Raw genomic sequence first — 111510 nt, 5'->3', positions numbered from 1 at the left:
GATTCGCGCGACCCTGCTGATCCGTTGGGGCGATGCGCTGACGGGGCACACCAATTCAACGAGTAAAACGGAAGAGACTGCCAGTCATGGGTTGCGCGTTGCCGCACGTCACGCCGTCGGCGGCGCGCGTGAAGAGGGTGCGCTCGGTTTTCCTTCCGTATTCGAGATCGCCTTGCCGCAATTGCAGGCCACGCTTGCGGCCGGACGCGACGGGCATTGCGCCAAGACCGACGCTTTGTTTGCGCTGATGGCGCATGTCAGCGACACCAACGTCTATCACCGCGGCGGCGCGGCGGGCGCGGCGCTGGTGCAGCAACGCAGCCGGGAATTTCTGACCTGCGGCGGCACCGCCGATGCCGCATGGCTGGAGCGTGCCGAAGCCGTCCATCATGAATTTGTGGAGCGGCGCCTGTCCCCCGGCGGCGCGGCCGACCTGCTGGCGGCGGCCTGCCTGATCCACACGATGTGTGGTGGCGAGCTGCCGGCATGAGCGAACGTTTCGCGGTTCTTTGTCCGGGACAGGGAGGCCAGCATCCTGCCATGTTCGACCTGCTGCGCGCGGATGCGCGCGGTGAACATCTCCTGCGCGAGCAGGGGCTCGATGTCCGGCTCGGCCGTCCTCCCGACCAGATTCTGCATGATCCGCAATTGCTGTTCGCCAACCGCCATGCGCAACCGCTGATCGTCGCCGCGGGACTCGCGGCCTGGCGTATCTTGCGCGACGAGCTGCCGGCGCCGGCACTGGTTGCCGGCTACAGCATCGGAGAACTGACCGCCTACGGCGTCGCCGGCGCGCTCGCGGACAACGACGCAGTTGATCTCGCCGTCGTGCGCGCCGCGTATATGGATGCCTGCCTGGCACAAGCGCCGCATCAGGGGCTGATGTCGGTCGGCGGCATCGAGTCCGGTGAAGTCGCGGAGCTGCTGCGGCGTCACGGCGCATTCGTGGCGATCGCCACCGGTTTCGATACGCTCATCGCTGGAGGGCGCAGCGATGACTTGCTGGCGGCGCAAAGAGAACTGGAAGGTCTGGGCGCCAGAACCGGTATCTTGCCGGTCGGCATCGCCTCGCATACGCCGCTGATGGAGCCGGCGCTGGCGCCGTTCACGACGGCGCTCAATGCGGTGGATTTTCGCGCGCCTGCCTGCGCGGTCCTGGCGGGAATTTCGGGACTGGAAATCCATGACGTTCCATCGGCACGCAGCACGCTCGCGCAACAACTGACGCAGACGATACGCTGGTCGTCCTGCATGGATGCCTGCGCCGAACGCGGCGTCGGCGTTGCTCTCGAACTGGGGCCCGGCTCGGCCCTGTCGCGCATGCTGCGTGAACGCCATCCTCACATCGAGTGCCGCTCGATTCCCGACTTTCGCAGTCTTGCCGGTGTAGTGCACTGGTTACGCAGCCGACTCGACTGAACCGTGTCGCTGCGCACAAGAGCCGTGCCTGCAAGCCCCCGCCCGCATCGCTTTCCAACCTACCATGCAGACCTTAGTTGACTTAAAAACAAGGTTTGCACAATGATCATTAAAACGCGAACGTACGCTTGAAATGTAACTATCAATTAGGTACATTGGACGCGTCGTTGCAGCTTAATAACAATCATAAAAATAATTGCCATATTGATAATGGCGTCTGCGTCGTTACCCATTTTTCCGCCAGAGAACGCAAGTCCGGGCAAGACCGTTGTCACAAGTGAAAAGTACGTAATCCGAACCCGTACTCCGAACCCCGAACCCATTAAGTACATCACCCATTGATGCATCTTTCGTACGGATATAAACGATGACTTCAGAAATCTCCGACAAGGAGATTACAGATTTTCAATTGTTGTTTGAATCGGTCCCGGGGCTGTTCCTGGTCTTGTTGCCCGACTTCACCATCATCGCGGTGAGCGATGCGTACTTGCAGGCGACGCTGACCAAGCGTGAGCACATTATCGGCCGCCCTCTGTTCCAGGTTTTCCCCGATAACCCCGATGATCCGGCCGCCGACGGCGTGGCCAATTTGCGTAGTTCGCTCAAGCGCGTGCTGGCAACCCAGGCGCCGCACGCCATGGCGATGCAGAAATACGATGTGCGCTGTCCCGGCGGCGACGGATTTGAAACCCGCTACTGGAGTCCGTCCAATTTCCCAGTGTTCGGCAAGGACGGGGCCATCCGCTACATCATGCACCGCGCGGAAGACATCACCTCCTATGTGCAGCTCAAGAAAGAGCGGCAGGAACTGGGCAGGCGAAGCGACCGGCCGCAGGAGTCATGCAACGCGCAGGAATTCGAAGTGCCGGCGCTGAACGGGGACATGGTCGCCGGCTTCCGGCACCTGCATGCGCTGAACCGGGCACTCAAACTGGAGATCCTCGCGCGCAACCAGCTCGAGGACGCGAACCAGGAACTGACGCGCCAATTGCAGCTCAACATCGAAAAGCTCGAGGCCAGCAACAAGGAACTGGAAAGCTTCAGCTATTCGGTCTCGCATGACCTGCGCGCACCGTTGCGCGCCGTCGACGGCTTTGCGCGCATGCTGGAGGAAGACGCCGCCGATCAGCTTGATGAAGAAGGCTTGCGCAAGCTGCAAGTGATTCGCAACAATATCCGCAACATGGGACGGCTGATCGATGAATTGCTTGAGTTTTCGCGCCTCAGCCGCAAGGAACTCAACTACGGCCATCTGAACATGAGCGCAATGGCCAAGGCCTGTTTCGACGACGCCGCGAGCACGGTGACGTCGCCGGCGACCTTGCGGCTGGGCGACTTGCCGGCGGCCGAAGGCGACATCACGCTGATCAAGCAGGTGTGGTTCAACCTGCTGGCGAACGCGCTCAAATTCAGCGCCAGACGCGAGCAGATATTGATCGACGTCAGTGCGGAATCGGTCGACGGCATCCTGACCTATACCGTGCGCGATAACGGCGCCGGCTTCGACATGCGCTATTACAACAAGCTGTTCGGCGTGTTCCAGCGCCTGCATCGCGCGAGCGAATTCGAAGGCACCGGCGTTGGCCTGGCGATCGTGCACCGCATCGTCACGCGCCACGGCGGCCGGGTCTGGGCCGAGGGGGCAGTCGGCGAAGGCGCGGCATTCCACTTCACCTTGCCGGCGGCGACGGGAGAGCAGTCGCATGAACAACTTTGAAAAAATCGACATCCTGCCGACGCAAGACAACCTTGCGATGCCGAGCTGCCGCTGTGCGCGCGGTAAAAGAAAAAGCTCGTCAACAACGTCGAATGGGTGCAGGACTTGAGCGAGTGCTGCCAACTCGGCGTGAACAGTTTGACAGTTTGCAGGAGGAGGCCGAAAAGGCAGGGTTCTACCGGATGCTCGTCAACAAAATGCCGGCATCTTGAAAATATCGGGGACGGGGATGAGAAGACGTACGTTAAAAATACTGATGGTGGAAGACGATCCGGGCGATGTTGAATTGTCGCGCTATGAACTGACGCGCGCCGGCATCGCGTGCGATGTCCAGCAAGTGGACACGGAAGACGCCTTCGTTGATGCCTTGAGCCGCTATCGGCCCGACATCGTGCTCGGCGATTTTTCTCTGCCCAATTTCGACGGCATGTCGGCGCTGCAAATCGTGCAGCAAATTACGCCTGACACGCCGTTCCTGTTCGTCTCCGGCACCATGGGCGAAGAGCGTGCGATCAAGGCGCTCAAGCAGGGTGCTTACGACTACGTGCTCAAGTCCAATCTGGCGCGCCTGCCGTCAGCGGTCGAACGTGCGCTGCAGGAGGCGCACCAGAATCAGATCCGCAACAAGATGGAGCAGGCGTTGCAGGCCGAACGCAATTTGTTGTCCGCGATTTTCGACACGACAGGCGCGCTGGGGCTGATGCTGGACAAGGAAGGCCGCATCGTGCGTTTCAACCAGGCGGCCGAGCGCACCACCGGCTATACGCTGTCGCAGGTGCAGGGCAAACATTTCTGGGACGTTTTCTTTCCCGCCGAGGAACTCGAACCGGTGCGCAATCATTTCCTCAATTGGCACGCGCAGACGCAACCGCTGCAATATCAAAGCCGCTGGCTTACCGCGGGCGGTGAGCGGCGCGAGATATTGTGGCTGACCACTTTTCTGCAGGAAGACCACGGCTCGGCACTCAACTATATCTGCAGCGGTATCGACATCACACAGTGGCGCCAGGCCGAAGACCGCGTCCATCGGCTCAGCAACTATGACGTCCTGACCGGCTTGCCCAATCGCAACCTGCTGCGCGATCGGCTTGAGCAGGGCATCACACGCGTCGAGCGCGAGCGTCGGCCGGGACTGCTGGCGGTGATCCTGATCGGCGTGCGCGGCGCTATCGCCGTGCGCGAGGGGCTGGGCCTGCAATTGAGCGAAGACGCGCTGGTCGAAGCCAGCCGCAGGCTGGCCGGCCTGATGCAGCACGACGCCACGCTGGCGCGTTTCGGCGACACCAGTTTCGCCATGGTGTTGCATGTGCCGGAGCAGGATCAGATCGCCATGGTCGTGCAGGAAATCATCGACATACTCGACTTGCCATATCACGTCGACGGACACGAAGGCGTTTATCTCGAATCGAACATCGGCGTGACCATTTATCCGAATGACGGCGACAACGGCGACGCCTTGCTGCAAGCCGCTGAAGTAGCCATGCACCGCGCCATGGAAAACGTCCTGGAGCGCTTCCAGTTCTACACGCCGGCGCTCAACAGCCAGGTCAGCCATCGCCTGCAGATGGCGTCGCAGCTGCGTCAGGCGGTGCAGAAGAAGGAAATGCTGCTGCATTACCAGCCGCAGGTATCGCTGAAGAGCGGCGAGATCGTCGGCGTCGAAGCGCTGCTGCGCTGGCAGCATCCGGATAAAGGCATGATCTCGCCGATAGAGTTCATCCCCATGGCGGAAGAAACAGGCCTGATCGTGCCGATCGGCGAATGGGTGCTGCGCACCGCTTGCGAACAGGCCCAGCGCTGGCATGACATGGGTGTACACGGGCTGACGATGGCGGTCAACCTGTCGGCCAAGCAGTTCGCACAAAAGAACCTGGCGGCGATGGTGCGCCGGGCGCTGGACGACAGCGGTTTCAGTTCGCATTGCCTGGAGTTGGAGCTGACCGAAAGCGCCTCGATGGAATCGCCCGAAAAGAGCATCGAAGTCATGAAGCTGCTCAAGGCGATGGGCGTGCGGCTGTCGATCGACGATTTCGGCACCGGCTATTCCAACCTCAACTATCTCAAGCGTTTTCCAGTCGATCAGCTCAAGATCGATCGCTCCTTTGTGCGCGACGTCGGCACCGACGCCGACGATCTCGCCATCGCGCGCGCCGTGATCGCGCTGGCGCGCAGCCTGCATCTGGAAGTGCTGGCAGAGGGCGTGGAAGACCTGACGCAATACGACATCATGAAGGAAAACGGCTGTGACAAGGTGCAGGGCTATTACTTCAGCAAGCCGCTGGCGGTGGATGAATGCACGCGGTTATTGCAGGCGCGTTCGCCATTTTCCTGAGGGCCTCGTCGACTGCTGTTTTGATGGATAATCGGACCCCATGAATTCCGTCATGCACTCCACTCCGACGTCTTTCCGCGGCCTGTTGCTGGCAGCCGGAAAAGGCACGCGCTTTAATCCCGCCGGCATCGGCAACAAGTTGCTGACACCGCTGCCCGGAAGCGATCAGGTGATTGCGGTCGTCGCGGCGCGCGCCATGTTGCAGGTGTTGCCGGTGCTGGCGGTGGTTGGTGCAGCCGACAGCGAACTGGGGCGGCGGCTGGCTGAGGCGGGTTGCGAAGTGATCGGCTGCGACGACGCGGATGCCGGCATGAGCGCTTCGCTGATGTGCGGGATACGGCAGGCGCGGGATGCCGAGGGCTGGATCATTGCGCTGGCCGACATGCCGTATGTGCAGGCGGCGACGCATCGCGGTTTGCTGGCGGCGCTGAAGGATGGCGTGCAGATCGCCGTGCCGACCTATCAAGGCAAGCGCGGCAATCCGGTCGCTTTCGGCCGCAGCCATCTGGACGGCTTGCTGGCATTGAGCGGCGACCGTGGCGCACGGACCTTGCTGCAAGAGTTTCCCGTCAACGAAATCCCCTGCAACGATCCCGGCATCCACCGCGATATCGATACGCGCGCCGACCTCGACGCGGGCTGAACTTCCTGAAAACTATTTGCTGAATTCGCCGACGGAGCAACTGCCGCCGGAGTTTTCGTTGCCGCCGCTGTTTGCGTTTGCGTCAGGCAAGGGATCGGTACGCGCCGCATGCGTTTGCGAGATGCTCACGCCATTGCGGATGGCAGTCATTTCGGCGAGGACAGCGATGGCGATTTCGGGCGGCGTGCGCGCCCCCAGGAACAAGCCGACCGGACCGTGCAGCTTGTCGATCTCGGCCGAACTGATGTCGAACAGCGCCAGCCGCTCGCGCCGCTTGATGTTGTTGGTGCGAGAACCGATGGCGCCGATATAGAAGGCCGGCGACTTGAGCGCTTCGATCAGCGCCATGTCGTCCAGCTTGGGATCGTGGGTCAGCGTCACTACGGCACTGTTGGCGTCGAGCTGCAGGCGCAACAGCAAGTCGTCGGGCATCTCGCCGGACAATTCCACGCCCGGGATGTCCCATTCATGCAGGTATTCTTCGCGCGGATCGCAGACGATGACCTGGTAGTCGAGCGCCAGCGCGAACTGCGCAACGTAGCGCGACATCTGTGCGGCGCCGATGATGACCAGGCGATAACGCGGACCGTAGGGTGCGATCAGCTTGCGATCCTGCACCACGGTCTGGCGCGCCTCGCTGTCGGTGGCGAGCGTGGCGGCGCCGGTGTCGAGGTCGAGCGTGCGCGTAACGCGCAAGCCCTGGCGAACGGCCGCCAGCAACTCGGCAATGCGCGACTGCGCGGATACCGGCTCCATCATGATTTCCAATGTGCCGCCGCAGGGCAGGCCGAAGCGGTGGGCTTCGTCGGCGGTGAGGCCGTAGGTCAGTGCGAACGGCAGCGTCCGTTCCAGCTCGCCGCCCTGGATGCGGCGGATCAGGTCGTCCTCGACGCAGCCGCCCGAGACCGAACCACGCACATGGCCGTCGCCGCGAATCGCCATCATCGAGCCCACCGGACGCGGCGCCGATCCCCAGGTATGGGTGACGGTGCCGAGCAGGACGCGATGGCCTTGCTCGTGCCAGGCGAGGGCGGTGTTGAGGACGTCGAAGTCGATGGATTCCATGTGCAGGTTTTCCTTCCTTCTTGCGTTAAGCCTTCCTGAGCTGCTCGCGGATCGGCAACTGGCGGATGCGCTTGCCGGTGGCGGCGAAGATCGCATTGCACAGCGCCGGCGCAATCGTCGGCGTGGCCGGTTCGCCGACGCCGCCCAGCGGCACGTCGAGCGTATGCGGCACGATGTGCACGTCGATCTTGGCGGGAGCGGCAAACGCGCGCAGCACTTCATAGTCGTGGAAATTGCTCTGCTCCACGGCGCCGTTCTTGAACGAAATCTCCCCGGTCATCGCCAGGCTGATACCCATGATGCAGGCGCCTTCGACTTGCGAACGGATGCGGTCCGGATTGATCGAGGGACCGCAGTCGACCGCGATGTCGACGCGCGGGATGCTCACTTCGCCTTCATCGTTGACTTCCACCTCGACCACGGCGGCGATGTAGGTCACGAAGCTGTAGCATACCGCCAGCCCGAGGCCGCGGCCCTTGGGCAATTTGCGGCCCCAGCCGGCTTTGGATGTTGCCAGTTCGATCACGCCGCGCATGCGGCCGGTGTCGAGCGGATAACGCTCCGGCGATTCGCCGTAGTTCCAGCCGTCGGCCATCTCGGACGGATTGATCTTGCGCGCCGGGCCGATCAGTTCGAGCAGGTAGTCGCGGTGATCGCGCTTTGCCGCCGCCGCCAGTTCAGCGCTGAACGATTGGACCGCGAAAGCATGCGGAATGTTCGATACCGAGCGGAACCAGCCGATGCGGGTGTGTGCCTCGACTTCCGGCGCTTCCACGCGGATGTTGGGAATCGCATAGGGAATATTCACCGCCGACATCGCCAGTTCGAACGGCGCTTCGCCCTTGGCGCCGGCGGCGAAGATCGAGGCGATGGTCGGCGCGGCGGTGCGGTGCAGCCAGGCGCTGACCTTGCCGTTGGCGTCGAGGCCGGCTTCCAGGCGTTCCACCGAAACGGTGTGGAGGTAGTCGTGATGGATGTCGTCTTCGCGCGTCCAGGTGACCTTGACCGGCGCGCCGTTCATGGCCTTGGACAGCAGCGCGGCTTCGGCGGCGAAGTCGGGCTTGGACTTGCGGCCGAAACCGCCGCCCAGCAGGGTGACATTGACGGTGACGTCTTCCTGCTTCAGGCCGAGATGGCCGGCCACGGTTTCACGCGTGGCTTGCGGCGCCTGGACGCAGGCCCAGACTTCGCATTTGCCGCCGGTGATGCGCGCCACGGCGGCAGGCGGCTCCATGGTGGCGTGGGCCAGATGCGGCAGGTAATACTCGGCTTCGATGCGGCGCGGCGCTTTGGCCAGCGCGGCCATGGCGTCGCCGGCGTTACGCACGGCCTTGGCCGGTTGGCGTGCGGCGGCTTCCATGGTCTTGCGGAATTCGGCCGAATCGTAGGAGGCGTTGGGACCGTTGTCCCAGGTCAGCTTGAGCGCTTCGCGGCCCTTGATTGCGGCCCAGGTATTGCGCGCGATCACGGCCACGCCGCCCAGCGGATTGAACAGCGCCGGCGGCGGGCTGCCCTTGAGTTCGACCACGCGGATCACGCCCGGCACCTTGAGCGCCTCGCTGCTGTCGACCTTGGCCAGCTTGCCGCCGTAGACCGGCGGACGCGCGATGACGGCGTAGACCATGCCCTCGAGGCGGGTGTCGATGCCGTATTGGGTGTTGCCGGTGACGATGTCGTGCAGGTCGATGCCGCGCGTGCTGTCCTTGCCGATGTAACGGAACTGCTGCGGCGTCTTGAGCCTGACGCTTTCACGCGCCGGCAGCGGCAGCCTGGCGGCATCGGCGGCGACGTCGCCGTAGCCGAGCTTGCGGCCGCTGGGCTTGTGGATCAGTTCATGGTTCTTCGCTTCGACTTCGCCGACCGGCACTTTCCAGCGCGCGGCGGCAGCGGTCTCCAGCATCAGGCGCGCGGTGGCGCCGACCTGGCGCATCGGGCCGAAGGAGTGGCGCATGCTGCGCGAGCCGTCGGTGTTCTGGTTGCCGTATTTTTCCTGGTCGCCTTGCGCCTGCACTACGCGCACGCGGCTCCAGTCGGCGTCGAGTTCGTCCGCCACCACCATGGGCAGGCTGGTGCGCACGCCCTGGCCCATTTCAGAGCGGTGGGCAACGATGGTGACGACGCCGTCGGCGCCGATGGCGACGAACAGCAGCGCGTTGTCCTTGAGACCGCCCGGCATGCCGTCGCCGCCGAATTTAGGTGCGTCGGCAGCCATCACGATGCCGTCTACACCGACCGTCAGCGCCAGGCCGGCGAGGGCGCCGATGCCTTTGAGCAGGCTGCGGCGGCTCAGTTGGATATTCTCGGCGATGGTATTCAGATCGGCGCTCATTTTGCGCCTCCGTTCTGTGCCGCGGCCTGCTTGATCGCCGCCTTGATGCGCGTGTAAGTGCCGCAGCGGCAGATGTTGCCGCTCATGGCGTCGTCGATGTCCTTGTCGCTTGGGTTGGGTGTGGCACGCAGCAGCGCGGTGGCCGACATGATCTGGCCGGCCTGGCAGTAACCGCATTGCGGTACGCCGAGGGCCATCCAGGCTTCCTGTACCGACTTGCCGATCTTGTCTTCGGCGATGGCTTCGATGGTGGTGATCTTCTTGCCGACGGCAGCCGAGATCGGCGTGATGCAGGAGCGGATCGGTTCGCCGTCGAGGTGCACCGTGCAGGCGCCGCACAGGGCCATGCCGCAACCGAATTTGGTGCCGGTCATGCCGAGCTGGTCGCGCAGGGTCCAGAGGATGGGGGTGTCTTCCGGCAAATCGACGTTGTGCTGTTTGCCGTTGATTGTAAGTACGGTGAGTGCGGGCATTATTGTTCTACCTTTCCGACTTGGGTGGAGACCTAGTGAAGGAATGTTTCGCTGCCACGGGCAAATGTAGCAGCAAATTCCGAGAGATGTCGGAGTATCGCAACGATTGGGCTACAGTGAAATGGACTGTTTCGGAATTCTCGATTCCGTTTTGAGGAATTATCCCGGGACGATTGCAGGTGGTTCCAGCGGGAAGTCTTCCGAGGCCGACAACGTCTCCACCAGCGCGTCGAACACCAGCCGCACGCGTGCCGGCACGGGGCCGCGCTGCGGACGGTAAACGTACAGATCCCAAGGCGCCGGCGCCAGGTCCTGCAGCACCGTCACCAGCGAGCCGTCGCGCAGGTGCGGCATCGCCATGAATGCCGCCAGCTGGCCGAAGGCGATGCCGTCGAGCAGGGCGCGGCGTTCCGTTTGCGGATCGTCGGTGACGAAGGCGGGCAGGCGTGCGCCCAGTTGCTGGCCGTCGGCAAAATACCAGGGCCACAGGCGGCCGGTGTTGCGATCGACCATGGCGCTCATGGGCCGTTGCACAAGTTCGTCCAGCGTGGTCGGGGCGCCGTGGCGGGCGATCAGGTCGGGACTGGCGCAGACGAAGAAGGCCACCTTGGCCACTGCGCGCGCAACGTAGCGGCTATCGCGCAGGAAGCCGATGCGAATGCCGATGTCGATCTTGTCGTCGACGGCGTCGGTGATGATTTCGGACAGGCGCAGGTCGAGGGTGATGTCCGGATGCTGGCGCGCGATGCGGTTGATGACCGGCAGCAGGTAGGTGTGCGCCAGCGTGCTTGGCGCAGTGATGCGAACCACGCCGCTCAGGATTTCGTCGTTGCGATGATTGTTGTCAAGAAACAAATCGTCGAGTGCGTTGATCGACAAGCGTGCGCGATGCATGAGCCGTTCGCCGAAGGCGGTGATGCGCACCTGGCGCGTGTTGCGGTGGAACAGCACTTCGCCGAAGGCAGCTTCCAGTTCCTTGACGGCGCGCGTCACGACCTGCGGCGAGATGCCCAGGCGCACCGCTGCTTCGCGGAAATTGGCGCTTTCCGCAGCCATGCAGAAAATCCTCAGTTGCTCGATGCGGTTCAGCTTGCTCTCCCATGTTCCCGGCTGGTCCGGCAGTGACGGCATTATTCCATAATCAGGAATCTGCGGCATTTGCAGATAAATCGATGCAAATGTTCTATGGTGAAGAAGGCGGCTGCCAATGTGCGTGGCCCGCGTGGAAATCCCGGAAAAGAGGGGGCGGATATAGAAGAAAAATGGGGTTGAACTAAAGATTTTTACCCTAGTCCCACAAAAAGATGCGGGCAAAAAAGCTAGTGCTCCATTCGAGATTTATCCGATAGTGCTTGGCAAACCGGCAAGGGAGAAACAATGAAAGTGGATGTCTACAAAAGAACCGAAGAAAACGATCTCTGTTCGTATCTGGTGGTGCCGCATGAAAGACCTTTGCCTCAGGAAGTGGCCAGCACCGAATGGCTGGTGCATGAGCTGGACGTCGATTTCGAGCGTACCGGCAAGGCCCATTTCACGCTCGACCCTGACGACGCCTTCCAGCAGATCGGTGAAAAGGGCTACGCCATCAGCCATCTGAACGATCGCACCAAGGATGGCAACGTCCACTAGTCATCCAAAGGAGACCATCATGCCGATCGAACAGCTGGGCGACTATGAAGTCGAGTATTCGGGCGTCAAACTGCCGACCGACCACGGCGACTGGGCCGCCAACGTGGCGATCTTCGGCCCGTCGACCAATCCCATGCATCGCAATCCCGTGTTTCCCTCGCAGCGCGTGCTGATTGATACCGTATTCCCCGATGAAAAATCGGCGGAACAGGAGGCGCGCAAAGCGGCGGTGGCGATGCTGGAACATCGCTGATCGACTTCAGTCAGGGAATTGATTCAATAATTCGATGATGCAGTGGCGGCGACCTCATCCCGGTTCAAAAGCAGCCGGGATGTCGTCGTCTGCGCTGCAAACCTGGTTACGACCGCGCGCCTTGGCGGTATAGAGCGCCTTGTCTGCGGCGCTGACCAGGTCCAGCAGATTGCAGGTCTTGGTCGGCACGCTGGCCTGTACGCCGACGCTGACCGTCACGATGCCGGTCGGATTCTTGCCGTGCGGGATATTGAGTGCGCGCACGTCGGCGCAGATTTTTTCGGCCACGCTGATGGCGCCCTTGAGATCGGTGTTGGGCAGCAGGATGGCGAATTCCTCGCCGCCATAGCGCGCCGACAGGTCGCCCGGACGATTCATCTTGATCAGCTTGCCGATCTTTTGCAGGCAGACGTCGCCGGCCGGATGGCCGTAGGTGTCGTTGTATTTCTTGAAATGATCGACGTCGATCATCAATAGCCCCAGCGACTTGCCTTCGCGCTTGGCGCGGTTGAATTCATTGGCCAGCGTCACGTCGAACTGGCGCCGGTTGGCGACGCCGGTGAGGCCGTCTTCCAAGGCCATCTTTTGCAGCGTCTTGTTCATCTCCACCAGTTTTTCACGCGCCGACAATAGTTTTTGCTGTGCCTGCGCACGCAGCTTGATCTGGTTGATGAGGCGCTTGCCCATCCACGCCAGCATGGCGACCAGGATCAGCACGCCGACCGATTGCATCAGCGTCTCGGTGCGCCAGCTTGCCAGCACTTCGTCGTAGGACAAGGCGGCGGTGACGAACAGCGGGTACTTCTCCAGGCGCTTGTAGCTGTGCAGGCGCTTGACGCCGTCGGCCCCGGTGATGATGGCGATGCCGTTCCTGTTGCGCGAGGCGTGATCGCTGACGATGTTGCTGTTGCTGATGTTCTTGCCGATGATTTCACCGGAGGCCGGCCATTTCGCCAGCAGGATGCCGGGTTGCGTCGCCAGCAGGATCTCGCCGTGCTTGCCGATATCGAAACTGCGATAGAACTTGAGGAAATACTCGACCTCCACCGAAGCCAGCACCACGCCGGCGAAGCTGCCGTCCGGGTGATTGATGCGGCGCGACAGCGGGATGATCCAGTCGCCGCTGGAACGGCTCTTCACCGGTTCGCCGACATGCGGGTTCCGGTCTTCATGGGTCATGTGATAGATGAAGTATTCGCGGTCGGCATTATTGAGCATCCACGGTGAATCATCCATGGAATTGACCATCCACTTGCCGGACTGGTCGTAGACAAAAAGGCCCTGAATCTGCGGCAGCTCCTTGACGTAGGACGCCAGCAGCGGGTACAGGCGCGCCAGCGAATCGCGGTCCATGCCTTCGACTTCCAGACGCTGCACCATGCCGAACAATACCGAATCGGCCGAGATCAGCGTCGCCTGGGCATGTTCGGCCAGCGCCCGCGACAGGTTGGCGGTTGAGATCTGGGCATCGTCGAGGTCCTTGACACGGACGTTCCAGGCAAAGGAGATATGCAGGATCAGAATGGAAAGACAGACCAGGCCGACGAACACCGACGCGAAAATGCGCACGTTGACGCGCCGCGAGCGCGCCACGGCAGGCGTTTCGCCGAGCTCCGGCGCGGCCGGTGGGATGTCGGGCACTTCTTCGATAGTCATTTGTTTCGATTCCGTTGTCGTTCCGGGAACGGCTATCGCTGAAATATAATTACGAGGGCTGTGGCGTCTCGAATGTAATTGTTATTCTCATCGCGTATTTTTTTATACGATAGCAGTAATGTCAAACCATGTGCGCGCGGAGCAGATGAATTTCTTCCGCGCATTTGTCCGTTTCACCCATGGTGCAGAGGGACCGGCGGCAGGCTTTGCCAGCGCAAACCGTGCACGTTCTTTTCCTGTCCGAGACAGCTCACCAGCCGCACTACTGAGGCGCGTTCCGGCGTCGAGCAGGCCAGCGATACGGTGAAATCGATCAGGGCCTGATGCGGGCGCGGCTTGATTTCCAGTTCGTACCCCTGGTCGAAGCCGTTCTGCAATTGCATCAGGATCAGTTCTTCGATGACCGGCGCCTGCTCGCGGCGGCATGAGGCGAACACTTGATACGGCAAACGGTCGGCGGCGGTTTCATGGGCCGGGAAATAGTTGCCGGCAAAGAAGCCGTCCGGCCTGGTTTCCAGTTTGGTGATGCGCATGGCGGTTTCCTTTCCCCCGGGCGTGCCGCATCTGCGGCGGCGCTACCCTTGATTCTCTCGTCGTTGCCGTGGCCAGGTCATTGCGAGGACGCCGGCGCGCCTCTGCAAATCCCACTAGAATTGCACCACTGCAGCTTATCTCTTTCCCCCTCATTTCAATCTGACAATGAAACCTCAACTACTGGCTCTTATTCATCTTTCCGAAGAAAGCAAGGCCGCCATCGGCAGCGCCTTCGACATCATCTACGCGCCCACCGCGGAGACGCGCGCGACGGCCATCGCGGGCGCTGCGAAAGAGGTACGGGTCGTGCTGACCAACGGTTCCACCGGTCTGACGGCAACCGAGATGGATACGCTGGGCAAGCTGGAACTGGCCTGCGCGTTGGGCGCCGGCTATGAAAACATCGACAGCGCACATGCCGCCGCGCGCGGCATCAAGATCGCCACTGGGGCGGGGACCAACGACGATTGCGTTGCGGACCACGCCATGGGCCTGGTGCTGGCGATCATGCGCAACATCCGCCAGCTTGACCTCGCTTGCCGCGAAGGCATCTGGCGCGAGGCGTTGGCGCTGCCGCCGCAACTGGCCGGCAAGCGCCTCGGCGTGGCCGGACTCGGCACCATCGGCAAGAAGATCGCGCGCCGTGCAGCCGCGTTCGATATGGAAATCGGCTATTTCAATCGCTCGCGCCGCGACGATGTCGACTATGCATACTTCGCCAATACCGAGCAACTGGCGGCATGGTGCGACGTCTTGGTGATCGCCACGCCGGGCGGCGCCGCCACGCGCCATCTGGTCGGCGCACGCGAGTTGCAGGCGCTGGGGCCGAAAGGCTTCCTGGTCAATATCTCGCGCGGCAGCGTGGTCGACACTGCGGCGCTGGCTGCGGCGCTGGGCAAGGGGGAACTGGGCGGCGCCGGACTGGACGTCTACGAAAGCGAGCCGCAACCGCCGCGTGAATTGCTGGAATTCAAGAACGTGGTGCTGACGCCGCACATGGCGGGCTGGTCGCCGGAAGCCATCACGGCGTCGATTACCAAATTCCTGCGCAACGCCGAGGCGCATTTCGCTGCCGTCGGCTAAAAACACACCGAGCAAAGCACAGTCCCACGAGACGGGAAACTTGCCTGGCAAGACTATTCGCGATAGTCTTGCCGGCTTGTCGCGCCCGTACGCCGTTTTGTTCAAGTAAGTCGCGCCGGTGACGTTAAACCCAGCATAGAATCCGACCAAGTCAAACAAGAGAAAGCCGCTCACCATGGACATGCCATCTCACCAACTCACCATGACCGTCCTGATGACGCCCGACATGGCCAATTTCTCCGGCAATGTGCACGGCGGCACCATTCTCAAGTTCCTCGATCAGGTCGCCTATGCCTGCGCCAGCCGCTACGCCGGTCAGTACGTGGTGACGCTGAGCGTGGACCAGGTGATGTTCCGCCAGCCTATCCATGTCGGTGAACTGGTGAGCTTCCTGGCCAGTGTGAACCACACCGGCACCTCGTCGATGGAAGTCGGCATCAAGGTGGTCGCTGAAAACATCCGCACCCAGGAAGTGCGTCACGTCAACAGCTGCTTCTTCACCATGGTGGCGGTCGACGGCGAGCGCAAGCCGGTCGCGGTGCCGTCGCTGCGTCCGTTCACGGGCGAAGAAAAGCGCCGCTTCGAAGCCGCCAAGCTGCGCAAGAAACTGCGCGCCGAGTTGTCCCACCGTTTCGACGAAGCCAAGCTGTCCTGATCGGTCTCATCCGACATCCAACCACCACGGAGGAAGTGAAATGCTTGCCAGTTTCGCGACCCTGCTGGTGTTCCAGTGCCTGGGCGAGGGCATCACCTTCGCCCTGAAACTCCCCATTCCCGGTCCCGTCGTGGGCATGTTGCTGCTGTTCTTCACGCTGGTCGCTTATCCGCCCTTGCTGGACCGGATCGAAGCCACCGGCAGCGAATTGCTGCGCCATCTGTCGTTGCTGTTCGTGCCGGCCGGCGTCGGCATCGTTGCTACCGCAGGACAAGTGCGCGGCCATTGGCTGACGGTAATCCTGGCGGTGGTGGTGAGCACCTTGCTGACGCTGGCTGTGACTGCCGCGGTCACGCGGGCGGTGATGAACTGGCAGAACCGGCAAGATCAGCAGAATCGCCATACTGACGGCGACAAGAAAGACGGCGAGGGCGATCATGCGTGATCTGCCGCAATTCGGCCTGATCTGGGTCTATCTGGCGGCGTCGCCGTTGCTGGGGCTGACGCTGACCTTGTGCGCCTACGTCGTGGCTTACTGGATCTACAGCCGTTGCAAATTTTCGCCGCTGGCCAATCCGGTGGCGATCGCGATTGCGCTGGTCAGCACCGTGCTGCTGCTGAGCGGCATGCCGTACAGCGAATACTTCGCCGGCGCGCAATTCGTCCACTTCCTGCTGGGCCCGGCCACGGTGGCGTTGGCGATTCCGTTGGCGCGCCAGTTGCCGCGGCTGCGCAAATCCTTCCTGCCGCTGGCTTGCGGCCTGCTGGCAGGTTCGGCCACGGCGATCGTGTCGGCGGTGGTGCTGACGATCTTGCTGGGCGGCTCGCCGCAACTGGCGTTTTCGATCGGACCCAAGTCGGCCACCACGCCGATCGCCATGGGCGTGGCCGAAAAACTCGGCGGCTTGCCGGCGTTGACGGCGGTGCTGGTGATCGGTACGGGGATTTTCGGCGCGGTGGCGGCGCGCTTCCTGTTCAACCGCATGCGCATCGATTCGCCCGAGGTGCGCGGTTTTGCGCTCGGCGTGACCTCGCATGGCATCGGCACCGCGCGGGCATTTCAGGTGAATCAGGAAATGGGCGCCTTTGCCGGTCTCGGCATGGGCCTCAATGGCGTGCTGACGGCGTTTCTGGCGCCGTGGCTGATCCCGGTGTTCGTCGGCTTGCTGGCGCGTTAGCGTTATCCGATCAATTTCGGTAGCGCTGACGCCAGCAAGGCAACGCCCGACAGCGTCAGCAGGCTCAATACGATCTTGCGGAAAGTCGCCTCACTGATGCCGAGGTAGAGCCGTGTCCCCAGGATGGCTACATCCATGCGTTATTCCATTCCCGTGTTGTTCTTGTCTGCGGTGTTGGGCGATGCCTGGCTTCAGCGCCAGATCTTCGCCAGCGTCTTGATCGCGGCGGTGATGGCGGCCTCATCGGCGCCGCCGAAACCCATCACCAGTCCGGCTTCGTGGCGACGCGCGGAGCCGGGCAGCCAGAAGCGCGTCAGGCCGTCGATCTCTATGCCTGCTTCGGCGGCGCGATTGATCATGTCGTCCTGCTGCCTGATGGTCGGCACCCGCACCGAGCAATGCAGGCCGGCATTGATTTGCGGCAGGCTGATGCCGCCCGGCTGATGGCGTTGCCAGCCGTCGACCATGGCGTCGCGGCGCGCGCGGCTGGCGCGGCGCATGCGGCGCACGTGGCGCTGGAAATGGCCTTGCGCCATGAACTCCGCCATCACCGCTTGCTCCGGCACCGAAGAGTGGCGATCATACTGCATGCGCAGGTTGATCAGCGGCGTCGCCAGCGCCGGCGGCGCGACGATGTAGCCGAGTCGCAGACCGGGGAAGGCGATCTTCGAAAATGTGCCCATATGCAGCACGCGGCCGCTGCGGTCGAGCGAGGCCAGCAAGGCCAGCGGCGTGCCGCTGTAGCGGTATTCGCCGTCGTAGTCGTCTTCCAGGATATAGCTCTGGTTGGCTTCGGCCCAGGCCAGCAGATCAAGCCGGCGCGCCAGCGACAGCGTGACGCCGCTGGGATATTGGTGCGACGGCGTGACATAGGCCAGGCGCACGTCGGGATGGGCATGCAACTCTTGCGTGATGATGCCCTCGGCGTCGACGCCGATGCCGACCAGCTTGCCGCCGTTGAGCGTCAGTGCCGATGCGGCGCGCGGATAGCCGGGATTTTCCATCGCGGCGGTGTCGCCCGGATTGAGCAGCAATTGCGCGCACATGAACAGCGCCTGCTGGGTGCCGGCGGTGATGATGATCTGGTCCGGATCGCACACCAGTCCGCGCGAATTGCGCAGGTAGCCGGCCAGCATTTCGCGTAACTGCGGATCGCCGGCAGGATCGCTGTAGCCGATGCGGTTCTCGGTGCCGCGCCGCCAGAAATCAGCCTGCAGGCGCGCCCAGACGTCGCCCGGGAACAGGTCCAGCGCCGGCACGCCGATGCGGAAGGTGCGCGGTTTGCCGGGCGGTGGCAGCACCTTGGCGGGCAGCGCCATGCGCTGTCCGAGTTCGGACAGGCGCGGTGCGATGTCGATCCCGCCGGCCGCCGGCGTGCGCGCGATGTCGCTGGCCGGCGCCGAGACGTAGGTGCCGTCGCCGACGCGCGCGCTGATGTAGCCCTCGGCGTACAGCTGGTCGTAGGCGCGGACTACCGTGGTGCGCGAGATGCTGAGCGCCAGCGCCAGTTCACGCGTGGTCGGCAGCTTTACCTGGCGATCGATCTGACCCTTGAGGATGCGGTCGCGCAAGCTTTGATACAGCTGCACGGCGAGACCTTTGCCGGGCGCGAGGTGCAGCCCGGTCAGGTCGAACGGAAATGGCGAGGCGTGGATGCTGTTTTGCATTGGTCTGATGAAAATAGAGGATATTGGCTCTTTTAGAAGACCAAATTTATCATTAATCTGTGCAACATGCTCAACAATTCTTCAAGAAAACCACGAACATATCTGCCATGACGACCTCTGCAAACTCAGCAACACAGAACCGGTTCGGCCAACCGGTCGGCGCCCCTTTGCCGGACTGGACGCCATGCCAGCTACCGCCGACAACCGCCATGTACGGGCGTTACTGCCGCGTCGAGCCGATCCGTCCGGCGCATGCGGACCAATTGTTCGACGCCAACGGCGATGATGCCGAGGGCCGTAATTTCACCTATCTGTTCGTTGAGCCGCCGAACGGCATTGATGAATATCGCGCATGGGTCGACAAGATGAGCGTCAGCAAGGATCCGATGATGCACGCCATCATCAATCTGGACAGCGATGAAGCGGTGGGCGTCGCTTCCTTCATGCGCATCGATCCCAATTTCGGTGTGATCGAGGTTGGCAACATCAATTTTTCGCTGCGTCTGCAGCGCACCCGCGCCGCCACCGAAGCAATGTTCCTGATGATGCGGCGCGCCTTCGATGAACTCGGCTATCGCCGCTACGAATGGAAGTGCGACAGCCTCAATGCACCGTCGCGCGCTGCGGCTGCACGCTACGGATTCACCTTCGAAGGCGTGTTCCGTCAGGCCGTGGTGTACAAGAACCGCAGCCGCGACACAGCGTGGTTCTCGATCATCGACAGCGAATGGCCGCAGGTCAAGAGTGCCTTCGAGCACTGGCTCGATCCGGAGAATTTTGATGCGCAAGGACGGCAGCGCGAGAGTCTCGGGGCATTGATGGCGCGTTGATGTTGCGTTGGTGCGCGAAAAAATAAACCACCCGGCAATAAAATGGCGTCTTCGATTTATCCATAACAAGTAAAACTCATTTCACAAATCATGCGCGAATCCAGTTTGTCGTCCCGTCAGGCCGTCGTCCTCCTTGGCGTCGTTGTATTGATATGGGGTACCACCTGGCCGGTCAATAAAGCCATCCTGCACTACATGTCGCCGATCTGGTCGACGGCGATACGTTCGTGCATCGGTACGGTGGTGCTGCTGATCCTGTGCCTGGCGCGCGGCCGTTTGGTCCTGCCGCAGCGCGGCGACCTGCCGGTGGTGTTCAGCGTCGGCCTGCTGCACATGACCGCCTATTCGATACTCGGCAACGTCGGCATGCAGCACGTTGCCGCCGGCCGTTCGGTGGTGCTGGCCTACACCACGCCGATGTGGGTCGCGCCTTGTGCGCGCCTGTTTCTGGGCGAAGCATTCACGTTACGGCGCGCGATCGGCACCGTATTCGGTTTGTTCGGACTGGTGCTGATCTTCAATCCGCTGGCCTTCGATTGGAGCAATCACGATTCGGTGCTCGGCAACGGCCTTATCTTGCTGGGAGCGATGTTCTGGGCCGCAAGCATCCTGTACGTACGCGGCCACCGCTGGATCGGAGAACCGTTCGACCTGCTGGTGTGGCAGGCGCTGACCGCCAGCTGCGTGCTGGTGCCTTGCGCGTGGTTGTTTGAAGGTCCGCCGCAGCTCGATCTGAGCGCGCAGGTGATCGGGCTGCAACTGTATAGCGCGACGTTCGGCATTGCCATCGCTTACTGGGCAATCAACAAAGTCAATCATTCGCTGCCGGCGATGACCACTTCGCTGGGCCTGCTCGGCGTACCGGTGTTCGGTATCGTCTGCTCGTCGCTGGCCCTGGGCGAAACGCTGGAGTTCAGCCTGGTGGCGTCGATGGCGTTGATCATCATGGGCATCGCCATCGGTGCATTGCCGGAGAAGCGGGCAGTGCGCACCTAGGTCGCCGTCGCCGCCGGCCATTCTTCCAGGATGCGTCGGCGCGTCGCGCCCGAGTTCAGCCATTGCAGCGTTTCGTTCCACAGGCTCTGGCGGAAGCGTTCGTGGAAGAAGGCGAAGTGGCCGATCTCGCTGATGTGCAGATCGGTCGGCGTCAGGCTCACCAGCGTGCGGGTGCTGCCGGTGTAGTAATGCAGCAGGCGCGTCACCGCAGCGGGCGTGCCGAACGGATCGTCGCTGATCGTATAGGCCAGGATCGGGCCGCCCAGATTGCCGAAATATTGCACGCGCGCGGCGTCGGGATGTTCCAGCGCGGCGCGGCGGAATGCCCACTCAAGCGCGACGCCGGCCGGCAAGTCTTCCAGCCAGCCCAGCAGGCGCCCGGGGAAATAGCCCGTCACCGCAGTCAGCAGCGGCATCAATACATGCCATTTCAGGAACATCCGCCTGCGGACGGCGGGCGCATAGTCGCGCCAATAGGCGTATTGCGCGCCCACGACCAGCAAGCGGTCGATGCGCCAGTTCGACGCCGCGTAACCGGGCATGACGCCGCCGATGCTATGTCCGACGACGTGGATTTCGCTGTCGGGGAAATTGTTCGCAACCCATTGCAAGACGCCTTCGAAGTCCTTGCTGCCCCAGTCGAACTTGCCGGCGCGCAGCCGCCGCAGCGAATCTGCGCGCGAGGCGCCGATGCCGCGGTAGTCCCAGGTAATCGCGAGATAGCCGTGGTCGGCCAGGAAGCGCGCATAGCGTGCGTAATAAGCAGCCTTGACGCCGGTGGCGCAATTGACGATGGCGACACGCCCGGGCAACGGCGCCTCGCCGGTATAGAACAGCGTCGCGCCGAGCAGGTAGCCGTCGGTCGCTTCGATCTGGATGGGCGATTCAATGCGCATGGAGGTAATGGATGACGGAATCGGGTCGTAAATCACGAAATTGTTGTGGCGTCCTTATTGTAGGAAGCGTTTCGTGTTCGCATAAGCTATGCTGTCTTCATCAATTTGTTGAACTTAACTCACCAATATGAGCCTCGACGCCAATTCCCTCATCATCTTTTGCCACGTCGCCAAGGCCGGCAGCCTGAGCAAGGCCGCCAAGGCGCTGAGTCTGTCCCGTTCCGCGCTGAGCCATCGCATCAAGGCGATCGAAGGGCGACTGGGTTGCCAGTTGCTGATGCGCACCACGCGCCGGGTCGGCTTGACCGAAGCCGGCTACCGGTTGGCCGAACACGCAGACCGCATGGCCGACATCCTCAAGGACGCCAACATGCTGGCGCACGGCCTTAACGAAGACACTGCCGGACTGGTAAGGATTTCGGCGCCGCTGACCTTGGGTTCGGTGTGGCTCAAGCCGCTGCTGATGTCCTACATGCAGGCCAATCCGCGCGTGCAGGTGGACTTGCGTTTCAGCGAGCAGGCGGTTGATATCACCAGCGATCCGGTGGACCTGGCGATTCGCGTGGCGTCGACGTTGCCTGACGACGTGGTGGCGAAGAAATTGTTCGGCATTTCGTGGCGGCTGTGCGCCAGTCCCGACCTTGCCGGTCGTTACGCCGCCGAGCTCGCGGCCGGCAACCTGGCGGCACTGCCGCTGGCGGGCTTCTCGCGCAGCCGGCAGTTCACGCAGCCGCTGATCGCGCGCGGCGGCGTCGCCATGCCGCTGGCGAAAGAGACGGTGCTGCTGTCGAACGATCTCGACGTGGTGCGCGAAGCGGCGCGCCGCTCGCTGTGCGTGGCGGTGATGCCCGATTACTTCGTCACCGAAGACCTGGCGTCGGGACGGTTGGTGAATCTGCTGCCGGAGGCGCAGGTGGAAGTCGGCATCGGAGACCACGTGTATGCCTTGCATTTGCCGGGACGCCTGTTGCCGGCGCGCGTGCGCAGCCTGATCACGTTCCTGGCGCAGGAAGGCGTGAAGCCATAGTTCGTCCTGGATTGTTGAGATTTTCTGGACGTGGGATGAAGGAAATATTTTTGCACACGACCTCTTCCCAAGCGCGAAACAGTTGACGTAGAATCGTCAACGGACCTCCTGGGTCCAACGTCGCTCGGACGGTTCCGGGCGCTCACGTGAAAGTACAACATGACTCAATCCCGCAGTCCGCGCAGCTTTGCGCGCATCGATCGTCTTCCCCCCTACGTTTTCAATATCACCGCCGAGCTCAAGATGGCTGCGCGCCGCCGTGGCGAGGACATCATCGACATGTCGATGGGAAACCCCGACGGCGCCACGCCGCCGCACATCGTCGAGAAGCTGGTCGAGGTGGCGCAGCGCCCCGACACGCACGGCTATTCCGCCTCGAAAGGCATTCCGCGTCTGCGCCGCGCCATCGCGCACTGGTACAAGAGCCGCTATGACGTCGAGTTCAACCCGGACAGTGAAGCGATCGTCACGATCGGCTCCAAGGAAGGCCTGGCGCATCTGATGCTGGCGACGCTGGACAAGGGCGATACCGTGCTGGTGCCGAACCCGAGTTACCCGATTCATATCTACGGCGCGGTGATTGCCGGCGCCGACATCCGCTCGGTGCGCATGAGCCCGGACGTGGACTTCTTCTCCGAACTGGAGCGCGCGATCCGCGAGAGCTATCCCAAGCCGAAGATGATGGTGCTGGGCTTCCCGTCGAATCCGACCGCGCAATGCGTGGAGTTGGAATTCTTCGAGCGCGTGATCAAGCTGGCGCGCGAGCACAACATCCTGGTGGTGCATGACCTGGCTTACGCCGACATTACCTTCGACGGCTGGAAGGCGCCCTCCATCATGCAGGTCGAAGGCGCACGCGAAGTCGCGGTGGAATTTTTCACGCTGTCCAAGAGCTACAACATGGCCGGCTGGCGCATCGGTTTCATGGTCGGCAACAAGGAACTGGTGGCGGCGTTGGCGCGCATCAAGAGTTACCATGACTACGGCAGTTTCACGCCGGTGCAGGTGGCGGCGATTGCTGCGCTGGAAGGCGACCAATCCTGCGTGGAAGAAATCCGCGCCAATTACGAAAGCCGTCGCAACGTGCTGGTCAAAGGCTTGCATGAAGCCGGTTGGATGGTTGATGTGCCGAAGGCGTCCATGTACATCTGGGCGCGCATTCCCGAGGCCTACCGCCATCTCGGCTCGCTGGAATTTGCGCGTCAGTTGCTGGAAAAGGCCAAGGTCTGCGTCTCGCCCGGCATCGGCTTCGGCGAATACGGCGATGAATACGTGCGCTTCGCGCTGATCGAAAATGAAGCGCGCATCCGCCAGGCGATCCGCGGCATCAAGGCCATGCTGCGCGGTGAAAAGGAAGTCCCGTCGAAAGACAAGGCCGTCCGCAAAGCTTAAACCTGTGTGAGCAGCGGTCCGAGCGCGCCGAGGGTGACGACGATCAGTCCGAGGATCAGGTTGATGCCGACGATGCGCCGGATCTGTCCCAGCGCTGCGCCGCCGGCGGTCCAGTCTTCCGCGGCGACGGCGCGCCTGAGGCGCTTGTAGGGTGCGAAGAAGAGATGCGCAAAGATCAGCATCATCAGGATCCCGAGCCCGGCCATGCCGGAGATGTATACCGGCGGCTTGCCCATCTGCGCCATCATGGGCAGGCCGCTGGCGAGGATCAGCGCGATCGCCAGCCACACCCACGTGAAGAACTTGCCGAACACGCCGTTCCACAACGCAAGTCGCGCGGGCGGTTGCAACACGGCGGCCGCAACCGGACGCAGACACAGGTAGGCGAAGAACATGCCGCCGACCCAGACGGTGAAACCGAGAATATGCAAATATTTGGCGAAGAGCATCATGGCAAAAGTGATCCATATGTGGTGAACCCGGCAATGGACTGCAGGCAGTCCGGCGAAAGCGGATTGTCGCATGCCCGGCGCAAGTACAGGTCGACGCCATTCGCATTGTCCCAGATCAGAAAAATATCCCAGTGAAGACCGACCCATGATTACCTTGAGCGCCTTGCACATCTATCCCATCAAATCCTGCGGCGGCATCAGCTTGCCGCAAGCCGCCGTCGGCGAGTTTGGCCTGAATCTGGATCGCAGCTGGATGTTGGTCGACAGTGACGGGCATTTCCTGTCGCAACGCGAACATGGACGCCTGGCGACCATCTCGACAGCGTTGGAACACGATACGCCTGCGTTGCTGACCGTGCGTGCGCCGGGTATGGCCGACCTTCATTTGCCGTCGCGCATCGAGGACGGCGCCGGCAGATTGGCGGTGACGATCTGGGATGACGGCGTCGAAGCGCTTGACTGCGGCGCCGCTGCCCATCGCTGGTTTTCGGATTACCTGCAGGCCGACGTGCGGCTGGTGCGTTTCGATCCGCAGGCCCGGCGCATCTGCAGTCCGCGCTGGACCGGCGACCTCATGGCGACGACGCAATTTTCCGACGGTTTTCCCATCCTGGTGGTGGGCGAAGCATCGCTGCAAGACCTGAACCGGCGCCTGCAAAAGAAGGGCGCGCCGGCGTTGCCGATGGATCGCTTCCGGCCCAACCTGGTGTTGTCCGGGCTGGAAGCCTACGAAGAGGATTATCTCGATACGCTGAGCTTCGGTCCGGCCGGCAGGGAAGTCGTGCTCAGGCTGGTCAAGCCGTGTGCGCGCTGCCCGGTGCCCGGCATCGATCAGCAGACCGGCCTGCGCGACGCCGACTGGCCTGATGAGCCGCTCGACACGATGGCCGTTTACCGCGCCAACGAGCGCGTCGGCGGCGGCCTGACGTTCGGTCAGAACGCGATCGTGATGCAGGGCTGGGGCAATCTGCTCGCGGTCGGACAGGACGTCGCGGGAGAATTGGCTTTTTGAACCCGGCCTTCTGATCCTTGGATATTCCGCTGCAGCATTGGCAGCAATTTCCTCACGACCGCGTTCTTTTATTTGTCATACTCGGCAGCCGTTGTTTGAGGTACATTCCCTCGGGGAGGCATAAAACTTGCGATATCCGTTCAGGTTATCGATGTCTTTCATGCAAGCGACTTGTTGAGAATCTGGGGAAACGAACGAATGAAGCTGCTGGGTTTTTTGAAACTGCTGTGCTTCGGCGCGGCAGCGTTGTTGTCCGTGGCTGCAACGGCCGAAGACCGGACGGTATTGATAGGTTACGCGGCGCCGTTGACCGGCGCATCCGGCTCCATCGGCGCCAGTCTGGTGCAGGCGGCGGAAATCGCAGTGGAGGATGCCAACCGGCAAGGCCTCCACATCAACGGCCACAAGCTGGTGTTCAAGCTGCTGGTGCAGGACGACCGCTCCGATATGCGCACCGGTTTGCTGGTGGCGGACTACCTGGTCAAGAGCGGTGTCGTCGGCGTGATCGGTCACTGGAACTCGGGCGTCGGCATCCCGGCTTCGCACATCTACAACAAGGCCGATGTGGTGCAGATCGCGCAGGCGACCACCTCGCATGCCTACACCCAGCAATCCTTCCCGACCGCTTTCCGTATTGTGCCGCATGACGACGAGAACGCGTATTACACCGCCGAATACGTGGTGCGCCAACTGAAGGCGCAGCGCATCGCCGTCATCGACGACCAGACCCCGTTCGGCAACGGCTACGCCAGGCAGTTCGCGCAGTCGGTCGAATCATTCAGGGGCAATATCGTCAGTCAATACGGCATCAGCAGTCGCACCTCGGATTTCAACGCGGTGCTCAAGAACATTCGGCAACAGAATCCCGATGCCGTCTTTTTCGGTGGTCTCGATGCACAGGCCGGGCAACTGGCGCGCGAGTTGCGCCGCTTCGGCATCGAGGCGCCGCTGATCGGCGTCGGCGGCACGGTGGGGCCGCAGTTCCTGAAGGCCGCAGGTGAGGCCGGCAACGGCACCATCGCGCTGGAGCCGGGTCCCGCGTCCTACAAGGGCGCGCAATGGCAACAGTTCGACAAGGCCTACAAGAGCCGTCACGGCGACGACATGGGCTTGTATGCGCCGTTTTCCTATGATGCAGTGCAGGTGTTGGTGGCGGCAATACGGCAAGCCAACTCGCTCGAGCGGCACCGGATAGTGGCAGCGATGCATCAGGTCAGGCACAATGGCCTGACCGGGCCGGTGGCGTTCGACGAGGAGGGCAATCTTGCCAATCCTGTGTTCACCATTTACCAGGTCCGCAACCAGAAATGGACACCGCTGAAAACCATCGGCGGCAAGAAGTAAACTACCCGCGGAACAATCAACGCACTCAAACCAATCAACTGCCCAGGACTACATGCCCGTCATTCGCATCATTACCGCCGTCAGCTTCAACAAGCAAGGCCACGTGCAATACGTGCGCTGGGGGCTGGCGGACACCGACACCAATCGCTGGACCAGCACACCGAGCGAAAGCCATATCATCCACGTCCTGGAAGCGCTCAAATACGGCGAAGAAGTGTGGACGATTTTCCCCGAAGGCGAACAGGTCGTGGCGGGGCCGCGCGTTCATGCAGTGAAACTCAAGCCGGGATTAAAGACGATTGCCATCCTGCCTGCGGAAGGCGAGGAGACGGGATCGCGGCATACGCTGGAGCGCTTGCCGGTGTTCTGATGTGATGCAGTAGGGATTGGTGCGGAAGGGGAGCGGTGAAACCTGGCGGTGAATAATCAATGAAGACTTCATCCCCGGCAAGTCCGTGTCCTGCGTCCGGGGATGATGTACAGATGACGGCGCTTGCTTATTTCTTCGGACGGCCGACCTTCAATGGCGTCAAGCCTGCCAGCAGCGTCTTCAGCTTGCCGGTTTCCAGGTTCTTGATCAGCGACACGCCGATGCGCAGGAGATCGCTTTTCTTGATTTCAAATCCAGCCTTGAGGCAGGCTTTCTTGACCTGGCCCAGGACTTCGTATTCGGTTTCCGGCATGGTGAAGCTGTCACGCACTTGCTTGACTTTCTTGAGCTTCAGTTCGGCCTTCTTTTCGATCTTGGCGACGGCTTTGGCAATCGGCTTTGTGACCGGTTTCACGGTGGTCTTGGCGATCGGCGCCAGCGGCTTCTTCAGTGCCGGTACAACGGCCTTGACGACCGGCTTCTTGGCGGGTACGGTCTTGGCGGCGACTGCCGGCTTGGCTGCGATCTTCTTTACTGCCGGCTTCTTTGCAGCAGGAGTCTTCACTGCTGCTTTGACTGCCGGCTTGATTGCTGACTTTGCTGCAGGCTTTGTTGCTGTTGCACGAACAGCTGTTTTTGCCTGAGGTTTTTGTATTGCCATGGTCGCTCCCTTGAAAAATAATATAAACAATATATATTTTTTTGCCGCATTCGGCAATCGCAAACGCAATACCTGCCTGTTTTCAGTATCTTTTACCGATTTTTCTTTCAAATGAAAGCAATGTAATCGTTGCCATCGTCATTTGAATGTGGGTTGCATCACGATGCCCCTGCCGCCGATATCCAGTCGTGTACCTGCCGTGCTACCCATTCCGGCTCATCCAGTGTCAGGTCATGTCCCGCGTTCTCATGCGCGCGCAGCGGCGCCTGCCATTGCTGTGCAAGCGTTATGGAACAATGCGGATTGACCAGCCGGTCGCCCATCCCGCACAACACCAGCAAGTCTGCACCCGGTGGTTGCCGCGGCGCTTCATAACGCATCGCCGCCGACAATTGACGCAAGGCGTTGGCGCGCGTCACCGGCCGTTCACGCAGATAGCGCATCCATTCGCTAAGCAGTCGCGCCGGCGGATGGCGATTGCTGGTCAGCCGCAGGATGGTGCGTTCGCGCCAGGCGTCGTCGTCCTTGCCGATGGCCAGTCGCAGCAAGGTCGCATAATTGCGCGGCCGCAGGCGTTGATGGAACGGACTGAAAGGGCGAAGGCTGGTGTTGATCAGCACCGCCTTGTCGACCTCGCTGGGATGCCGCGTCGCCCAGTCGCAGGCGACCATGGCGCCGAGCGACAGCGCCAGCAGGTTATAGGGCGGCGCGATGCCGCGCTCCTGTAACTGGCGGCGGCAGGCTTCGCTCATGTCGTGCACATAGTCCGGACTGCGCTGACGGTGCAGGCTGCCGTTGCCGGGCAGATCGAGCATGACAATCCCGGCGGCCGGAAAATGCGCCGCCAACACCTGCGGAAATTCGCCCCAATGCCGGGTCTCGCGCATGAGGCCGCGCAACAGGATCCACGGCCTCATGCCGGCGTCACCATGACCGGGGTGCTGCCGTCTTCGCTGGGCAGCCAATGCTGATGCGCGCAAGCGGCGCGCGTGAGGAAATCGAACCACACCAGATGACTGCGCAGTACGCGTTGCAGGCGGTGTGGTTTGTTGGGATTGAACATGCCGGCGCGCGAGAACAACTGGCGCGGGTTCTTCTTCACCCAGCGCCACGAACCCATCTCCAGCGTCAGCGGCAGAAACACGTGATCGGTCTCCGCCGCAGTCTGCAGATACAGGTAATCCCACAAATCGCCATGCGTCAGGTATTGCATGCTCTGCGGTTCGAACAGGTAATTGTGGTCGGCGTAGGTCTGGCTGAACAAGTCCTGAAGCGCCTGGATTTGCGGCATGTGGCGTATCGGTTGCGAACTGTGCGCGAACGGAAACCAGATGCGGTCCTGCAGGCCGAAACCCGAATGGCAATCGAGCGCGACACTGAATTTGCGGCTGCTCAGTTCGTGCCGCACGACATCGCACAGTGCCTGCGCTTCGGCCTGCATCGGTGCGTCGGCCGGGCCGCGATACCAGGGCAGGCGGGCGCTGAAGCGCTGGCCGCCGAGCATGAAGGGGACTTTTTCCAGCGAATCGACCGGCGCGTTGCGCATCAGGTCGATACCGTTGGCGTTGCAACGGGTGTTGTTCCACATGCCGGCCGGATTGACCAGCGGCATGAAGATCAACCGTACCGATTCGAGTTGATGATGCAGCACCTTGTCCCACTTGAGGCGGCCCAGCAGGCTGCGCAGGAAGGCTAGCAAAATGCGCGTGCCGATGCGTTCCAGCCCATGTACGCCGCCGAAAAATCCGACCGCCGGCGCTTGCGGATCGGTGCTGCCGATGCTGAGCACGTACACCGGAAAGTGACACCCACGGAATTCGACGTTGCAGGCGGAGCGCGCTTCCAGCAGCGGCGCGCCAGCCTGGATGATGCGTTCCAGTTCGATCAGTTCAGGTAGCTTCGAATCCATGCGGCTGCCGGCTCCTTGGGCGCAACGTCATTGTGGGGCTGTAGGGACTGCTGTCCTCCCTCATTCTTGCACACAATTGCGGCAGCAAAATGACAAGCGTGTTTCAAGCGTGTGAACTGCGGGCGTCGCCGCAAAAAAGGAGCCTGTCGTCGCCATCGTTGAGATGACGAGGACAGGCCAAGAGGGGAAGGTGAATGAAAAAACGACTGCGAACTACAGGAGACTACGGCGCTACGGGAAATCCCTGCCTGGACCTGCGGGCGCCGGCTCAGGCAATCTTGGCCAGCTGGACCGGCGGCTGCGCGATATTCTTTTCTTCTTCGGCGGCGTGGACCTCATGCAGGTATTCGCTGAATTCCTTGCCGACTTCGGCGTGCTTGGCGCCCATCGCCACCGTGGCCTTGAGGTAGCCCAGCTTGGAGCCGCAGTCGTAGCGCTGGCCTTCGTAACGATAGGCGAGGATGGTTTCGTCGCGCATCAGGTCGGCGATGCCGTCGGTCAGCTGGATCTCGCCGCCGGCGCCTTTGCCGATGTTTTCCAGGCGTTCGAAGATACCCGGGGTCAGCACATAGCGGCCGACCACGGCGAGCGTGGAGGGCGCGACGTCCGGCGCAGGCTTCTCAACGATGCCGCTGATGACGTCGAGGCGATCGCTGTGCGCGCTGCCGGGACCGGTGCTGACGATGCCGTATTGTCTGGTGTCGCTGCGCGGTACGTCCTGCACGGCGAGCAGGCTTTTTTGCTCGGTCTCGAACACGTCCAGCATCTGCGCCAGCACATTCTTGCCGCCTTCCGGCGCGTCCATGAAATCGTCCGCCAGCACGACGGCGAACGGTTCATCGCCGACCAGCGGTTTGGCGCACAGCACGGCATGGCCCAGACCCAGCGGCGCCGACTGGCGGATGTAGACGCAATTGACATGCTTGGGAATGACGTTGCGCGCAAATTCCAGCAGCTTGGTTTTGCCGGCGGCTTCGAGTTCGGTTTCCAACTCATATGCCGTATCGAAATGGTCTTCGATTGCACGCTTGTTGCGGCCGGTGATGAAGATCATTTCGGTAATGCCAGCTGCAACGGCTTCTTCAACCGCGTACTGGATCAGCGGCTTGTCGACGATCGGCAGCATTTCTTTTGGCTGCGCTTTGGTGGCAGGCAAAAAGCGGCTGCCGAGGCCCGCAACGGGGAAGACGGCTTTAGTGATTTTTTTCATGATGTTCCTTGATGATTGAACGAAGGAGGAATATGGACAGGCCCAGGTGAGAAAAACCGGCGGCCAAGGCGGTTGTTGATGTACGTTTGGACCCTGCGAAGCTGATGCACGGTGTTCCCCCGTTAATTAGTTGACGCCAGCATAAAAAATTCGACCGGTGTTTGGCTATAGGAAACATTCCTTTTGATTTGTAGGAATTCGAGAATGCAGGACAAGCCGAGCGACCCCTGAACGTGTGTGCTTGCCGCTTGTCCTACAAGGGAATTGGCCGCTGTCCGATATTGCAGTTTCAGTTCGGCAAATAAGATTCTGTCAACCGCTTGCGCCTCCACGGTGACTTCATATGACTTCATGTGTTGCGTTGGGGTTGCAGTGGGGGTTTCAAGAAAAATAACTTTGAAAGGGAACATCATGTCTCATGGAATTATTGTCTGGCTGATCATCGGCGCAGTCGCAGGCTGGCTCGCCGGCGTACTCGTCAAGGGCGGCGGCTTCGGCTTGCTGGTGGATATTCTGGTAGGTATTGTCGGCGCCTTCATCGGCGGCTGGCTGGCCGGTTTGCTGGGCATCGGCGTGGGCGGCGGCATCGCTGCGTCCATCGTTACCGCTACTATCGGCGCGGTCGTCCTTCTGCTGATCCTCAGGCTCATCCGACGCGCTTAGCCGGGCTTGGCGCCGCCGTCGGCGCGGCCTGTTGGCGTACGGAAAAAAAGAGTACAAAGAAAGAGTACAAAGAAGACTGCGGACGTTGTCACTCATGTATCGTTCGCAGTCGATATCTCGTGTACAGTCAAAACGTGCAGAAGATTCCTTCATTGCGGGAGTGAAGATCATGCAGACTACAGAAACCAACGACAGAATCATTTCCATCCATTCATCAGGCGTCGCGTCAGGCAGCCCGGTGAAGCCCACGCGTACGTTTTCCAGTGTGTCGCAGCCTTACCAGCCCAGCCAGCCGCATGTACTGACTGAGGATGTCAAAGCGCAACTTGCCCAAGCCAATCAGCGCCGCCGCGAAAATCTTTATCCGCGGCTGGCGCAGGCCTTGGCGACCGTGGAGCAGAGCAGCATCACGCGCAGTTATTCGGAAGAACGCGCGATGTCCCTGCAAGAACTTGCAGCGGCCAACAAGGCGCGCCGCAGCAAGCTGCGCGAAGCGGGTTATTCCCTGCCCATGATCAGCATGGCGTAACGCCTCTGACGGCCGGGACGATCCGGCTGTTTATCCGGATCGTCTCGTCCCAACATTTTTCGTCGCAACATTTTTCTTCGCCACTTCAGCGAGTGTGCAAGTGCGCACGCGTCAGCTGCTGTCGGCGCTACAATGGCGGGTCAGAGGAATTCACGCCGCATGGCGGTTCGGTCGCAGCAGTGCCTGCGGTTTTAACGCCGCGTGGTACGGCAATTCCTCCCTTGAGATTCATTCCCTATTCCGAGAAACGATACGACATGAGCAGCATCAGTCCTCTGGCCGGTCAACGCGCCGCTACTTCTTCCCTGGTCGACGTGCCGGGGCTGGTGACCAGCTATTACAGTCTGCGTCCCGACGCGGGCATCGCGTCGCATCAGGTTGCGTTCGGCACCTCGGGACATCGCGGCAGTTCGCTCAATTACAGTTTCAACGAATGGCATGTCCTGGCGATCACGCAAGCGATCTGTGACTATCGTGCCGAGAGCAACATCAGCGCTCCGCTCTTCATCGGCATCGATACGCATGCGTTATCGGCGCCGGCCTTCGCCAGCGCGCTCGAAGTGCTTGCCGCCAACGGCGTGCAGACCATGGTGTCGCGCGGAACGCCATACACGCCCACACCGGCGATATCGCACGCCATCCTCATGCATAACCGCATGCATCCCCTGGCGCAGGCCGACGGCATCGTCATAACCCCTTCGCACAATCCTCCCGATAACGGCGGCTTCAAGTACAACACGCCCAACGGCGGTCCGGCCGACACCAATGTCACCAACTGGATCGAGAAGCGCGCCAACGTCTATCTTCAGAACGCAGTGCGCGACGTCAAGCGCATTCCTTACGATCGCGCCCTGCGCGCCGCGAGCACGCATCAGTACGATTACCTGGAAACGTACATCAACGATTTGCCCGGCATCATCGACCTCAGCGCGATCCGCGACGCCGGCATCAGTATCGGCGTTGATCCGTTGGGCGGCGCCGGCGTGCATTACTGGGGCGCCATCGCTGATCGCTACGACCTCAAACTGACCGTCGTGAACAAGGAAGTGGATCCGACTTTCCGCTTCGTGCCGATGGACTGGGACGCGCAGATCCGCATGGATCCATCGTCGCAATACGCAATGCGCGAACTGATTTCGCTGAAGGACAAATTCGATATCGCCTTCGCCTGCGACACCGATCATGATCGCCACGGGATCGTCACCAAGAGCGTCGGCCTGATGCCGTCCAATCATTACCTGTCGGCCGCGGTGTCTTATCTGTTCCAGCATCGCCCGGAATGGCGCGCCGACACCGGCGTCGGCAAGACGCTGGTCAGCAGCCAGATGATTGATCGGGTCGCCGCGCAGTTGCATCGGCCATTGCAGGAAATGCCGATCGGCTTCAAATGGTTTGTCGACGGGCTGCAAGATGGCAGTCTCGGCTTCGGTTGCGAAGAGAGTGCAGGCGCCTCATTCCTGCGTTTCGACGGCACGCCGTGGAGCACCGACAAGGACGGCATCACCGCCGCTTTGCTGGCTGCCGAAATGACCGCGCGTACCGGCCGCGACCCGGGCGAAATCTATCAGGATCTGACCGAACAGCTGGGCTTGCCTTGCAACGGCCGCATCGAGGCGGCCGCCACGCCGGAGCAGAAAAAACTGTTATCGAAACTGTCGGCAGAAAATGTACGTTCCACCCAACTGGCCGGCGAAGAAATCCGCCAGATCCTGACCACCGCGCCGGCCAACGACAAGGCCTTCGGCGGCGTCAAGATCGTCAGCGACAACGGCTGGTTCGCGGCACGTCCTTCCGGCACGGAGAGCATCTACAAGATCTACGCCGAAAGCTTCCGCGACGAGACGCATCTCGAGAGCATCTTTGCCGAAGCCCAGGAAATCGTCAGCGCCGCGCTCGCGGCCGGTTAACTCCTTTTTTTTGCGGCCTGTGGCGTTTGCGCTGCATGCCGCTTTTTATTTCCGCGTTTTATTTCCGCGTTTTATTTTCACTTTGCATTTCTGCTGATCCTCCTACAGGGGAATAAGTGACTGTCCTGCTGGCGAGCGGCGCAGTGCTGCTTAAAATGAACTGTCCGACATCTCATGTTCAAGGAGTTCATCATGCCCAGAGGCGATAAATCTTCCTATACCGACAAGCAGAAACGTCAGGCAGCGCATATCGAAGCCGGCTATGAAAAGCGCGGCGTAGGCCATAAAGAGGCCGAACGTCGTGCATGGGCGACCGAAAACAAAGTCTCCGGCGGCGGCCGCAAGTCCGGCTCTGCGCGCAAGCATTAGGCACGGTGACATGTTTGCCGAAAGCATGATCCTGCATGCCCTCATTGAAAGCCAGGCACATAGCACGCCTGGAACACCGGCAAATCAATCAGGCAAGGAGAGCAGTATGACCGCCACGACCGATGACAAGACGTCAATGCAGCAAAGCCAGCGGCAGGGGCAAAGCCAAAGTCAAAATCCGGAACAAGCTCAACCGCCGGCACGCTCCAATTTTGTAGACCCGCTCGGTCGTCCGATGTATCAAGGTACCCCGCGCTTCACCGATCAACAGGCTGGCGGCGACCTGACCGGCGATGAATCGGATGCGCGCGATGACAACTATGTCGAAACCGGTACCGGGCAAAATGCCCGAGACGTTTCAGCGCATGCCAGCGAGCTGCCTGCGGCGTCGGCGGAACTGCTGCGTTTTGTCGCAGTTGCGCCCGTGGTTGCCGACGCGGTTTCTGATTCCGAGACGCCGCCCCAAGCCGTTGCCCAAGTCGAACCCGACGGCACCGAGGACCCGGGCTCCAATGCCGACGATGGACTGCTGCCGCGCAAGCAGGACGGCACCGCTTCGGAGCAGCACTGAGGCGTCAAATTTCCATGGTTCATGCACCTTCGCCGTAGCTGATTTTTTCTGCGACTGATCCTGCGTCATGTATCGGCGCGCTTGCGGCAGCTGACCTTCCCGGAAGTCAGCTGCCGCTGTCACATGCTCATTCACATGCCACGACCGGAGAGCGCACATCGACATCCCTACCGTCTACTTCCTGATCGCCGGCATCCTGCTGATGTTCATGGTGTTTCTCGAGCCGGTGCTCGAGCGCCTGCCGTTCAACGCCGCCATGCTGTACCTGCCGATCGGCTGGCTGCTCGGCCCCTCCGGCGTCGGGCTGATCCGTATCGATCTTGAGTCGCGCGCCGATGCGCTGACCGTGATCACGCGCGTGGCCTTGTTGCTGTCGCTATTCACCGTCGGCCTCAAACTGCGCGTGGCCTTCCGTGGCGAGGGCAGCCGCTTGTGGTGGCTGCCGTTGCGCCTGGGCGTGGTGTCGATGCTGATCACGGTGCCATTGCTGGCGATCTGCCTCGCGTTCCTGTTCGGGTTGCAGTTTGCGGTTGCCATGTTGCTGGCCGCGATTTTGGCGCCGACCGATCCGGTGCTGGCTTCCGATGTGCAGATCCAGAACGTCGATGACCCGGACCAACTCAGATTCGGTCTGAGCGGCGAGGGCGGTCTCAATGACGGCAGCGCTTATCCGTTCGTGCTGCTGGCATTGATGCTGCTGGGCGTTACCGATGACATCGCTCAGGTGGATCACTTCGGCTGGTTCGTCGCCTGGGGCGTGATTGCCGGCATCGGCTGCGGTGCGTTGGCAGGCTGGGCCTTGTCGCGCACGGTGCTGTTTGCTCGCCAGCGTTTCGGCCTTGCGCTCGGCATGGAAGAATTCATGGCGATCGGCGTCATCATGCTGTCCTATGGCGTGGCCGAGCTGATCCATGGCATCGGCTTCCTGGCGGTGTTCGCCGCCGGTCTTGCGATGCGCCAGGTGGAGTCCGCCCGCAGCGGCGACAAGCCGGCCGGCGAATTGATCGCTGCCGCGCAGGACAGCGGCAAGAACGCCGCCGTACATCCGGAACAGGCGCCGGTTTACCTGACCGAAACCGTGCTCGGCTTTAATCAGCAGCTGGAGCATTTCGCCGAGTTTTTCATGGTGCTGCTGATCGGCATTCTTTTGTCCGAATATGGATTATCACGCGAGGGCGTCTTGATTGCAGGGCTGCTATTTTTTATCGTGCGGCCGATTGCGGTGGCGCTTGGGCTGCTCGGCTCCGGCACCGAGATCTCGCATCGCTGGCTGATCGCCTGGTTCGGCATTCGCGGCGTCGGCTCGCTCTACTACCTGTGCTTCGTGCTGCAATTTTGGCATGACAAGCTCGCGGCACGCATCGCACAGGATGTGCTGACGGTGCTGGCCCTGTCCATCCTGTTGCACGGCATTTCATCGACGCCATTGATGCATCTGTACTGGCGCAAGCGCGTGGCGGCGAAAGGATGACGCATCGCCGACCTTCGCCGCTTGCGGCTGCGCCGGCGTAAGAGTTGCGGAAGCCCGAAAAAGTGTTTGTCCTATACGCAGCGCCCGCGCCAGCGGGTAGCCTGTTGCTGTGACGTTGGTGGCCGGTGGCGCCACCGGCCGGCGTCGCTCTGAGTTCGTTTCCGGGCTTCAATTGCAGCAGAAAGGACATCCCATGCACAAGCCACAAGACATCCCGCCGGTAGAAGTGCCGCCGCTGGATCCAAATCCGCCGCAGGATCCGATTCCTCACCAGAACCCGCAATGAGGAGGAGCGCGCATGCATACACCGCAAGAGACGCCGCCGACCGCACCGCCGTCTAAAGACATCCCGCCGGACGAATACAACCCGGTGGAAGATCCGCCTCTTAATCCGCCCGAGCCCGGCATGCCCGAGCCGCCGGAAACGCCGGTCAGAATGGCATGGCACTGATAGCGGAGAGGAGAGCGCAGGCCACAAATTGCGCGCGCCGCAACGCAATTCAAAAACGATTTAGCAAAGGAGTACAGCATCATGGCAACCAGCACTCTGGATCCGGACGTCCTGCCGACTTCCGATCGACAATTGAGCAAGGGCCACGACAACCATGCCCTTGGCCCGGGCGACAGCTCGGATAGCGGTAGCGACATGACGAACGTCGCCACTGAAGCCGACAGCGATTCGCACGGCACCGGCGAACGCGTCTCGGTCGAACGCGGCGAACGTGATCGCGCTCCGGAAGTGCCGGAATCGGTCGAGCAGGTCGCCAGCGATGAGGAAAGCGGCGAAGACATCGTTGCCGCCGACGAACGTGAACTTGAAAAACAGACGGATAGCGTCAAGGAATCCCAGAAGATCAAGCGCGACCAGGATCTCGACGACGCCCTGGAGGACACCTTTCCCGCCAGCGACCCGATCAATCTGACGCCCGAACCGCCCAAAAAGGTGGCGAAGGCTCCCGATCAATAACGGAACATGCAGTAATCCAAGCTGCTCCTGAAGTTCCGGCGGGCCGGTTTTCCATTTGGAGAACCCGCCCGCAAGCGTTTCTGCAAGCCGTTTCCGGGTTGCCAGAATCGCCTGCGACACCTATACTGCCGGGGTAGCATTGCCTTGGGTATCCGGTGGATGGTCATTCACTGGATTTAATCGGGAAGTCGGTGCGTTTGTCGGTCAATTTCAGTGAATTTCGGTGATCTTTTGATATCCATCGTCATTTTCATGTCATTGTGATCCGTCAGGCAAAACCCACGCTGCCCCCGCAACGGTAAGCGAATCAGCGAATCTGCATCCAGCCACTGTGCACCGGTGTTATCAACACGGCATGGGAAGGCGCAGGTTCCGATTCCGGCGAGATCATGCTCGCCGTGGATCATTCGCAAGCCCGGAGACCGGCCCTCGGTATACGATTTGTTTTGTATCGCGGAGGGCGATCAACGGACTGCTTCCCGGAATGCTGTTTTCTTTGCACCCCGCGTTGTTTCCTGATTTTCCTTCGTGACGGTTCCGCTGTGCTGCTCTGCTACTGGTGCCGCAAGCGGTTGGTTTCAATCCGGCTCAGGCCCACCCGAAGGAAAACACATGGCAATCATCACCGGCGCATCCGCCCCCGATACCGACGCACTCGACTCCGGCTCCTCTTCTCCTTCTTCCACCGGCTCGCGGCTCTGGCGCGACCGCATCTTGCCGGGCCTGACCGCATTCGTGTTCGGCGCCGCGTTGATCTACGCCGCCGGTTTCGCCTCCGCCGTCGAGCTGCACAATGCGGCGCATGACGGCCGCCATTCGGCCGGTTTTCCTTGCCATTAAGAAGCCGCGCGGAACATCCCGATGATCAATTTCGCAGTATTGCGACGGATTGCCTCCGTCGTCCTGTTGGCCGGCGCGCTGGCCGGCCTGTTGCTCACAGCCGTGCAGCAGTTGCAAGTTTCCCGGATCATTTTGCAGGCGGAAGTCTACGAAGAAGCCGCGGCCGCGAAGGCGCATGAGCTGGCGCATGCCGCCGCTTCTGCACCAGCCTCGGCCGGCGCGCCTGTTGCCGCGGAAGCCCACGAACATGAGCACGAACATGAGCACGAACATGAGCACGAACACGGCGATGAATGGGAGCCCGCCAACGGCTTCGAGCGCACCGCCTACACCGTGCTGGCCAACGTCAGCATGGCGATCGGCTTTGGTTTGTTCCTCGCTGCCGCCATCGTCGTCAGCGGCAGGAAAGTGACCTGGCGTTCCGGATTGCTGTGGGGCGTGGCCGGTTACCTGGTGTTCTTCGTCGCGCCGTCGCTGGGCTTGCCGCCGGAAGTGCCGGGCACCGTGGCCGCTCCGCTGCATGCGCGCCAGCTGTGGTGGATCATGACGGCCGGATTGACCGCCGCAGGTCTTGGCCTGGGCGTGTACGCACGCCATTGGACGCTGAAGTTGCTGGGGCTGGTTTTGCTGGTCGTGCCGCATCTGGTCGGCGCACCGCATCCGGCGGCGCCGGGCGGAGCGGCGCCGGAAGAGCTGGCGCAGGCCTTCATCCACGCCACCGCATTGGCCAATGGCGTTTTCTGGCTGGCGCTGGGCGGGCTGACCGGTTACTTCTATAAAAAATTCGCCTGAAGATTCGGTTGAAACTCAGGTTGTCATTTCGGATGCCGATCCGGCCAGCGATGGCCGGATCGGCATTTTAGCCAGTAAAGAAAGTCCATGAGAACCCACCACCGCCACGTCCTGATGTGCACGGGTCCGCGCTGCACCGAAGACGGCGTGCTGGCCGAAGCCATGTTTGCCGTGCTGGGCGAACAGATCGACGCGCGCCCCGAGCTGCGCGTCAAGCGTACGCGCACCCACTGCATGGTGGCCTGCAAGGTGCAGGCGCCGGTGGTGGTGGTGTATCCCGAAGGCGTCTGGTATCGCTGCGAGGATGCCGCCGCCATCGAACGCGTGGTGGTTGAGCATCTCGAAGGCGGACGGGAAGTCACCGACCTGATCTTCCATCGCCTGGGCAGCGGCGACGTCAATCCCGAGGAGCCGGAAAATGTCTGACCAGGCAACACAATTCGTCGCCGCGTCTGCACCGCCTGCACGCATTGCCGTGCTGACCCACGCGTCCACCGACCTGGCCATCCTGCATCACGCGTTGACGCAATTGCCGGGCGATTTTCCTGCGACCATCGGCATCAACCTGCAGGGCGTCGAAAACGACGCACGCATGAGCGAGCTGTTGCAGAGCGAACTGGCCGATGCCGACATCATTGTGCTGCGCATACTCGGCCGTCTCGGCAGTGTCGCCGGTTTCGCCGAATTGCTGCGCCACGCGCAACGCCAGGGACGCCATGTGATCGCGCTCAGCGGCGCCGGTGAACCCGACGCCGAACTGGCGGCGGTGTCGACCGTGCCGGGCGACGTGCTGCGCGAAGCGCTGGCGTATTTCCACGGCGGCGGCAGCATCAACCTGGCGCAGTTCTTACGCTTCGTATCGGATCGCCTCCTGCTGACCGGCTTCGCTTACGAGCCGGCAGTGGCCTTGCCCGATCACGGCATCTATCATCCGGATCTGGAACAGGATGCCGGTATCGCCGATTGGCTGCGCTTGCGCATCGACGTCGCAGGCCGCCGCAAACCGGCCGTCGGCGTCATCTTCTATCGCGCGCACTGGATGAGCGGCAATACGCGTTTCATCGATGCGCTGGTGACGTCGCTGGAGCAGCGCGGCATGGATGTATTGCCGATTTTCACCGCTTCGCTGCGCACGTCGGCGGCGGACTCCGACCTGCCTGCTGCGCTCAGTTATTTCTCGGGAGAGAAGGGGGCGCATGTTGATGTCCTGATCAACACCACCTCCTTCGCCATGGGTGAAATCACGCCGGGCGGCCCGACGCCTGCCGGCTGGTCGGTATCGGTACTGGAAAAACTCAACGTGCCCGTGCTGCAAGCCATGACCAGCGGCATGACGCAGGACCAGTGGGAAATCTCCACGCGCGGCATGAACCCGCTCGACGCCGCCATGAACGTGGTGCTGCCAGAGTTCGACGGCCGCATCATCAGCGTGCCGCTGTCGTTCAAGGCGCAGGCGGCAGGCTTGTCCGGCGACGTGGTGGAATTCCATCCGGTGGCCGATCGCGTCGAACGCATCGCCGGCCTGGCGGCGCGTTTTGCCCGTTTGCGCGCACTTGACAATGCCGACAAGCGCATCGCCTTCATCTTCACCAACTCCAACAGCAAGGCCTCGCAGATCGGCAACGCCGTCGGCCTCGACGCGCCGGCGTCGCTGATGCGTATCCTCGAAGCCATGCGCGACGCCGGCTACGCCATCGGCGACTTGCCCGAAAGCGGCAGCGCGCTGATCCATACACTGGTCGATCGCTGTTCCTACGACAATACCTATCTCACCAGCGAACAGTTGCAGCATGCGGTCGGTCGCGTGTCGGCAGCGCGCTATGCCGAATGGTTCGCGGAGTTGCCGCAAGTCCTGCAGCACAAGATCGAAGCGCAATGGGGCGCCGCGCCCGGCGTCGCCTATGTACACGACAATCACCTGGCATTCGCCGGTGTCGAACTGGGCAATGCCTTCGTCGCGTTGCAGCCGCCGCGCGGCTACGGCATGGATCCGGATGCGATCTATCACCAGCCCGACTTGCCGCCGACGCATCATTACTACGGCCTGTATCGCTGGCTCGGCGATGAATGGGGCGCGGACGCCATCGTCCACGTGGGCAAGCACGGCACGCTGGAATGGCTGCCGGGCAAGGGCGTCGGCCTGTCGGAGAACTGCTTCCCCGATGCGCTGCTGGGCGACATGCCGTTGTTCTATCCGTTCATCATCAACGATCCGGGCGAAGGTTCCCAGGCCAAGCGGCGCGGCCACGCGGTCGTGGTCGATCACCTGACGCCGCCGATGACCACCGCCGACAGCTACGGTGCGCTGGCGCAGCTGACGCAACTGGTGGATGAGTACTACCAGGTCGAAGTGCTGGACCCGTCCAAGCTGCCGTTGCTGCAGCAACAGATCTGGGAGCTGGTCAAACAGACCAATCTCGACAGCGACCTGCAGATGAAGCTGCTCCATCACGATCATGACCATGATGACGGACACGGCCATCATCACGGCCATGCGCATGATCACAGTCACCACGATCACGATCATCATGACCATGATCATCCGCACGACCACAGTCACGAAGGGGAATTGCCCGAAGCGTTCAGCGGCATGGGCGGCTCCGACGTCGCCCATCTGATCGAAGACCTCGACGGCTATCTGTGCGAACTCGGCGCGGCGCAGATCCGCGACGGCCTGCACATCCTCGGCCGCGCACCGGATGCGGCGCAGATGCCCGACATGCTGGTGTCGCTGACGCGCCTGCCGAACCAGGACATCCCCGGCCTGCAGGAAGAAATGGCGCGCCTGTTCGGCCTCAAGCTCGACATACTGCTGGAGAACAAGGGCCAGCGCCTCAACGCCGACAGCGCACTGGCGCGCATCGCCGGTCGCGCCGTGGTCACGCGTGCCGATGCGATCGAAGCCATTGATGACTTATGCGTGCGGCTGATGCAGACGCTGCAAGATAGTGGCTACAAAGCCGATGCCATCGGCGGCATTCTGCAATCCATGTTCGGTGACCTCAGCATCGACAAACCGCGTCTGCAAACGGCCTCCCTGCGTCATTCAGGCAGTGTGATCGGCCAGATGAAAATGCAGGCGCGCGCCAGGCCTCCGGCGGCAGCGCCAACGATCGCAAAAGCAGCGGAACCGACGGCGGACAAATTCGCCGCCTTGCGCCGCGTCCTCGATTTCACCTGCCGCCAGTTGCTGCCCAACCTGCACCGCGCCGGCGATGAGATCGGCAATCTGCTGCTCGGTTTGGAAGGCGGCTACGTGCCCGCCGGGCCGAGCGGTTCGCCGACGCGCGGCATGGCGCACATCCTGCCGACCGGGCGTAATTTCTATTCGGTCGATCCGCGCAGCGTGCCGTCGCAATCGGCCTGGCGCGTCGGTCAGCAACTGGCGCGCGAGGTATTGGAAAGGCATTGGCGCGAAACCGGCGGTTATCCCGAGAGCGTCGCCATCAGCATCTGGGGCACCAGCGCCATGCGCACCCACGGCGACGACGTGGCGCAGATCCTGTGCCTGCTCGGCGTGCGTCCGGTGTGGCGTCCCGGCAATCGCCAGGTGTCCGGCATCGAGGTGGTGCCGCTGCAAGAACTGCAACGTCCGCGCATCGACGTCACGACGCGCATCAGCGGATTCTTCCGCGACGCCTTCCCGCAACTGATCGACCTGATCGACGACGCCGTCAACGCCGTCATCGCCTTGGATGAGCCGCTCGACCGGAACTTCGTGCGCAAGCATTACCTGCAGGAGCTGGGCGAGTGGACAGGCAAGGGGCTCGACAAGGATGAGGCGCAAGAGCGCGCCGCCTATCGCATCTTCGGCGCCAAGCCCGGCAGCTACGGCGCCGGTATCCTGCCGCTGATCCAGGAAAAAAACTGGCAGACCGACGCCGATTTCGCCGAGGCCTACATCAACTGGGGCGGCTACGCCTATGCGCGCAAGTTGGGCGACAAGCAGGGCAGCGATCAGCGCGATGCTTTCCGCACGCGCCTGTCGGGTGTGCAAGTGGCCCTGCACAATCAGGACAACCGCGAGCATGATATCTTCGACAGCGACGACTACCTGCAATATCACGGCGGCATGATCGCGACCATTCGCGCCCTGACCGGCCAGCAGCCGCGCCATTATTTCGGCGACAGCCACGATCCGGCGCGTGCGCAGGTGCGCGACCTGAAGCAGGAAACCTTGCGCGTGTTCCGCTCGCGCGTAGTCAATCCCAAATGGCTCGACAGCATCCAGCGTCACGGCTACAAGGGCGGGCTGGAGCTGACGGCGACGGTCGACTATCTGTTCGGCTACGACGCCACCGCTCAAGTCATGGATGACTGGATGTACGAGCAACTGGCGCAGACTTACGCCTTCGATCCCGGCATGCAGCGCTTCCTCGAAGAAGCCAATCCGTGGGCTCAGAACGCCATTGCCGAACGCTTGCTGGAAGCGGCAAGCCGCGGCATGTGGGCCGAGCCGCAGGCGCAGACGCTGGAAGACTTGCGCCAGCTTTATCTCAAGAGCGAAACCTTGCTGGAGGCGCGCGGCGAAACCCCGCGCGGAGTCTGATATGAGCGTCCCCCTGTTTCCATTTTCAGCCATCGTCGGCCAGCCGCAACTGAAGAATGCCTTGCTGCTGTGCGCAGTCGATACGACACTGGGCGGCGTCCTGATCCGCGGCGACAAAGGCACCGCCAAGAGCACCGCGGCGCGCGCGCTGACGGCGGTGTTGCCACCGGTCGAACGTGTCGCCGGCTGCGCCTTCAATTGTCTGCCGGGCCAGCCTGCGGAGCAGTGTGCGGTTTGCCGGGGCGGTGCCAAAACAATCTCGGCGAACGTGCCTTTCGTCACCTTGCCGCTGGGCGCGACGGAAGACCGCGTTCTCGGCACGCTTGATCTGCAACGCGCATTGAAGGGCGAGAAGAATGCCTTGCAAGCGGGCCTGCTGGCTGCCGCGCATCGCGGCATCCTCTACATCGACGAAGTCAATCTTCTACCGGATCACCTGGTCGACGTGCTGCTCGACGTTGCCGCCATGGGCGTCAATTCGGTGCAACGCGAAGGCCTGTCGGTGTCGCATCCGGCGCGCTTCACGCTGATCGGCACGATGAACCTGGAAGAGGGCGACCTGCGTCCGCAACTGCTGGATCGCTTCGGCCTGATGGTGGAAGTCGTCGCGCCGCGCGACAAGACCTTGCGCGCCGACGTCGTGCGCCGCCGCCTGGCGTATGAGGCGGACCCGGCGGCCTATGCCGCGCAATGGCGCGACGAACAGGAGGCCTTGTGCGCCCGCATCGCCGCCGCGCAAGTCTTGCTGTCGCAAGTCGTGCTGAGCGATGCCCTGCTCGATCTGATCAGTCATTTGTGTTGCGAGTTCGAAGTCGCCAGCCTGCGTGCCGACATCGTCATGCACAAGACCGCGCGCGCGTTTGCCGCACTGGACGGCCGCACGCAGGTCACGCCGGACGACGTGCGCGCCGCCGCCGAACTGGTGTTGCCGCATCGCCGCCGCCGCAAGCCGTTCGAGCAACCCGGTCTGGATCAGGACAAGCTGGACGATCTGATGCAGCAAGCCATGCCGCCTGAACGGCAAGACGGCAATGATCAGGGTCAATCGGATTCTTCTTCCGATGGCAACGATCAATCGGAAGGCGGCGACAGCCAGCAGATGTTCGCTGCTGCAAGCGTCGGCAATGCGCGCCAGCTGAAAGTCGACGCGCCCGTGAACAATGTCTCCACGCTGGCCGGTCGCCGCAGCGATGCCGCCGACGCCACGCGCGGCCGCATGATCCGCGCCGTGCCGGACAGCAATCCGGCTAGTCTGGCCGTCGGCGCCACCCTGCGCAGCGCGGTATTGCGCAGCGCAGCGGAAGGCGTGGAAGAGGGCGCGGTGCTGCAATTGCAAGCAGGCGACCTGCACGGCAAGGTCAAGGCGGGCAAGACCGCCAACCTGATCCTGTTCGTGGTCGACGCTTCCGGTTCCATGGCTGCGCAGCGCCGCATGGAAGCAGTCAAGGGCGCGGTGCTGGCCCTGCTGACGGATGTCTACCAGCGTCGCGACCAGGTGGCGGTGATCGGCTTTCGTGGCGACAAGGCATCCGTGTTGCTGGCGCCGACGCGCAGCGTCGACCTCGCCGAGCAGGGCTTGCGCGAACTGCCTACCGGCGGCCGCACGCCATTGCCGCATGCGCTGCAACTGGCCTTGCAGACGCTGGAACAGTCCGCCGGCGTTGCCCCGCCGCTATTGGTTTTACTCAGCGACGGCAAGGGCAACGTAGCGCTTGAAAACGGCGGCGACCCGTGGCGCGAGACGCTGGCGCTGGCCGAGCAACTGGCTGCGCGCGGCACGCCTGCGCTGGTGCTCGACACCGAGACCGGCTACGTCCGCCTGGGCCGTGCCGCGCAACTGGCGCAGGCGCTCGGCGCCGAATGCATGACGCTGGAAGAACTGACGGCCGACAATCTGGCGCTGACGATTCGCGCCCGCATGACTCAATAGAGAATTAATCAAGGAACAACATATGATCATCTGCATCGGAGCAGGTCCCGGCGATATAGGCTACCTCACCCAACGCGGCGCCGAGCTGATTCGCGATGCCGACGTGGTGGCGGGTTTCGACGCCGTCGTCAACGTCGTGCAAAGCATCATCCCGCCGACGGCGGAGGTCATCCTGATGAACTATCGCGACCAGGTGGCGCAGCTTGACCTGGTTGCCGCCGCGCATCATGCCGGCAAGCGCTGCGTGGTGGTGTTCATGGGCGACATCCATTTCAGCGGTTTCCAGTATCTGGAACGCGTCGAGCGCGCATGCGGCCATCCGGTCGAGACCTTGCCCGGTATTTCCTCGGCGCAAATCCTGGCCTCGCGCGCCAAGGTCTGCTTCGACGAAACCACCTTCATCACCTTCCACCGGCGCGGCGACCTGACGCCGTTCAAGCGTCACCTGGTGCATGTGCTCAATGACGGCCGCAATGCGATTGTGATACCGTGTCCATGGGATGCAGCGCGCTCCTTCATGCCGCGCCATATCGCGGCTTATCTGCTGGAAAACGGCGTGCAGCCCGATCATCCGACCGAAGTCTGGGAAAACCTCACGCGCGGCGACGCCGAGTGGCATGGCTCGCTGGCTGAATGCGTGGACAAGGAGTTCACCGACATGAGCATCATGCTGATTCGCACCCCTACACCGATGGACAGCCAGATCGAGCCTCCTCCGGGCGTATCAACTGCGTCTGCGGAGGCGGCGTGAACGCGGCTGCCGACATTGCCGACAGCGCCAAGTTAGTTGACGGCAAGGCAAGCTACGGCATCGTGATCGCCGGTCACGGCAGCCGCGACGCCGACGCCGTGCGCGAGTTCGAGGCGCTGGTCGAGATCGTGCGCGCCCGCGCACCCGGCCGGATAGTGACGCACGGCTATCTCGAATTCTCCAGCCCGACCATCAGCGAAGCGGTCGACGCCAATCTCGCCGCCGGCAGCAAGCAGGTCGCGGTGGTGCCGGGCGTGCTGCTGGCCGCGCGCCATGCCAAGAACGACATGCCGGCCGAAGTGCTGGAGCTGGCGCGCAGGCATCCCGAAGTCGACTTCCATTTCGGCGCGGCGCTGAACCTGCATCCGCAACTGCTGCAACTGGCGCAGGAACGCATCCTCGCCGCCGAAGCGCAATCATCGCAAACCATCCGCCGCGACGATACTTGCCTGGTGCTGGTCGGGCGCGGCACCACCGATCCCGACGCCAACGGCGAAGTGTCGAAACTGGCGCGCATGCTGGAAGAGGGCATGGGCTTCGGCGGCGTCTATGTCTGCTATTCCGGCACCGCCAAGCCGCTGGTCGCGGACGGTTTGCGCGCAGCCGCCCTGCTTGGTTTCGCACGCATCATTGTGTTGCCGTTCTTCCTGTTCGACGGCGTACTGGTCAAGCGCATCTACGCCGCCGCCGATGACTTGCAGCAGCGCGAGCCGGGTCTGGAAGTATTGAAGGCCGGTTATCTGGGCGTGCATCAACACGTCGCCGACGTCCTGCTCGAGCGCGCACGCGAAGCGGTGGAAGGCCGTGCGGCGATGAATTGCAGCCTGTGCAAATACCGGGTCCAGATCGTCGGCTTCGAAGAGCAGATCGGCGAGCCGCAGCGTGCGCATCATTTGCAGGTGCGTGGTTTGTTGAGTCGCGAAACCCTTGTCGCCGAACCGCAAGCAGAATTCCCACCGTACGTGCCGCATCCGATCGAGAAGGAAAGCTTCGAGATCATCGCCGCCGGCCGCGACTGGTCGATGTTCCCGCCGGCGCACCTGACGGCGTTGCAACGCCTGGTGCATACCAGCGGCGACTTCGACGCGGTCGACGACATCTATTTTTCAGCCGGTGCGATTGATGCCGGCATCCGCGCCATTCTGCGCTGCAAGCGCGTGGTGACCGACGTGACCATGGTGCAGACCGGCCTCAAGCGTGCGCTGGTCGAACAGCTCGGCGTCGAAACCTGGTGCGGCGTGCACGACCGCGAGACGCATCTGCTGGCGCAGGCGCAGGGCATCACGCGCTCGGCTGCCGGCGTGCGCCGCGCATGGGAAAAGTTCGGCAACGACATCATCCTCGCCATCGGCGATGCGCCGACCGCGATCGTCGAGACCACGCGCCTGATCCGCGAGCACGGCTGGCGGCCGCAACTGGTGATCGGCTTGCCGGTCGGCTTCGTCGGCACGCGTGAAAGCAAGGACGAGTTGCGCCGCTGCCTGCAGGTACCGCGCATCACCAACAGCGGCACGCGCGGCGGATCGCCGTGGGCGGCGACGGTGGTCAACGCCTTGATGATCGACGCCATCGGACAAGTCATCGCCGCGCAGGAAGCGGAGTTGCAGATCAATGCAGGAGCTTGAACGCGCCGAATTCGACCTCGCCGTGCCGGCCCCCAACGGCTTGCGGCGCGGCAGGACGACCGGCAGCTGCGCCACCGCGGCGGTGAAGGCGGCGCTGACGATGCTGTTGCGAGGAGAAAAAATCGACAAGGCGGAAGTCAGCCTGCCGGACGGCAAACACTATCTGCTGGTGCCGATACAGGACGTGCAGCAGCTCGATGGACACGACGGCAAGCGCGTGCGCGCAGAAGTCCTGAAAGACGGCGGCGACGATCCCGACAACACGCACGGAGCGACGATTTTTGCGGAAGTGGCGCGTAATGATGCGGGGGAGATTCGCTTCAAGGCGGCGTCCGGCGTCGGCACCGCAACCCAGCCCGGCTTGCGCGTGGCGGTAGGCGAACCGGCCATCAATCCGGTGCCGCGCCAGATGATGCGGCTGGCGGTGGCGGAAGTGCTGGAAGAGTTGAACATACAGGGCGAGACCGGCTTCGATCTCGCCATCGGTTGCGAAGATGGCCAGAAGATCGCGCAGAAGACCTTCAATCCGCGTCTCGGGATCGTCGGCGGGATTTCCATCCTCGGCACTTCGGGCATCGTCGAACCGATGTCGCAGGCCTCGTGGATCGCATCGATAGAAGTGTATATCCGCGTGGCGCTGGCGGACGACAGCAAGCCGGACGGCGTGGCGTCCTGCGTGGCGTACCTGCCCGGCAAGATCGGCCGCACCTTTGCGCGCGACGAACTGGGCTTGCCGGAAGCGCGCTCGGTGCAGATCGCCAACTTCCTCGGCGACGCGCTCGACTTCACGCAGTCGGCCCTGGCCGAGCAGGACGCAGCGTTGGACGTATTGTGGCTGGCGGGGCATCCCGGCAAGCTGGCCAAGGTGCTCGACGGCGTCTGGGATACGCATTCGAGCAAGAGCAACATGGCGATGGGCGGCGTGGCCCGGGTGGCGTCGGAACTGGCGGCAGAGCTCGGGTTTTCCGCAGCGCTGATCGCCGACATAGAAAGTGCAAACACAGTGGAAGCAGCAATCGAACGACTGAAGAATGAGCCCGGCGCCGTCGCCTTGTGGCGCGCCATCGAAGCCCGCATCGCGGCGCTGGCGCAAGCGCGCCTGCCGTCGGTGAAGCGCGTCGAGGTGCGGCTGTTCGATCTCGACGGCAATTTGCTGGGAGGCGCAGCATGAAGGCACAACCCGGAATGTTCTGGGGCATCGGCGTCGGCCCCGGACCGGCGGGCTATCTGCCGCTGGCCGCCATGCAGGCCCTGCAGCAGGCCGACCTGATCTACGTGCCGCGCGCCAAGAGTGCCGACACCTCGGTTGCGCTGCAATGCCTGGAAGGCGTCGCCGTCGCGCCGGAACGCCTGCGCGAAGTCGAGTTCAACATGGACCCCGACCGCAACGTGCTGCGCGAACACTATGCACAACTGGCGCAGGATATCGCCGCCGAATTGCAGGCCGGCCGCAGCGTCGCCTATCTGACCATCGGCGACACGCTGACGTATTCGACCTACGGTTACATCCTGGCGGCGCTGAAGGATTTGCTGCCGGCGTTTCCGCACCGGACGTTTCCGGGCATCACCAGCTATGCCTCGGCGGCTGCCGCGCTCGACTGGCCGCTGGGCGTGGGCAAGGAGCGCACCCTGATCCTGCCGTGCCCGGACGACCCGGCAACATTGCAGCATGAGATCGAGACGCACGACATCGTGGTGCTGATGAAAGTCGGCGCGCGCCTGCCGTGGGTGCTGGCGCTGTTGAAAGAAATGGGCATCGCCGGACACTGCGCCTTCGCCCGGCGCATCGGACTGGACGGCGAAGTATTGGCGAACGACTTGCGCGAACTGGAAGCAGGCGACCGGGACCATGCCGTGAGCGGCTACCTGGCCACCATGCTGATTCGCAAGACCGCATTGGAAAAGAGGCATCAGCAATGAAAGCGTATTCATGAAAGTTTACTTTGTAGGCGCCGGTCCCGGCGCTCCCGACCTGATCACGCTGCGCGGCGCCAAGCTGCTCGGCAGCGTGCAGATGGTGTTGTATGCAGGCTCGCTGGTGCCGACCGAGATGCTCCAACATTGCCGGCCCGATGCGGAACTGATCGACACTGCCCAGCTCGACCTCGAGCAGCAACAGGCATGCTACGAGCGCGCAAAAGCGCAGGACCTTGACGTGGTGCGTCTGCACTCCGGCGATCCGGCGATTTACGGCGCGACCGCCGAGCAGATGCGCCGCCTGGAAGCGCTGGACATTGCCTATGAAGTCGTGCCCGGCGTGTCCTCGTTCACTGCCGCTGCATCCGCGGTGACGGCGGAACTGACCAAGCCGGAAGTGTCGCAGACCGTGATCCTGACGCGCGTCTCCGGCCGCGCCTCGGCGGTGCCGGAGTTGGAATCGATTGCGCGCCTGGCCGAACATCGGGCCACCATGTGCATTTTCCTGTCCGGTCCGCACCTGAAAAAGATCGTCACCGACCTGCGCCTGCACTATCCCGACACCACGCCGGTGACGCTGGTCTATCGCGCCACCTGGCCCGACCAGCGGGTCTATCAGGGCACGCTGGCGACCGTGCTGGAAGAAACCAAGCGCGGCGCCTGGAACCTGACCACGATGATGCTGGTCGGTGCGGCGCTGGACAAGGGCCGGCAAGTCGAATCGAGTTTGTATTCCAAGGATTTCACGCATCTGTTCCGCGTGGTGAAAAAGAATAAAGATGCCGCAGAACCCGTGGAAATTTCCATCACCGGAGACGAGGTCTGATCATGAGCAATTCCCTGAAAAACGCACCATCGACTTCTCTCGGCATCTGGCTGGTGCGCGCGGAGAGCGAAGCATTGGCGGCGCGTCTGCAGGGACAGTTGGGCGGCACCCTGTACCGGCCGTGGCTGAACGCGGGCATTCCGCAGAAACAGCAGTTCCGTGCGTCCTACCGCCATCAGGGGCAGTGGATCATGCTGGCGGCCAGCGGCGTGGCGGTGCGTTTCCTGGAAGGCTTGCCGCAGGACAAGCTGACCGATCCGGCCGTGGTGCTGCTCGATGAAGCGGGACGCTTTGCGGTGTCACTGCTCGGCGGTCATGAAGGCGGCGGCAACCGGCTTGCCTATCGCGTCGCCAATGTGGTCGGCGCGGTGCCGGTGGTGACGACTGCAACCGAAGCCTTGAAGCCGCTGGTGCTCGGTATCGGTTGCCGCAAGAACGTGCCGGTGGAAAAAATCGCCGCCGCCGTGACGCACGCATTGGCCCTGGTCGGCCGTCCGCTGGGCGACGTGCGCGAAGTGGCGACCATCGACCTGAAGGCGGAAGAGCCCGGCCTGCTGAGTTTTTGCGCGGCCAATGAATTGCCGCTGCGCGTCATCGCGGCCTCGGACGTCGCTGCGCGCGGCTGGGTCACGGCGCCGTCGGAATGGGTGCAGAAGAACGTCGGCGTCGACGGCGTGTGCGAACCGTGCGCACTGATTGCCAGCCCGCGCGGCGTACTGGCGCTGCCGAAGACCGCGCTGGAAGGCGTGACCGTAGCGATTGTGGAAGACATCGGTTTGCCCGACATGGAAGCAAGCCCGGAATGAAGCCGAGTCACATGAAATTCACCTGAAATTGAAAAAGAAAGCAGTGTTATGAGTGGAGTATTGAATCTGGTCTCGGTCGGTCCCGGTTTCGGCGACCTGATCGTGCCGCGCGCCATCGCCGCCTTGCGCGACAGCAATGTCATCGTGGCCTACGAGTTGTATCTGCGCTGGATCAGTTCGCATATCGAGGGCAAGGAGATCCACACCCCGCCGCTGACGCAGGAGCGCGAACGCGCCTTGCTGGCGATCGACAAGGCGCGCAGCGGTGAAAAGGTGGCGCTGATCTCGAGCGGCGACATCGGCATCTACGCCATGGCGGCACTGGCCTTCGACGAAATGAAGGAAGACGACGACTACCAGGTCAACGTCATCCCCGGCGTGACGTCGGCCAACGCCTGCGCGTCCTTGCTGGGCTCGCCGCTGTCGCACGATTTCGCCACGCTGAGTCTGTCGAACCTGTTGTGCCCGTGGGAGTGGATCGAGAACCGTGCACGTCACATCGCCCAGGCCGATCTGGCCTGCGTGCTGTACAACGTGCAAAGCGCCGGCCGCCAGGAAGGCGTGTACCGCATCCTCAAGCTGATGCTGGAATCGAAGGCGCCGCATACCTTGTGCGGGGTGGTGAAGAACGCCTATCGCCCCGGCCAGGAAGTCAGCATCCACCGCCTCGACGAATTGCCATCGCTGCAATTCGACATGCTCACCAGCATCGTGATCGGCAACCGCTTCACGCAGCGCAAGCGCGGCTACATCTTCACGCCGCGCGGCTACAACGACTGGCACGACGAATCGGTAGTAGCGGCAGAAGAACCGGCATTGCCGTCGCAGGCGGTGTGGGTCTTCGCCGGCACGAGCGACGGCAATGCGCTGGCGAAGCAACTGGCCGCGCAAGGTCATCAGGTGGTGGTCTCGACGGCAACCGAATATGGCGGTGAGCTGGCCTTGCAGGATTGCCCGGGCGTGACGGTCTGGGCCGGCCGTCAGGGCGTGGAAGCGCGCAAGCAGGCCTTGCTGCGTCACGAAGCGCGCGTGCTGGTCGACGCCACGCATCCTTATGCCACGCTGATGTCGCAGCAATTGATGGGCTTGTCGCAGAGCCTGGGTGTTCCTTATCTGCGTTACGAGCGCCCAAGCGCAATTGCCGATATCGCGAACCATGCGCTCGTCTGCGATTCGATGGAACAAGCGGCCGAACAGGCGATTGCCAGGGGCGAGCGCATCTTCCTCGCCACCGGCTCCAAGGATCTGGCGACCTTCCTGCAAGCCCCCGGCGCCGATCGCAAGCAATGGTTCGTGCGCGTCACCGCCGAGCCGGAATTCATCCAGCGCGCCATTGACATTGGCATTCCGCGCAGCCGCATCTGTGCGATGCAGGGACCGTTTTCTCAAGGCTTCAACGAAGCCTTGTGGCGCGACTGGAACATCGATTGCGTGGTGACCAAGGATTCCGGCGATGCCGGCGGTTATCGCGCCAAGGCCGATGCGGCGAAGGCACTGAGTATTCCCTTGCTGACGGTGCGCCGTCCGGCACTGGATTATCCGGTGCAGGCCGGCAATCTGGACGAAGCGTTGGCGCAGGTGGAACGCTGGCGGAAAGAAAGCCAACGCGCATGACGCCAGCGCAGCCTATCCCTGTCACCATCGTCACCGGTTTCCTCGGCGCCGGCAAGACGACCTTGCTGCGCAGTCTGGTGCAACACCGCCAGACGCGCCGGCTGGCCTTGCTGATCAACGAGTTCGGTGAAGTGACGATCGACGGCGACCTGATTCGCGCCAGCAGCAGCGACGCGTGCGGGCAGGTGCGCATCCAGGATTTTCCTTACGGACTGATCGCCTACGGCGACGACGAACGTTTCATCCCCACCATGCTGGCGCTGGCGGCGCGGCGCGCGCAGGTCGATCACGTGCTGATCGAAACCTCCGGACTGGCCTTGCCGACGGCCGTCATGGAAAGCCTGCAGACACCGGAGCTGGCCGCGCATTTCATCCTCGACGCGACGCTGGCGGTGGTCGATACGCCCTTGCTGCTGGATGACCGCTTCGAGCAGCAGGGCAGTGGCGCCGATGATGCGGTCGTCGCCATGTTCGAACGCCAGCTGGAATACGCCGATGTCGTCGTGCTCAACAAGATCGACGACCTGAACGAAGATCAATTGCTGGATGCGGAACAGCGCGTGCGCTCGCGCGCGCCGAACGTGCGCTTCCTCGAACTGGCGTACAAGGCGCAGCTCGACATCCGCCTGGCGCTCGGCCTGCGGCTGCATCAGCCGACCTTGCAGGCGCATCAGCACACTTATACGCACGTGCGTATGCCCGGCGCCGATGCAAGCGTGCTGAACGACCAGGGGCGTCTGAACGGCCATGCGCATTCCGGCCTCGGCGCGCATAGCCATGGACTGGCCACGCACAAGCATTTCCACGAACAGGATCCGGGCTGGCTGTCGTTCACCCTGCGCAGCCAGTCGCCGCAACCGGCCGACAAGCTCAAGCAGGCGATTGCCGAAGCCGCAAAGTCGGAGCCCATCCTGCGCACCAAGGGTTTCGTGCGTACGCTGGACGGCAAACGGCCGCAGCTGGTGCAGGGCGTGCGCACGCGCGTGACGATCAATGCGGATGCGGCCAACGAAAACGTCGAAACCGACAAGTCCGAACTGGTCTTCATCGGTTATCACCCGAGCCGCAGCAAGGTTGCCGCCTTGCTGTCCGAACTCACCGGAACACACTGGAAATAAAGAGAACACATCATGAAAACCGATCCGGAATCGCACAAGCGCATGACCCAGCGGCACAAGGAAGGCTTCGAGAAAAAGAAGGCCGCCGCACAAAAGGAAAAAGGCCTGCTGATCGTCAACACCGGCACCGGCAAGGGCAAGTCCAGCGCCGCCTTCGGCATGGGCATGCGCATCCTCGGCCACGGCATGAAGCTGGGCGTGGTGCAGTTCATCAAGGGCGCCTTGTACAGCGCCGAGCGCGACTTCCTCGGCGGCCATGCGAATTGCGATTTCCACGTGGTCGGTTCCGGCTACACCTGGGATACGCAGGACCGCGACGCCGACATGAAAACCGCCGCCCACGGATGGGCCGAAGCGGTGCGCATGATCAAGGATCCGTCCTATGACATGGTGATCCTGGACGAGATGAACATCGTGCTCAAGTATCAATACCTCGATCTGCAGGAAGTGCTCGACGTCTTCGCCGCACGGCGCGAGATGCTGCACATCGTGGTCACCGGCCGCCACGCGCCGGATGCGCTGATCGAGCTGGCCGACCTGGTCAGCGAGATGCGCCCGCTCAAGCATCCGTACAAGGAACAAGGCATCAAGGCGCAAAAGGGCGTGGAGTTCTGATCATGGCAACTCCGTCGTCCGCGGTTGCATCGTCTTCGGCTTCCGCTTCCGCTTTGTCTTCTGTTTTGTGCCCGGCGCTGTTCATCACCGCGCCCGGCTCGAACCACGGCAAGACCACCGTGACGGCGGCGCTGGCGCGCTGGCATCGATCGCAGGGTCGCAGGGTGCGCGTGTTCAAGACCGGGCCGGACTTCCTCGATCCGACCATCCTTGAACGGGCCAGCGGCAACCCGGTATATCAGCTCGACCTGTGGATGATGGGCGTGGCGGAATGCCGCCGGCTGCTGCATGAAGCCGCGCAACAGGCCGACCTGATCCTGGTTGAAGGCGTGATGGGCCTGTTCGACGGCGAACCGTGCAGCGCCGACCTGGCCGAACTGATGAAGATTCCCGCCGTGGCGGTGGTCGACGTCGCCGGCGTGGCGCAGACGCTGGGAGCGATCGGCTACGGCCTGGCGCATTACCGGCCCGGCTTTCCACTGCTGGGGCTGCTCGGCAACGGCGTCGCCAGCCCGCGTCATGAAGAAATGCTGCGCCAGGGCATGCCGCATGGCGTCGGTTATCTGGGCAGCCTGCCGCGCAACCTGCAGTTCAAATTGCCGGAGCGTCATCTGGGCCTGGTGCCGGCGGCCGAAGTCGCCGATCTCGACCAGCGCATCGATGCCGCCGCCGCGCTGATCGGCGAAACCGAACTGGCGCGCATGCCGGCGCCGGTCGGGTTCATTGCACCGGAAGCGGACGCGTCGGCGCTGCCGCAGCTGCTGGCGGGACAGCGCATCGCCGTGGCGCGCGACAAGGCGTTTTCCTTCATCTATCCGGGCAACCTGGATTTGCTGCGCCAGCTCGGCGCCGAACTGGTGTTCTTTTCACCGTTGCGCGACGCCGTGTTGCCGCAGGCGGACAGCATATACCTGCCCGGCGGCTATCCCGAATTGCACCTGCAGGAATTGCAGGGAAACCTTGCCATGAAGCAGGCGCTGCTCGGGCATTGCGCCGCCGGCAGACCGCTGTATGCGGAATGCGGCGGTCTGCTCTATCTGCTGGAAAGCCTGAGCGACAAGGATGGCGCGCGGGCGCGCATGCTTGGCGTGCTGAGCGGCCGTGCGGTGATGCAGCGGCGTTTGCAGGGACTGGGTTACCAGAGCATCGCGCTGCCGCAGGGCACGCTGCGTTGCCATACCTTCCACTATTCGACCACGGTGACGGCGTTGACTGCCGCTTACACCGGCGAACGCCTGTACGACACCTCGGCGGGCGAACGCGTCTATCGCGTGCGCGGTGTGACGGCGACGTATCTGCATGCCTACTTTGCCTCGTCGCCGGAAGCGGCGGCGGCCTTGTTCCTGCCGTCACCAGAGATTGAGGCGCCGGCATGAGCCATCGTTACAGCCAGGCCGATATCGATACCGTTTACCGCGTGATCGCGGAGCGGCGCGACATCCGCCATTTCTTGCCCGAGCCGTTGGATCCTGCGTTGCTGCAGCGGCTGCTCGAAGCGGCGCATCTCGGACCGAGCGTGGGCTTCATGCAGCCATGGCGATTCATCCGCATCACTGAACGCAGCCGTCGCGACGCCATCCATGCGCTGGTCGAGCAGGAACGCGTGCTCACCGCGCAAGCGTTGCATGAACGTGAAGACGAATTCATGCGGCTCAAGGTGGAAGGCATCCGCGAGTGCGGCGAGTTGCTGGTGGCGGCCTTGATGGACGATCGCGAGCGTCACGTATTCGGCCGTCGCACCTTGCCCGAGATGGACCTGGCCTCGGTCGCCTGCGCCATCCAGAACATGTGGCTGGCCGCCCGCGCAGAAGGCATCGGCATGGGCTGGGTGTCGCTGTTCGATGCCGGCAAGCTGGCGACGCTGCTGGCGATGCCGGCGGGCGCCAAGCCGGTGGCGGTGATCTGCCTGGGACACGTCAGGGAATTCTATGCGCGCCCGATGCTGGAGCAAGAGGGCTGGGCGGCGCGGCAATCGCTGGACGACCTGGTGTTCAGCGATGCGTGGGGAAACAAGGAAAAACAACAATGAGTCGGGAAATGAATCGGGAAATAAGTCAGGAAATGAATCAGGAAACAACCCGCACCCTGGTATTCGGCGGCGCGCGCTCGGGCAAGAGCGCGCAGGCGGAGAGGCTGGCGGCAGCCGCCGGCAAGCCGGTGATCTACATCGCCACGGCCGCCGTCGGCGACGATGAAATGGCGGCGCGCATCGCCTTGCACCGGCAACAGCGCAGCGCCCAATACGCCCATTGGGAAACCGTGGAAGAACAACTCGCGCTGGGCGGCGCCATCGCACGAGCCAGCCGTCCCGGCAACGTCGTGCTGGTGGATTGCCTGACCGTCTGGCTGTCGAACCTGCTGTTCAGCGAACCAAAAGAATATCCGGAAATCGGCCGCATCGAAGCGCCGGCAAGCTTTGCGGCGGAACGCGAGCGCTTCCTGCAAGCGTTGTCGCAGGCGCCGGGCGACGTGGTGCTGGTGTCCAACGAAGTCGGCATGGGCATCGTGCCGCAGGGCGCGATTTCACGCTGGTTCGTCGACGAAGCGGGGCGCCTGAACCAGGCCGTCGCGGCGATCTGCGAGCGCGTGCAATTCGTTGCCGCCGGCTTGCCGCTGGAGCTGAAAGGACGCGCATGCTGAGCGCTTTCAACGCCTTCGACATGACCTTGCTGGCGCTGCTGATGGCGGCCGGCGTGGCGCTCGACTGGCTGCTGGGCGAGACGCGGCGCTGGCATCCGCTGGTCGGCTTCGGTCGCTATGTGCAGTGCATCGAGCGCCGCCTGAACCGGCAGCCGGGCAGTTATGCGCGTGGCGTGTTCGCTTGGCTGCTGGCGGTGTTGCCGCCGGTGGCGCTGGCTTGCGCGGCGACCATCCTGCTGGCGCGTCAATCGCTGTGGCTGGCGGCTGCCTGGCACGTGCTGCTGCTGTATTTCTGCATCGGCCTGCGCAGCCTGCGCGACCACGTCATGCCGATTGCGGCGGCGCTGAAAGACGGCGACCTGGCGGCGGCGCGCGCTCTGACCGGCCGCATCGTGAGCCGCGACACCACGCAATCACAGGAAACCGACCTGGCCAAGGCCGCCGTCGAATCGTTGCTGGAAAACGGCAACGACGCGGTCTTCGGCACCTTGTTCTGGTTTGCCGTCGCCGGCGGTCCCGGCGCCTTGCTGTTCCGCCTGGCCAATACGCTCGACGCCATGTGGGGCTACCGCACGCCGCGTTTCCTGGCGTTCGGCTGCGCGGCGGCGCGCCTCGACGATGCGTTCAACTGGATTCCTGCGCGGCTGACCGCGCTGTCGTATGCGGCGCTGGGCAACTGGCGCCAGGCGCGGACCTGCTGGCACGAACAGGCGCCGGCCTGGAGCAGTCCGAACGCCGGGCCGGTGATGTCGTCCGGCGCGGGTGCGCTGGGACTGGCGCTGGGCGGCGCGGCGATCTATGACGGCGAAGTCGAACAACGGCCGCCGCTCGGCATCGGCCGCGACGCGGTCGCCGGCGACATTGCACGCGCCTGGACGCTGGTGTCGCGCACGGCGATGCTGTGGCTGACGGTGATGCTGGCGACCGCCATGCTGCTGTCCACGCTGTTGTCGTTCGGAGCCGCCCATGCTTGAACACGGCGGCAACCTCAACGACGCGGTGATCCGCTACGGCATCGCGCGCGCCGACTGGCTCGATCTGTCGACCGGCATCAATCCCGATTTCTATCCGGCGCCTGTCTTGCGCGCCGACGCCTGGCATCGCTTGCCGGAATCCAGCAACGAACTGGTTGCGGCCGCCTGCGCCTGCTACGGCGCGCCGCAGATGCTGCCGGTGGCCGGCACCCAGGCGGCGATCCAGGCATTGCCGCAGTTGCGCATGCGCGAGCACGGCGTAGCACGCGTGGTCGTCGCGGCCCCGGCTTATGCCGAGCATGCGCATCGCTGGCAGCAGGCCGGGCATGCGATGCGCGAAGTCGGCTATGCCGGTTTGTCCGACGTCATCGATGCAGTCGATGCAGTCGATGCTTGCGACGTGATGGTGGTGTGCAATCCGAACAACCCGACCGGCGCGCGCGTCGCGCCCGACGTCCTGCTCGGCTGGGCGCAGCGACTGGCGGCGCGGGGCGGCTGGCTGGTGGTCGATGAAGCGTTCGGCGACACTACGCCGCACATGAGCGTGGCGGCGTACACCGGCGCACAGGCGGGACTGATCGTATTGCGTTCGGTCGGAAAATTCTTTGGACTGGCCGGCGTGCGACTCGGATTTGTCGCTGCGCAGGAGCACATCCTGAACGGCTTGCGCGAGTTGCTGGGCCCCTGGTCGGTGAGCGGACCGGCGCAGCAGATTGGCATCGCCGCCTTGCGCGACGTCGACTGGCAGCAAAGCACGCGAGCGCGTTTGCTGGCTGCCGGTCAGCGTTTGCAGCGCTTGCTGGCCAAATATGGAATCGACTCCGGCGGCAGCGCCATGTATCAGTGGTGGCCGGAGCCGCACGCCGTCGCCTTCCATGATCGCATGGCGCGCGAGGGCATCTGGGTGCGGCTCTTCATGCACGGCGCAGGCGGTATTCGCCTCGGGCTGCCGCCTGACGAAGCAGGCTGGCAGCGCCTGCAACAGGCGCTGCAGGCGTGGCGTGAATTCACCGAGCAGACGGAGCACCCTGCATGACATTTCCTTTCCACACGTTGATGGTGCAGGGCACGACCTCGGACGCCGGCAAGAGCACGGTAGTGGCGGCATTGTGCCGTTTGCTGCATCGGCAAGGCGTCAAGGTGGCGCCGTTCAAGCCGCAGAACATGGCGCTCAACAGTGCGGTGACCAGCGACGGCGGCGAGATCGGCCGCGCCCAGGCCTTGCAGGCGCAGGCCGCCGGCATCGCCCCGCACACCGACATGAATCCGGTGCTGCTGAAGCCGTCCAGCGACACCGGCGCGCAAGTGATCGTGCACGGCAAGGTGCGCGCCGACATGAACGCGCGCGACTATCACCGCTACAAGACCAGCGCCATGGCAGCGGTGCTGGAGTCCTATGAGCGCCTGCGTGCGCAATACGAGGTGGTGCTGGTGGAAGGCGCCGGCAGTCCCGCTGAAATCAATCTGCGCGCGCGCGACATCGCCAACATGGGTTTCGCCGAAGCGGTCGATTGCCCGGTCGTGCTGGTGGCCGACATCGACCGCGGCGGCGTGTTCGCCCACCTCACAGGCACGCTGGCCTGCCTGTCCGAGAGCGAGCAGGCGCGCGTGGTCGGCTTCGTGATCAACCGTTTTCGCGGCGACATCAGCCTGTTGCAGCCGGGCCTGGACTGGCTTGAACAACGCACCGGCAAACCGGTGCTGGCGGTGTTGCCGTATCTGCACGGCCTGCATCTCGACGCCGAGGATGCGGTGGCGTCCAGTCAAAGCGCCAAAGGAACGTTCCGCGTGGTCGTGCCGGTGCTGCCGCGCATCAGCAACCATACCGATTTCGACGCCTTGCGCGCGCATCCGGAGGTTGATTTGCAGTTCATCGGACCGGGCCGGCCGATTCCGCCCGCGGACCTGATCATCCTGCCGGGCAGCAAGAACACGCGCAATGATCTGGCGTGGCTCCGGCAGCAGGGCTGGCCGGATGCGATCCGCAAGCACCTGCGCTACGGCGGCAAGGTGATCGGCATCTGCGGCGGCTTTCAGATGCTCGGCGCCAGCGTCGACGATCCGCACGGCGTGGAGGGTGCGCCCGGCAGCATGGAAGGATTGGGGCTGCTCGACATGGCAACCGAACTGACGCAGAAAAAACAATTGCTGCAGGTGTCGGGGCATTGTGAATTCGGCGCTGGCCATGTCCCTGTCAGCGGCTATGAAATCCACATGGGCGTGTCCGCGGGCACAGCGCTGCAGCGCCCGGCATTTCATGTCGAAGGCCGTCCGGAAGGTGCGCGTTCAGCGGACGACCAGATTCTCGGCAGCTATCTGCACGGCATGTTCGATACGCCGCAGGCGTTTGCCGCGCTGCTGGAATGGGCCGGTCTGAACGGCGCTGCGGCGGTCGACCTGAATCAGTTGCGCGAAGAGAGTCTGGAGCGGGTCGCCGACGCGACGCAGCCTTTGCTGGATGCCTTGGTGAAAACCTTGCAGACAAGTTAAGCCGAACTAAGCCGAACTAAGCCGAACAATGCCGAACAATGCCGAACAATGCCGAACAATGCCGAGTTCGTCGCTGATTCGGCAATGCCTGACAGCACTGAAATGGTTTCTCTGACGTGCGCTCGCGGCGCGCGCCGACTTCCTTTCAACTCATGGGCTCCTACCATGGATGTACGCCGGTTGCATTGCAACGGCGACTACTTACCATCTCAAGGAGATCACTATGAAGAAGCAACTTGCCCTGTTGTTCATGGTCGGCGCAATGACTGCCGGCATTCAGGCACATGCGGTCAATGCAGGTGGCGGCGACGGCGACGACAAGACGGGTCCGGCCAATAATGCGACCAATCAGGTGACTGACAACGCCAAGGGAAAATCGCGCGCTGCCAGGTCGGCAGAGCGCAAGGAGAAACGCGCTTCAGAGGCCGGTGCGATGGGCAAGGCGTCCGGCGGCGACGGCGACGACAAGAGCATTCCCGCGAACAACCCGGACATGAAGGGCAACCCGGGCGCGAAGAGGTAATGAAGAAGTAAATCAGACAAGCGCAAGCCCATACGGACTTCACTGCTGCAGGCTCCGTCTCTCACGAGACGGAGCCTTTTGTCTTCATGGCGCGGCAAACCATTCATTGCCGCGTTGCTCGAAGGCGTCGGTTGCGCCGAGCGTGAACTTTCCCTGCTCAACTTGCCAATGCATCCGTTCCACGAGGATGTGATGCGCCTCCACGCGCAACACATTGAAGGAATTGGTCTCGCCGCGGCTGCGCGTGGACGTCGCTGTACCGGCCTGCACCACCAGCGCCGAATATCCCTGGATGTCGTAACGGGCGGCGCTGCTGGCCGCCGAACTGGTGTGCACGTGGCCGGCCAGCAGCACGTCGGCGCCGCAGATGGCGAAGGCGCGCATGGCGGGCAGCGCCTTGCCGACCAGGTCGTGATGTTGCGGTCCCGACGGCAGGTCGAAGGGGTGATGGGTGACGATGATCTTGACGACGTGATCGTCGACGGCCGCCAGTTCGCGCCGCGCAACCTCGATCTGGCGATCGTTGACGCGGCCATCCTTGATGGTCAGCGAGCGCGCCGTGTTGATGCCGATGACGGCGATTTCCTCGTCGATGAAAATCGGCTGCAGTTGTTCGGTGATGTGGCGGCGATACTTGGTCAGCGGACTGAAGAAGCGTGCCGCGACGTTGAACAGCGGAATATCGTGGTTGCCGGGCACCACGATCTGCGGCTGCGGCAGGGCATCGAGGAACTGGCGCGCTTCGCGGAACTGCTCGGAGCGCGCGCGTTGGGTCAGGTCGCCGGAGACGACGATGAGGTCCGGCGCAAGTTCGTGTATCTGCGCAATGATCGGGGCGATCAGCGCTTCGTCAATGCGGCCGAAGTGCAGGTCGGAGAGATGGACGATGGTGCGCATGTCATGCCTTCTGTTCTGTGAATGTACGGGTTTCTTCAGGATCCGGGTCTGCATCCGGGACGGTGGGCACGATCACCGTCAGCGACGCCGGCCGTATGCGATAGACCAGCGGCGTCTGCATGATGGTGACTTCGCCGTCGGTGGCGACGCGCAGGCGCTTGATGCGATGTTGGCCGTGGCGGTGGCGGGTGTCGATTTCGATCTCGGCCGCGCTCAGCATGTCGAAGTCGCGCGCTTGCCGGAGGCGCCCGAACAGCGCGTGCAGCGCCAGCCGGACCAGGCCGAGGCGGCCGGTGCGGTGACAGACGTAGAGGCTCAGCTTGCCTTCGGACAAGCTGTTGCGCTTGCCGATGTTGAGGCCGTCCATCAGGTATTCGTTGTTGCCGATGAAGACGAAGGGCGTGCGGCGATGGTGGCTTTCTGCATTGTCTTCACCGTCCTTGGTGCCCATGAGAACATCGAGGCGCACATCAAGGAAGGGATAGCGTCGCAACGCGCCCATCGCGGCCCAGCAGAACGCCAGCCATTTGCCGCGGCCGAGGCGGTTCTGCTGCTTTTCGCGATCACGCACGATGTCGGGATACAAACCCAGGCTGGAATTGTTGATGAACAGCACGCCGTTGACTTCGCCGGTGTCGATGGCGAGACGACGTCCTTCGACGACATTGCGGATGGCGTCGTCGAGCGCGAGCGGGATATTGAGGTCCTTGGCAAAATGGTTGAGCGTGCCCAGCGGCAGTACGCCGAACGCGGCCTTGCTGCCGCTGACCACCGATGCCACCGCATTGACGCTGCCGTCGCCGCCGCCGGCCACGATGATGTCGGCGCCGTCTTCAAGCGCCACGCGTGCGGCGTCGATGAGGGCCGCGCCGTCTGCTGCCAGCGTGACGTGCGCTTCGACCTGATGTTGCCGAAAGCCGTCGGCGACGCGTTGCGCCAGTTCATCAGCATGGCCGCCGCCGGCGTGGGCGTTGATGATGACGGCGACCTGAAGGGCGGGGGAGTAAGGACTGCGAGGCGACTCGACTGTTGATGCGGATTCTGTTGCTGGTCTTATTGTCATCGGCAGAAAGTGGTCGTCAAAATCAGTTTGAAGACTTTCTCGCCAATTGGTGCCGCTGCACGGTAAAAATAATCGTCGCCCACAAGGCGAACCAGGCCAGGCCTTCCAGCATCGCCGCCAGCACGTCGCTGAAGAAATGCGCCCCGAGGTAGAGCCGGCTCAGTGCGGTCATCATCGTCAGTATTGTCGCGATGATAATGATTGCCGGCCGACGCGCATGGTTGCCCGGCAAGCTCGCCAGCCATGCCGCCAGCACGCTGTAGAACAAGGTTGCGCCGATGGTGTGCCCGCTGGGAAAGCTGTAGCTATGCAGTACCAGGATGGGTTGTTCGAAATGCGGGCGGACGCGCTGGAACTGGAATTTCAGCCAATAGTTGAACAGCATCCCGCCCGGCACCGTGACTGCCAGCGTCAGCAGCCAGGCGCTTGCTCGCGGCCGTTGCCGGAACAGGAAAAACGCCAGCACCGCGCTCATCGCCAGCACGCCGATGGTGCCGTGCAGATGGGTGTACGCCAGTATCGCTTGCGTAAGTCCGGCAGTGGCGCGCGCATGCAGCCAGTCGGCGATGTGCTGATCGAGATCCACCAGCGCGCCCGGCGACAGCGCATGCGCGGCGACCAGGGCGAACAGCGCGCAGGCGCTCAGTACGGCAAGGATGCCGGTGGTCAGCGGCAGGCCGAGATGATGGTCGCGCGCCAGTCGCGCGCGCAGGAAGGATGAAGGTGGAGTTTGTTGCGTCATGCGGATTACAGTGTGATTGATTCGCCTGGTGCATCAGGCGCAGGGATCCGTGCCCAGGGCGATCGAACGCAGCGCCGGCAGATTGAGCAGTTCGAGGTCGCGATGGTTGACGTCGACCACGCCGTTCTTCTTCAGATTGGAGAGCAGGCGGCTGACGCTCTCGACCGCCAGGCCGAGGTAGTTGCCGATTTCTTCGCGCGTCATGCGCAACTGGAAGCGGCTCGCCGAGTAGCCGCGCGTGGCGTAACGCGTGGACAGGTTGACCAGGAAAGCGGCCAGTTTCTGTTGTGCGCTCATGCTGTTGAGCGTGAGCATGACGCCTTGCTCGCGCGAGATTTCCTTGCTCATGATGCGGTGGAACTGGCGTAGCAGCACCGGCATGTCCTGGAACAATTCTTCCAGCCGGCTGAACGGGATTTCGCAGACCTCGCTGTCTTCCAGCGCAACCGCTTCGCACTGATGGCGACCGGTGCCGATGGCGTCCATGCCGAGCAGTTCGCCTGCCATCTGGAAACCGGTGATCTGCTGGGAACCGTTGCTGTTGACCTGGTAAGTCTTGAAATGGCCGAGCCGGATTGCGTACAGCATGTCGAACGCATCGCCCATGCGATACAGGCTCTGGTCGCGCTTGATGCGGCGGCGGCGGCCGATGATCTGGTCCAGGCGCTGCATGTCGGTTTCGTCCAGTCCCATGGGAAGGCATAGCTGGTGCAGGCTGCACGAGGCGCAACCGGCTTTCAGCGCCTGCAGGACAGGGACGGGAGAGGAGGGCGAATCGGCAGCGTTGATGGGCAAAGACATAGTCGAAACGGCTTCCTTTTTCGGTGCTGCGATGGTGGCGTGCGTCGTGGTTTGCGTAAGCAGAATGTTCGAACTCATTTCCTCATTTCATCAACAGGCGTGAGTGCGAGCTTGTCCTGTTTGGGATGAGATGCAAGGCGCGCCTGTTGATGAAATGAGTTCCAGTTTACTTGATTAGCTTCAGTACTTCCCGAAATAGCGGATGACGGCTGTCGCGCATCCATTCGAAGGCCACCATTTCCAGCGTCACCAGATGAGCGCCGGCCTGCGCCAGCCGTGTGAAGGCGGCGTCGCGGTCGGCGGTCTTGCGCGAGCCGGTGGCGTCGGTCACGACCCACACGCGATAGCCGTTCTGCAATAGCGTCATGGCGGTTTGCAGCATGCAGACGTGGGCTTCGCAGCCGCTGACGACGACTTCCTTGCAGGCCGGCAGGAAGGTCGCGGGCAAGCCGTCGACGCAGGCGTCGAAATGCGTCTTGGCAAGCGTGCGGTCGCACAGGCGTTTGATGTCGGGATGATTGGGACCAAGCTTTTCGGGCGTCTGCTCGGTGGCGATGACGGGCAGTCCAAGCAGGCTGGCGATGGTCGCCAGGCGGATGTTCTGTGTCAGCACGTTGGCGCCGTCGTGGATCGCGGGCATCAGTTTTTCCTGCACATCGATGATCAGCAGGGCGGATTCATTGGCGTTCATCAGCATGGTGTTCTCCCTGGACGAGGTAAGGCGATGATGGCAGGAATTGAATGTTTTGTGTCATTGACCCCATTGCATACGAATTCGACAATTCCACCATCGCCATTGTTCTGAAGGAAGTTCGTGAGCTTGCCAAAATTGCATCAACACAAGGATCTTAGCCGGGCTTCCTTACCCGATTCTTATGGGGCAGGGTATCGCAACGCCCGCATCCTGGCTATATGCCAGGGCCTGTTCACCTGCGCCATTTCGATCGACCTGACGCTGACGGCGCTGACCGGCTACCAGCTGGCGCCGGACAAGTCGCTGGCGACGCTGCCGTTTGCATTGATCACGGTGGCCGGAGCGGTGGTGACCTGGTTTGCAGCGTTCCTGATCCAGCGGCTGGGACGGCGGCTGAGCTTTGCGCTGGGTGCGCTGGCCGGTGCGATTGGCGGGGCGATTTCTGTGTGGTCGGTGTTCCACGGACATTTCTGGAGCTTCTGTATCGGCACCGCCGGGGTCGGCGTGTTCCAGGCTTTCGCCCAGTATTACCGGCTGGCGGCGGCCGACGCGGTGAGCGCCGAATTCAAGAGCCGCGCCATTTCTACCGTACTGACCGGCGGCGTGATTGCCGCCGTGCTGGGGCCGGCGCTGGCGTCGTGGAGCAAGGATCTGTTCCCGACCGCCTTGTTTTCCGGCGCCTACCTGATGGTGGCGTTGCTGAGCCTGTTGTCGATGATCGTCCTGCTGGTCTTCTACCGTGATACCGAAGCCGTCGGCGGCGCCGCCCAAGCCACGGCCGCAGCTGAAACCGATGCGCCGCCACGCTCCACCGCCGAGATCGCGCGCCAGCCGGTGTTCGTCGCTGCGCTGGCCAACAACGTGGTCGGCTCGATGGTGATGATGTTCATCATGACCGCCGCGCCGCTGGCGGCGGTAGCCTGCCATCACGGCATCGACGACGGCGCCAACATCATCCAGTGGCATCTGGTCGGCATGTACGCGCCGTCCTTCTTCGCCGGCGCGCTGATCAAGCGCTGCGGACTTGGTCCGGCGGTGCTGGCGGGCGTCGCGCTCAACCTGGCGTGCGCGCTGATCGCGATGGCGTCGACCGGCCTGCCGGCGTTCTACGTGGCCTTGCTGTGCCTGGGCGTGGGCTGGAATTTCATGTTCGTCGGCGGCACCACCTTGCTGGCGCAATCGTACCGGCCCAGCGAACGCGCCCGCGCGCAGGGATTGTCGGAATTTTTGCGCTATGCTGCTACCGCATTGGCGACGCTGGCCGCCGGCCCCTTGCTGGAACACTACGGCTGGTCGGCGCTCAACCTGGCGATCCTGCCCTTGCTGCTGATCTGCGCGCTCGTCAGCGTGTGGTGGATGCTGGCGAATGCCGCCGCAGCCAGGAATGCCGCCGCAAATACGGCAACGGCAAACTGACCCGACAAGAAAACAAGGACGAGGACAAGACCATTCATGAAGCCCCGCAGCCCATTGCGCATCGCCCTGCTGGCCTATCCGGGCATGAACCTGATCGACCTCAGCGGCCCCTTGCAAACCTTCGTGAGCGCGGGCCGGGTGGCGGCGTCGGCAGGCGTCAGCGATCCGCGTCCCCTGTATGAAGTGCGCGTGCTGTCGTCGCATGGCGGCGCCTTGATGACCGGCGCCGGACTGAGCGTCGAGACCGAAGCGCTGGATGCGCTCGACCAATTGGACATCGACACCATCATCGCGCCGGGCGGCAGCGTCGGTGATCGCTTCGAGGCCGATCCGGCGTTGGTGGCATGGATCAGGCAGCATGCGGGGCGGGCACGGCGGGTGTGTTCGGTCTGCACCGGCGCCTTCCTGCTGGCGGCGACCGGGCTGCTGGATGGCAAGCGCGTGACCACGCACTGGGATTGGGCGCTGCGGTTGCAACAGCAATTCCCGGCGATTGAAGTCGATCCCGAACCGATCTTCATTCGCCAGGGCGACATCTGGACCTCGGCCGGCGTGACGGCCGGGATTGACCTGGCCCTGGCGCTGGTGGAACAGGACTACGGCCACAAAGTGGCGATCGCGACCGCGCGGCAACTGGTGATGTTCATCAAGCGGCCGGGCGGGCAATCGCAGTTCAGCGTGCCGCTGGTGTCGCAGTCTTCGGAAAACGCCCGTTTCGCCGAACTGCATGCCTGGATCGCTTCCAATCTCAAGCACGATCTGCGTGTGGAAAATCTGGCCAGTCGCGTCAACATGAGCCCGCGCACCTTCGCCCGCACCTATGTCGCCGAGCAGGGGCGCACGCCGGCCAAGACGGTCGAAGCCATGCGCCTGGAGGCCGCTTGTCGCGCGCTCGAAGAAACCGATCTGCCGCTCAAGAGCATCGCCACCGAAACCGGCCACGGCGAAGAACAGAACCTGCGGCGCGTGTTCCAGCGCCAGCTTGGCGTGAGTCCGGCGCAGTATCGCAGCCGGTTTTCGGCACATTGAGCAGCGCATTGAGCAGCACACTGAGCAATCTCAGATGATGCTGATCCCGTCCAGCGTCTTCAACCCCGCCAGCGAATCCAGCCACCACGACAAGGCTGGCCCCGCACGATAGTCGGGCCGGTACACGCACTGGATCGGCAAGGCCATGCCTTCCGGCGAGTGTTGCGATGTCTGGATGCGCACCAGCTTGCCCGATTTCAGATCGTCCTTGACCACATGCTCCGGCATATAACCCCAGCCCATGGCCGCGCGCAGCAGCGCGTGCTTGGTGCCGAGGTCGCTCATGCGCCACGACAGCCGGGAGTGCACCGAGAAGTCCTGGCGTGCAGTCAGTTCGCTGCGGTCGCTCAGCACCAGTTGCGTCTGCTGCGCCAGCAGCTTGTCCGGAATCCTGCCCTTGACCGCCGCCAGCGGATGCTGCGGCGACACCACGCCCACCACCATCACGCTGGGCAAGGTCACGCGCAGCAGATTGGGCGGCGTGGTCGGCAGCGTGCCGAGGATGCCAAGCATGGCGCGGCCGTCAATCACGCGCTCGGCCACCGCGCCCAGCGCTTCCACTTCCAGCCGCACCGTCACCGCCGGAAAGACGTCGCGAAAGCGGCGCAGCAGGTCGACCAGGCAATCGGTGGGGAAGAACACGTCCACCGCCAGCGCCACTTCCAGTTCCTGCCCCTGCGAAAACGCGCTGGCGCGTACTTGCAGCGAATCGACCTGATCCAATACCTGGCGCGCATCGCGCAGCAGCGCCTCGCCGGCGTCGGTCAGTTGCGGGCGATAGCCGCTGCGGTCGAACAAGGCGACGTTGAGCTGGCTTTCCAGCGTGCCGATGGCGTAGCTGACTGCCGACTGGGCCCGGGCGAGGACGCGTGCGGCCGCCAGGAAACTGCCGCTGTCGGCCACCTGGACGAATACGCGCAGCTGGTCGAGGGAAAAACGTTCTATGTTCATATCGATAACATTATCTAATTATTAGATAGTGATTATAGAAAAATAATCAATTTCTTGTGGCGATCATTCGCATTATTCTGACTCTGCTTTCTGAAACATCGTTGCTCAGATTTATAAAGATCCACAGATCAGATTCACAAATCCAACATCCACATCATCCATTATTCATTCGAGGGAGTTTCATCATGATCATTTCCAAATCCGCTTTCACCGTCGGCCGCGTCCTGCTGGCATCGCTGTTCGTCATTTCCGGCATCTTCAAGATCATCGGCTTTTCCGGCACGGTCGGTTACATGGGCAGCCTCGGCATTCCCGTTCCGACAGTGGCCGTGATCGTCACGATCCTGGTGGAAGTCGGCGCCGGCCTGCTGTTGCTGACAGGCAGCCGCTTTGCCCGTCCTGCCGCATTGCTGATCGCCATCTTCACCGTCGGCGCGACGCTGGCGGCACATCGCTTCTGGGCTGTCGACGCTGCCGCCATGCAAGGCCAGCTGACACAATTCCTGAAGAACGTGTCTCTCATCGGCGGTCTGCTGATCGTCTGGTCGGTGAAGCCTGCCGACGAATGAGCTGCCTGCCGCATCGTTGATAAAACTGCAACCGCAACAATCTGGTAACAAGGTGACGGCAGCGCATCCACTGCCGCACTTCCGTACCTCAGAGGAGAAACACCATGAGCACCACTTTTACCCGCCAGCTGGAACGGCTGGTCAACGGCATCCCGACCCAGGATGGCGCCGGTGTCAGCCTTACCCGTGTGCTGACCCATGATCTGCAACGCCGCCTGGATCCTTTCCTGATGCTGGACGCATTCCATTCGGACAAACCCGATGATTACCTGGCCGGTTTCCCCGACCATCCGCATCGCGGCTTTGAAACCGTCACCTACATGCTGCAAGGACGCATGCGCCACCGCGACAACGCCGGCAACGAAGGCCTGCTGGAACCGGGCGGCATGCAATGGATGACCGCCGGCCGCGGTCTCGTTCACTCGGAATTGCCGGAGCAGGAAGACGGCCTCATGAGCGGTTTCCAGCTGTGGGTCAACCTGGCCGGACGCGACAAGATGACCACGCCGGGCTACAGCGACATTCCGTCGGCGCAGATTCCCGAAGTGACGCCCCAGGATGGCGTGCAGGTGCGCGTGCTGGCCGGCCAGGCATTCGGCGTCAAGGGCGCGGTTGAACGTCCGACCACGGCGCCTCTGTATCTGGACCTGCACGTGCAAGCCGACAAACGGCTCGCCTTGCCGATTCCGGCGACGCATAATGCCTTCCTGTATGTGTACGAAGGCGAATTGCTGGTCGGACAAGACCAGCGCGTGGCCGCAGCGGGGCGCATGGCGATCCTGAGCAATACCGCCGGTGCTGAAGGAGTAGAAATCCAGGCAAGCAAGGAGAGCCGCTTCCTGTTGATCGCCGGCCAGCCGCTCAATGAGCCGATCGCGCAATGGGGACCGTTCGTCATGAACACCCGTGAAGAAGTCGAGCAGGCCATCGACGACTTCCGCGCAGGCAAGTTTTGAACCATAACTCTTTGATAAGGAACGCCCCATGAGCAGCATTCGTCATCTGATCCACGGCCTGGTGCGCGACATCGGTTTCCCGGTGCGGCGCCTGTTGCCGGCGGCGGCGGCCCGCACGGTCGGTCCGTTCGTGTTCTTCGATCACATGGGGCCGGTCGAATTCGACAGCGGCACCACCGAAGGCGACGTGCGTCCGCATCCGCATATCGGCCTGGCGACGGTGACGTATCTGTTTTCCGGCGCCATGATGCATCGCGACAGCCTCGGCGTGGTGCAGCGGATCACGCCGGGCGCGGTCAACTGGATGGCGGCGGGGCGCGGCATCGTGCATTCCGAACGCGTCCCGGACGACATCCGCAACGACAAGGTGCCGGTGCACGGCCTGCAAATGTGGGTGGCCTTGCCGAAGGACCAGGAGCAGGGCGACGCCAGCTTCCATCATTATGCGAAAGACGACATGCCGCGCATCGAGGTGGGCGCCGCCAGTCTGCATCTGCTGGCCGGCAAGGCTTACGGCCATGAGTCGCCGGTGAAGACCTCCAGCCCCACGCTGTATGTGTGCGGTCGCATCAAGGCCGGCGGCACGCTGAGTCTGCCGGCCGATTACAGCGAACGCGCGGTGTATGTCGTCACGGGTGCAGCGACGCTTGACGGCGAAACGCTGGAAGCCGGCGTGCTGGCGATCCTGGAGCCGGGCATCGACGTGCTGCTGACGGCGCAGGACGATACCTTGTTCATGGTGCTGGGCGGCGAGCCGATCGACGGTCCGCGCTTCGTCTGGTGGAATTTCGTGGCCAGCAGCAAGGAATTGATCGATAGCGCCAAGCTGGCATGGCGGGCGCAGGACCGTGACGTGTTCGGCGCGATCCCGGGCGAGGTGGAATGGATTCCATTGCCGGAGAAGTAAGCATTTTTGCTGGCAACGAACCGGATGCCGGAAACAAAGAACGCCCTGATTGCCAGGGCGTTTTTCATTGTGCGGAAGCGTTCAGGTTTCCTTGCCGCGGATGATCCACACCGGCAACGGACATTGATGCATGACCTTCTCGGCCACGCTGCCCAGCACCAGTTTGCGGAAACCGGTGCGGCCGTGCGAACCGATCACGACCAATTCCGCCTTGCTGTCCTTGGCCGCCTTGAGGATGGCGCCGGGAATGTCGCCCAGCGCAACCGGTTCTTCGACCAGGCGGATTTCGCTGCGCAGGCCGGCCGAGGCGATACGCGACCTGGCTTGTTCGAGGATGGTCTGGCCGGCGTCGACCACACTATCGTGCACACCGGCCGCAGCGCTGAGGCCGGCGTCGTAGAGCAGATGGCTATTGTCGACCACGTGCAGGACTTCGATGGTGCTGCCGAGCGCTTTAGCCAGTTTGATGGCTTCGTCCAGGGCCTGATTGGCAGTATGGCTGCCGTCGACAGGAACGAGGATCTTTGCGTACATGCGTGTGTCCTCAGGTTCAGATCATGCCGAGAATGCGGCCGAGTTCGGCGACGTAGGGGCTGTCCTTGAGGATCGCGCCTTCCACGGAATCCATCAGGTCCTGCGCCGAATTGCGGGTCTTGCCGATGTGTTCGCGCAGGACCGCGGCTTCGATCCCGGGGCTGTCGAGATGGCTCTTGAGCAAGGCGAAATCCTTGCGCAGCAATGCGGCTTGCGGCGAGTCGGCAGGAATGTCCTGCAGCGCCTGTTCCAGTTCGGCCAGGATATGCTTGAGTCGCACGTGATTGGCATCGTCTTGACGCAGAATGGGATCTGACATGTCGGCTCCGGGCTGTGGTTGAGGGAGATCAATCGGGATTAATCGGGATTAATCGAAACTTCACGTAAAACTTGCAATGTCGGCAAGTCGCGCGTTGTTGAATATTCAACGGCCCATGATAAGAGATGTGGAGAGTTTGTGCTGGCGAGAGTTCCGGTCTCCACATTTGTTACACTGCGGCAGGCCATTACCTCATCAACTCCAGCATCGGTTGCAGTCCCATCTCCAGCTCTGGTATCAACTCAAGAAAGCATCACCATGAACGATTCCCCTGATTTCCCTCTTATAAGCTGGACCGAAGCAGAGGAAAATCGTTCCGCCCGCTGGCGCTCCGAAGCCGGCAATCCGCCGCCCAAGCGCGTCATCGTCGCCGACGATCGCATCCCTGCCGATGTTGCCTACAAACTGGTCTGCGAAGGCACCGGCCTGCTCTGGCGCGGCGACTTCCAGAACGCACGGCAATTGCTGCAGGCGCTGGCTCGTCGTATCGACAAGCAGTCCGAGCGCAAGTCGATCAAGACCGCCGACAAGAAAGACAAGGCGGACAAGAAAGAAGCAGGAAAAAAAGCTACGCCCGCGCCCACCATCACCCAGACATTCCACCAGCATCGCCAGGCGCAGGCGCAACGCGCGCGCATCCTCGGCATGCTGCTGGTGCCGCTGGAAGCCGACTACGCCATCCCGCTGCGCCGCGCGCCCGACGTCAGCCAGGCTTGTGAAGAAGTATATGGCGCAGGCAAGGAAGCCAGCGTGGCGACCCTGCGCGAAGTGCTCGGCCTGATCGGCGCACACGAGTGGCGCAAGAAGGGCGTGCCGATCCCGGCGCTGGACGGCAGTATCCATCCGTATTACGGCGTGTTCTCCCCGGTGCGCGGCGAATACATCGACCTGATCGGACGCGCCAACTTGCCGTCCGTGCAACTGGCGTTCGACATCGGCACCGGCACCGGCGTGCTGGCGGCGCTGCTGGCAAAGCGCGGCGTCAAGCACGTCGTCGCCACCGACCAGAGCGCGCGCGCGCTGGAATGTGCGGCGGAGAACCTGAAACGCCTCGGCGTCGACAAGCAGGTCGAACTGGTCGCCGCCGATCTGTTCCCGCCCGGCCAGGCGCCGTTGATTGTCTGCAATCCGCCGTGGGTCCCGGCCAAGCCGAGCTCGCCGATCGAGCACGCGATCTACGATCCGGACAGCCGCATGCTGCGCGGCTTCCTCGACGGACTGGCGGCGCATCTGACGCCGAACGGCGAGGGCTGGCTGATCCTGTCCGATTTCGCCGAACATCTCGGCTTGCGTTCGCGCGCTGAATTGCAGGCGATGTTCGACAAGGCGGGACTGCGCGTGGCATTGAAGCAAGACATCAAGCCGCGCCATCCGCGTTCCAGCGATGCCGAAGATCCACTGCATGCCGCGCGCGTGAAGGAAGTGACATCGTTGTGGGTGTTGAAGGCTAAATAGTTAAAATAATCAATATAAACAATTGATTGTCATCGATAACTAATGTGTTTTCTGAGGTTGTCGATGGCTGATTTTATTGTCCGAAAGGCATGTCAATGAAAGCAATTTCACTCATCATCGCTTTGACCTTGGGGACAGCGAGCCTGGCGTCGGCACAGCCGCAACCGCGCCTGCCGTATCCGCTCGGCTACGAACGCGCGGAGCCGGACAAGCCGGTCGTCACCACCAGCGCCAACACCTGCAAGTGCGAAGTGGCCGACACCAGCGGCAGCGCCTGCATGATTTACATGCGCACCAACGCCGGTGAATGGCTGGCGCAGAATGCGCCGCAGACGCGCATGCGTTCATCCAACGACGGTCGTTACTACGACACGCCGTTCGCGCTTGCGGCCAGCGCCTGCGCCGGCCGCAAGGTCAATGCGGCGACCGTGAAGGTGCATTGGCTGGACCGGAAGAACGCCATCCTGGAGTGGAAGTGATTTGTGAAGAATCAGGCGCAGGTCATTGTTTACGCTTGATTTAGTTCTGCATTTAATCCTGCCTGCAAGAACAGCCAGTCGCGAAAGCGCATGATCTTCTTGCTGTTCTTTTCGCCCTCGCGATAACTCAGGAAATGGGTTTCGCGCAGGACCGATTTCAGTTCTCCCCCATCGAGTCGCACCAGTTCGCCGTTGGCGATTTCCTGTTCCGCCAGGCGGGTGCTCTCCAATGCAATCCCGACACTGTTGACGGCGGCTGCCAGCGCCAGCGAGGCACGGTCGAATGACGGCATCGGCCGTCCGGGCGGCAGTTTCATGCCGTTCAGCGCAAACCAGTCGCTCCAGCGCACCGGATTGAGCGTGGACTGGATCAATGTCATGTCGGCAATATCGGCCAGCGTCAAGGCGTCGGGTTTGTCCCTGAGCAGCGCGGGCGAACACAGCGGCACGATGGTTTCCGAGCCGATCGCTTCGCTGACGATGCCGGCCCGCTGCGGCGCGCCGCCGTAGGCGATGGCCAGGTCGAGTTCTTCGTGGCGCAGCAGGTCGACCGGCTCGGCGCCGGAGGACATGCTGATGTTGATGTCGGGATATTGCTGCATGAAGCGCGGCAGCCGCGGGCCCAGCCATTTGGTTGCAAAGCTGGGCGAGCAATGCACCGCCAGCGCATCGCTGCGGCGCGCCGGGCCGAGTTCCTCGCAGGCCGCTTCCATGAGGTCGAAAGCCACCGACAACTGGTCGAGCAGGCGCCGTCCTTCCATCGTCAATTCGACGCGACGGAACGAGCGGGTGAACATGGGTTTGCCGAAATAGTTTTCCAGCCCGCGCACCTGATGACTGATGGCCGACGGCGACAGGTGCAGCTCTTCGCTGGCCAACGCAAAACTCTGCAGGCGGGCGGCGGCTTCAAAGGCGCGCAGGGAAAAGAAACTCGGCAGTTTTCGCATTGCGGCCCTGGTGACGGTTCATTAGGTGAATCAGATTCATCATATTGTGAATACTCGTCATTTGTCAAAACGCCGGGCTTCTTGGGATGATCAGCGCATCGAAAAGATATTAAAACGGAGACCAGCCATGATCGAAGTCGCAGACCGTGCCACATCCCCTACGCCAACCACATCCAATTTCAGCGCCCTCGACGCCGACGACAAGCGCGTGTCGGTGTACCAGCCCCAGCAGCAGGGGCTGAAATTTCCCGCCGTGCCGGTATTCGCCACTCACGCTGAAGAGCGCCAGCATCGCAAGGAACGCCTGGTCGCCGCCTGCCGCGCCTTCGCCCTGCATGGCCTCGACTATGGCTTCGCCGGCCACCTGACGGTGCGCGATCCGGAGTTCCCGGACCTGTACTGGACCAATCCGATGGCGGTGCATTTCTCCCAGGTCAAGCTGTCCAACCTGATCCTCGCCAATCACAAGGGGGAGGTGGTGCAGGGCATGTATGCGCTCAACCGCGCCGGCTTCGTGCTGCACGCCGCAGTCCACGAGATGCACCAGGACATCGTCGCCATGTGCCACGCCCATACCGTCTACGGCACCGCCTGGGCGGCGCTGGGACGGCCGCTCGACCCGATCACGCAGGATGCCGCGGTGTTCTTTGAAGACCACGTCGTCATCACCGCCGAAGCCGGCGCAGTCGCGGTCAAGGCCGAGGCCGGCAAGTCGGTCGCGGCCGCCTTCGGCAAGAACAAGGCGGCGATCCATCAGAACCACGGCCTGTTCACCGCCAGCCGCCACAGCATCGAAGACGCGGCATTCTGGTTCATCGCGCTGGAACGCTGCTGCCAGGTCCAGCTCATGGTCGAAGCCACCGGCATCAAGCCGACCATGGTGTCGCCGGAGCGCGCCCGCTACAGCCGCGAAAACGTCGGCAACTCCTTCATCGGCTGGCTGCACTTCCAGCCGATTTATGACCAGCTGGTGCAGACCAGCCCGGACATGTTTGACTGATTTGTCCTCCTTCGCACTGAGGGAGATTTGCAAGCCGGCCATTTTCATGGCCGGCGTTTGCCGTTGTTGTCGTTGCTATCGTTGCTGTCGTTGCTGCAGCCCCTTTCATTGAAGGAGACCGCCACTCACCACACCCTCACTGCCGTGCATTGACGTCAATACATATAACCGCGCACACGCGGATCCATCCGTTCTAACAAGGAGCAGGAGACATGATGAAGTTAAGCAGACGCGAATTTCTGATCGCAGGCGCCGCATCGGCTGCCGCCGCCTCGACCGTGGGAGGTTCGGCGTTCGCCGCGCCCACGGCACCCGGCGGCATCGATTACCCGATAGAAAAAGGCGCGACCCTGCGCGTCTTGCGCTGGAAGCGCTTCGTCCAGGGCGACGAGGATTTGTGGAACGAGAACGTCAAGAAATTCACCGAGCTGACCGGCGTCCCGGTGCGCACCGACAGCGAAGGGTTTGAGGATGTACGCCCCAAGGCGGCGGTGGCGGCCAATGTCGGCAGCGGTCCCGACATCGTGCTGGGCTGGTTCGACGACCCGCATCAGTATCCGACCAAGCTGCTCGACGTCACCGACCTGGCCAACTCGCTCGGCAGCCGTTACGGCGGCTGGTACGACGTGTTCCAGAAATACGGCAAGAGCAACGGCAAGTGGATCGCGATCCCGCTGGGCGTGATCGGCATCTGCCTGGCGTACCGCGACAGCCAGCTCAAGGCCGCCGGTTTTGAAGCGGTGCCGAAGGACTTGCCCGGCTTCCTCAAGATGGCGCAGGCGCTCAAGGCCAAAAACACGCCGATCGGCTTCGCCCACGGCAAGGCGGTCGGCGACGCCAACAACTATGCGCACTGGCTGTTGTGGGCGCACGGCGGCAAGCTGGTCGACGAACGCGGCAACGTCGTCATCAACTCGCCCGAGACCCGCGCCGCGCTCGAATACGGCAAGCAACTGTACGCAACCATGGTGCAGGGCACGCTGTCCTGGCAGGACCCGTCCAACAACAAGGCCTATCTCGACGGCCAAGTCAGCCTGACCAACAACGGCATCTCGATCTATTACGCGGCCAAGAATTCGACCGATCCGAAGCTGCTTGAACTGGCGAAAGACACCCAGCACGCGCACTATCCGATCGGCGTCTCGGGCAAACCGACCGAGCTGATGCAGTTGACCCAGATGATGGCGTTCAAGCACACCAAGTATCCCAATGCGGCCAAGGCGTTCCTGCAATTCATGATGGAGCCGGACCAGTTCAATCCGTGGATGAAGGCGGCCATCGGCTACGTCAGCCAGCCGCTCAAGGCCTATGAAAAGAATCCGGTCTGGACGGCGGATCCCAAGGCCACGCCTTACCGCGACGCCGCCTCGCTGATGCTGGACCATGGTCACGCCGGTCCGCTCGGGCAGGCATCGGCGGCCTGTCTGGCCGATTACGTGCTGGTCGACATGGTGGCGGAAGCCGCGAGCGGATCGAAGACCGTGCAGCAAGCCATCGACCGGGCGGCCGAGCGCGCCAAGCGCTTCTACAAGACCTGATCCGGTAGCAGGCAGGCGTGACCGTTCCGGCAAGCGCAGGAACGGTCACGCTGGTCAAGCCGGCTTGTCCATCTCATTCTCGATCCACGCGGTCGCCGAAGCATGCCGTGGCCGCCAGCCCAGCTCCTTGCGCGCGCGCACGGCATGCACCCGGCTGTTGGAGCCGAGCGAATAGCGGGCGCGGGCGAGGCCCCAGATGGCGATGGCCTGTTCTTCGTCGAGGTTTTCGATGGCGGCGATGCCGAGGCGTTTGCCGAGCGCGGCGCCGATGTCGGCGAACGACGACTCGCCGTTTTCCGCGAAATAGAAGGCGCCGGCGGGCGCCTGTTCCAATGCCAGCAGATACAGCGCGCAAGCATCTTCGATGTGGACGGTCGACCAGCGATTGAGGCCGCGTCCGACGATGCGCACCACGCCGCTGGCCAGCGCCTTGTCCGCCAATGCCGGAATCTGCACGCTGTGCGGCTGCAGGCCGAGACCCTTGCCGTAGATCAGCGTATTGCAGATCACCACGCCACGGATGCCTTCGGCCGACAGGATGCGCCGGTCGAGTTCATGGCGGGCGCGCTTGCCTTCATCGACCACCAGCGGTGTTTCTTCGTCGAAGATGGTCGGGTTCAGCGCGTTGCCGGCGACGGCGTCGCCGATCACGCTGGAGCCGCTGGTATGCAGCAAGGGTTTGCCGCTGCCGGCGAGGCCTTCAAGCAAGGCCTCGATGGCGTCGCGATGATCGCTGCTGGCGCAATTGATGACGGCGTCGGCGGCGCGCGCCTCGCGAATCAGTACGTCGCGATCGTCGAGATCGCCCTGAACCGCTTCGACGCCCAGTTGAGCCAGCGCGTCGGCCTTGCGCATGTCGCGCACCAGCCCGCGCACGCTGTGCCCGGCCTTGATCAGGTGGACTGCAATGGAGCCGCCGACGTAGCCGGTCGCGCCGGTGATAAAGACTTTCATGTGGTTTCCCCGGTATCCGATGCGGAACTGTAACGTGTTTTGCAGGCGGATGCCGGGGCGGGTGGGGCGATGTCAGTCGTCGTCGTTGTCGTCGTTGTCGTCGTCCGAACCGAATTGGCGGCGCAACACCAGTTGCTGGCGTTCACGGGTTTGCTTGTTGCGTTCGAAATTGGCGGCGTTCACGAGGGCTTGCTCGCGGGCGTGCTCGTAGACCAGTCGCTCCAACGGAGTTCGTTCGCATCCGCTCAATCCGCATAAGCAGAGCAGCACCAGCAGCAGGCCAAATAGTGATCGCATTTTCCATCCGTCGGCATGAATATCGGTCAGGTATGCCGGCGTTGTCATGCATGCGGATCGATCGCCCGGGTAGGACGAAGACGCGCAGCGGATCGGGTGGATCGCCTGGGCCGGCGTCGCGCGCGGCGATGAGGCGGGACGGCGCGGACTGCGATGATGGTAGTACCGGCGCGCCGGAAAATATGTCGGGAGACTCGTACAAATGCGATGCATTTTCCTGATGCCTGGCGGCAATTCAGACGGGCAGTTATTCGAGCGAAATCAGGCCGTGATGGATGGAGAATTTGACCAGGCTGGGGAGGTCGCTGACGCCGATTTTTTGCATCAGCCGGCTGCGGTAGGTTTCGATCGATTTGGGCGAGAGCGACAGCATGGCCGCCACCTGCGCGCTGGAATGACCTTCCGCCACCAGTTGCAGCACTTCGCGTTCGCGTGTGCTCAGGGCGTCCAGCGGTCCGGCTGCGCGGCTTTCGAGCAGGTAGTCGTCGACCACGGCATCGGAGATCTTCTGGCTCAGGTAGCGTTGCCCGCTCTGCACGATGCGGATGGCATTGACCAGTTCCGAGCCGGCCGAATTTTTCAGCAGGTAACCCCGCGCGCCGGCCTGCAGCGCGCGGAAAATGTGTTCCTTGGTGGCGTACATGGACAGCATGATGGTTTTGACGGCAGGCGCCACGTCGCGCAGCAGCAGCGCCGCCTCGATGCCGTTCAGGTTCGGCATGGCGATATCCATGATGACGACGTCGGGCTGCAACTGCTCGATTTCCTTGACGGCCTGGCGGCCGTCGCTGCCGGAACCGACCACGGTGATGTCGCTGTGCACTTGCAGCATCACGGCCAGCCCGTCGCGCACGATGGTGTGGTCGTCGGCAATGTAGATGCGGATAGGCGCCGTCACAGTTCCACCGCCACTTCGATGCAGGTGCCCTTGCCGGGCTCGGAGATGATCTTCAGGTGGCCGCCCAGGGCCTGCGCGCGTTCGCGCATGGAGACCAGGCCCCAGGTCGGTTTCAGCTTGTGGTCGCGTTGCTTGTTGAGGACGAAGCCGACGCCGTCGTCCATGATCGTCAGCGTGACCGAGGTCGGCAGGATGTTGAGCATCACCTCGACGTTGGTGGCGCGCGCGTGTTTGGCGATATTGGTGATGGCGCCCTGTGCGATGCGGAACAGCGAAATCTCCAGCTCCGGCTCCAGCCGGTCGTCGATGCCGTAGACATCCACCGTGAAGCGGAAGCCGGAACGTTCCGCAAACAGTTCGCACTGCCAGCGCAGCGCAGCTTCCAGGCCGTAGTCGTCCAGCACCGGCGGCCGCAGCTCGGCCATCAGCCGGCGCACGGCGTCGGTGGTGTCGTCCAGCAGCACGATGGAATCCTTCAGGCGCGCCGCCATGCCGGCAGAAGGGTGGTCATTCGTACCGGAGATTTCCCCGCTCATGATGGTCATGTTGATGCTCAATGCCGCCAGGGCCGAGCCGATGGTGTCGTGCAGCTCCTGCGCAAAGCGCCGCCGCTCGGCTTCTTCCACCCGCGCCAGCTCGCGCGAGACGTCGCGCAGTTCGCGCGTCAGCGCCAGCAGGTTTTCTTCCGACTGCTTGCGTTCGGTAATGTCGACGTGCGACCCCTGCAGCAGGATCGCTTTGTCGTTTTCGTCGAGCATGGCCATGGAGCGCGACAGCATCCAGCGGAAGGTGCCGTCGCGATGGCGCATGCGGTATTCGATTTGCAGCGACTCCTGCGGCGAGGCCAGATAAGCGCGCGTCAGCGTGACGGCGCGCTCGACATCGTCGGGGTGCAGCCGCGCGGTCCATTCTTCCATGCCGTCGTCGATTTCGTGATCGGCGTAACCGATCTGTCTCTTCCATTCGGGAGAGAAATAGAACTGGTCGGTGCGCAGATTCCAGTTCCATAGCCCGGTGTTGGACGCGCTGACGGCGAGCTTGAGTTGGCCCAGTGTGAACTCCAGTTGGGCGGTACGCTTGAAAATGCCTTTTTCGAGTTCATGGTGGCGCTTTTCCAGCGCTTCTTCCGCTTCCTTGCGTTCGGTGATTTCACGCAGGAAGGTGACTACGCCGATACAGTCGGCGCCGCGATTGACCACGATGGGACTGGCGCTGACTTCCAGCCAGCAGAATCGTCCGTCCAGTCTGGTCATGCCCATCATGATGTTGCTGGCGGCCTGGCGCGTTGTCTGCGCGACAACCATCGGGTAATCCTGATGCGCGAACGAGGTGCCGTCGCTGCGCATGGCCTTGCGGCTGTGGAGCACTGCGGTAACGTCATGCATTTCTTCTTTGCTGCACTCAAGGATGCTTTCAGCAACGCCGTTGCAATCGAACACCGAGCCGTCCGCGTGCTGCATGACGATGCCGTCCGTAAACGCATCCACCAGCGCCCGGTAAAGGTCGTTCTTTTTAAGGCAATCGTCATCTGCCGGTGTGCAACTCAGACTGTTCATGTCGCGTGTCAGGATCGTTTTTGTTTTTGTGGTGCGGTAGTTTCAAGGCAGGATCTGCGGTCTCGGCGCGACCCCCGTTTTGCTTTTATTTTTCTTGTGCGTCAGCATACCGCAGAGCCGGGCGCTTTCGTACTGTTTGAGAAAATAGCCTCATGTCATTCCGATAACGAACGCAGATCGTCGACCGGCTGCGTGGTGCGCGCACCGATGCCCATGTTTTCGGAAATGCTGTCGCCCCATTCGAACGCCTCTTTCTGCACGCTGTAAAACTCGTCGGCGGAAAGCTGGAACTCGGTTAACAGCACGTTGCGCCGCGCGGCGCTCAGCGACTCCGGTTTTTCGCTGGCCTCCGCCAGTTGCAGCAGGCCGCCATAGAATCCCGAACGCGACAACAGCGCCTCGCGCACTTCGATCGACACGCCGATCTGGGCCAGGATGTCGGCGATGTCCTGGTTCAGCAAGGCATCTGTCAGCGACAGCACGCCGACCATGAACGCCGTATCCGAGCGGCTGGAGCGGCGCGGCTGGGCTTTTTGCGCCAGCAGTTCGCACAGCTTGCCGCGCGTGGCCGCCAGGATCATCAGCGGCGAGGACGCATTGCGGCCGTTGTCCGGATTGGCGTACAGCAGGATCTGCAACCAGCGCTTCAGCTGGCGATCGCCCAGCACCAGCAAGGCCTGGCCGAGCGAGGCGATGTGCCGGCGGAAACCGTACATCGGCGTGTTCACCAGGCGCAGCAGCATCAGGCTCAGTGCAATGTCCTTCTTGATGAAGCGCACGATCTCGTAGTTGTTGGCGCCCTTGATGACCAACGCCAGTATCTGCATGATCAGGATGCTGGAGGCGTTCAGTTTTTTACCGCGCAACACGTCGGGTCGGGCGAAATAATACCCCTGGTAGTAATCGAATCCGCACTCGCTGCAGAGCCTGAATTTCTCGACGGTTTCCACTTTCTCGGCGAGCAGCTTCTTGCCTTTTTGCCGCAGGCTGCGACTGAGTGCGGCGAGTTCATCGTCCGGAATGTTCAATACATCCACCTTGACGATGCCGGCCACGCGCATGAGCAGATCGGTGCGGTCCGATTCCTGCACCAGGTCGTCGATGGCAAACATGTACCCGGCCTCGGACAGCGCCTCGATGCGCTGCATCAGCGGCAGCGTCAGTTCGACGGTTTCGAGTATCTCCAGGATCACGTGCTCCTTGGGCAGCACGAAGATGGCGTCGCTCAGCAGGATGGCGGCATCCACGTTGATGAAGGCGACCAGCGAGCCGATCACGTTGTGCAGGCCGAGCTCGGCGGCGTGCTCGATGACGGCGGCGGTAGCGGCAGCGTCATCGGTGACGGTCGCGTAGTTGGCCGCGCTGTTGCGAAACAGCAGTTCGTAGCCGATCAACTCTTGCCGGATGTTCAACACCGGTTGGCGCGCCAGGAAAAAATCCTTCGCGCCCAGATATTGAACTTCCCTGGTCAATGCTGTTGCAGCCATATGCCCCGTCCTTCCTCATTCGCTTGTAGGTGTTGTTGGAGTGCGATATCAATGCATATTTGCATCTTCGGCAGTCGTGTCGTCCTGCAACGCGCTTCGGCAGACGGAATAGGTCGGCAAAGCAACCATCTTCCCCAGGCGATGGTGTCGCGGGGAACGGACTTGTGATCGGGCAACTATAGCAACGCTATTTTGCTTTGTATGTCGGGAAACCTTGATTGCATGCGTGCAATCGGGAGATGGCGGTTGTATCGGGAAGCGGGGAAGCAAGGCGCCATCTGAGCCGTGGGACTGGCGAAACCGGAAAGGGCGAGGTTTCTTGCCGGCAGCCGGATCAGGCAGGCTGCGCCGCCGATTTGCACGGCGCTATGGGGCAGCGTTCACGGCGCACTGCCGTCAAAGGTTCTCGTCACCGCAAGCTGCAGGCATTCCCTCGCTTCTCCAACGCAGCATGCCGCCCGCAAGATTTGCTACCTGATCGAATCCGGCTTTGTTCAGCAAAGCGCAGGCTTGGGCCGATCGTACCCCGGACCGGCAGACAGTGACCAGGGGCCGTTGCCGGTCAAGTTCCGTCAAGCTGTCGGTAAGCCGGGACAAAGGCAGCAGTTTGGCGCCGTGTATATGTCCCAAACTGTCGTTGAATTCCGACGCTTCGCGCACGTCGACAATTTGTACGGTACCGGCGTATTCCTGGAGCGTGATCGGCTCGATTTCCCAGATTCCGCTGAATCGCTGCGTCAGCGGCGCCCATGCGGGGATGCCGGCCGGCAGCCGGGCATCCTCCGGTTTTCCGCTGCGAAGATTGGCGGGAACGGCCTGCGCCATCAGTTTGGGATGAGGCAGGTTCAGGTTGTCCATGTAACCGACGAAGTCGTGCGCATCCGCTTCGCCGCCAAGGCGAGGATTGAAGCGACGTTCTTCGCCCACGCTGGTGACGGTGATGCCGCGGTAGTCATGCGCAGGGTAGAGCAGGCATTCATCCGGCAATGTCAGGATCTGTTCATGTACCGATCGAAACAATTGCCGGGGACTGCCTTGCTGGAAATCGGTACGGCCGCAACCGCGAATCAGCAAGCTGTCGCCGGTGAACGCCATGTGTTGACCGTCCAACACATAAGTCAGGCAACCGTTGGTATGGCCGGGTGTGGCGCGCACCTCCAGATAACGGTGTCCGAACCGGATACGATCGCCATGACTGAGCGGCAGATCACTGAACATCGCGCCGGCAACGGATGCCAATGCAATCCGGCTGTCGCAGCGCTCATGCAACCACCATGCGCCGGTCACGTGGTCGGCATGGACGTGCGTATCGAGCGTTGCGAGCAGCTTGAGGCCCAGTTCATCGAGCAAAGCCAGGTCACGCGGCGCCTGTTCGAATACCGGGTCAATCAGCAAGGCCTCATCCCGATCGCCCAGCAGGTAAGTGTAGGTACACGACGCAGGATCGAAGAGTTGTCGAAAAATCATTTGTCATCCATGGTCGGGAAATCAATCGCCGCGCTTGGCCACCAGCGCACCTTCGATCTGGTGCTTCGCCAGCGAGGCGGCGACAAAGCCTGATGCTTTCATGTCTTCCACGAAATCGGCAAGATAGCGCGCGGCGGCTTCACCGCGCGCTTTCGGCACGCCCATGGCCTGGCGGATCACCATGAAGCGCTGGTCGAGGATGCGCAATCCGCCGGCCTTGGCCGCATCGTGTTCAAGCTGCTGTTTGACGCCTGCAGCGACGCTCAGGTTCTGGTCGAGGAAGCCCTGCACGACAGCCGGCGAAGTCGGTATCCGCACGATCGTCGCGCTTTTCAGCTCGCGCGTGAGGAACAGGTCGTAGGCGCTGCCGTTGCCGACGGCGACAGTGATGCCGGGCTGATCAACCTGAGTGTTGGTTGTGATCGGCGAATCCGCGCGCACGGCGTAATAGCCTTCGATCAGCACGTAAGGACCGGTGAAACTGATCTCCTGCGCACGCTTGGGATCGACGGCGAAAAAACCGATGTCGGCCTTGTCCTGTTCGATGTTTTCCACCGAAGCGCCGGCCGACTTGACCGCCACCAGTTGCAGAGGCACGCCGAGACGCCGCGCCAGTTCAGCGGCCAGGTCCACCGAGACGCCGACCGGTTTGCCGGTGTTCGGGTCCACGCTGGCCAGCACCGGATTGCCGAGATTGATCGAGGCGCGCAGAGTGCCGCCGGGGGCAAAGAGGGCGGCGTTTTCTTGCTGGCTTTTTTGTTGCATGGCGGTGGCTCCTGATGTTTGCGCTCGTGCGCCTGGATTGAGAGCGAAGCTCAAGGGAATGAGCGCGGACAGCAGCAGATATTTCAGCCAAGCTGCCTGCGTCCGGGTGGTGATCGATGATGATATTTTCATATTGTTTTTCTTGCAGCCTGAGTTGCTTTGTATTCTATGTCGCGCCGTCCGACTGCACCGGAAAGCTCAGCACCACCATGAAACTGCCCGCGCCGCTGTAACCGAAACGCAATTGGCCGCCATGCGCGCGCATGACTTCTTCGACGATGGACAGTCCCAGGCTCGCACCCATGCGTTCGCCGCTGCGCGGAGAGAAGGGCTTGCGGATGCGTTCCCAGTCGGCTTCCGGAATGCCGGGGCCGTCGTCGATGACGCGTAGTTCGATTTGCGTCTCCTTGCGTTCCAGCTGCACGTGCAGGAAGCTGGCGGCGCCGTACTGGAGGGCATTGCCGAGCACGTTCTTGACCGCTTCGCGCAGGCTGATGGCGTCGCCCATGATCAGGCAGGGCTGCTCCGGCGCTTCCATGGCGAGGTCGAGCAGACGCTCCTGATGCGACAGCATGTCGGCCATTTCCTGGCGCACCAGCTGGGCCAGGTCGACGCTTTCCGGTGCGGCGGTATCGCTGCGGTGCTGCACCATGGCATGGTTGATCAATTGATTGACCAGCGCGCCGAGTTGGCGGGTGCGGGTGCGCAGGCGGTCCAGATGATGGCGCCTGCCTTCGTCGTCATGTTGCGCCGACAGCAATTCCATCTGCGAAATCAACGCCGTCACCGGGGTGCGCAACTGATGCGCGGCGTCGCCGATCACGCGGCGCATGGTGGCGCGATGGATGGCCAGCCGCTGCATGAAGGCGTTGATCGAACTGACCAGCGCGTGCGTCTCGACCGGCACCGTGATCGACAACGGCGACAGGTCGTTGAGGTCGCGCTCGCGGATCGCCGCTTCGATTTTCTTGAGCGGCGACAGCGCCTGGTACAGCGTGAACATGGCGGCGACCAGCGTCAGCACTCCCATCGCCAGGATCACCAGCAGCGCGCGCGTGCCGACGCTCTTGGCGAAGGACATGCGTGCATTGTTGGTCTGCGCCAGCACGATCACGGCCCAGGGGTGAGCGCCTGCAACCGGCATGCGGCGGCCGATGACGGCCATGCGCACCGGCGTGTCGAGATAGGCGCCGTCTTGCAGCAGCGGACCTTCTTCCAGTTTGTTCCAGGGAATCTCTGGCTTGAAATCCGGATCGCCCGCGACCGTGCGGCCGTCGGGATCGATCACCACATAGAACACCTGGTCGCCGGCGGTCAGCATCGAAAACGCCGCCAGCGGCACGTCGACGTTGACCGCGCCGTTCTGGTACCAGGTGTTCTCGGCGATCTGCAAGGCGCTGCCGGACAGGATGCGGTCGTAGGCTTCGTTGGCCGCCAGCTGGGTGGAAATCCAGATGGCGATCAGCAGCACCGCCGAGCTGATGGCGAGCACGATGCCCACGCGCATCACCAGGCGCGTATAAAGCGAGCGGCCGGCGACGATCATGGTGGCGGGGCAGTTGTGACGACGGTGCCCGCCGGCAGCAGCACCAGCTGGTAGCCGAGTCCGCGCAGGGTGCGGATTTCAAAACCGGCGCCGGTCAGTTTCTTGCGCAGGCGGCCGACGTATTGCTCGACGGTGTTGGCATTGGGCGTGTCGTCGACGCTGAACAGCCGGTCGATCAGTTCGTCCTTGCCGAAGATGCGGCCCGGGCGCGCCGCGATGATTTCCAGCAGCGTGACTTCGCGCCGCGTCAGTTCCAGCGGCCGGCCGTCCAGCACCGCCGTGCGGCTCTTGCGGTCGATGGTCAGGTTGGCGCAGTTGAGCAGGTTGGTGGCCTCGCCGCCGCTGCGGCGCAGCAAGACGCGGATGCGCGCTTCCAGCTCGCGGAAGTCGAAAGGCTTGATCAGGTAATCGTCGGCGCCGAGATCCAGCGCGCGTACGCGTTCTTCGATTTCGGCGCAGGCGGTCAGCATCAGCACCGGCGTGGACAGGCCCTTTTCTCGCACGCGCGTGAGCAGCGAAAAACCGTCCTGCTGCGGCAGCATGACGTCGAGGATGATCAGGTCGTAGGGATCGGTGACCAGCCGGGCGGCGTCGTTGCCCTTGCTTTGCCAGTCCACCGTGTGGCCGATGCGCGACAGGTGGGCGACGATCGCTTCGGCGACGTCGGCCGTGTCTTCGACCAGGAGTATGCGCATGATGAATCCGTCTTGATGGAGCGAGCCAGGAGCAGGCCTCAGTGTATTTCGATATCGGCAAGATATCGGGAAAATATCGCACCCGATACTCGCATGTATGTCAGTTTCGTTACAGCTTGCGAGATTAGCATCCTTCACAGAACTTATAAAAGCCTACAGGAGATTCTGTGAAAAACGATCAAGCCGCTGCGCCGCAGTCTTCCGTCACGCCTGTCGATCCGTCCACGCCCTTGCTGGAAATCGACAACGTCACCCTGCAATACAAGACTTCCGACTCGCTCGTTACCGCAACGCAGCAAGTCAGCTTCAACGTCCATCCGTCCGACCGCTACATCCTGCTGGGCCCATCCGGCTGCGGCAAGTCGACCTTGCTCAAGGCCATCGGCGGCTACCTGCAACCGACCAGCGGCAAGATCCGCCTCAAGGGCCGGGAAGTCACCCAGCCCGGCCCGGACCGCATGATGGTGTTCCAGGAGTTCGACCAATTGTTGCCGTGGAAGACCGTACGCCAGAACGTCGAGTTCGCGCTGCATGCCAGCGGCCGCCTGCAAGGCAAGGAAGCGTCCGACCGCGCCGCGTATTACATCGAGAAAGTCGGTCTCGCCAAGTTCATCGACAGCTATCCGCACACGCTCTCGGGCGGCATGAAGCAGCGCGTCTCGATTGCGCGCGGCATGGCGATGGAACCGGACGTGCTGCTGATGGACGAACCGTTTGCCGCGCTCGATGCGCTCACGCGCCGCAAGATGCAGGACGAGTTGCTGCGCCTGTGGGACGACACCAATTTCACGGTGCTGTTCGTCACTCACTCGATCGAAGAAGCGATCCGCATCGGCACCCGCATCCTGCTGCTGTCGCCGCATCCGGGCCAGGTCCGGGCGGAACTCAACAGCATCCCGCCGGAAGAAATGGGCACCGCCAGCCAGGCGCAACTGGAGCAGCGCATCAACGACATGCTGTTTGCGCACTGATCCGTACTGATCCGCGCTGATTAATAAATACAAAGAAAGAGAGACACCGCCATGACCAAGAACAGCACACTCTTCGTGCGTCCGGAAATCATCGTCGAACCGAACCGCAACGCCGTCGCCGAAGTCCAGCGCCCATTGTCGGCCTTTGAAGCCATCTATCGCATCAGCTGGATCCGCAAGACCGCGATCCTGCTAGTGCTGGCGCTGGTCTGGGAAATCTACGGCCGCTGGCTCGACAACTCGCTGTTGTTCCCCAGCTTCAGCGAAACCCTGCACGCCTTCATGAGCGGCATCAGCAGCGGCGTGTTGCTGCAACGCGCGGCCGTCTCGCTGCAGACCTTGTTGATCGGCTACAGCCTCGGCATCCTGCTGGCCGGCCTGCTGACCACGCTGGCGATCAGCTCGCGCATCGGCAACGATTTCCTCGAAACGCTGACCTCCATGTTCAACCCGCTGCCGGCGATCGCCTTGCTGCCGCTGGCGCTGATCTGGTTTGGCCTCGGCACCGGCAGCATCATTTTCGTGCTGGTGCATTCGGTGCTGTGGGCGGTGGCCCTGAATACCCACGCCGGTTTCCGCTCGGTGTCCGCCACCATGCGCATGGTCGGGCAGAACTACGGCCTGCGGCGTTTTGCGCTGGTGCGCTACATCCTGATTCCGGCCGCTTTTCCCAGCATCCTGACCGGCCTCAAGATCGGCTGGGCATTTGCCTGGCGCACGCTGATCGCGGCCGAACTGGTGTTCGGCGTATCGTCGGGTACCGGCGGGCTGGGCTGGTACATTTTTGAAAACCGCAACCAGCTGGAAACCGCCAACGTGTTTTCGGGCCTGTTCTTCGTGATCATCATCGGCTTGTTTGTGGAAAACATGATCTTCGCCAAGATTGAAAAACGCACCATCCGCCGCTGGGGCATGCAACATTAATTCCAAAAAAACGATATAAATCGACACCTTCCAAGGAGACAGAATGAAACGCAGACATTTTTCCAAACTGATGACGGCCGCAACCCTGGGGCTGTCCATGCTGGCCGTAAGTATTCCGGCCCGCGCCGAAGCTCCGGTGGTGCGCCTGTCGCACGGCTACGGCTTGCTGTACCTGCCGCTGATGGTGATCCGCGACCAGGGCCTGATCGAGAAGCACGCCAAGGCGGCGGGCCTGGGCGACGTCAAGACCAACTGGGTGCTGCTCGACGGCGGCAACGTCATCAACGACGCCATGCTGGCCGGCAACCTGGACATCGCCGGCACGGGCGCGCCGGGCTTCATCACCTTGTGGTCGAAGGCGCGCGGCATCCCGCGTTCGGAAGTGACCGGCCTCGGTGCGCTGAGCACGTCGCCGCTGTGGCTCAATACCAATAACCCGAACGTCAAGTCGCTCAAGGACTTCACCTCCAAGGACAAGATCGCGATTCCCGGCATCAAGACCTCGCTGTCCGCGGTGCTGTTGCAAATGGCCGTGGCCAAGACCTTCGGCATCGAGAATTACGCCAAGCTCGATCCGCTGACCGTCAGCCTGAGCCATCCGGAAGCACTCGGTTCGCTGCTGTCCGGCAAGACCGAGATCACCGGCCATTTCACTTCACCGCCGTTCTCGTACCAGGAAGTCAAGGATCCGAAGATTCGCCGCGTGCTGAATTCGTCGGACGTCCTGGGCCACATCACCATCGACGTGGTGTTCGCGCTCAAGCAGTTCACCGAAAAAAATCCCAAGCTGACGCAAGCCTTCATGGAAGCGCAGGAAGAAGCCAACGCCTACATTGCGAAGAACCGCAAGGGCGCGGCCGAGACTTTCCTGCGCGTGTCGAAGATGAAGCTGACGCAGGATGAAGTCGAGAAGATGCTGGCCGATCCGGATACGCAATTCACGACCACGCCGGAAGACATCATGCAATACGTGGTGTTCATGGACAAGGCCGGCACCATTAAGACCAAACCGGCGGTGTGGTCGGATCTGTTCGTGCCGGCGTTCAAGACGCGCAAGGGAAGTTAAGCGGCAACCGGCAGGTTGGATTCAATGAAAACGGGGAGCGCACATTGTGCCTCCCCGTTTTTCATTGGCCCGAAGTTTTGCTTCAGCCGTAATACGGAAATTGCTGCGACCGATCCATGAACGCGTGATAGTGCACCACCACGCCGGCGTCGCGCAGGCTCAGCACGGCGTAGGCGGGCGGTTCCATCGAGGTCGTTGCCGGGCCGGTCAGCGTGAAGTCCAGCGCGTGCTGGTGGTTGGTGCCGGGCACGGTGGCAAACGGCGTGCCGTACCAGGTGCCGCCCGACGGCCGGTGCACGTGGCCGGAAAACATGTAGCGCACGTTGCCGTGCTTCTTCACCAGCGCGCGCAGGTCGGCTTCTTCGCGCAGGCGGATCCAGTCCATCGACGGCAGGTCGAGTTCGAATGGCGGATGGTGCGAGAACAGATACACCGCACGTTCGCCGGCTTCGGCCAGCGTGCGGTCCAGCCAGGCCAGCCGGTCGGCGCACAGACGGCCTTCGTGGGTGCCGGCTTCCTTGGTGTCGAGGAACACCAGGCGCGTATCGCCGGCGTCGTGCACACCCTGGATGAAGCCGTGCTCATCGACCGGAATGGCGGGGAAGACGCTGCGGAACACCGGACGCTCGTCATGATTGCCGAGCAGCAGGCGCACCGGCAGCTTCAGTTCCTTGATGCACCCGGCCAGGATGCGATACGAGGCTTCGTCGCCGTCGTGGGTGAGGTCGCCGGTGATGACGCACAGGTCGGCGTCAGGGTGGTGTTCATTGACATGGGCGATGCAGTGGCGGAAACGCGTGACTGAATCTTCGCCGAACAAGAGGTTCCCATCCGGCACCAGGTGGATGTCGGTGATTTGTATGACTTTCATCAGATGTGTTGTTGGTGTTGGGAGAAATTTAACGGATGCCTGCCCGCAGGAAGGCCTGGATGAACTGGCGCTGGAATACCAGGAAGCCGATCATCAGCGGCGCAATCGCGACCAGCGTGGCGGCGCTGATGATGGAGATGTTGACGCCGCTTTCGGGCGCGCCGAACAGCGACAGCCCGACCGTCAGCGGCCGCGTCGCCGGCGAGTTGGTCACGATCAGCGGCCACAGGAAATTGTTCCAGTGCGTCGCCACCGACACCAGCGCATAGGCCAGGTAGACCGGTTTCGCCGCCGGCACGTAGACGCGCCACAGCACGCCGAACCAGCCGCAACCTTCAATGCGTGCGGCTTCTTCCAGTTCGCGCGGAATCTGCATGAAAGCCTGGCGCAGCAGGAAGATGCCGAAGGCGCTGGCCATGTAAGGCACCGCCATGCCGAACGGCGTATCGAACAGGCCGAGGCGCGTGACCATCGCGTAATTCTCGACGATCAGGATTTCCGGCAGTACGAACAATTGCAGCAGCACCAGCACGAACACGACGTTCTTGCCGCTGAACTGGAAGCGCGCGAACGCGAAGCCGGCCAGCGTGCACAGCGTGAACTGGCCGGCCAGGATCAGACTGACCAGCACGAAGGTGTTGAGGAAGTAGCGCAGCCACGGCGCCGACTGCCAGGCATCGCGGAAATTCTGCAGCACCAGCGGCGCGCGCCAGTCGAACGCCAGCGCGGCGTGCGAGGTATGGAAGGCGGCCCACAGCGCGAACAACAGCGGCGCGATCCACAGCAGCGCCAGCAGCCAGGCCCCGAGAGTGTCGACGATGTTCCAGAAACGGTCATGTGAGACAGGCGCTGTAGCGGGAGCGGATGCCGCCGACGGGGAAATGGCGAGAGTGTTCATCGGTAATGGATGCGACGGTCAAAGAACATGAATTGCAGCGCGGCGATCAGGCCCAGCGCGGCGAGCACGAGCACGGTCATCACGGCGGCGCCGGCCTGGTCGAGGTAGGCGAAGGCCATTTCCCAGATCCAGTACAGGATCAGCTTGGAGGCGTTGTCCGGACCGCCCTTGGTCAGGATGAACAGGTGATCGATCAGGCGCACCGAATTGATCAGCGCATTGATCAGCACGAACAGCGTGGTCGGCATCAGCAGCGGCAGCACGATGCGGCGCGTATAAGCCCATCGGCCGGCGCCTTCGATGCGCGCGGCTTCGCGCAGGTCGGGCGGGATCGCCTGCAATGCGGCCAGGTAGAAAATCATGAAGAAGCCGGATTCCTTCCAGATCGTCACCGCCATGACCGACCATAGCGCGGTGCCGGGCTGGCCCAGCCAGTTGGTGGGGCCGATGCCGAATAGCGCGGTGACGTGGTCGAGCAGGCCGAGACCGGGCGTATAGAAGAACAGCCACAGGTTGGCCGCCGCAATCATCGGCAGCATGGTCGGCGTGAAGAAGGCGGTGCGCACCAGGCCGCGGCCGCCGATGCGGGCATTGGCCCACAGCGCCATGCCCAGCGCCAGGGCGATCGAAACGGGGACGGTCACACCCGCGTACAGCAGATTGTTGCCGGCGACTTGCCAGAAGGTCGGGTCGCTCAGCAGGTCGCGGTAATTCTCGATGCCGTTGAAGACGCTGGGACGGCGCGCAGTGCCGCGCGAATGGAAGCTGCTCCACAGCGTCGCCAGCATGGGATAGAAGGCGAACAAGGTCAGCAGGATCAGCGACGGCGTCAGCAGGCCCCAGCCGAACAGGTTATGCAGGCGGCGTTCGGAAGGATTGACCGGCGCCAGGTGTGTTGCTTGGTTCATCAGGATCGTGTCCGGTGATCGGGTCTTGTTGCTGCCGTCCCGGCGAAGGCTGGGGCGGCAGCGGTACAGTTTTTACAGAAGAACGCGGATTAACGGTAAGGCTTCAGCAAACGCTCGGCAGTTGCCTGTGCTTCATCCAGCGCCTGCTTCGAGGTCTTGGTGCCGGTCAGCGTTGCTTGGACGGCGTTCGACAGCGCTTCACGCACGCGGGCGGTCTGCTCGGTCGAGAACTCCGGAATCGCTACCGCCAGCTGATCGCGCGCCACCAGCGCCTGCGGGAAAGTCTTGGCGTAGTCGCGCAGGGCAGGCGTGTTGTACGAAGCAGGGCTGGTGCCGACGTAACCGGTCGCGATCGACCATTGCGCGGCACGTTCCGGTGCCGTCATCCAGCGTACGAAAGTGACCGAGGCCGCTTGTTGCGCCGGCGACGAGCCCTTGAACAGGTAGAAGTTGCCGCCGCCGACCGGTGAACCCGGCTGCTTGTTGGCCGGCAGCATGGCGACGCCGAAGTCGAACTTGGCTTCCTTCTTCACGGCAGTCAGGTTGCCGGTGGTGTGCCACATCATCGCGGTCTGGCCTTGCACGAAGGCCTGGCGCAGCGTGCCCCATTCAATCGCGCCGGCCGGGCTGACCTTGTGCGTGGCGGCCAGTGAACGCCAGAATTCCAGCGCTTCGACGGCGGCCGGGGTGTTGAAGTAGACCTGTGTGCCTTCCTTGTTCATCAGCGACACGCCGTTCTGGATCGCGAACGCCTGGAACATCCAGTACGGATAGCCGGTCGACGGAATCATCAGGCCGAACTTGTCCTTGCCGGTCAGCTTGGTGGCGGCGGCCAGCATTTCCTTCCAGGTCTTTGGCGGCGCATCCGGATTCAGGCCGGCGGCGCGGAACATGTCCTTGTTGTAGAACATCACGATGGTCGAGCGCTGGAACGGAATGCCCCAGACGTGACCGCCGATGGTGCCGTTGGCCATCAGGCCGGGATAGAAGCTTTGCAGCCAGGACTTGTCTTCGGCGCTGGTGGCGACCTTGTCGAAGGGCTCGATCAGGTTCTGGTCAATGAGATCGTAAGTGTCGAGCGCGCCCAGCACCGACAACTGTGCAGGCTGGCCGCCCTTGATGGCCGACAAGGCGCGCACGCGGGTCTCGTCGTAGTTGCCGGAGTAGACCGCCTTGACTTTGATGTCCGGATTGGACTTCTGGAAATCGTTGATCATGCCGTCGATCACGTCGGTCAGCGGACCGCCGACGGCAATCGGATAGTACATGGTCAGTTCAGTCGCGGCGCTGGCCATCGACGATGCTGTCAGTGCGCTGGCGAAAAGTGCCGCCAACGCTGTTTTTTTGATGAGTTTGCTCAGCATTGTTGTTCCTTTTGAGGTGGTCGTGTTGAAAGTGCAGGTGAAAGGCACGGATGAATCTTGAAGCGTGGAAAACGATCAGAGCGCCGCCGCCAATGCCGGGACGACATCCTCGGCTTCTGTGCTGTAACGGGCCAGCGGCTGCAGGCGACGGCCGTCGTCGGCGGCGAACACATGGGCATCGGCGGGATGCCAGCCGAGACCGACACGGTCGCCGAGCTTGAGCCGGCTCTTTTCCGGACTGCGCACGATGATGTCGTCGCCGCCCGGCAGGTCGAGGTAGATGTAGGATTCGGCGCCCTGGAATTCGACGCCGGTGACGGTGCCGAACAACTCGGTCGACGACGGCGCGACGATATGGAAATGCTCCGGACGCACGCCGATCAGGGTCTTCACGTCGTTGCCGATCGGCGCAATGCCGGCCCGCAATGCCGGCGGCAATTTCTCGGCCGCCATCAGCATCATCGGCGGGCTGCCAATGAAGCTTGCCGAGAACGCCGTGGCGGGCGTTTCATACAACTCCGCTGGCGTGCCGCTCTGCACGATGCCGCCGCCGTTCATCAGCACGATCTTGTCGGCCATGCCCATCGCCTCGGTCTGGTCGTGGGTGACGTACACCACGGTCATGCCGAGCCGCTGCTGCAGCGCGCGGATTTCATGGCGGACGGAATGGCGCAGCTTGGCGTCGAGATTGGACAAGGGCTCGTCCATCAGGCAGATCGAATGACCGGCGACGATGGCGCGCGCCAGCGCCACGCGCTGGCGCTGGCCGCCCGACAGCTGGGCCGGCTTGCGTTGTTCGAGTCCCTGCAGGTTGGTCAGCGCCAGGGCGTCCTGCAGACGCTGGCGGCGCTCGGCCGCATGCACGCCGCGCACCTGCATGCCGAAGCAGATGTTCTCGGCGATGTTCAGGTGCGGGAACAGCGCGTACGACTGGAACACCATCGACAATCCTCGCGCCGACGGCGCTGCACCGGTGACGTCCTTGCCGTCGATTTCGACGCGGCCGCTGTCCGGCGTTTCCAGCCCCGCCAGCAAACGCAGCAAGGTCGACTTGCCGCAGCCGGACGGGCCGAGCAGGGCGACCAATTGGCCGCGACCGAACTCCAGGTCGAGCGACTTGATGACCTGATGCGCACCCCAGGATTTGCTGATGCCGGTAAGGCGGATGGCGACGTCTGTGTTCATCTTGGTGTCCTGCATGTTCATTTGCCTGCTGCGATGGCGGCCATGACGGAATTGCCCGTGGCCGCGGAGGTAATCGATTGGTGGTCGGCGTCGGTGCTGTAGTCAGGCTGAAAATCAGGCTGAGAACCGGGCTGCGACGTCACGACGACCCGCGTATTACCGGCCAGCATGGCCGCCAGCGTCGGACTCAAGGGACTGTCCGTAACCAGGATATCGGGGTCGGAAAGATGGCCGCCGCGCACCGGCGCCTGGCGGCCGAATTTGGAGTTGTCGGTGACCAGAATCTGGGTGCGGCAGCTCTCGCGCAAGGCCTGTCGCGAGCTCGATTCCATGCGATCGAAATCAAGCAGCGTGCCGTCGGTGTCGACGCCGCCGACGCCATAAATGCCGAAGTCGGCGCGGAAGTTGCGAAACAGTTTGTCGGCGTCGTTGCCGAGGATTTCCGGATTCGGAAAGCGCAGTGTGCCGCCCGGGACGATGACCTGGTTGTTCTGGTTGGTCGACAGCGCCAGCGCTGCACGCAGATTGTTGGTGATGACGGTGAGATGGTCATGTTTGGCCAGGGCCAGCGCGACTTGCTCGGGCGTGGTGCCGATGCCGATCAGCACGCTGCACGAATTCGGGATCAGTGCGGCGACGGCGGCGCCGATCTCGGCCTTCTGTTCGAGGTTGTTGATGCGGCGCATGTCGTAGGGCTGGTTGCGCGCCGACAGGATCAGTTCGGCGCCGCCGTGCCGGCGTCGCAGGATGTCGGCGTCGCACAGCGCATTGATGTCGCGCCGGATGGTCTGCGTGGTGACGGCGAAGTGCTCGGCCAGCGCTTCCATCGTCAGGAATCCGTGTTGTCGGAACAGCGCAATGATTTCGTTGTGGCGCAACGAGGCCGGCTTGAGGACGGGCTTGTGGGAGGGAGTAACTGCAGGCGTTGCCGACATGTTCACTTATCCATTCGCTGGTTCATTTGAAAACGTGATGCATGTTATCGGCCGATTGTTACCGGATCGTGACGTTCATATGAACGTTAATCGGCTTTCATATCATCACAACGTCATGGCGATGTCATATATCGCGGGCATAGTTCGCTCCGCAATCCGGCTTCACCCTTATTCAACTTTTCTGAAAACCATTCATGAAAAAAACTGCTCTCGCCATGTCGCTGCCGCTGTGTTTCGCCGGCCTCTCTTTCGCCGCCGCTGCGCAAGCGCAAACGACCGACGCCTCATCGGGCGTCACCATCTACGGGATCATCAATCCCAGCCTGACTTATACCGACAAGGTCGCCAACGCCACCCCGGGCAATCCGACCGGCACCGGTTCGCGCCTGAGCATGGATACTGCCGTGGCGCAGGGTTCGCGCATCGGTTTCAAAGGCGTGGAAGATCTGGGCGGCGGACTGAAGGCGCTGTTCACGCTGGAAAACGGCTTCAACGCCGATACCGGCCAGCTGGCGCAAGGCGGCCTGTTCTTCGGCCGCACCGCCATCGTCGGTTTGTCGGGGAGCCTGGGAACCATCCATCTCGGCCGTCAGAAGGATTACATTGATGATCTTGCCCCCTACAACGGCGCGCTCGATTTCGGTAGCGTGGTCAACAACATCCATGCATTGAACCTCGACCGTACGCAGGGTTCGCGAGTCAACAACTCGGTGCGTTACAACTCGCCGGTGTTCGGCGGCGTGACACTGAGCGCGCTGTATGGTTTCGGCGAACAGGCCGGCTCGACCGGCGCCGGCCAGTCGTTCGGCATCGGCGGCAGCTACAACAACGGCCCGTTGTCGTTCGGCGCTGCGTATTTCCAGAACAAGCTGACGGCCAACAACACCTTCACCGGTTCCAGCGATTCCGGCATTGCACCGGGCGCGGTCACCGGCAGCATCGCCAGCACCTCGCTGAAAACCTTCCTGGTCGGCGGCTCCTACAAGCTCGGCGACGTCCGCCTGTACGGTTCGTACTCACAGGTCAAGCAGCCGCTGGCCGTTGCGGCCGGAACCGCAATGACCGGCTTCACCGGCGCGGCCGGTGCGGCATTCACCTTCGGCGGCGTCAACAACAGCAAGGTCGACCTGATCGACTTCGGCGTCAATTACAACGTCACCGCGACGACCCAGTTGCTGGCCAACTTCGTGACCACGCGTTCCAAGTTCGTCGGCGCCAGTAGCGACGGCAAGGCGACGCAGGTTTCATTGGGCGTGGATTACTTCCTGTCCAAGCGCACCGACCTGTATTTGTTCTACGCCAACATCCGTTCGTCGGACATGTTCAATCCGGGCCTGTACGTGGCGCCGGGCGGCAGCAACACGCAGAACGTCCTGACCGCCGGCATCCGCCACAAGTTCTGATCGCCTGAAGGAGAGTGCGCATGACAACTTCAATCAAGTCGGCCATCACGGCCGCGTTGTTGGGAATGGCGCTGACGGCTGCCGCCGATCCGCTGATCGCCGCGCATCGCGGCGGCACCGGCGACGGTCCGGAAAACACCATCCCGACCTTGCAGAATTCGCTGAAGCACGGCGCCGACATCTTGTGGATGACGGTGCAGGTCTCCAGCGACGGCGTGCCGGTGCTGTACCGTCCGGCCGACGTGGCCGCGCTGACCGACGGCAAGGGCATAGTCAATACGCTCACCGCAGCGCAGCTGACCGCGCTCAACGCCGGCTACATGTATGCGGTGACTGACGCCGCCGGCAACAAGAGCTATCCGTATCGCCAGCAACCGGTGCAAGTGCCGACGCTGCGGGAAGCTTTGCGCGCCGTGCCGGCAGCGACGCCTGTCGTCATCGACATGAAGCAGGTGCCGGCGGAGACGCTGGTCAATGCGGTCGCCAAAGTGATCGGTGAAGAAAACGCCTGGCAACGCGTGCGTTTCTATTCCACCGACGCCAACGTGATTGCGCTGATGGCGCAGCAGCCGAAGGCCCGGGTGTTCGAGTCGCGCGACGCCACCCGCGATCGGCTGGCGCGCATCGCCTTGAACGGCGGCGCCTGCGATGCGCCGCCGGCGGCAGGTACCTGGTCCGGCATCGAGCTGGAGCGCAAGGTCGCGGTGGTGGAGAAGTTCACGCTTGGCGAAGGAGTCTCCGAAGTCATCGCGCACTGGTGGACGCCGGCCGCGATGAAATGCTTCCGCAGCAATCCGGACACGCACGTGATGGTGTTCGGCGTTGACTCGGCGGCGGCTTATCGCAGCGCGCAGCAACTGGGCGTGGATGTGGTGATGACGGATTCGCCGGTAAAGATGAAAGCACTGCGGGAGGGCGGGAAATAATTTTGGTTGATCAGTCTGTGGATCAGTCCCTGAAAGAGAAAGCCGGCGCAAGCCGGCTTTTTCCTTGGCGCCGTATCGTGATGACCAGGCATGGCGACGCGTTCCATCGTGGCGGGGGCCATCCAATGTCGATTAAAATGCAGGCCTGACAGGAAACGGTGCGTCCTTGTGAAGCTCGCCCCCTGAATTGACATCACCACCCATCCGGACGCACTACATAGACGATGCAACCCCTAGAAAACCAAGAGCCGGCCACGTCATCCTTCGGCGCGATCCCAAGGGAATCAGTCGATCTCGCGCACAAGCATCTGCACGACATCCTCAACATGGCAATCGGACATGCGCCTCCGCGCGCCGCCGTGGTGGTGGCCGATACGCGCTGCGATCTTGCCGTCGCCTTGACGGAAGCCTATCGGCGTTGCCTGCCGACTGCGCGTTTCATCGATTTCGATGCAGTCGCTCCGGACGAGGTGCTAACCGCTTTTGCCGGTCTTGAGCCCGGCGATCTGGTGGTGCTGGTCCAATCCACCAACTTCCGCCTCGAGGCTTTCCGCCTGCGGGTCGAGCTGTTCAAACGTTCGCTCAAGGTGATTGAACATCCCCATCTGTCACGCATGCCCGGGGCGCAGGCCGATTACTACATTGCATCGCTGGCCTATGACCCGGCGTATTACCGCGGCGTCGGCTACGCCCTGAAGGCGCGTATTGATCGCGCGCAGGGCGGGGTGGTCGACAGCGGCGGCGAGCGTCTGGTCTTTGCTGCGCCGTTCGAACCGGCCAAGCTGAACATCGGCGACTACAGCGAGATGAACAACGTCGGCGGACAATTCCCCATCGGCGAAGTGTTTACCGAATCACAGGACCTGGAGGCGGTGAACGGACGCGTGCGCATTTTTGTTTTCGGCGACACCACATTCCGGGTGAACCGGCCGGAGCAACCGATCACCCTGGTGGTCGCCAAAGGCCGCGTGGTGGAGGCAATCGGCTCCACACCGGACTTCGATCAGGTGCTGGAGAAGATTCGCGCCGATGAAGGGGAGGTCTGGCTGCGCGAGCTGGGCTTCGGCATGAACCGCGCGTTTTCACGGGAGCGCATGGTCGACGACATCGGCACCTACGAGCGCATGTGCGGCATCCACCTGTCGCTCGGCGCCAAGCACGGCGTCTACAGCAAGCCGAATATCCGGCGCACGACCGCGCGCTATCACATTGACGTGTTTGCGGTGACGGAGGCGGTCTATCTCGATGACGAGCTGGTTTATCGGGATGGGGCGTGGCAGGTCTGAGCGCGATGCACCCCAGCAGATGATGCAGCGACCGCATCTTCTGCCGTGTGTAGCGAGGGATTCAGGCCAGCGGCTCAGTGTACTGCCGGTACGCTTTGGTTGCTAGAACCACATGCGCTGAAAGACCCCATCTTTGTCAATCAGCAGATGCTTTAGTCCGGCCAAGACATGCAAGCAAACAAGAATGACAAGTATCCATGCCGCAAAAGAATGTATTGAGAAAAAAAACTCGGCGACATCATGATTGGCAGTAACGACGCGGGGTAACGGGGATCCGAAAAAGACCAGGCCTGACTTGCTGAATGCCGCACCGGCAATACCAATAAGAGGTAACGCGAACATCAGTACATACAGCGCCTGGTGGCTAATGGCGGAAGCAATGATTTGCCAGGAAGGTATTGTTGACGGCAATGCTGCGGGGCGATGCGTGAAGCGCCAGGCAGCACGTAAAATTACCAGGAAAATGACGACAAGACCTATTGATTTGTGCAGATTGAAGTACCAGTCACTCCCGGGAGAATCCTCGATGTCCATCATGTACCAGCCCAGCCCGACCATACCAATGAAGAGTACGGCTAGTATCCAATGCAGAGTTTTTGCGGGAGCGGAATACTGGTCGCTTGAGGCTTGTTCGTATCGATAGTCTGTTTTCATGATATTCACTTTCTTAAGGGGGGATGCCAGGAATTCGGCGATGGGTGAGCGCTAAATTGCTTGAATTTCACGACAACGCTCAAACCGTAAGGCGGACAGGGATTTGCATGACCAAGCTCAATAGCGGCATCCATGTTGTCCGCTGCAGTTTTGGCGATGGAAAGCCCTAGCCCGGAGCCGGCTTGTTCATTGCCAAGAACACGAAAAAACGCATCAAATACGCATTGCCGGTCACCTTCCTGAATGCCCGGTCCGGTATCGACGATTAGCAACGTTGCGAGCCCCTCCGTCACGCCAATTGACATATCGACGCGACCGTTTTCCGGCGTATAGCGGATGGCATTGTCGATCAGGTTCTTGAGCAGAATTTTTAGTTCCATTTCGTCTGCCATGATGTTGATATCGACCTCGTTGGCGATTCCCACATCGATCTTTTTCTGTTCTGCTTGAAGAATCAGATCTTCAAGTACAAGACGTATTATTCGCTGCAAGGACACCGACGCATGCCGATACGGTCTGCCCTCCTGGATACGCGCCAGCGTCAGCAATTGATTGATTAACGCTTGCGTCCGGGCAATGCCCTGTCTCAATGTGGTGACGCGCTCCCTCGCCACCATGGGCATGTCGGCTTCTGCCAGGCGCTCGGCTTGCAATGAAAGTGCCGTCAGCGGCGAGCGCAATTCATGAGCGGCATCGGCGACGAATCGCCTCTGCGCATTTACTGACCGTTCGACGCGGGATAGCAGCCGGTTAATTGCTGCGACAAACGGCTTGATTTCGAGAGGGAGATTGCTCTCGTCCAGCAAGCCGAGCTCTTGCTCCGGGCGTGTATCCAGACTCAGTGCAAGTACCTTGACCGGTCGGAACATTTGTTTTATCAACATGCCGACCAGGATAAGCAGTAGCGGAAGCAGTAGCAGGAGCGGTATGAGTGTCCGCAGCGCGCTGTCTGCCGCGATCTCATTGCGCACAGAGGTTGGTTGAGAAACGGCAACTCGTACACCGTTCGCCAAGGGCTTGATAAATACCCGCCAATCGACATCGCCAATGGTGACTGTTTGCACACCGTCGGGAAGGCCATGTGGCAAAGACAACGTGCTGTCACCCTGCTGATTGACCTCGTCGGCACGCCTTTGCATCAGCATCTGCACAATGACGCGGGTGTCATCATCGCCGGTCAGCACACTTTTTGCATTGCCTGGAGTCTGCCCCAGATGCTGATCGTTGACGAGTATGGCGACTTGCCTTAGCTGATCGTCCTGGAATTCATTGGCTTCATGAAACGCCAATTCAAAGGACATTGCCACGCTGCCCAAGGTCACCAGGACAATACATCCCGCCAGCCAGAGGGAAAGTCGGAGTTGCAAAGAATGATTCATTCTCCTTTGGAGACCAACCATCCCACCCCCCTGACATTTTTAATCGTGGAACTGCCAAGTTTCTTTCTGAGCGAATGAATCAGGAATTCAACTGCGTTGCTTTCGACTTCTTCATTCCAGCCATAAATTCGGTCTTCCAGTTCCACTCGCGAAAGAATTGCCCCCGGCCGGATCAACAAGGCCTGTAGCAAAGAAAATTCCCGCGCCGATAGCAGCGTTGCCACACCGTCAACCGTCACTTCCCGGCTGGCCGGATCGAGAGACAACATGCCGTTGGACAGAGTCGGCGCTGCAATGCCCGCGTTGCGACGAACGGTCACGCGAATTCTGGCAAGCAGCTCGGCCATTTCAAACGGCTTCAGGATGTAGTCGTCGGCGCCACTATCGAGACCCTGTATTCGATCCTCAACGGCGTCTCTCGCACTGACAATGAGAATCGGCATCGAATGCTTTTTTGCCCGCAGGACGCGAAGCACCTCAAGGCCGTCTTTGTGCGGCAAGCCCAGATCAAGCAGCATCGCGTCATAGCGTTGGCGATGAACTGTACTCAGCGCGGATTGTCCGTCGCGCACCCAATCTACCGCGTAACAGGCATCCTTAAGCGCTTGCGAGATTGCTTCGCCTATCATTGCATCGTCTTCGACCAATAGAATGCGCATCTGCTTACGTGAATTCCTGTGACCATATAAAACAGGTGGATTAAAAAGACGCCGCAAATGAAAATCCCTCTCGTTTCGCGGCGCCGGTTAGTACATCAACCCCGCGGAGGAACAGTCAAGAGCAGCAATATGCCTGACAAAACTTAGGAAAGACATAGCTCTGTGATGCGACAGATATGAAAAAAGCGGGAAGGGCGCAAGGCGCTTCCCGCTTTTCTTTCCTGCGCGGATCGGTCAGGCTGCCAGCGGCACCGCCAGCGTTTTCCGGCGATACAGCACCAGCGTGGCGATCAGGCCGCAGACGGCGGCGAAGCTCATCCACAGGCCGGGCGCGGCCTTGTCGTGGGTGATTTCGATCAGGCCGGTGGCAATCGCCGGGGTGAAGCCGCCGAAGACCGCGGTGGCCAGGCTGTATGCCAGCGAGAAGCCGGCCGTGCGTACGTCGACGGGCATCACTTCGGTCAGCGCCACCACCATTGCGCCGTTGTAGCTGGCGTAGAGGAAGGACAGCCACAGTTCCACCACCAGCATCTTGCCGAAGGTGGCGTCGCCGACCAGCCAGGTCATGGCCGGGTAAGCGGTCAGGATGGTGAGTACGGTGAACACCAGCAACAGCGGACGACGACCGATGCGGTCCGACAGGGCGCCCATGACCGGCAGCCAGATGAAGTTGGAGATGCCGACGCAGAAGGTGACGATCAACGCACTTTCGGTGCTGAGCTTGAGCACGTTCTTGCCGAAGGTCGGGGTGTAGACGGTGATCAGGTAGAACGATACGGTGGTCATCGACACCAGCATCATGCCGGCGATGACCAGCTTCCAGTTCTCCACCATCGAGCGGAAGATTTCATTCAGATTGGGCCTGCGTTTGCGCGCCAGGAATTCTTCGGTCTCCTGCAGCGAACGACGGATCACGAACAGCACCGGCACGATCATGCAGCCGATGAAGAACGGCACGCGCCAGCCCCAGTCGCCGACCTGGTCCTTGGTCAGCCAGATGTTGAGGCCGTAGCCGATGGCTGCCGCGAAGATGATCGCGACTTGCTGGCTGGCGGATTGCCAGCTGACGTAGAAACCCTTGCGGCCCGGCGTCGCCATTTCAGCGAGGTAGACCGACACGCCGCCGAGTTCGACGCCGGCCGAGAAACCTTGCAGCAGGCGACCAATCAGCACCAGCGCGGGGGCCAGCAAACCGATGGTGGCGTAGCCCGGCACGAAGGCGATCAGCACGGTGCCCAGCGCCATCAGCGCCAGCGTGACGATCAGGCCCTGGCGACGACCGACGCGGTCGACGTAGGCGCCGAGGATGATGGCGCCCAGCGGACGCATCAGGAAACCGGCGCCGAAGGTCATGAAGGTCAGCATCAGCGAGGCGAATTCATCACCGCTGGGGAAAAAGGCTTTCGAGATGTAGCTGGCGTAGAAGCCGAACAGGAAGAAGTCGAACATTTCCATGAAATTGCCGCTGGTGACGCGCAGGACGGTGGCGAATTTCGAGGACGAAGCTATCGTGGGAGAAGTCATATCATGTCTCTCTGTGTATGCCTGAATGGTCAGGACTCATTTATTTTCTGGGCAGTGCATCGACGCTGGAATTATTGTTGTTCGCCGACGCTGCGAGTCTATCCCAATCGTTTTGGGGATAGCTTTCTAATAGCTTTCAACTTTCGTTTATTTTGCTGACGAGAGCAAATATGCTGACAAAGTGCTGACGATGCACTGTCGACGTTGGTGCATCGGCAAAAGAAAAACCGCCTGGACCCTTGCAGGCGCAGGCGGCGAAGAACACCGATACCACAAGGTGCCACAGGGAGGAACGCTTAGCTGGTCTTGGTGACCTTGCTCAGATGGCGCGGCTTGTCCGGGTCCATGCCGCGCGCCACCGAGAGTTGTGCGGCCATGACATAGAACGCCTGGATCGCCACGATCGGATCGAGGTCGGGCGTGACGGCAGTCGGCAGCGTGAGGTCGCGTTCTGCGATGTCTGCCGGCGCGGCCAGCAAGACCTTGGCGCCGCGCTGGCGCATTTCGGCGGCGAGCTGCAGCATGCCGGCCTGGGTCGGGCCGCGCGTGGCGAACATCAGCAGCGGGTAATCTTCATGGATGAGCGCCATCGGACCATGCTTGATTTCGGCGCCGCTGAATGCTTCGGCCTGGATGGCGGAGGTCTCCTTGAACTTGAGCGCCGCTTCCAGCGCCAGCGGAAAGCCGATGCCGCGTCCGACCACCATGATGTTCCTGGCCGGTGCGAGTATCTCGACCGCCTTGGACCAGTCGCTGTCGGCGGCACGCTGCAGCGACTCGGGCAGGCTTTCCAATGCATGCAGGAAGCCGGCGTCGTCTTGCCAGTGTCCGGCGAACAAGGCGCCAGCGACCAGGCTGGCGATGAAACTCTTGGTGGCGGCCACGCTGAGTTCCGCGCCGGCGTGCAATGGCAACGTCCATTCGGCGGTCTGCGCCAATGGCGATTCGGCGTCGTTGACGAGGGCCACGGTGGTGGCGCCGCCGTCGCGGAAGTAGCGGATCGGCTCGATCACGTCGGGACTTTGGCCCGACTGCGAAATCGCGATTGCCAGTGCGTCGCGGGCAATCAGCGGCGCCTTGCTGAGCGTCACCAGCGACATCGGCAGCGAGGCCACGATATGGCCGAGGCGCACCATGGTGAGGTAGGCGCAATAGTTGGCGGCGTGGTCGGAACTGCCGCGCGCCACCGTGACGATGCCCGACGGCGGCGCGGTGCGCAGCCAGCGTCCCAGTTCGGCATAGCGGGCCTGGTCGCGGGCAAGCTGCTCGGCGACGTGACTGCCGGCCGAGCGAGCCTCCTTAAGCATGAGCGAGGTCAATCTTTTCTCCTTCTACGTAGACTTCTTTTAATCTGAACTGGCGATCGAACACCAGGATGTCGGCAAAGCAGCCGGGCTTGAGGCGGCCGCGTTCCTTGACGCCGAGGTAGTCGGCCGGATAGGTCGAGGTGCGCAGCGAGGCTTCGGAAATATCCAGCCCCATGGCGATCAGGTTGCGCAGCGCCTGGTCCATGGTCAGCGTGCTGCCGGCCAGGGTGCCGTCGGCCAGGCGCACGCCGCCGGCGCACTTGTGCACCACCTGGCGGCCCAGCGTGTAGTCGCCGTCGGGCATGCCGGCGGCGGCGGTGGAGTCGGTCACGCAGTACAGGCGCGGAATGGCGCGCAGCGCGGTGCGGATGGCGCCGGGATGCACGTGCAGCATGTCCGGAATCAGCTCGGCATATTCGGCATGGGCCAGCGCGGCGCCGGCCATGCCCGGTTCGCGGTGGTGGAAACCGCTCATGGCGTTGAAAAGATGCGTGAAGCCGGCGGCGCCGTTCTTCAGTGCGGCCACGCCGTCTTCGTAAGTACCCAGCGTATGGCCGATCTGCACCAGCATGCCGCCGGTGGTCAGGATGCGCACCAGCTCCAGGTGGCCGTCGACTTCGGGCGCAATGGTGATCAGCTTGATCGGCGCGAAGCTGGCCAGCCAGTCGACCTGTTCCAGTGTGGCTTCGATGGCGAAGTCGGGTTGCGCGCCGAGCTTGCCGGGATTGATGTACGGACCTTCGAGATGCACGCCGAGGATGCGCGCGCGGCCGCTGCCTGGTTCGCGCCTGCGGCTGGCGCTGCCGATGGCCTTGAGTGCGGCTTCCAGCTCGTCCAGCGGCGCGGTCATGGTGGTGGCGAGCAGGCTGGTGGTGCCATAGCGCGCATGCAGGCGCGCGATGACGTCGATGGCGTCGCCGCCTTCCATCACATCCTTGCCGCCGCCGCCGTGCACGTGCAGGTCGATGAAGCCGGGCAGGATGTAGTCGCCGTCGTTGGCGTGCGGCGTGCCGTCGGCCGGTTCGAACTCAAGCGGCGAGCCGTCGATGTTGCAGATCAGGTCGCCGAAACTGATGGCGCCGTCGATCCAGCCGTGCGGAGTGAGGACGTTGCCGCGGACCTGGGTGATGGAGGAGGAAGAGGAGGAAGAGGAGGACATGGGCTTATCTCCGTTTTCAAATAGTCAGACTTGACGATAAGGCGCGGCGCGCCAGCAGCAAGGCGCCGTCGGCCGCATCGGCCAGCGCCGGCGTGATGCGTTGCCGCAGCGCCGGCGAGAAATAATCGTGCAGCGCGCCGGCCAGTCCGCCGCATAACGCCAACGGCAATTGCCGGTCGGGATCGAGCGTGGCGGCCATCAGTTCCAGTTCCGCCGCTGCCTGGATCAGGATCGTGCGTGCCGCCTCATCTTCGGCGGCGTGGGCGATGACCAGGCGTGCGAGTCGGGCGAAAGCGGCCTGATCGGCTTGCGACAGCCAGTCGAGCACGATGTCGCGTTCGCTGCGTCCGGGATGGATGACGGGGTTGGTGACGCGGTTGGTGATCGTGCCATCCGCTTCGCAAAACGCCACCGTTGCCGTCGACAAGGCGCCATGCGGCGCACGGCCGTCGACCACGTGCTGCGCGTGATTGATCGCGCGCAGTCCCATCCATGCGCCGCTGGCGTCATCGCCCGAGGGAAAGCCCCAGCCGTCGACCACATGTTCGCTGCCATCGGGATACAGGGCCACGCCGATGGTGCCGGTGCCGACCGCGATGATGGCGCCGGGCCGGCCCTGATGCGCGCCGAGCAGCGTGGTGGTGGCGTCGCTGGCGATCTCCAGTGCGCCGAAAGCGGGCGCCTGCGCACGAAAGCCGGCCGCCCATTGCGCCACGTTGTAACCGGCCACGCCGATGCCGGCAGCCATGCGCGACAAGGGCGGCATGGGGATGCCGGTGCCGGCGCGGGCATGCGCGAAGGCGCTTTGCAGCGTGCTCAGGATCGCGTTCCAGGCAGCCGGCGCACCGTTGCGCAGGGCGGATCCGGGACCGGTCGCTTCGGCCAGCACGGCGCCGTCGAGGTCGGTCACGCGCACCAGGGTCTTGGTGCCGCCGCCGTCCACGCCGATCAGGTAGTCGCAGGAAGTTTCCATGCCGGTCTCAATGCTGGCGCGACGACACCAGGTTGCCCGGCTTGAGGCGGCGCAACGCATTGCCGTCGGCGTCGAACACGTGGAAGGCGTTGCTGTTGGCGGACAAGACAATCTCTTCGCCGATGTCGACGTTGCGGTTGCCGTCGCCGCGCACCACGATGTCCTGTCCGCCGGACAGCGTGACGTAGATGAAGTTGGCTTCGCCCAGATGTTCGACCAGGTTGACCTTGCCGCCGAACTGTTCGGAGCCGGCGCTGTTTTCGTGGATATGCTCGGCACGCAGGCCGAGTGTGAGCTTGTCGCCGACCTTGGTATTACCCGGCACGACGTCGACGCGCACTTTGCGTCCGCCTGTCACGGCGACTTCGAGGCCGTCTTCGGCCACGGCCGTGACCAGGCCCGGCAGGAAGTTCATCTTCGGCGAGCCGATGAAGCCGGCCACGAACAGGTTCTGCGGATGCTGGTACAGCTCCAGCGGCGTGCCGGCCTGCTGGATGTGGCCGTCGTGCATGACCACGATCTTGTCGCCCAGCGTCATCGCCTCGACCTGATCGTGCGTGACGTAGACGATGGTGGCGGCCAGTTGCTTGTGCAGCTTGGCGATCTCCAGCCGGGTCTGCACGCGCAGGGCGGCGTCGAGATTGGACAACGGTTCGTCGAACAGGAACAGGCGCGGCTTGCGCACGATGGCGCGGCCGATGGCGACGCGCTGGCGCTGGCCGCCGGACAGCTCGCGCGGCAGGCGTTCGAGCAGATGGTCGATCTTGAGGATGCCGGCGGCGTGGCGGATGCGCTCGTCGATGTCGGCTTTGTTGCTGCCGGCGATCTTGAGGCCGAAGGCCATGTTCTTGTACACGTTCATGTGCGGGTACAGCGCATAACTCTGAAACACCATGGCGATGCCGCGCTTGGCCGGCGGCAGGTGGTTGACGACGTCGCCGCCGATGGCCAGCTCGCCGCCGCTGATGTCTTCGAGGCCGCACAGCATGCGCAGCAAGGTCGACTTGCCGCAGCCGGAGGGGCCGACCAGTACGCAGAATTCGCCGTCGCGGATGTCGAGGTTGAGGCCGGCCAGCACGTTCTGCTTGCCGTCGTAGGATTTCTTCAAGTCTTTGATGCTTACGTTTGCCATGATTTTTTACCTTGAATGGGTTACTTCACTGCGCCGGAAGTCAGGCCGCGGATCAGCTGGCGCGAGAACAGCGTGTACAGGATCAGGATCGGGATGACCGCCATCGACAGCGCCGCCAGCACTGAATTCCAGTCGGTGGCGTACTGGCCGATGAATTGCTGTACGCCCAGCGTCACGGTCTTGGTCTGGTCGCCCGGCGCCAGGATCAGCGGGAACCACAGGTCGTTCCACGCCGGGATCATGGTGAACACCGCAACCGTGGCGATGGCGGGGCGGATCAGCGGCAGGATGATCTGGAAGAAGATCTTGAACTCGCCGACGCCGTCGCAGCGTGCAGCGTCTTTCAATTCCGTCGGGATCTGGCGGATGAATTCGGACAGGATCATCACCGCCAGCGGCAGTCCCTGTGCGGTGTAGACCAGGATCAGCGCGGTGCGGGTATTGATCAGGTCGAGCGCCACCACCAGCTGCAGGATGGACACGGTGCCGAGCCGGATCGGGATCATGATGCCGATCGCCATGAACAGCGTCATGAGGCGGTTGCCGCGGAATTTGTATTCCGACAGCGCCCAGCCGGCCATGGCGCCGAACAGCACGATCAGCACCAGCGAGCCTATCGTCACCACCAGGCTGTTGCCGAAATAGAGCAGGAAGTTGGTGTTCGACAGCACCTTGTGAAAGCCGATCAGCGAGAAACTGTCCACCGTCGGCAAGGCCATCGGGTTGTCGAAAATCGCCTGGCGCGACTTGACCGAGTTGATCAGGATCAGCGCAATCGGGAACAGCGCGATCACCGCATACAGGCACAGCACGATGTGCACCCAGATGTGGCCGGCCGGACCGAAGCTGCGCTGGATCAGCGACGGGCCGCGCGCGCTGCCGATTCGGTCCTGCGTCGCCGGTGCGATGGTGGAAGAAGCTGAAGTCATCGCGATTCCTTAAAGCTCGTAACGGGTCAGCTTGCGCTGCACCAGGTAAAAATAGGCGCCGACGCCGGCCAGGATCACCAGGAACATCAGCGTCGCCACCGCCGCGCCCATGGTGGGACTGCCGACCTGCGCCTGATAGCCGAAGAAGGTGCGGTAGAAGAAGGTGCCCAGCAGGTCGCTCGAATAGTTCGGCCCCGCCAGCGCGCCCTTGACCGAATAGATCAGGTCGAAGGCGTTGAAGTTGGCGACGAAGGTCAGGATCGTGACCAGTCCCAGCGTCGGCCAGATCAGCGGCAGCTTGATTTGCCAGAAGATGCGCAAGGCGCTGGCGCCTTCCGCGTGGGCGGCTTCCAGTACTTCTTCCGGCACTGCCAGCAGCGCGGCGTAGATCAGCATCATCGGGATGCCGATGTATTGCCATACCGAGATCAGCGACAGCGTGAACAGCGCAGTGGATTCCTGCCCGAGGAAGGGCGCGAAATAGTCCCCCAGGCCGACCAGCGTCATGAGCTTTTCACCGACGCCCCACAGGGGCGAAATGATCAGTTGCCAGATGAAGCCGATGATCACCACCGACAGCAAGGTCGGCAGGAAAATCAGAGTGCGGTAAGTGCGGGCGCCGCGCAGGCCCTTGAGGCTGAACAGCGTGGCCAGCAGCAGGCCGATCGGGTTTTGCAGCAGCATGTGGATGCAGAAGAACTTGACGTTGTTCCACATCGCGTTCCAGAAGGCGGTCGACCAGTCGCTGTCGAACAGGATGGTGCGGTAATTGTCGAGGCCGACGAAGCTGTGCACGCCGGCGTCGTTGCTGGTGTAGAAGCCCAGGCGCAGCGTGTCGAGCAGAGGCAGCGCACTGAACATGGAATAGATGATGACCGCCGGCGCCAGGAAAGCGACGATGTGCCAGGGACGAGCTGTTTTCACTGTGACTCCGGAAGTGAAGACTGGAAAAACCTGGGTGCATGGGCAGTCAGGCACCGGCGTAGACGGTTCTGCGCCGGTGTTGCTGCAATGCCTGTTGTTTCTATTGTTATTTCTATTATTTTTTTATTGTTTTTTTATTGTTGCGGCTTGTACCACTTGGCAAATCCGGTCTGGATCTTGGTCGCCGCATCCTTCGGCGTCATCTTGCCGTTCAGGACTTGCGCGTTGACGTTCCACATTTCGTTTTCCATGCTCGGCGTGCCGCGGTTCAGGATCTGCGAGTTGACGCGGATGGTCGACGAGCAGGACTTGCGCCAGTCGATCATCTGCTTGGCGATCGGATCCTTGACCGAGATCAGGTGGTTCGACAGCGAGAAGAAGCCGGTGACCTTGTTGGTGTAGATGTCGGCGAACTCCTGCGAACCCAGCCATGCCAGGAACTTGTAGGCGTCTTCCTTGTTCCTGGATTTCTTGTTCACGCCCATGCCGATGTCGTTGTGGTCGGAGATGTAGCAAGCGTCGCCGGCCTTCGGCACCGGAGGAGGGAACACGCCCAGTTCCAGCTTGCTGCTGGCGTTGGCGTTGAAGTAGGCGATGTCCCACGAACCGGCTGCGTACACCGCGCCCTGGCCCAGTGCGAACATGTTCTGGCTGTCGCCGTAGGTCTGCGCGGATGCACCCTTGGACAGGTACTTGCCGAGCTTGGCTTCATATTCCCAGACGTTCAGGAATTGCGGATCGGTGAACTTGGCTTTGCCGGCGATGAGCGCCTTGCGGCCGGCTTCGCCCTTCCAGTAGTTGGGGCCGACCCCGGTGAACAGCACCTGGTGCGCTTCCCATTGATCGGCGGTGCCCAGCACCAGCGGCGTGTACTTGCCGCCGGCCTTGACAGTCTCGAGCAGCTTGAGGAATTCGGCTTCGGTCTTCGGCGGCTGCAGGTTCAGCTCCTTGA

General features: G+C 62.3%; 112 protein-coding genes, 1 pseudogene and 1 riboswitch (2 of these 114 only partly in view). Of the genes and pseudogenes, 63 read left to right on the top strand and 50 right to left on the bottom strand.

Translation table 11 applies throughout. The annotated features are described in order from the left end of the window. From mdcB to DXT88_RS13265, 5 genes are all read left to right on the top strand, one after another. On the top strand, positions 1-490 hold the 3' portion of the coding sequence (gene mdcB / locus DXT88_RS13285; protein WP_265214026.1) for a triphosphoribosyl-dephospho-CoA synthase MdcB. The gene continues 452 nt to the left of window position 1, outside the view; only the last 490 of its 942 coding nucleotides appear in the window; its start codon lies off the left edge, out of view; the stop codon is at positions 488-490. Further along, the gene (locus tag DXT88_RS13280; protein ID WP_265214024.1) at positions 487-1419 is read left to right on the top strand and encodes an ACP S-malonyltransferase; all 933 of its coding nucleotides are present in this window, start codon (positions 487-489) and stop codon (positions 1417-1419) included. The genes mdcB and DXT88_RS13280 overlap by 4 nt, the downstream gene beginning before the upstream one ends. A gap of 367 nt (positions 1420-1786) precedes the next feature. Further along, entirely contained in the window at positions 1787-3136 is a 1350-nt protein-coding gene (locus DXT88_RS13275) for an ATP-binding protein (RefSeq protein WP_265214022.1), read from the top strand. Positions 3137-3365: 229 nt separating this feature from the next. Continuing rightward, the gene (locus DXT88_RS13270; RefSeq protein ID WP_265214020.1) at positions 3366-5468 is read left to right on the top strand and encodes a putative bifunctional diguanylate cyclase/phosphodiesterase; all 2103 of its coding nucleotides are present in this window, start codon (positions 3366-3368) and stop codon (positions 5466-5468) included. 52 nt (positions 5469-5520) lie between these two features. Then, a complete protein-coding gene (locus tag DXT88_RS13265) occupies positions 5521-6111 on the top strand; it encodes a nucleotidyltransferase family protein (RefSeq protein ID WP_265214018.1) in 591 nt (196 codons plus the stop codon). Positions 6112-6123: 12 nt separating this feature from the next. Here the strand turns inward: DXT88_RS13265 and DXT88_RS13260 are convergent, their stop codons facing one another. The 4 genes from DXT88_RS13260 to DXT88_RS13245 all read right to left on the bottom strand — a co-directional run bounded on the left by DXT88_RS13260 (position 6124) and on the right by DXT88_RS13245 (position 11109). Continuing rightward, positions 6124-7176, bottom strand: a complete 1053-nt coding sequence (locus DXT88_RS13260) for an XdhC family protein (RefSeq protein ID WP_265214017.1) — start codon at positions 7174-7176, stop codon at positions 6124-6126. Positions 7177-7201: 25 nt separating this feature from the next. Beyond that, positions 7202-9505, bottom strand: a complete 2304-nt coding sequence (locus DXT88_RS13255; RefSeq protein ID WP_265214015.1) for a xanthine dehydrogenase family protein molybdopterin-binding subunit — start codon at positions 9503-9505, stop codon at positions 7202-7204. Next, positions 9502-9978: a (2Fe-2S)-binding protein gene (locus tag DXT88_RS13250; RefSeq protein ID WP_265214013.1), complete on the bottom strand. Its 477-nt coding sequence runs from the start codon at positions 9976-9978 to the stop codon at positions 9502-9504. The genes DXT88_RS13255 and DXT88_RS13250 overlap by 4 nt, the downstream gene beginning before the upstream one ends. A gap of 159 nt (positions 9979-10137) precedes the next feature. Next, positions 10138-11109: a LysR family transcriptional regulator gene (locus DXT88_RS13245; protein ID WP_265214011.1), complete on the bottom strand. Its 972-nt coding sequence runs from the start codon at positions 11107-11109 to the stop codon at positions 10138-10140. Between the two features lie 246 nt (positions 11110-11355). Between DXT88_RS13245 and DXT88_RS13240 the strand changes: the two genes are divergently transcribed. After that, the gene (locus DXT88_RS13240) at positions 11356-11607 is read left to right on the top strand and encodes a DUF6139 family protein (protein WP_016832449.1); all 252 of its coding nucleotides are present in this window, start codon (positions 11356-11358) and stop codon (positions 11605-11607) included. Positions 11608-11626: 19 nt separating this feature from the next. Next, positions 11627-11860 carry a hypothetical protein gene (locus tag DXT88_RS13235; RefSeq protein ID WP_265214010.1) on the top strand — a complete coding sequence of 78 codons (234 nt, stop codon included), beginning with the start codon at positions 11627-11629 and terminating at the stop codon, positions 11858-11860. A 54-nt stretch (positions 11861-11914) separates the two neighbouring features. On the opposite strand, the gene DXT88_RS13230 is transcribed toward DXT88_RS13235, so the two are convergent. Both DXT88_RS13230 and DXT88_RS13225 read right to left on the bottom strand, forming a co-directional pair. Beyond that, a complete protein-coding gene (locus tag DXT88_RS13230) occupies positions 11915-13516 on the bottom strand; it encodes a sensor domain-containing diguanylate cyclase (protein WP_265214009.1) in 1602 nt (533 codons plus the stop codon). A gap of 173 nt (positions 13517-13689) precedes the next feature. After that, the gene (locus DXT88_RS13225; RefSeq protein ID WP_265214008.1) at positions 13690-14049 is read right to left on the bottom strand and encodes a hypothetical protein; all 360 of its coding nucleotides are present in this window, start codon (positions 14047-14049) and stop codon (positions 13690-13692) included. A gap of 166 nt (positions 14050-14215) precedes the next feature. Between DXT88_RS13225 and DXT88_RS13220 the strand changes: the two genes are divergently transcribed. The 4 genes from DXT88_RS13220 to DXT88_RS13205 all read left to right on the top strand — a co-directional run bounded on the left by DXT88_RS13220 (position 14216) and on the right by DXT88_RS13205 (position 16966). Beyond that, entirely contained in the window at positions 14216-15133 is a 918-nt protein-coding gene (locus DXT88_RS13220) for a 2-hydroxyacid dehydrogenase (RefSeq protein ID WP_265214007.1), read from the top strand. A 175-nt stretch (positions 15134-15308) separates the two neighbouring features. Further along, complete coding sequence (locus tag DXT88_RS13215) at positions 15309-15788, top strand: acyl-CoA thioesterase (protein ID WP_029363031.1); 480 nt, start codon at positions 15309-15311, stop codon at positions 15786-15788. A 40-nt stretch (positions 15789-15828) separates the two neighbouring features. Next, on the top strand, positions 15829-16233 hold the full coding sequence (locus tag DXT88_RS13210) for a CidA/LrgA family protein (protein WP_016832453.1): 405 nt from the start codon (positions 15829-15831) through the stop codon (positions 16231-16233). Then, positions 16226-16966 (top strand): LrgB family protein, encoded by a 741-nt coding sequence (locus DXT88_RS13205; protein WP_016832454.1) that lies wholly within the window; start codon positions 16226-16228, stop codon positions 16964-16966. Before DXT88_RS13210 ends, DXT88_RS13205 begins: the two co-directional genes overlap by 8 nt. Positions 16967-16968: 2 nt before the next feature. Here the strand turns inward: DXT88_RS13205 and DXT88_RS13200 are convergent. Then, positions 16969-17091 (bottom strand): annotated as a pseudogene (locus tag DXT88_RS13200) (sulfite exporter TauE/SafE family protein); the annotation flags it as partial. 66 nt (positions 17092-17157) lie between these two features. Then, positions 17158-18633, bottom strand: coding sequence for a MocR-like pyridoxine biosynthesis transcription factor PdxR (gene pdxR / locus DXT88_RS13195; RefSeq protein ID WP_265214006.1), 1476 nt, complete (start codon positions 18631-18633; stop codon positions 17158-17160). Positions 18634-18740: 107 nt separating this feature from the next. On the opposite strand from pdxR, the gene DXT88_RS13190 reads away from it, so the two are divergent. Next, complete coding sequence (locus DXT88_RS13190; RefSeq protein WP_265214005.1) at positions 18741-19463, top strand: GNAT family N-acetyltransferase; 723 nt, start codon at positions 18741-18743, stop codon at positions 19461-19463. A gap of 90 nt (positions 19464-19553) precedes the next feature. Next, positions 19554-20459 (top strand): DMT family transporter, encoded by a 906-nt coding sequence (locus tag DXT88_RS13185; protein WP_016832458.1) that lies wholly within the window; start codon positions 19554-19556, stop codon positions 20457-20459. Here DXT88_RS13185 and DXT88_RS13180 read toward each other — a convergent pair. Beyond that, complete coding sequence (locus DXT88_RS13180; protein WP_265214003.1) at positions 20456-21355, bottom strand: alpha/beta hydrolase family protein; 900 nt, start codon at positions 21353-21355, stop codon at positions 20456-20458. The two genes, DXT88_RS13185 and DXT88_RS13180, sit on opposite strands and share 4 nt — an antisense overlap. 127 nt (positions 21356-21482) lie before the next feature. On the opposite strand from DXT88_RS13180, the gene DXT88_RS13175 reads away from it, so the two are divergent. Beyond that, positions 21483-22382 carry a LysR family transcriptional regulator gene (locus tag DXT88_RS13175; protein WP_265214001.1) on the top strand — a complete coding sequence of 300 codons (900 nt, stop codon included), beginning with the start codon at positions 21483-21485 and terminating at the stop codon, positions 22380-22382. A gap of 159 nt (positions 22383-22541) precedes the next feature. Beyond that, complete coding sequence (alaC, locus tag DXT88_RS13170) at positions 22542-23774, top strand: alanine transaminase (RefSeq protein ID WP_265213999.1); 1233 nt, start codon at positions 22542-22544, stop codon at positions 23772-23774. On the opposite strand, the gene DXT88_RS13165 is transcribed toward alaC, so the two are convergent. Further along, entirely contained in the window at positions 23771-24223 is a 453-nt protein-coding gene (locus DXT88_RS13165; protein ID WP_265214170.1) for a CopD family protein, read from the bottom strand. The genes alaC and DXT88_RS13165 overlap by 4 nt on opposite strands. Positions 24224-24371: 148 nt before the next feature. Here DXT88_RS13165 and DXT88_RS13160 point away from each other — a divergent pair, with 148 nt between their 5' ends. The 3 genes from DXT88_RS13160 (at position 24372) to DXT88_RS13150 (ending at position 26952) form a co-directional block, all read left to right on the top strand. After that, on the top strand, positions 24372-25238 hold the full coding sequence (locus DXT88_RS13160) for an MOSC domain-containing protein (protein WP_265213997.1): 867 nt from the start codon (positions 24372-24374) through the stop codon (positions 25236-25238). 198 nt (positions 25239-25436) lie between these two features. After that, positions 25437-26582 carry a branched-chain amino acid ABC transporter substrate-binding protein gene (locus DXT88_RS13155; protein WP_265213996.1) on the top strand — a complete coding sequence of 382 codons (1146 nt, stop codon included), beginning with the start codon at positions 25437-25439 and terminating at the stop codon, positions 26580-26582. A 52-nt stretch (positions 26583-26634) separates the two neighbouring features. Beyond that, positions 26635-26952: a hypothetical protein gene (locus DXT88_RS13150; RefSeq protein WP_016834928.1), complete on the top strand. Its 318-nt coding sequence runs from the start codon at positions 26635-26637 to the stop codon at positions 26950-26952. A 127-nt stretch (positions 26953-27079) separates the two neighbouring features. On the opposite strand, the gene DXT88_RS13145 is transcribed toward DXT88_RS13150, so the two are convergent. From DXT88_RS13145 to DXT88_RS13125, 5 genes are all read right to left on the bottom strand, one after another. Continuing rightward, positions 27080-27517, bottom strand: coding sequence for a hypothetical protein (locus DXT88_RS13145; RefSeq protein WP_265213995.1), 438 nt, complete (start codon positions 27515-27517; stop codon positions 27080-27082). A gap of 254 nt (positions 27518-27771) precedes the next feature. Then, entirely contained in the window at positions 27772-28530 is a 759-nt protein-coding gene (locus tag DXT88_RS13140; RefSeq protein WP_016834930.1) for an alpha/beta fold hydrolase, read from the bottom strand. Beyond that, complete coding sequence (locus DXT88_RS13135; protein ID WP_016834931.1) at positions 28527-29522, bottom strand: M14 family zinc carboxypeptidase; 996 nt, start codon at positions 29520-29522, stop codon at positions 28527-28529. Before DXT88_RS13135 ends, DXT88_RS13140 begins: the two co-directional genes overlap by 4 nt. Positions 29523-29790: 268 nt before the next feature. Beyond that, positions 29791-30732, bottom strand: a complete 942-nt coding sequence (gene galU / locus DXT88_RS13130) for a UTP--glucose-1-phosphate uridylyltransferase GalU (protein WP_265213994.1) — start codon at positions 30730-30732, stop codon at positions 29791-29793. Between the two features lie 122 nt (positions 30733-30854). Then, on the bottom strand, positions 30855-31145 hold the full coding sequence (locus DXT88_RS13125) for a hypothetical protein (RefSeq protein ID WP_016834933.1): 291 nt from the start codon (positions 31143-31145) through the stop codon (positions 30855-30857). Here DXT88_RS13125 and DXT88_RS13120 point away from each other — a divergent pair. From DXT88_RS13120 to DXT88_RS12980, 29 genes are all read left to right on the top strand, one after another. Continuing rightward, the gene (locus tag DXT88_RS13120) at positions 31144-31395 is read left to right on the top strand and encodes a GlsB/YeaQ/YmgE family stress response membrane protein (RefSeq protein ID WP_016834934.1); all 252 of its coding nucleotides are present in this window, start codon (positions 31144-31146) and stop codon (positions 31393-31395) included. The two genes, DXT88_RS13125 and DXT88_RS13120, sit on opposite strands and share 2 nt — an antisense overlap. 169 nt (positions 31396-31564) lie before the next feature. Then, entirely contained in the window at positions 31565-31924 is a 360-nt protein-coding gene (locus DXT88_RS13115) for a hypothetical protein (protein ID WP_040503560.1), read from the top strand. Positions 31925-32181: 257 nt separating this feature from the next. Beyond that, positions 32182-33831 (top strand): phosphoglucomutase (alpha-D-glucose-1,6-bisphosphate-dependent), encoded by a 1650-nt coding sequence (pgm, locus tag DXT88_RS13110; protein ID WP_265213993.1) that lies wholly within the window; start codon positions 32182-32184, stop codon positions 33829-33831. A gap of 174 nt (positions 33832-34005) precedes the next feature. After that, the gene (locus DXT88_RS13105) at positions 34006-34200 is read left to right on the top strand and encodes a hypothetical protein (protein WP_016834937.1); all 195 of its coding nucleotides are present in this window, start codon (positions 34006-34008) and stop codon (positions 34198-34200) included. Between the two features lie 10 nt (positions 34201-34210). Next, positions 34211-34771 (top strand): hypothetical protein, encoded by a 561-nt coding sequence (locus DXT88_RS13100; RefSeq protein WP_265213992.1) that lies wholly within the window; start codon positions 34211-34213, stop codon positions 34769-34771. A 202-nt stretch (positions 34772-34973) separates the two neighbouring features. Beyond that, positions 34974-36242, top strand: coding sequence for a cation:proton antiporter (locus DXT88_RS13095; RefSeq protein WP_407649322.1), 1269 nt, complete (start codon positions 34974-34976; stop codon positions 36240-36242). 298 nt (positions 36243-36540) lie between these two features. After that, entirely contained in the window at positions 36541-36693 is a 153-nt protein-coding gene (locus DXT88_RS13090) for a hypothetical protein (protein ID WP_016834940.1), read from the top strand. Between the two features lie 81 nt (positions 36694-36774). Further along, positions 36775-37209 (top strand): hypothetical protein, encoded by a 435-nt coding sequence (locus DXT88_RS13085; RefSeq protein ID WP_016834941.1) that lies wholly within the window; start codon positions 36775-36777, stop codon positions 37207-37209. A 129-nt stretch (positions 37210-37338) separates the two neighbouring features. Then, positions 37339-37654: riboswitch (cobalamin riboswitch) on the top strand. 167 nt (positions 37655-37821) lie between these two features. Then, positions 37822-38049 (top strand): CbtB domain-containing protein, encoded by a 228-nt coding sequence (locus tag DXT88_RS13080; protein WP_016834942.1) that lies wholly within the window; start codon positions 37822-37824, stop codon positions 38047-38049. 21 nt (positions 38050-38070) lie between these two features. Next, positions 38071-38841, top strand: coding sequence for a CbtA family protein (locus DXT88_RS13075; RefSeq protein ID WP_265213990.1), 771 nt, complete (start codon positions 38071-38073; stop codon positions 38839-38841). An 87-nt stretch (positions 38842-38928) separates the two neighbouring features. Further along, complete coding sequence (locus DXT88_RS13070; RefSeq protein WP_265213989.1) at positions 38929-39267, top strand: (2Fe-2S) ferredoxin domain-containing protein; 339 nt, start codon at positions 38929-38931, stop codon at positions 39265-39267. Then, positions 39260-43390: a cobaltochelatase subunit CobN gene (locus DXT88_RS13065; protein ID WP_265213988.1), complete on the top strand. Its 4131-nt coding sequence runs from the start codon at positions 39260-39262 to the stop codon at positions 43388-43390. Before DXT88_RS13070 ends, DXT88_RS13065 begins: the two co-directional genes overlap by 8 nt. Position 43391: 1 nt before the next feature. Continuing rightward, the gene (locus DXT88_RS13060) at positions 43392-45320 is read left to right on the top strand and encodes a putative cobaltochelatase (RefSeq protein ID WP_265213986.1); all 1929 of its coding nucleotides are present in this window, start codon (positions 43392-43394) and stop codon (positions 45318-45320) included. 7 nt (positions 45321-45327) lie between these two features. Continuing rightward, complete coding sequence (locus DXT88_RS13055) at positions 45328-46071, top strand: cobalt-precorrin-7 (C(5))-methyltransferase (protein WP_407649335.1); 744 nt, start codon at positions 45328-45330, stop codon at positions 46069-46071. A 14-nt stretch (positions 46072-46085) separates the two neighbouring features. Then, positions 46086-47696 (top strand): precorrin-8X methylmutase, encoded by a 1611-nt coding sequence (locus tag DXT88_RS13050; protein ID WP_407649334.1) that lies wholly within the window; start codon positions 46086-46088, stop codon positions 47694-47696. Next, a complete protein-coding gene (gene cbiD, locus DXT88_RS13045; RefSeq protein WP_265213982.1) occupies positions 47683-48867 on the top strand; it encodes a cobalt-precorrin-5B (C(1))-methyltransferase CbiD in 1185 nt (394 codons plus the stop codon). The genes DXT88_RS13050 and cbiD overlap by 14 nt, the downstream gene beginning before the upstream one ends. Further along, complete coding sequence (gene cobI, locus DXT88_RS13040) at positions 48864-49616, top strand: precorrin-2 C(20)-methyltransferase (RefSeq protein WP_040503561.1); 753 nt, start codon at positions 48864-48866, stop codon at positions 49614-49616. The genes cbiD and cobI overlap by 4 nt, the downstream gene beginning before the upstream one ends. 10 nt (positions 49617-49626) lie before the next feature. Further along, positions 49627-50439, top strand: a complete 813-nt coding sequence (gene cobM, locus DXT88_RS13035; RefSeq protein WP_016834950.1) for a precorrin-4 C(11)-methyltransferase — start codon at positions 49627-49629, stop codon at positions 50437-50439. A 2-nt stretch (positions 50440-50441) separates the two neighbouring features. Continuing rightward, positions 50442-51245 (top strand): cobalamin biosynthesis protein, encoded by an 804-nt coding sequence (locus DXT88_RS13030; protein ID WP_265213979.1) that lies wholly within the window; start codon positions 50442-50444, stop codon positions 51243-51245. Between the two features lie 48 nt (positions 51246-51293). Further along, on the top strand, positions 51294-52859 hold the full coding sequence (gene cobJ, locus DXT88_RS13025) for a precorrin-3B C(17)-methyltransferase (protein WP_265213977.1): 1566 nt from the start codon (positions 51294-51296) through the stop codon (positions 52857-52859). Next, positions 52856-53977 carry a CobW family GTP-binding protein gene (locus DXT88_RS13020; RefSeq protein ID WP_265213975.1) on the top strand — a complete coding sequence of 374 codons (1122 nt, stop codon included), beginning with the start codon at positions 52856-52858 and terminating at the stop codon, positions 53975-53977. Before cobJ ends, DXT88_RS13020 begins: the two co-directional genes overlap by 4 nt. Positions 53978-53989: 12 nt before the next feature. After that, positions 53990-54592, top strand: a complete 603-nt coding sequence (gene cobO, locus DXT88_RS13015; protein ID WP_016834956.1) for a cob(I)yrinic acid a,c-diamide adenosyltransferase — start codon at positions 53990-53992, stop codon at positions 54590-54592. A 2-nt stretch (positions 54593-54594) separates the two neighbouring features. Continuing rightward, positions 54595-55968, top strand: coding sequence for a cobyrinate a,c-diamide synthase (locus DXT88_RS13010; protein WP_265213974.1), 1374 nt, complete (start codon positions 54595-54597; stop codon positions 55966-55968). Beyond that, entirely contained in the window at positions 55965-56621 is a 657-nt protein-coding gene (gene bluB, locus DXT88_RS13005) for a 5,6-dimethylbenzimidazole synthase (RefSeq protein WP_016833610.1), read from the top strand. Before DXT88_RS13010 ends, bluB begins: the two co-directional genes overlap by 4 nt. A gap of 32 nt (positions 56622-56653) precedes the next feature. After that, complete coding sequence (gene cobU, locus DXT88_RS13000) at positions 56654-57232, top strand: bifunctional adenosylcobinamide kinase/adenosylcobinamide-phosphate guanylyltransferase (RefSeq protein ID WP_265213972.1); 579 nt, start codon at positions 56654-56656, stop codon at positions 57230-57232. Then, positions 57226-58206, top strand: coding sequence for an adenosylcobinamide-phosphate synthase CbiB (gene cbiB / locus DXT88_RS12995; protein WP_265213971.1), 981 nt, complete (start codon positions 57226-57228; stop codon positions 58204-58206). The genes cobU and cbiB overlap by 7 nt, the downstream gene beginning before the upstream one ends. After that, positions 58199-59242, top strand: a complete 1044-nt coding sequence (gene cobD / locus DXT88_RS12990; protein ID WP_265213969.1) for a threonine-phosphate decarboxylase CobD — start codon at positions 58199-58201, stop codon at positions 59240-59242. Before cbiB ends, cobD begins: the two co-directional genes overlap by 8 nt. Continuing rightward, complete coding sequence (locus DXT88_RS12985) at positions 59239-60696, top strand: cobyric acid synthase (protein ID WP_265213967.1); 1458 nt, start codon at positions 59239-59241, stop codon at positions 60694-60696. The genes cobD and DXT88_RS12985 overlap by 4 nt, the downstream gene beginning before the upstream one ends. Before the next feature lie 223 nt (positions 60697-60919). Then, positions 60920-61219, top strand: a complete 300-nt coding sequence (locus DXT88_RS12980) for a hypothetical protein (RefSeq protein WP_265213966.1) — start codon at positions 60920-60922, stop codon at positions 61217-61219. A gap of 84 nt (positions 61220-61303) precedes the next feature. Here DXT88_RS12980 and DXT88_RS12975 read toward each other — a convergent pair whose 3' ends face one another. The 5 genes from DXT88_RS12975 to DXT88_RS12955 form a co-directional block, all read right to left on the bottom strand. Further along, entirely contained in the window at positions 61304-62116 is an 813-nt protein-coding gene (locus DXT88_RS12975; RefSeq protein ID WP_265213964.1) for a metallophosphoesterase family protein, read from the bottom strand. A 1-nt stretch (position 62117) separates the two neighbouring features. Next, a complete protein-coding gene (locus tag DXT88_RS12970; RefSeq protein WP_265213961.1) occupies positions 62118-63179 on the bottom strand; it encodes a diacylglycerol/lipid kinase family protein in 1062 nt (353 codons plus the stop codon). Positions 63180-63201: 22 nt separating this feature from the next. After that, complete coding sequence (locus tag DXT88_RS12965) at positions 63202-63921, bottom strand: phosphatase PAP2 family protein (protein WP_265213960.1); 720 nt, start codon at positions 63919-63921, stop codon at positions 63202-63204. Between the two features lie 33 nt (positions 63922-63954). Further along, entirely contained in the window at positions 63955-64722 is a 768-nt protein-coding gene (gene fnr / locus DXT88_RS12960) for a fumarate/nitrate reduction transcriptional regulator Fnr (RefSeq protein ID WP_265214166.1), read from the bottom strand. A gap of 166 nt (positions 64723-64888) precedes the next feature. After that, positions 64889-65419 carry an isochorismatase family protein gene (locus tag DXT88_RS12955; RefSeq protein WP_265213959.1) on the bottom strand — a complete coding sequence of 177 codons (531 nt, stop codon included), beginning with the start codon at positions 65417-65419 and terminating at the stop codon, positions 64889-64891. Positions 65420-65551: 132 nt separating this feature from the next. On the opposite strand from DXT88_RS12955, the gene DXT88_RS12950 reads away from it, so the two are divergent. Both DXT88_RS12950 and DXT88_RS12945 read left to right on the top strand, forming a co-directional pair. Further along, positions 65552-66832, top strand: coding sequence for an MFS transporter (locus tag DXT88_RS12950; RefSeq protein ID WP_265214164.1), 1281 nt, complete (start codon positions 65552-65554; stop codon positions 66830-66832). A 54-nt stretch (positions 66833-66886) separates the two neighbouring features. Further along, positions 66887-67861 carry a GlxA family transcriptional regulator gene (locus tag DXT88_RS12945; RefSeq protein ID WP_407649333.1) on the top strand — a complete coding sequence of 325 codons (975 nt, stop codon included), beginning with the start codon at positions 66887-66889 and terminating at the stop codon, positions 67859-67861. Between the two features lie 30 nt (positions 67862-67891). Here DXT88_RS12945 and DXT88_RS12940 read toward each other — a convergent pair whose 3' ends face one another. Continuing rightward, positions 67892-68812 (bottom strand): LysR family transcriptional regulator, encoded by a 921-nt coding sequence (locus tag DXT88_RS12940; protein ID WP_265213955.1) that lies wholly within the window; start codon positions 68810-68812, stop codon positions 67892-67894. A 185-nt stretch (positions 68813-68997) separates the two neighbouring features. Between DXT88_RS12940 and DXT88_RS12935 the strand changes: the two genes are divergently transcribed. The 3 genes from DXT88_RS12935 (at position 68998) to DXT88_RS12925 (ending at position 71244) form a co-directional block, all read left to right on the top strand. Beyond that, positions 68998-69381, top strand: coding sequence for a DoxX family protein (locus DXT88_RS12935; RefSeq protein ID WP_265213953.1), 384 nt, complete (start codon positions 68998-69000; stop codon positions 69379-69381). 104 nt (positions 69382-69485) lie between these two features. Beyond that, positions 69486-70337 (top strand): pirin family protein, encoded by an 852-nt coding sequence (locus DXT88_RS12930; RefSeq protein WP_265213951.1) that lies wholly within the window; start codon positions 69486-69488, stop codon positions 70335-70337. A gap of 28 nt (positions 70338-70365) precedes the next feature. Further along, positions 70366-71244 carry a pirin family protein gene (locus tag DXT88_RS12925; protein WP_265213949.1) on the top strand — a complete coding sequence of 293 codons (879 nt, stop codon included), beginning with the start codon at positions 70366-70368 and terminating at the stop codon, positions 71242-71244. Between the two features lie 81 nt (positions 71245-71325). Here the strand turns inward: DXT88_RS12925 and DXT88_RS12920 are convergent, their stop codons facing one another. Continuing rightward, complete coding sequence (locus tag DXT88_RS12920) at positions 71326-71778, bottom strand: universal stress protein (RefSeq protein ID WP_265213947.1); 453 nt, start codon at positions 71776-71778, stop codon at positions 71326-71328. A gap of 16 nt (positions 71779-71794) precedes the next feature. Continuing rightward, positions 71795-72097 carry a hypothetical protein gene (locus DXT88_RS12915; RefSeq protein ID WP_016833627.1) on the bottom strand — a complete coding sequence of 101 codons (303 nt, stop codon included), beginning with the start codon at positions 72095-72097 and terminating at the stop codon, positions 71795-71797. Between the two features lie 258 nt (positions 72098-72355). Between DXT88_RS12915 and DXT88_RS12910 the strand changes: the two genes are divergently transcribed. Both DXT88_RS12910 and DXT88_RS12905 read left to right on the top strand, forming a co-directional pair. Then, the gene (locus tag DXT88_RS12910) at positions 72356-73552 is read left to right on the top strand and encodes a class I SAM-dependent methyltransferase (protein WP_265213945.1); all 1197 of its coding nucleotides are present in this window, start codon (positions 72356-72358) and stop codon (positions 73550-73552) included. Between the two features lie 95 nt (positions 73553-73647). Further along, positions 73648-74031 carry a hypothetical protein gene (locus DXT88_RS12905; protein WP_265213942.1) on the top strand — a complete coding sequence of 128 codons (384 nt, stop codon included), beginning with the start codon at positions 73648-73650 and terminating at the stop codon, positions 74029-74031. Positions 74032-74060: 29 nt separating this feature from the next. Here the strand turns inward: DXT88_RS12905 and DXT88_RS12900 are convergent, their stop codons facing one another. Further along, complete coding sequence (locus tag DXT88_RS12900) at positions 74061-74978, bottom strand: LysR substrate-binding domain-containing protein (protein WP_265213940.1); 918 nt, start codon at positions 74976-74978, stop codon at positions 74061-74063. 127 nt (positions 74979-75105) lie between these two features. On the opposite strand from DXT88_RS12900, the gene DXT88_RS12895 reads away from it, so the two are divergent. Both DXT88_RS12895 and DXT88_RS12890 read left to right on the top strand, forming a co-directional pair. Continuing rightward, positions 75106-75978 (top strand): class II aldolase/adducin family protein, encoded by an 873-nt coding sequence (locus DXT88_RS12895; protein ID WP_265213938.1) that lies wholly within the window; start codon positions 75106-75108, stop codon positions 75976-75978. Between the two features lie 212 nt (positions 75979-76190). Beyond that, positions 76191-77516 carry an ABC transporter substrate-binding protein gene (locus tag DXT88_RS12890; protein ID WP_265213937.1) on the top strand — a complete coding sequence of 442 codons (1326 nt, stop codon included), beginning with the start codon at positions 76191-76193 and terminating at the stop codon, positions 77514-77516. 54 nt (positions 77517-77570) lie between these two features. On the opposite strand, the gene DXT88_RS12885 is transcribed toward DXT88_RS12890, so the two are convergent. The 9 genes from DXT88_RS12885 to DXT88_RS12845 form a co-directional block, all read right to left on the bottom strand. Next, positions 77571-78470 carry an NAD-dependent epimerase/dehydratase family protein gene (locus DXT88_RS12885; protein ID WP_265213935.1) on the bottom strand — a complete coding sequence of 300 codons (900 nt, stop codon included), beginning with the start codon at positions 78468-78470 and terminating at the stop codon, positions 77571-77573. Between the two features lie 72 nt (positions 78471-78542). Further along, a complete protein-coding gene (locus DXT88_RS12880) occupies positions 78543-78767 on the bottom strand; it encodes a hypothetical protein (RefSeq protein ID WP_265213933.1) in 225 nt (74 codons plus the stop codon). A gap of 247 nt (positions 78768-79014) precedes the next feature. Then, positions 79015-79665, bottom strand: coding sequence for a response regulator (locus tag DXT88_RS12875; RefSeq protein ID WP_265213931.1), 651 nt, complete (start codon positions 79663-79665; stop codon positions 79015-79017). Then, positions 79662-81221: a PAS domain-containing sensor histidine kinase gene (locus DXT88_RS12870; protein WP_265213929.1), complete on the bottom strand. Its 1560-nt coding sequence runs from the start codon at positions 81219-81221 to the stop codon at positions 79662-79664. The genes DXT88_RS12875 and DXT88_RS12870 overlap by 4 nt, the downstream gene beginning before the upstream one ends. Positions 81222-81376: 155 nt before the next feature. Next, positions 81377-82708 (bottom strand): EAL and HDOD domain-containing protein, encoded by a 1332-nt coding sequence (locus tag DXT88_RS12865; protein ID WP_265213928.1) that lies wholly within the window; start codon positions 82706-82708, stop codon positions 81377-81379. A gap of 396 nt (positions 82709-83104) precedes the next feature. Further along, a complete protein-coding gene (locus DXT88_RS12860) occupies positions 83105-84175 on the bottom strand; it encodes an MBL fold metallo-hydrolase (RefSeq protein WP_265213927.1) in 1071 nt (356 codons plus the stop codon). Positions 84176-84196: 21 nt separating this feature from the next. Then, complete coding sequence (locus DXT88_RS12855) at positions 84197-84940, bottom strand: ABC transporter substrate-binding protein (protein ID WP_265213926.1); 744 nt, start codon at positions 84938-84940, stop codon at positions 84197-84199. 166 nt (positions 84941-85106) lie between these two features. Beyond that, a complete protein-coding gene (locus tag DXT88_RS12850; RefSeq protein WP_265213925.1) occupies positions 85107-86486 on the bottom strand; it encodes a sensor histidine kinase in 1380 nt (459 codons plus the stop codon). Then, positions 86483-87181, bottom strand: coding sequence for a response regulator transcription factor (locus DXT88_RS12845; RefSeq protein WP_265213924.1), 699 nt, complete (start codon positions 87179-87181; stop codon positions 86483-86485). Before DXT88_RS12845 ends, DXT88_RS12850 begins: the two co-directional genes overlap by 4 nt. Before the next feature lie 167 nt (positions 87182-87348). Between DXT88_RS12845 and DXT88_RS12840 the strand changes: the two genes are divergently transcribed. Genes DXT88_RS12840 through DXT88_RS12830 form a run of 3 tightly spaced genes read left to right on the top strand, consistent with a single transcriptional unit; the run spans position 87349 to position 90142 of the window. Beyond that, positions 87349-88152: an ABC transporter ATP-binding protein gene (locus DXT88_RS12840; RefSeq protein ID WP_265213923.1), complete on the top strand. Its 804-nt coding sequence runs from the start codon at positions 87349-87351 to the stop codon at positions 88150-88152. Between the two features lie 51 nt (positions 88153-88203). Beyond that, positions 88204-89076 (top strand): ABC transporter permease, encoded by an 873-nt coding sequence (locus tag DXT88_RS12835; protein WP_016833642.1) that lies wholly within the window; start codon positions 88204-88206, stop codon positions 89074-89076. Positions 89077-89119: 43 nt separating this feature from the next. Further along, the gene (locus tag DXT88_RS12830) at positions 89120-90142 is read left to right on the top strand and encodes an ABC transporter substrate-binding protein (protein WP_265213920.1); all 1023 of its coding nucleotides are present in this window, start codon (positions 89120-89122) and stop codon (positions 90140-90142) included. Positions 90143-90224: 82 nt separating this feature from the next. Here DXT88_RS12830 and DXT88_RS12825 read toward each other — a convergent pair whose 3' ends face one another. The 4 genes from DXT88_RS12825 to DXT88_RS12810 form a co-directional block, all read right to left on the bottom strand. Continuing rightward, positions 90225-91013 carry a phosphodiesterase gene (locus DXT88_RS12825; protein WP_265213918.1) on the bottom strand — a complete coding sequence of 263 codons (789 nt, stop codon included), beginning with the start codon at positions 91011-91013 and terminating at the stop codon, positions 90225-90227. A 28-nt stretch (positions 91014-91041) separates the two neighbouring features. Further along, a complete protein-coding gene (locus DXT88_RS12820; protein WP_265213917.1) occupies positions 91042-91911 on the bottom strand; it encodes a carbohydrate ABC transporter permease in 870 nt (289 codons plus the stop codon). Further along, complete coding sequence (locus tag DXT88_RS12815) at positions 91908-92819, bottom strand: carbohydrate ABC transporter permease (protein WP_265213915.1); 912 nt, start codon at positions 92817-92819, stop codon at positions 91908-91910. Before DXT88_RS12815 ends, DXT88_RS12820 begins: the two co-directional genes overlap by 4 nt. An 89-nt stretch (positions 92820-92908) precedes the next feature. Beyond that, positions 92909-94087 carry an ABC transporter substrate-binding protein gene (locus DXT88_RS12810; protein WP_265213913.1) on the bottom strand — a complete coding sequence of 393 codons (1179 nt, stop codon included), beginning with the start codon at positions 94085-94087 and terminating at the stop codon, positions 92909-92911. Between DXT88_RS12810 and DXT88_RS12805 the strand changes: the two genes are divergently transcribed. Next, positions 94086-94244: a hypothetical protein gene (locus DXT88_RS12805; RefSeq protein ID WP_265213911.1), complete on the top strand. Its 159-nt coding sequence runs from the start codon at positions 94086-94088 to the stop codon at positions 94242-94244. The two genes, DXT88_RS12810 and DXT88_RS12805, sit on opposite strands and share 2 nt — an antisense overlap. A gap of 14 nt (positions 94245-94258) precedes the next feature. On the opposite strand, the gene DXT88_RS12800 is transcribed toward DXT88_RS12805, so the two are convergent. Together DXT88_RS12800 and DXT88_RS12795 are read right to left on the bottom strand one after the other, a co-directional pair. Beyond that, the gene (locus DXT88_RS12800) at positions 94259-95368 is read right to left on the bottom strand and encodes an ABC transporter ATP-binding protein (protein WP_265213908.1); all 1110 of its coding nucleotides are present in this window, start codon (positions 95366-95368) and stop codon (positions 94259-94261) included. Between the two features lie 17 nt (positions 95369-95385). After that, positions 95386-96303, bottom strand: coding sequence for a DeoR/GlpR family DNA-binding transcription regulator (locus tag DXT88_RS12795; protein WP_265213907.1), 918 nt, complete (start codon positions 96301-96303; stop codon positions 95386-95388). Between the two features lie 194 nt (positions 96304-96497). On the opposite strand from DXT88_RS12795, the gene DXT88_RS12790 reads away from it, so the two are divergent. The 3 genes from DXT88_RS12790 to DXT88_RS12780 all read left to right on the top strand — a co-directional run bounded on the left by DXT88_RS12790 (position 96498) and on the right by DXT88_RS12780 (position 99918). Then, entirely contained in the window at positions 96498-97706 is a 1209-nt protein-coding gene (locus DXT88_RS12790) for a porin (protein WP_265213905.1), read from the top strand. A 20-nt stretch (positions 97707-97726) separates the two neighbouring features. After that, positions 97727-98632 (top strand): glycerophosphodiester phosphodiesterase family protein, encoded by a 906-nt coding sequence (locus DXT88_RS12785; protein ID WP_265213902.1) that lies wholly within the window; start codon positions 97727-97729, stop codon positions 98630-98632. Positions 98633-98856: 224 nt separating this feature from the next. Beyond that, positions 98857-99918, top strand: a complete 1062-nt coding sequence (locus tag DXT88_RS12780) for a M29 family metallopeptidase (RefSeq protein ID WP_265213901.1) — start codon at positions 98857-98859, stop codon at positions 99916-99918. A 102-nt stretch (positions 99919-100020) separates the two neighbouring features. On the opposite strand, the gene DXT88_RS12775 is transcribed toward DXT88_RS12780, so the two are convergent. The 11 genes from DXT88_RS12775 to DXT88_RS12725 form a co-directional block, all read right to left on the bottom strand. After that, positions 100021-100572 carry a cytochrome b gene (locus DXT88_RS12775; protein WP_265213900.1) on the bottom strand — a complete coding sequence of 184 codons (552 nt, stop codon included), beginning with the start codon at positions 100570-100572 and terminating at the stop codon, positions 100021-100023. Between the two features lie 5 nt (positions 100573-100577). Beyond that, positions 100578-101951 carry a sensor histidine kinase gene (locus DXT88_RS12770; RefSeq protein WP_265213898.1) on the bottom strand — a complete coding sequence of 458 codons (1374 nt, stop codon included), beginning with the start codon at positions 101949-101951 and terminating at the stop codon, positions 100578-100580. Continuing rightward, on the bottom strand, positions 101948-102610 hold the full coding sequence (locus tag DXT88_RS12765; protein ID WP_265213897.1) for a response regulator: 663 nt from the start codon (positions 102608-102610) through the stop codon (positions 101948-101950). Before DXT88_RS12765 ends, DXT88_RS12770 begins: the two co-directional genes overlap by 4 nt. A gap of 234 nt (positions 102611-102844) precedes the next feature. Continuing rightward, the gene (gene tcuC / locus DXT88_RS12760) at positions 102845-104134 is read right to left on the bottom strand and encodes an MFS transporter (RefSeq protein ID WP_265213895.1); all 1290 of its coding nucleotides are present in this window, start codon (positions 104132-104134) and stop codon (positions 102845-102847) included. Positions 104135-104430: 296 nt separating this feature from the next. Further along, the gene (locus DXT88_RS12755; protein WP_265213893.1) at positions 104431-105441 is read right to left on the bottom strand and encodes an SIS domain-containing protein; all 1011 of its coding nucleotides are present in this window, start codon (positions 105439-105441) and stop codon (positions 104431-104433) included. Further along, positions 105434-106600 (bottom strand): N-acetylglucosamine-6-phosphate deacetylase, encoded by a 1167-nt coding sequence (nagA, locus tag DXT88_RS12750; RefSeq protein WP_265213891.1) that lies wholly within the window; start codon positions 106598-106600, stop codon positions 105434-105436. The genes DXT88_RS12755 and nagA overlap by 8 nt, the downstream gene beginning before the upstream one ends. 16 nt (positions 106601-106616) lie before the next feature. After that, positions 106617-107573 (bottom strand): BadF/BadG/BcrA/BcrD ATPase family protein, encoded by a 957-nt coding sequence (locus tag DXT88_RS12745; RefSeq protein WP_265213890.1) that lies wholly within the window; start codon positions 107571-107573, stop codon positions 106617-106619. A 7-nt stretch (positions 107574-107580) separates the two neighbouring features. Beyond that, positions 107581-108705 (bottom strand): ABC transporter ATP-binding protein, encoded by a 1125-nt coding sequence (locus DXT88_RS12740; RefSeq protein WP_265213888.1) that lies wholly within the window; start codon positions 108703-108705, stop codon positions 107581-107583. 20 nt (positions 108706-108725) lie between these two features. Then, positions 108726-109634 (bottom strand): carbohydrate ABC transporter permease, encoded by a 909-nt coding sequence (locus tag DXT88_RS12735; RefSeq protein WP_265213887.1) that lies wholly within the window; start codon positions 109632-109634, stop codon positions 108726-108728. Between the two features lie 9 nt (positions 109635-109643). Next, entirely contained in the window at positions 109644-110558 is a 915-nt protein-coding gene (locus DXT88_RS12730) for a carbohydrate ABC transporter permease (protein WP_016833684.1), read from the bottom strand. A gap of 134 nt (positions 110559-110692) precedes the next feature. Then, positions 110693-111510: the 3' portion of an ABC transporter substrate-binding protein gene (locus DXT88_RS12725; RefSeq protein WP_265213884.1), read on the bottom strand. It continues 454 nt past the right edge of the window; the window shows 818 of its 1272 coding nt (coding positions 455-1272); the start codon falls outside the window, past its right edge; its stop codon occupies positions 110693-110695.

Source organism: Herbaspirillum lusitanum (assembly GCF_026127345.1).
Taxonomy (GTDB): Bacteria; Pseudomonadota; Gammaproteobacteria; order Burkholderiales; family Burkholderiaceae_D; genus Herbaspirillum; species Herbaspirillum lusitanum.
Note: the sequence above shows the minus strand (reverse complement) of the source record. Positions and strands in the feature narration are given on the sequence as shown.

What these genes read in the sequence shown, in the direction of transcription:
- DXT88_RS13280 (WP_265214024.1), top strand. Translation starts at nt 487, where the DNA reads ATGAGCGAACGTTTCGCGGTTCTTTGTCCGGGACAGGGAGGCCAGCAT.
- DXT88_RS13275 (WP_265214022.1), top strand. Translation starts at nt 1,787, where the DNA reads ATGACTTCAGAAATCTCCGACAAGGAGATTACAGATTTTCAATTGTTG.
- DXT88_RS13270 (WP_265214020.1), top strand. Translation starts at nt 3,366, where the DNA reads ATGAGAAGACGTACGTTAAAAATACTGATGGTGGAAGACGATCCGGGC.
- DXT88_RS13265 (WP_265214018.1), top strand. Translation starts at nt 5,521, where the DNA reads ATGCACTCCACTCCGACGTCTTTCCGCGGCCTGTTGCTGGCAGCCGGA.
- DXT88_RS13260 (WP_265214017.1), bottom strand. Translation starts at nt 7,176, where the DNA reads ATGGAATCCATCGACTTCGACGTCCTCAACACCGCCCTCGCCTGGCAC.
- DXT88_RS13255 (WP_265214015.1), bottom strand. Translation starts at nt 9,505, where the DNA reads ATGAGCGCCGATCTGAATACCATCGCCGAGAATATCCAACTGAGCCGC.
- DXT88_RS13250 (WP_265214013.1), bottom strand. Translation starts at nt 9,978, where the DNA reads ATGCCCGCACTCACCGTACTTACAATCAACGGCAAACAGCACAACGTC.
- DXT88_RS13245 (WP_265214011.1), bottom strand. Translation starts at nt 11,109, where the DNA reads ATGCCGTCACTGCCGGACCAGCCGGGAACATGGGAGAGCAAGCTGAAC.
- DXT88_RS13240 (WP_016832449.1), top strand. Translation starts at nt 11,356, where the DNA reads ATGAAAGTGGATGTCTACAAAAGAACCGAAGAAAACGATCTCTGTTCG.
- DXT88_RS13235 (WP_265214010.1), top strand. Translation starts at nt 11,627, where the DNA reads ATGCCGATCGAACAGCTGGGCGACTATGAAGTCGAGTATTCGGGCGTC.
- DXT88_RS13230 (WP_265214009.1), bottom strand. Translation starts at nt 13,516, where the DNA reads ATGACTATCGAAGAAGTGCCCGACATCCCACCGGCCGCGCCGGAGCTC.
- DXT88_RS13225 (WP_265214008.1), bottom strand. Translation starts at nt 14,049, where the DNA reads ATGCGCATCACCAAACTGGAAACCAGGCCGGACGGCTTCTTTGCCGGC.
- DXT88_RS13220 (WP_265214007.1), top strand. Translation starts at nt 14,216, where the DNA reads ATGAAACCTCAACTACTGGCTCTTATTCATCTTTCCGAAGAAAGCAAG.
- DXT88_RS13215 (WP_029363031.1), top strand. Translation starts at nt 15,309, where the DNA reads ATGGACATGCCATCTCACCAACTCACCATGACCGTCCTGATGACGCCC.
- DXT88_RS13210 (WP_016832453.1), top strand. Translation starts at nt 15,829, where the DNA reads ATGCTTGCCAGTTTCGCGACCCTGCTGGTGTTCCAGTGCCTGGGCGAG.
- DXT88_RS13205 (WP_016832454.1), top strand. Translation starts at nt 16,226, where the DNA reads ATGCGTGATCTGCCGCAATTCGGCCTGATCTGGGTCTATCTGGCGGCG.
- pdxR (WP_265214006.1), bottom strand. Translation starts at nt 18,633, where the DNA reads ATGCAAAACAGCATCCACGCCTCGCCATTTCCGTTCGACCTGACCGGG.
- DXT88_RS13190 (WP_265214005.1), top strand. Translation starts at nt 18,741, where the DNA reads ATGACGACCTCTGCAAACTCAGCAACACAGAACCGGTTCGGCCAACCG.
- DXT88_RS13185 (WP_016832458.1), top strand. Translation starts at nt 19,554, where the DNA reads ATGCGCGAATCCAGTTTGTCGTCCCGTCAGGCCGTCGTCCTCCTTGGC.
- DXT88_RS13180 (WP_265214003.1), bottom strand. Translation starts at nt 21,355, where the DNA reads ATGCGCATTGAATCGCCCATCCAGATCGAAGCGACCGACGGCTACCTG.
- DXT88_RS13175 (WP_265214001.1), top strand. Translation starts at nt 21,483, where the DNA reads ATGAGCCTCGACGCCAATTCCCTCATCATCTTTTGCCACGTCGCCAAG.
- alaC (WP_265213999.1), top strand. Translation starts at nt 22,542, where the DNA reads ATGACTCAATCCCGCAGTCCGCGCAGCTTTGCGCGCATCGATCGTCTT.
- DXT88_RS13165 (WP_265214170.1), bottom strand. Translation starts at nt 24,223, where the DNA reads ATGCTCTTCGCCAAATATTTGCATATTCTCGGTTTCACCGTCTGGGTC.
- DXT88_RS13160 (WP_265213997.1), top strand. Translation starts at nt 24,372, where the DNA reads ATGATTACCTTGAGCGCCTTGCACATCTATCCCATCAAATCCTGCGGC.
- DXT88_RS13155 (WP_265213996.1), top strand. Translation starts at nt 25,437, where the DNA reads ATGAAGCTGCTGGGTTTTTTGAAACTGCTGTGCTTCGGCGCGGCAGCG.
- DXT88_RS13150 (WP_016834928.1), top strand. Translation starts at nt 26,635, where the DNA reads ATGCCCGTCATTCGCATCATTACCGCCGTCAGCTTCAACAAGCAAGGC.
- DXT88_RS13140 (WP_016834930.1), bottom strand. Translation starts at nt 28,530, where the DNA reads ATGAGGCCGTGGATCCTGTTGCGCGGCCTCATGCGCGAGACCCGGCAT.
- DXT88_RS13135 (WP_016834931.1), bottom strand. Translation starts at nt 29,522, where the DNA reads ATGGATTCGAAGCTACCTGAACTGATCGAACTGGAACGCATCATCCAG.
- galU (WP_265213994.1), bottom strand. Translation starts at nt 30,732, where the DNA reads ATGAAAAAAATCACTAAAGCCGTCTTCCCCGTTGCGGGCCTCGGCAGC.
- DXT88_RS13120 (WP_016834934.1), top strand. Translation starts at nt 31,144, where the DNA reads ATGTCTCATGGAATTATTGTCTGGCTGATCATCGGCGCAGTCGCAGGC.
- DXT88_RS13125 (WP_016834933.1), bottom strand. Translation starts at nt 31,145, where the DNA reads ATGATGTTCCCTTTCAAAGTTATTTTTCTTGAAACCCCCACTGCAACC.
- DXT88_RS13115 (WP_040503560.1), top strand. Translation starts at nt 31,565, where the DNA reads ATGCAGACTACAGAAACCAACGACAGAATCATTTCCATCCATTCATCA.
- pgm (WP_265213993.1), top strand. Translation starts at nt 32,182, where the DNA reads ATGAGCAGCATCAGTCCTCTGGCCGGTCAACGCGCCGCTACTTCTTCC.
- DXT88_RS13105 (WP_016834937.1), top strand. Translation starts at nt 34,006, where the DNA reads ATGTTCAAGGAGTTCATCATGCCCAGAGGCGATAAATCTTCCTATACC.
- DXT88_RS13100 (WP_265213992.1), top strand. Translation starts at nt 34,211, where the DNA reads ATGTTTGCCGAAAGCATGATCCTGCATGCCCTCATTGAAAGCCAGGCA.
- DXT88_RS13095 (WP_407649322.1), top strand. Translation starts at nt 34,974, where the DNA reads ATGTTCATGGTGTTTCTCGAGCCGGTGCTCGAGCGCCTGCCGTTCAAC.
- DXT88_RS13090 (WP_016834940.1), top strand. Translation starts at nt 36,541, where the DNA reads ATGCATACACCGCAAGAGACGCCGCCGACCGCACCGCCGTCTAAAGAC.
- DXT88_RS13085 (WP_016834941.1), top strand. Translation starts at nt 36,775, where the DNA reads ATGGCAACCAGCACTCTGGATCCGGACGTCCTGCCGACTTCCGATCGA.
- DXT88_RS13080 (WP_016834942.1), top strand. Translation starts at nt 37,822, where the DNA reads ATGGCAATCATCACCGGCGCATCCGCCCCCGATACCGACGCACTCGAC.
- DXT88_RS13075 (WP_265213990.1), top strand. Translation starts at nt 38,071, where the DNA reads ATGATCAATTTCGCAGTATTGCGACGGATTGCCTCCGTCGTCCTGTTG.
- DXT88_RS13070 (WP_265213989.1), top strand. Translation starts at nt 38,929, where the DNA reads ATGAGAACCCACCACCGCCACGTCCTGATGTGCACGGGTCCGCGCTGC.
- DXT88_RS13065 (WP_265213988.1), top strand. Translation starts at nt 39,260, where the DNA reads ATGTCTGACCAGGCAACACAATTCGTCGCCGCGTCTGCACCGCCTGCA.
- DXT88_RS13060 (WP_265213986.1), top strand. Translation starts at nt 43,392, where the DNA reads ATGAGCGTCCCCCTGTTTCCATTTTCAGCCATCGTCGGCCAGCCGCAA.
- cbiD (WP_265213982.1), top strand. Translation starts at nt 47,683, where the DNA reads ATGCAGGAGCTTGAACGCGCCGAATTCGACCTCGCCGTGCCGGCCCCC.
- cobI (WP_040503561.1), top strand. Translation starts at nt 48,864, where the DNA reads ATGAAGGCACAACCCGGAATGTTCTGGGGCATCGGCGTCGGCCCCGGA.
- cobM (WP_016834950.1), top strand. Translation starts at nt 49,627, where the DNA reads ATGAAAGTTTACTTTGTAGGCGCCGGTCCCGGCGCTCCCGACCTGATC.
- DXT88_RS13030 (WP_265213979.1), top strand. Translation starts at nt 50,442, where the DNA reads ATGAGCAATTCCCTGAAAAACGCACCATCGACTTCTCTCGGCATCTGG.
- cobJ (WP_265213977.1), top strand. Translation starts at nt 51,294, where the DNA reads ATGAGTGGAGTATTGAATCTGGTCTCGGTCGGTCCCGGTTTCGGCGAC.
- DXT88_RS13020 (WP_265213975.1), top strand. Translation starts at nt 52,856, where the DNA reads ATGACGCCAGCGCAGCCTATCCCTGTCACCATCGTCACCGGTTTCCTC.
- cobO (WP_016834956.1), top strand. Translation starts at nt 53,990, where the DNA reads ATGAAAACCGATCCGGAATCGCACAAGCGCATGACCCAGCGGCACAAG.
- DXT88_RS13010 (WP_265213974.1), top strand. Translation starts at nt 54,595, where the DNA reads ATGGCAACTCCGTCGTCCGCGGTTGCATCGTCTTCGGCTTCCGCTTCC.
- bluB (WP_016833610.1), top strand. Translation starts at nt 55,965, where the DNA reads ATGAGCCATCGTTACAGCCAGGCCGATATCGATACCGTTTACCGCGTG.
- cobU (WP_265213972.1), top strand. Translation starts at nt 56,654, where the DNA reads ATGAATCAGGAAACAACCCGCACCCTGGTATTCGGCGGCGCGCGCTCG.
- cbiB (WP_265213971.1), top strand. Translation starts at nt 57,226, where the DNA reads ATGCTGAGCGCTTTCAACGCCTTCGACATGACCTTGCTGGCGCTGCTG.
- cobD (WP_265213969.1), top strand. Translation starts at nt 58,199, where the DNA reads ATGCTTGAACACGGCGGCAACCTCAACGACGCGGTGATCCGCTACGGC.
- DXT88_RS12985 (WP_265213967.1), top strand. Translation starts at nt 59,239, where the DNA reads ATGACATTTCCTTTCCACACGTTGATGGTGCAGGGCACGACCTCGGAC.
- DXT88_RS12980 (WP_265213966.1), top strand. Translation starts at nt 60,920, where the DNA reads ATGAAGAAGCAACTTGCCCTGTTGTTCATGGTCGGCGCAATGACTGCC.
- DXT88_RS12975 (WP_265213964.1), bottom strand. Translation starts at nt 62,116, where the DNA reads ATGCGCACCATCGTCCATCTCTCCGACCTGCACTTCGGCCGCATTGAC.
- DXT88_RS12970 (WP_265213961.1), bottom strand. Translation starts at nt 63,179, where the DNA reads ATGACAATAAGACCAGCAACAGAATCCGCATCAACAGTCGAGTCGCCT.
- DXT88_RS12965 (WP_265213960.1), bottom strand. Translation starts at nt 63,921, where the DNA reads ATGACGCAACAAACTCCACCTTCATCCTTCCTGCGCGCGCGACTGGCG.
- fnr (WP_265214166.1), bottom strand. Translation starts at nt 64,722, where the DNA reads ATGTCTTTGCCCATCAACGCTGCCGATTCGCCCTCCTCTCCCGTCCCT.
- DXT88_RS12955 (WP_265213959.1), bottom strand. Translation starts at nt 65,419, where the DNA reads ATGCTGATGAACGCCAATGAATCCGCCCTGCTGATCATCGATGTGCAG.
- DXT88_RS12940 (WP_265213955.1), bottom strand. Translation starts at nt 68,812, where the DNA reads ATGAACATAGAACGTTTTTCCCTCGACCAGCTGCGCGTATTCGTCCAG.
- DXT88_RS12935 (WP_265213953.1), top strand. Translation starts at nt 68,998, where the DNA reads ATGATCATTTCCAAATCCGCTTTCACCGTCGGCCGCGTCCTGCTGGCA.
- DXT88_RS12930 (WP_265213951.1), top strand. Translation starts at nt 69,486, where the DNA reads ATGAGCACCACTTTTACCCGCCAGCTGGAACGGCTGGTCAACGGCATC.
- DXT88_RS12925 (WP_265213949.1), top strand. Translation starts at nt 70,366, where the DNA reads ATGAGCAGCATTCGTCATCTGATCCACGGCCTGGTGCGCGACATCGGT.
- DXT88_RS12920 (WP_265213947.1), bottom strand. Translation starts at nt 71,778, where the DNA reads ATGTACGCAAAGATCCTCGTTCCTGTCGACGGCAGCCATACTGCCAAT.
- DXT88_RS12915 (WP_016833627.1), bottom strand. Translation starts at nt 72,097, where the DNA reads ATGTCAGATCCCATTCTGCGTCAAGACGATGCCAATCACGTGCGACTC.
- DXT88_RS12910 (WP_265213945.1), top strand. Translation starts at nt 72,356, where the DNA reads ATGAACGATTCCCCTGATTTCCCTCTTATAAGCTGGACCGAAGCAGAG.
- DXT88_RS12905 (WP_265213942.1), top strand. Translation starts at nt 73,648, where the DNA reads ATGAAAGCAATTTCACTCATCATCGCTTTGACCTTGGGGACAGCGAGC.
- DXT88_RS12900 (WP_265213940.1), bottom strand. Translation starts at nt 74,978, where the DNA reads ATGCGAAAACTGCCGAGTTTCTTTTCCCTGCGCGCCTTTGAAGCCGCC.
- DXT88_RS12895 (WP_265213938.1), top strand. Translation starts at nt 75,106, where the DNA reads ATGATCGAAGTCGCAGACCGTGCCACATCCCCTACGCCAACCACATCC.
- DXT88_RS12890 (WP_265213937.1), top strand. Translation starts at nt 76,191, where the DNA reads ATGATGAAGTTAAGCAGACGCGAATTTCTGATCGCAGGCGCCGCATCG.
- DXT88_RS12885 (WP_265213935.1), bottom strand. Translation starts at nt 78,470, where the DNA reads ATGAAAGTCTTTATCACCGGCGCGACCGGCTACGTCGGCGGCTCCATT.
- DXT88_RS12880 (WP_265213933.1), bottom strand. Translation starts at nt 78,767, where the DNA reads ATGCGATCACTATTTGGCCTGCTGCTGGTGCTGCTCTGCTTATGCGGA.
- DXT88_RS12870 (WP_265213929.1), bottom strand. Translation starts at nt 81,221, where the DNA reads ATGAACAGTCTGAGTTGCACACCGGCAGATGACGATTGCCTTAAAAAG.
- DXT88_RS12865 (WP_265213928.1), bottom strand. Translation starts at nt 82,708, where the DNA reads ATGGCTGCAACAGCATTGACCAGGGAAGTTCAATATCTGGGCGCGAAG.
- DXT88_RS12860 (WP_265213927.1), bottom strand. Translation starts at nt 84,175, where the DNA reads ATGATTTTTCGACAACTCTTCGATCCTGCGTCGTGTACCTACACTTAC.
- DXT88_RS12855 (WP_265213926.1), bottom strand. Translation starts at nt 84,940, where the DNA reads ATGCAACAAAAAAGCCAGCAAGAAAACGCCGCCCTCTTTGCCCCCGGC.
- DXT88_RS12850 (WP_265213925.1), bottom strand. Translation starts at nt 86,486, where the DNA reads ATGATCGTCGCCGGCCGCTCGCTTTATACGCGCCTGGTGATGCGCGTG.
- DXT88_RS12845 (WP_265213924.1), bottom strand. Translation starts at nt 87,181, where the DNA reads ATGCGCATACTCCTGGTCGAAGACACGGCCGACGTCGCCGAAGCGATC.
- DXT88_RS12835 (WP_016833642.1), top strand. Translation starts at nt 88,204, where the DNA reads ATGACCAAGAACAGCACACTCTTCGTGCGTCCGGAAATCATCGTCGAA.
- DXT88_RS12830 (WP_265213920.1), top strand. Translation starts at nt 89,120, where the DNA reads ATGAAACGCAGACATTTTTCCAAACTGATGACGGCCGCAACCCTGGGG.
- DXT88_RS12825 (WP_265213918.1), bottom strand. Translation starts at nt 91,013, where the DNA reads ATGAAAGTCATACAAATCACCGACATCCACCTGGTGCCGGATGGGAAC.
- DXT88_RS12820 (WP_265213917.1), bottom strand. Translation starts at nt 91,911, where the DNA reads ATGAACACTCTCGCCATTTCCCCGTCGGCGGCATCCGCTCCCGCTACA.
- DXT88_RS12815 (WP_265213915.1), bottom strand. Translation starts at nt 92,819, where the DNA reads ATGAACCAAGCAACACACCTGGCGCCGGTCAATCCTTCCGAACGCCGC.
- DXT88_RS12805 (WP_265213911.1), top strand. Translation starts at nt 94,086, where the DNA reads ATGGTCAGTTCAGTCGCGGCGCTGGCCATCGACGATGCTGTCAGTGCG.
- DXT88_RS12810 (WP_265213913.1), bottom strand. Translation starts at nt 94,087, where the DNA reads ATGTACTATCCGATTGCCGTCGGCGGTCCGCTGACCGACGTGATCGAC.
- DXT88_RS12800 (WP_265213908.1), bottom strand. Translation starts at nt 95,368, where the DNA reads ATGAACACAGACGTCGCCATCCGCCTTACCGGCATCAGCAAATCCTGG.
- DXT88_RS12795 (WP_265213907.1), bottom strand. Translation starts at nt 96,303, where the DNA reads ATGTCGGCAACGCCTGCAGTTACTCCCTCCCACAAGCCCGTCCTCAAG.
- DXT88_RS12790 (WP_265213905.1), top strand. Translation starts at nt 96,498, where the DNA reads ATGAAAAAAACTGCTCTCGCCATGTCGCTGCCGCTGTGTTTCGCCGGC.
- DXT88_RS12785 (WP_265213902.1), top strand. Translation starts at nt 97,727, where the DNA reads ATGACAACTTCAATCAAGTCGGCCATCACGGCCGCGTTGTTGGGAATG.
- DXT88_RS12780 (WP_265213901.1), top strand. Translation starts at nt 98,857, where the DNA reads ATGCAACCCCTAGAAAACCAAGAGCCGGCCACGTCATCCTTCGGCGCG.
- DXT88_RS12775 (WP_265213900.1), bottom strand. Translation starts at nt 100,572, where the DNA reads ATGAAAACAGACTATCGATACGAACAAGCCTCAAGCGACCAGTATTCC.
- DXT88_RS12770 (WP_265213898.1), bottom strand. Translation starts at nt 101,951, where the DNA reads ATGAATCATTCTTTGCAACTCCGACTTTCCCTCTGGCTGGCGGGATGT.
- DXT88_RS12765 (WP_265213897.1), bottom strand. Translation starts at nt 102,610, where the DNA reads ATGCGCATTCTATTGGTCGAAGACGATGCAATGATAGGCGAAGCAATC.
- tcuC (WP_265213895.1), bottom strand. Translation starts at nt 104,134, where the DNA reads ATGACTTCTCCCACGATAGCTTCGTCCTCGAAATTCGCCACCGTCCTG.
- DXT88_RS12755 (WP_265213893.1), bottom strand. Translation starts at nt 105,441, where the DNA reads ATGCTTAAGGAGGCTCGCTCGGCCGGCAGTCACGTCGCCGAGCAGCTT.
- nagA (WP_265213891.1), bottom strand. Translation starts at nt 106,600, where the DNA reads ATGTCCTCCTCTTCCTCCTCTTCCTCCTCCATCACCCAGGTCCGCGGC.
- DXT88_RS12745 (WP_265213890.1), bottom strand. Translation starts at nt 107,573, where the DNA reads ATGGAAACTTCCTGCGACTACCTGATCGGCGTGGACGGCGGCGGCACC.
- DXT88_RS12740 (WP_265213888.1), bottom strand. Translation starts at nt 108,705, where the DNA reads ATGGCAAACGTAAGCATCAAAGACTTGAAGAAATCCTACGACGGCAAG.
- DXT88_RS12735 (WP_265213887.1), bottom strand. Translation starts at nt 109,634, where the DNA reads ATGACTTCAGCTTCTTCCACCATCGCACCGGCGACGCAGGACCGAATC.